Source organism: Terrabacter sp. NPDC080008 (assembly GCF_040702505.1).
In the GTDB taxonomy this organism is placed as follows: domain Bacteria; phylum Actinomycetota; class Actinomycetes; order Actinomycetales; family Dermatophilaceae; genus Terrabacter.
In genome coordinates this window covers 726110-841452 of the sequence record NZ_JBFBLC010000002.1, presented here as the reverse complement: position 1 = coordinate 841452, position 115343 = coordinate 726110, and the positions used below count along the sequence as shown (strand labels likewise).

Below are 115343 nucleotides of genomic sequence, written 5' to 3'. Positions count from 1 at the left end.
AAGGACCAGCGCCGGCGGCCGCGGGCCTCCTCGAGGATGGAGGAGGCCACGGCCGCCGAGCCCGGCAGGTTCCCGGCGAAGAGGGTGACGACCGGCTCGAAGTCGGCGTCGGTCGTGTCCAGCGGGTCCTCTCCGGCGCGCGTGGCCCCCGGGTCGTCCAGCCGTCCCGCATCCCACTGCTCCACGAGGCGCAGCAGGTCCGTGGCCGCCCAGGTGAGCCGGCGCAGGCCCGGCGCCAGTGGCGCGGCTTGCTCCTCGAGGGCCCGCACCGTCTGGTGTGCCTGCTCGCCGGCGCCCCATCCCAGCATCCTCAGCAGGTGGCGTATGCCGTCGAGCTGTCCCGCCGGCAGCTCGTGCTGGTGGCGGGCGAGGTCCACCACCGCGGCGGCGGCCTCGTCCATCGCGATCTCGACGTCGACGGCCCAGCGCCGCACCTGGCCGCGGCGCAGGCCGGCCGGCACGGCCCGCGGGTCGGCGAGCTGCCCGTCCATGAGCAGCGCGATCTCCGAGAGCTGCACGAGCTGCGTACGCAGCCGGCGCTGGGGTCCTGGGGAGTCGGGGTCGTCGAGCACGTCGAGCATCGCTGCGATGCCGGCACGGGCTCGCGCCCGGAGCGCCTCGACGGTCCGGCGCAGGCGCACGCGCGGGTTGCCCCGCAGGACGGTCAGCAGCAGCAGCGTCACCCAGGCGGCCGCGACGACGACGGCGCCGAGGAGGAACGGCAGGAGCTTGACCGGCGGGTGCAGGAAGAGCGCGAAGAAGAAGCCCTGCCAGGCGAGGAATCCGTAGGTGAACCACCGTGGCCCGAACCGGCGCACCCAGACCGCCGCGAAGGACACCACGACGAACGACACGAGTCCGACGACGTGCCGGGCGGAGGTGACGACGCCGAGGGTCACCCCGAGGGAGGCGGCGAGCGGCACGCCGGCCATCGTGCCGAGGGTGGCGGTGCGCGACGGCTCGCTGACGAGGGTGGAGGTGAGCATGGCCACGATCGCCCCGACCAGCACTGCCATGGTGGCCGGCAGCGCTGCCCACCCGGCGTACACCCCCTCGACGAGGACGGTCGTGGCGACGGCGAGCACCGCCCTCAAGGCCTGGCGGAGCCGCCCGAGCCCGGGGTCCGAGGCGACGAGCCGGTCGCGGGAGTCGCGCAGGACCGTTCCCACCCGACCGGCTCCGAGCCGGGGCAACACCCTGGACCAGCCGGCAGCAGGGGATGGTTGCACAACAGCGGATCATTGCAGACGGCGCAGTGAGCGCCGTCCCCGCGGGTCGCTCAGACGGCCTCGACGACGAGCATCCGCCCACGCACCTCACCGGCGGACAGGAGGGCACCCATCCGGCTCGACTGCTCCTCGGCGGTCCGCCACCGCGGGTCGTCGCCGTGGCGGCGCTCCAGCTCGGCCTGCACGCTGTCCATCACGTCCTCCCACCCGGCCGGGAAGCCGGCGAAGTCCTCGGTCCACCCGCTGCTCAGCACACGCAGCGAGGCCCGCTGCAGCATCTCGTCGAGGGACTCGACGGTGGGGAAGTCGTTGCCCTGGGGCGGTTCGAGCCGGAGCTGACCGTCGTGGGAGACGCAGTAGACGATGAGTCCGAAGCGCGACCCCGCCCGTAGCACCCGACGGATCTCCGAGAGGTATGCCGGCTGGTCGTCGACCGTGCACAGCACCCCGAGGCTCCACCCGACGTCGACGGCCCCGGACGCGAGGGGCAGCTGCGTGGCGGCCCGCAGTGCCGGGAGGCCGAAGAGCGACCGAGCGGCCCGGCACGCGCCCGGTTCCGGGTCGGTGAGCACCGGGCGGACATCGCTCTCGCTCGCGGCGAACGCGGCCGGTCCGCCGACCCCCGCACCGCAGTCGAGGAAGACCTGGTCGGGCTCGGGCGCCAGGTGGTCGAGCAGCCAGTGCAGCGCGCCGGGGCTGCCACTGCCGCGGCAGCCGGCCGGGATCCGGTCGGCCCGGTCGAGCCCGCCGACCACCTCGGCCGTCCAGGCGGCGACGGTGTCGAACTCCGCCTCCATCGAGTCGGCGGCGTCCGCGGCGTCCGCGGCGTGCGTGGACCCGCTGGATGCAGCGGTGGTCTGGGGCTCGTCCGACCTGCTCACGGTGTCACTCCCTGCGTCCGGCGGATGCGGCGCCCGATCTCGGCCTGGATCTCGGCCGCGGCGTGCACGCCCCGGGCCGACGCGAGCCCGGAGAGGTTCACCCCCGCCATACCCGGCAGCGCCAGCAGCCCGACCGCCTCGTCCACGGCGGCCGCGATGCCGGCCTCGACGGGGTCGTCCGCGGTCAGCACCGCCTCCAGTCGCTCGGGGGCGATCCTCAGGCCGGGCAGCGCGGCCAACACGTCCGCGGACCGCTGGTCGGTGAAGACGACGACCGAACCGACCAGCGGCATTCGCAGCCCGACCTCGTGTGCGGCGGCGACGAAGCCGGCGAGCTGGGCTCGCACGGGCACGTGGTTGAGCACGCCCACCCGGGCACCGACCTGCTGCTTGCGCACCAGTCGACGGGGTCGTAGCTCGACGGGGCGCGCGGTCGGGGTCTCGGCGACCGCCACGGGCAGGCCCAGCGATGCGGCGAGGGCGGCCAGCCGCGTGCCGTCGAGGTCGAAGGCCTGCGTGACGTCGGGGCGCACGTCGTACGCGCGACCGTCACCGGTGACGCACAGCACCGTGGCGAGCCCGTCGAGGGCCAGCGCCCGCAGCTCCTGCTCGAGGGCGATGCGGTTGCGGTCGCGACAGGCCAGCGTCACCCACGGCACGCCGCCGGCGTCGGCGACGAGGCGGGCGACGGTGCTCGGCGGGAAGTCGACCCGGTCCTGGTGGTCGCCGACGAGCAGCGCGTCGCAGGTGCCGGCCAGCAGCCGCGCCGTCGACTGCAACGTGGCGGCGTCGGCCGGTGGCACGCTGAGGTCGGTCAGCACCATCGGCGGCCGCCACGACGGCGGCGACGGCACCGGGGCCGGACTGAGGACCGCGAGCGGGCCGGCAGGTGGGACGTCGGGCCGGTCGAAGACGCAGGGAGCGGCCACCATCTCGCAGCTGCCGTCGTCCCGGACCCCGCCGCACGGGCCGTGGACCATCCGCTTCGGGCAGCCGGGCACCGGCCGGTCGGGCAGCTCCATGGGCCCACCCTCTCAGCCCACGGTGCGGCCCGCGACGTCGCCGCCCCGCGTCGTCCGTCCCGGGGAAGATCGACTCCCAAAGGACTGCTTGACGGTTGGCCCCGACTCACGACATACTCCCCAACGTGTCTTTGGAGGATGGGCGCATCAACGAGCTGCGGGCCACTGCTCACCCGCTGCGGCTGCAGATGCTCTCGCTGCTGACGGGAGCCGAGCTCAGCGCGGCCGAGGTGGCCCGGGAGCTCGGCATCACGCAGGCCAACGCGAGCTACCACCTGCGTCTGCTCCACGCTGCCGGCCTGCTCGAGGTGGCGGGGGAGGAGTCGGTGCGTGGCGGACGGGCCAAGAAGTACCGGCACCGCTGGGACGCCGAACGTCCTCATGGCGGCCCGCCCTCGACCGAGGAGGAGCGCCTCGCCTACGCGCGGGTGCTCGCCGATGCGATCCCGCGCCGCTACGCCGAGCGCGAACGTGGGGCAGGGCCCGCCAGGAGCCAGTTCACCGACGCGGAGCTGTGGGTCGAGCCCGAGGTGTGGGAGCGGGTCTTCGACCTCGTCGCCGAGGCGAGCCGGCTGCTGCACGCCAACGCCCGCCCACCGCGTACCGCAGGAACCGTCCGGGCGAACCTGACCGTCGCAGCCTTCCGGATGGCCGACCCGAAGGGGGGCTCCCGATGAAGGTCAAGGACTCGCTCGGTGCGCTCTCGGACCGCCGGTTCGCGTGGTACTTCACCGCGCGCACCGTCTCGACGGGCGGCTCCGTCATGGTCCCTGTCGCGCTCGCCTTCGCGGTGCTGCACATCGACCAGTCGGCCGGCGCGCTCGCCCAGGTCCTCGGCGTGCGCACCCTGACCATGGTCGTCTTCCTCCTCGTCGGGGGAGTCGTGGCCGACCGCTTCTCGCGCATCGTCGTGCTGCAGGTCTCGCACGTGCTGACCTGCCTGACCCAGGCCACGGCGGCGCTTCTCATCATCAGCGGACACGCCACCCTGACGCAGCTGACGGTCATCGAGGGGGTCAACGGCGCCGTCTCCGCGTTCACGATGCCGGCGATGATGGGGGTCGTCCCCCTCGTCGTCGACCGGGCGCGCCTCCAGCAGGCCAACGCGCTGCTGTCGTTCAGCCGCAGCGGACTCGCCGTCGTCGGCCCCGCCGTCGCCGGGCTCCTCGTCGTCGGCGTGGGCCCGGGATGGGCGCTCGCCGTCGACGCGCTGACGTATGCCGTCGCGATCGTCTGTCTCTCCCGCGTCGGGCTGCCCCGCCGCAGCCCCGACGCGAGCGCCCCGCGGCACTCGATGGTCCGCGAGCTGCGCGAGGGGTGGGGCGAGTTCACCCGACGCGAGTGGCTGTGGGTGATCGTCCTCGCCTTCGGCCTGACGAACGCGATCCACTCCGGCGTCATCGGCGTGCTCGGCCCGCTCGTCGCCAAGTCGAGCGCGTCGATCGGCGAGGCGGGGTGGGGTCTCGTGCTGAGCGCCGAGGCCGTCGGTACCGTCCTGATGACCCTCGTCATGCTGCGGCTGCGGCTGCGGCACCCGCTGCGCGCCGGCATGCTCGCCATCTGCGTCCTGGCCGTGCCCATGGTGCTGCTCGGTGCGGCACCGGCGCTCGTGCCGGTCGCCGTCGGCTTCTTCCTCGCCGGCGCAGCGGTCGAGGTCTTCGGCGTCGGCTGGTCCACGGCGCTGCAGGAGCACGTGCCCGTCACGGTCCTGTCGCGGGTCTCGAGCTACGACGCGCTGGGCTCCTTCGTCGCGATCCCGATCGGGACCTTCCTCTACGGATGGCTCGCCACCGCCGTCGACGTCGAGACCCTGATGCTGGCCAGCGCCGTCGTGTACGTGGTCATCTCGCTCTCCGCGCTGCTGTCCCGGTCGGTGCGCGACCTCGGCCGTGCGGTCGAGGAGCCGGCCTCGTCGACCACCGGCACGGGCACGGGCACGGACGCCGGGGCCACGCGACGGTCCTAGACTGGCGGCGCCCACCTCCCGCCCGCGCCATCCTGGAGACCAGTGTCGATCAAGGACATCCGACTCTTCGGTGACCCCGTCCTGCGCACCGCCGCAGCCGAGGTCACCGACTTCGACAAGCAGCTGCGGGTGCTCGTCAAGGACCTCGAGGACACCATGCTCGACGCTCCGGGCGCCGGCCTGGCGGCGCCGCAGATCGGGGTGGGGCTGAGGGTCTTCACCTACTGGGTCGACGGGGTGCTCGGCCACCTCGTCAACCCGGTGCTCGACCTGTCCGACGACGAGCAGGACGGCCCCGAGGGTTGCCTGTCGATCCCTGGGCTGGCGTTCGACACCAAGCGGGCCCTGTCGGTGGTCGCCAAGGGCCAGAACATGTGGGGCGAGCCGGTGGTGCTCGAGGGCACCACGCTGCTGGCGCGGTGCGTGCAGCACGAGACCGACCACCTCGACGGCATCCTCTTCGTCGACCGGCTCGATCCCGAGGCGCGACGTGAGGCGATGCGCGCGATCCGGGAGGCGGAGTGGTTCGCGGAGAACCCCCCGGAGGTGCGGATCAGCCCGCACTCGACCTTCGGCCGGGCGATGTGACGTGAGGGTCGTCTTCGCAGGCACGCCCGAGGCGGCCGTGCCGAGCCTCGAGGCCGTGGCCGCCTCGAGCCACGACCTCGTCGGCGTCGTGACCCGCCCCGACGCCCCCGCCGGGCGGGGCCGGCGCCTCGAGCCCTCGCCGGTGCGCCGGCGCGCCGAGGAGCTGGGCGTCCCCGTGCTGACCCCCGACCGCGTCAAGGACCCCGACTTCCTCGAGGCGCTGGAGCAGCTGGCTCCCGACGCGTGCCCGGTCGTCGCGTACGGCAACCTCATCCCACCTGTGGCGCTGACGATCCCGCGCCTCGGGTGGATCAACCTGCACTTCTCGCTGCTACCCGCGTGGCGCGGGGCGGCGCCGGTCCAGCACGCCGTCATGGCCGGCGACGAGCTGACCGGGGCGTCGACCTTCGTCATCGAGCGCGGGCTCGACACCGGTCCGGTCCTCGGCGTCATGACCGAGCGGATCCGTCCGACGGACACCGCCGGCGCCCTGCTCGAGCGACTCTCGACTGCGGGTGCGGGACTGCTCGTCGCGACGCTCGACGGCCTCGAGTCGGGCGATCTCGTCGCCGTGCCGCAACCGGCCGACGGGGTGTCCCTCGCTCCCAAGATCGAGGTCGAGGACGCCCGCATCGTGTGGAGCCGGCCGGCCACCGCGGTCGACCGACTCGTCCGCGGGTGCACCCCCGCGCCGGGTGCCTGGACGACCTTCCGCGGGGAGCGGCTCAAGGTCTCGCCGGTGACGGTCGTTCCGCCCGAGGAGCGGCCCGGCGACCAGCAGCTCGCAGCCGGTGGGCTGCTCGTGACGAAGAAGGCGGTCTTCGTCGGCACGGGCACCGGGCCGGTCCGGCTCGGCACGGTGCAGGCGCACGGGAAGAAACCGATGCCCGCGGCGGACTGGGCCCGCGGCACGCGCGTGCAGGAGGGAGAGGCGGTCGGTGATGAGTGACCCCAGGCCCGACGGTGGCGCCCCGCGCCACCGTCCTGGCGGTGACGGTCGACGCGGTGAGCGACAGCGCCCGCCGGCGCGCGAGCGGTCGGCCCGGCACCGTTCGGAGCAGCGGCCCTCGGAACGCGCCCGACGCACCGACGCCCCCCGGCTCGCCGCCTATACGACCATGCGCGAGGTCGCCCACGGCGCCTACGCCAACCTCGCGCTGCCGAAGCTACTGCGCGAGAAAGGGATCCGAGGGCGCGACGCAGGGTTCGCGACCGAGCTCGTCTACGGCGCCACCCGCCTGTCCGGGCTCTACGACGCGATCATCGCCTCCGCTGCGGGGCGACCGGTCGCCAAGATCGACGCGAACGTCCTCGACACGCTGCGCCTCGGCGCCCACCAGCTCCTCGGCATGCGCGTGCCGAGCCACGCCGCGGTTGACGAGACGGTCGCCCTGGCCCGGCAGGTCAACGGTGCCGGTGCGGCCGGCTTCGTCAACGCCGTGCTGCGCCGCATCAGCGAGCGGGAGCCCGACGAGTGGGTCGACCTCGTCAGCGAGGGCGTCTCCGACCCCGTCGAGCGGCTGGCGCTGCGCACGTCGCACCCCGTCTGGGTCGCCAAGGCGCTCCGGGCCGCGCTCATCGGGCACGGCACGGCGCAGCCGGACGACGTGGAGCAGTCGCTGACGGCGCTGCTCGAGAGCGACAACGCGCCGGCGAAGGTGTCGCTCGCCGCCCGCCCGGGCCTGGCCTCCCTCGACGAGCTCGTCGACGCCGGGGCGGAGGCGTCCGGGCTCAGTCCCGTCGGGGCGACGATGCCCGAGGGTGACCCCGGCGCCATCGCCGCCGTGCGCGACGGACGCGCTGCCGTCCAGGACGAGGGCTCGCAGCTTCTCGTCCTCGCGCTGGCCGCCGCCGACGTCGAGGGTGAGGCGGCCGACCATGAGCGCTGGCTCGACCTCTGCGCCGGCCCGGGCGGCAAGGCGGGGCTGCTGGCCGCCCTCGCCATCGGGCGGCGGATCCCGTTCGTGGCCAACGAGATCAGCGAGCACCGCGCCGACCTCGTGTGGCAGACGCTGGCCGCCGCACGCGCCGAGGCCCGTGACCTCGACGTCAGCCTCAAGGTCCGCCACGGCGACGGGCGCGACCTCGGCGAGGTCGAGCGCGGCGGCTTCAGCCGAGTCCTCATCGACGCTCCGTGCACGGGCCTCGGGGCCCTGCGCCGGCGTCCGGAGGCCCGCTGGCGACGCAGCCCCGGCGACGTGGCGGCACTCGCCGGCCTACAACGCGAGCTGCTCGCCTCCGGGATCGACGCGACCGCCCCCGGCGGCCTCGTCGGCTACGCGACCTGCAGCCCCCACCTCAACGAGACCCGTTTCGTGGTCACCGACGCCCTCAAGAAGCGCGACGACGTCGAGCTCCTCGACGCGCGCCCGCTCTTCGTCGACGCGGCCGGCCAGCAGCTGCCCGACCTAGGTGAGGGGCCGTTCGTGCAGCTGTGGCCGCACCTGCACGGCACCGACGCCATGTTCTTCGCCCTGCTGCGCAAGCGGTGACCCCAGCCGCTCGCCGACGCGCTGGGTACCACTCGGCGCCCGCCGCAGGCGGCCGGTCAGGTGGGCGGGGTCGGGTCGACACGGCATACGCCATCGAAGAGGGCAGCGCGGTGGACCGCCGGCACGGGGCGCCGACGATCCACCGCACTGCGGCGGGTTCGCACGGCGGCCCTAGGCTGTGCGCGTGCAGATCTCACCGAGCATCCTGTCCGCTGATTTCGCCAACCTCGAGGCCGAGCTGGGGCGCATCGCCAACGCGGACTGGGCCCACGTCGACGTCATGGACGCACACTTCGTGCCCAACCTGACGCTCGGCCTGCCCGTCGTCGAGGCGCTGCTCAAGGTCAGCCCGGTGCCGATCGACGCCCACCTGATGATCGAGGACCCCGACCGGTGGGCCCCCGGCTACGCCGAGGCCGGCTGCCAGTCCGTCACCTTCCACGTCGAGGCTGCGAAGGACCCGCGCACGCTGGCCCGGACCCTGCGGGCGGCCGGGGCGCGAGCCTCGATGGCGCTCAAGCCCGCCACCGACTTCGCCCCCTACGAGGAGCTGCTGCCCGACCTCGACATGGTCCTCGTCATGACCGTCGAGCCCGGCTTCGGCGGCCAGTCGTTCATGGCCGACCAGATGCCCAAGGTGCGACAGGTGCGCGAGGCCGTGCGCCGGCACGGAGGTGAGGTCTGGGTCCAGGTCGACGGGGGAGTCAGCGCCGACACGATCGAGCAGTGCGCCGAGGCGGGCGCCGACGTCTTCGTCGCAGGCTCGGCGGTCTACGGCGCCGAGGACGCTGCCGGGGCCGTCGAGCAGCTGCGCGCCCTGGCCGCCCGCCACCGTCACTGAGCCGACGCCCGGCCGGCCGACGGGCTGAGCCAGCGTGCGGTCGTCGTTCAGCGAACGGTTGCCGCGCGCCGGTGGGCGGCGCGGACGTCTTCGATCCAGACCTGGCGTGACGTCGGGCCACCGAAGCGAGCCTCGTCGTAGCTCGTGAAGGGTGGCTCCAGTGCATCGAGCCGGTCCACGGCCGCAGCGAGGCGGGACCGCGACCCTCGTCCCTGCTGCAGGGCCTCGATCTCGGCCTGGATGGCCTCGATGGCCTCGGTCTTGGCCTTGATGTTCTCGGGTGTCACGGACCACAGGCAGACGTACTGGCCGGACAGGTACCCGTGCGTCCACTCCTCCTCGGCGACGTCCTGCTCGACCTCCGCCCAGTGGCCGACGAACCATGCCTCGAGGTCCCCGAGCGACCCCGCCCGGCGCAGGGGTTCCAGGTAGTCGGGATGCACCATCGGAGTCCCGTCCGAGAGCAGGTAGGACGGAAGTGGGAGCTCGCGCTGAGCCATCCAGGTGAGCAGCTGGTCGCGCGGGTAGTCGCTCGTGTCCGGGACCGGGACGAAGTGCCGGCGGACGTACGCGTCGTCTTCGGCACTCATCGGGTGACTGCCGTTGAGCTCGAGGTACAGCTGCTGGACGCGCTTGAGGGTCATCACGCCAGGCTAGGGGTGCCCACCGACACTCTCTTCGCGGGCAGCCGAGGCGCTCCCGGTCGCGGTGAGGACGAGTGCCCGGTGGCGGTTGTCACGCGATCGTGGTGTGCGCGGCACACGCGGACGGGTGCATACTGACCGTACGTGCTCCGGGGTCGGTGTAATTCCGAGCCGGCGGTTACAGTCCGCGACCCGGCCGCATCCAGCGGCCGGTTGACCTGGTGAAACTCCAGGACCGACGGTGAAAGTCCGGATGGGAGGCAGCACGAGACAGGCCGTCGTGGCCTGGGCCGTCGGCATCGTCAGACCGGGCCCCGACCACGAGGGCGTGTGGAGTACCCCCGGAGTTCGTCCGTGAACCGACGAACCACCGAGGGACGAACACCACATGCAGGCTCTTGCTCTGGCCGACCAGACGAAGAACGTCTTCCAACAGGCCATCGACGCGACCATCCCCTTCGGGCCCTACCAGCTGCACTGGCTGGAGCTGATCGGCGTCCTCATCGGGCTCGCCTCGGCCTACCTCGGCATGCGCCGGTGGGTGGCGGCCTGGCCGGTCGGGATCCTCGCCAACATCATGCTGTTCTTCGTCTACCTCGGGGCCCTCTTCGGCGCCGACCAGCGCGTCCCCCTCTTCGGCCAGGCGGGCCGACAGGTCTTCTTCATCGTCACGAGCATCTACGGCTGGTGGCGCTGGTCGCAGTCGCGCCGGATCAACCACGCCGGTGACGAGCGGGGCGTGGCCATCACCCCGCGCTGGGCGACGAGCCGCGAGCGCATCGCCGTGGTCGCCTTCTGGCTGGTCGGGACCGTCCTCGTGCACCAGGCCTTCGTCTGGCTGTGGAACCTCTCGCCGAACCCCTTCTTCACGCCCGAGTGGTGGTTCTACTGGTGCGACGCCTGGATCTTCGTCGGCTCGATCGTCGCGACGTACGCCATGGCGCGCGGCTGGAACGAGTTCTGGCTGGCGTGGATCGGTGTCGACCTCGTCGGGGTCCCCTTCGCCTTCGCCACCGACTACGTGCCGACGGCGGTGCTCTACAGCTTCTACGGCCTGTTCGTCCTCTACGGCTTCACGCAGTGGGTCAAGGTCTCCCGGGTCGAGCGGCGCGACGCCGAGCCCGAGCTCGCGCGGACCTCGAGCTGACGGTCGAACCGCACCATGGGTGACACGTCGGCCGCGACCTGGATGCGCAGGGCGCTGCAGCTTGCTGCGTCGGGCCCCTGGCCCGACCCGAACCCTCGGGTCGGCTGTGTCCTCGTCGCCGAGGACGGCAGCCCGGTCGGTGAGGGCTTCCACCACGGTGCCGGCACGCCGCACGCCGAGGTCGAGGCGCTGCGTGCCGCCGGCGACGCCGCCCGTGGCGCCACCGCGTACGTGACGCTCGAGCCCTGCTCGCACACCGGTCGCACGGGCCCGTGCACCGACGCCCTCGTCGCGGCCGGCGTGGCGCGCGTCGTCTTCGCGCAGTCCGACCCCAACCCCGATGCGGCCGGCGGCGCCGAGCAGCTCTACGCCGCCGGCCTGCAGGTCACCGGGGGAGTGCTCGCCGACGAGGCGGGGCAGCTCAACGAGCGGTGGGGCCGCACCGTGGCCCTCGGTCGCCCCCTGGTCACGTGGAAGCTGGCGACGACCCTCGACGGCCGCAGCGCCGCCGCCGACGGCACGAGCCAGTGGGTGACGGGCGAGCAGGCCCGCGCCGACGTCCACGAGCTGCGGGCCACCCGCGACGCCGTCCTGGTCGGCACCGGGACCGCGCTCGCGGACGACCCACGCCTCACGGTGCGTATGCCGGACGGCACGTCCGCGCCCCACCAGCCCCTCCGCGTCGTGATGGGGCTGCGCGAGCTCCCCGCGGACGCACGCGTGCACGACGGCCCCGGCAGCGTCGTGCAGCTGACCACCCGAGATCCCCGGCAGGCGCTCGACACCCTGTGGGACAGGGGGATCCGCGACGTCTGGCTCGAGGGTGGCCCGACGCTCGCTGCCGCGTTCCTGCGCGCCGGGCTCGTCGACGACGTGTACGCGTACGTCGCCCCGGCGCTGCTCGGCGCGGGACGCGCTGCCGTGGCCGACCTCGGCATCGGGACCATCGCGGACGCCCACCGGCTGCGGCTGCTCGACGTCGCGGTCGTCGGGCAGGACGTGCGCATCCACGCCGCCCCAGCCGGCGACGACGCCCTGGCCACCGACCTCCACCTGACTGAACGACCCTAGGAGACCCACATGTTCACCGGAATCGTCGAAGAGCTCGGCACTGTCGCGGGCATCGAGCACGGCCCCGCATCGGCGGTGCTGCGCATCGAGGGCCCCCTCGTCGTCGCCGACGCGACGCACGGGGCCTCCATCGCCGTCAACGGCGTCTGCCTGACCGTGACCGACCACGACGCGACCGGCTTCACCGTCGACGTCATGGCCGAGACACTCGAGCGCAGCAGCCTCGGAGCCCTGTCGCCGGGCGACAGGGTCAACCTCGAGCGGGCCATGCGGGCCGACGGGCGCTTCGGTGGCCACGTCGTCCAGGGCCACGTCGACGGCACGGCCACCATCACGGGCCGGACACCCGGGGACCGCTGGGAGACGGTCGACTTCACGCTCCCTCCCGGCCTGGCGGCATACGTCGTCGAGAAGGGCTCCATCACCGTCGACGGGGTCTCGCTCACCGTCGCCCACGTCGGCGAGGACTCCTTCGGCGTCTCCCTCATCCCCACGACGCTCGCGCTGACCACTCTGGGGCACAAGGGAGTCGGTGACGTCGTCAACCTCGAGGTCGACGTCATCGCCAAGTACGTCGAGCGGCTGCTCACCCACCGGCAGGAGGCGCTGTCATGACCGGGCTCTCGACCGTCGAGGAGGCCTTCGAGGCCCTGCGGGCCGGCCGGCCGGTGCTCGTCCTCGACGACGAGGACCGCGAGAACGAGGGGGACCTCGTGCTCGCCGCCCAGACCGCCACCGAGGACTGGATGGCCTGGACCATCCGTCACTCGTCCGGCTACCTCTGCGCGCCGATGCCGGGCGACGTCGCCGACCGGCTCCACCTGCCGCTCATGGTCGCCGAGAACCGCGACCCGCTGCGGACCGCCTACACCGTGTCGGTCGACGCCGCCGCGGGCATCACCACCGGCATCAGCGCCGCCGACCGGCTGCGCACCGTGCAGGTGCTCGCCGACCCCGGCTCGACGGCGGCTGACCTCATCCGTCCGGGTCACGTCCTGCCGCTGCGGGCCCGCCCCGGCGGTGTGCTGACCCGACCGGGCCACACCGAGGCGGCGGTCGACCTGACCCGGCTCGCCGGGCTCTCGCCCGTCGGTGTCATCGGCGAGCTCGTCCACGACGACGGCACGATGATGCGCTTCGACGCCGTCGTGGCCCTCGGTCGCGAGTTCGGCCTGCCGGTCGTCACCATCGAGCAGATCGTCGACCACCGCCAGCGCCTCGACCGGGTGGAGCGGCTGGCGAGCACCCTCATCCCGACGGTCCACGGCACGTTCACGGCCCACGGCTACCGGGACACGCTCACCGGCGACGAGCACGTCGCCCTCGTCAGCCCGCGCGGGCTGCGAGGGCGCAGCCGCGGCGGTCCCGTCCTCACGCGCCTCCACTCCGAGTGCCTGACCGGCGACGCCTTCGGGTCCCTGCGCTGCGACTGCGGACCCCAGCTGCAGGCCTCGCTGGCCCGCGTCGGGCGCGACGGCGGCGTCGTCGTCTACCTCGGCGGCCACGAGGGCCGCGGCGTCGGGCTGGTCGACAAGCTGCGCGCGTACGCCGAGCAGGACGCGGGTGCCGACACCGTCGACGCCCAGACGGCCCTCGGGCTGCCGGTCGACGCGCGGGAGTATGCCGCCGGCGCGGCCGTCCTGCACGACCTCGGGGTGACGCAGGTGGTCCTCCTGACGAACAACCCGAAGAAGGTCTCGGCCCTGCGTGGCCTCGGGCTCGATGTCGTCGCGGTCGAGCGGCTGCACACGCCGATGGGCGAGCACAACGAGCAGTACCTCGCGACGAAGCGTGACCGCATGGGTCACGACCTCCCCGTGACGAACGAGCAGCACAGCGGCAAGGAGACGGCATGAAGGACGGCGCCCCCACCATCACGACCGACGGGAGCGGCCTGCGGGTCGCGGTCGTCGCGGCGAGCTGGCACCAGCAGGTCATGGACGGTCTGCTCGACGGGGCCCGCCGCGGCCTCGCCGACGCGGGCGTGAGCTCGGTCGAGGTCGTCCGCGTGCCGGGCACCTTCGAGCTGCCCGTGGCGTGCGCGTCCCTCGCGGAGCGCTTCGACGCCCTCGTCGCGCTCGGCGTCGTCATCCGCGGTGGCACCCCGCACTTCGAGTACGTCTGCCAGGCAGCGACGGTCGGCATCACCGAGGTGTCCCTGCGCACCCACACCCCGATCGGCTTCGGGGTGCTCACGTGCGACGACGAGGCGCAGGCGCTCGACCGCGCCGGCCTGCCTGGCTCCGCCGAGGACAAGGGGCACGAGGCCGCCTCGGCCGCCGTCGCCACCGTGGTGGCGCTGCGCGGCGTCGCCGCCCCGTGAACACCCGTCGGGGGCGCGCCCGCGTGGCCCGTAGGCTGGGGCACCGTGAAGAGCTTTGAGCAGCTGTATGCCGAGCTGGCCGAGAAGGCGCAGACGCGACCCGAGGGCTCGGGCACCGTCGCGCAGCTCGACGCCGGCGTCCACGCGATCGGCAAGAAGGTCGTCGAGGAGGCGGCCGAGGTGTGGATGGCCGCCGAGTACCAGTCGAACGACGAGGCCGCCGAGGAGATCAGCCAGCTGCTCTACCATCTGCAGGTCCTCATGCTCGCCAAGGGCATCTCGCTCGACGACGTCTACTCCCACCTCTGAGGACCTCCACCGCCATGCTGCGAATCGCCGTGCCCAACAAGGGATCCCTGTCCGACGCCACCGTCGAGCTGCTCCGCGAGGCGGGCTACCGCACCCGGCGTGACAGCAAGGAGCTCGTCGTCACCGACCCCGACAACGACGTCGAGTTCTTCTACCTGCGCCCTCGCGACATCGCCGTCTACGTCGGCTCCGGCACCGTCGACGCCGGTGTCACGGGCCGCGACCTGCTCCTCGACTCCGGCTCCGGCGCGGTCGAGGTCATGACGCTCGGCTTCGGCGCCTCGACGTTCCGGTATGCCGGCCGGCCCGGTCACGTGGCCACCGTCGAGGACATCGCCGGCAAGCGCGTCGCGACGTCGTATGCCGGCCTCGTCCGCGCCGACCTCACCTCCCGAGGGCTCTCGGCCGAGGTCGTGCGCCTCGACGGCGCCGTCGAGACGGCGATCACCCTCGGTGTCGCCGACTGCATCGCCGACGTCGTCGAGACCGGCACGACGCTGCGCCAGCAGGGCCTCGAGGTCTTCGGCGAGCCGATCCTGCACTCCGAGGCCGTCCTGATCCGCGGGGACCGCCCCGGGCGCGACCAGGCCGTGGAGGTGCTCAGGCGACGCATCGCCGGGGTCATCACGGCCCGGACCTACGTCATGCTCGACTACGACTGCCCCAAGGAGCTCGTGGACAAGGCGTGCGAGCTGACGCCCGGCCTCGAGTCGCCCACCGTCTCCCCGATGCAGGACGAGGCCTGGGTGGCGGTGCGCGCCATGGTCCCACGGCTCGGCCGCAACCGGCTCATGGACGAGCTCTACGACCTCGGTGCCCGGGCCATCCTCGTCACCGACATCGCGGCCTGCCGGCTGTGAGCCCCGACCCCGAGCGGCGGAGGTGACGTGGTGAGCCGGAGACCCGCACCCGGGTCGAGCACCCCGTCGGCCCCCGAGGCCCTGGCGCCCTTCCGGTCCCGCCGTGGCCGTGCCGTGGCGCTGGGCGCGATGTGGGCCTCGCTCGTGCTCTTCGGCGTCATCGGCGTCGTCATCTCGATGCAGGGCGAGGCGGGGTGGGGGCTGGGCGACGGGCTGATGTTCTTCGGCCTCGGCGTCGTCATCGCCTACATCGCGTGGCGCTACGCCTCGATCGTCGCCGTGCCCAGCCGGGCCGGCCTCGTCGTGCGCAACCTCGTGCTGACCCGCACCCTGCAGTGGCCCGAGATCGTGCGCGTCCAGTTCGGCGGCGGCGAGCCGTGGGTGAGCCTGGACCTCGAGGACGGCGACACGGTGGCCGTCATGGCGATCCAGAAGGCCGACGGGCCCGTCGCCGGCCGCGAGGCCTCGCGGCTGGCGGCACTCGTCCAGGCGTTCGGCGAGGCGGCCGAGCCGGGCGACCGCCGAGGGCTCGGATGACCGGAGAGCCGACGCCGGAGCGGATGCGCCACGCCCTGGGCCACTTCGCGACGGGCGTGACCATCGTGACGGGCTTCACCGAGGACGGGTCGCCGGTCGGGTTCGCCTGCCAGTCCTTCGCCTCCGTCTCGCTGCACCCCCCGCTCGTGCTCTTCTGCGCCGACCACCGGGGGCGCTCGTGGCCGAGCATGCGCGGGCAGGGCCGCTTCTCGGTCAACGTGCTGCGCCACGAGCAGCGCGAGCTGATCGCCCGGTTCGGCTCGCCGCGGGGCGCGCGGTTCGACGGCCTCGAGTGGACCGCCTCCGTCCACGGCGGCCCGAGCCTGCCGGGAGTACTGATGCGCGTCCACTGCTCGGTCGAGCAGGTCCACGTCGCCGGTGACCACGACGTCGTCGTCGGGCGCGTGCTCGAGCTGGAGGACGGAGAGTCGGGTCGCCCGATGCTCTTCTACCGCGGTCGCTTCACCGTCACGGAACGGCGTGCGTCCTCGGGCGACGACGGTGACGCGGGCACCGAGCCCATGGACGACTACTGGGGCTGAGCGTCCGCTCAGCCTCGGTCGCCTCAGCGGAAGTGGATGAAGTTCGACGGCCAGGAGTAGCTGCCGCGCGTCAGGATCCGGCGCCCGCTCATCGAGGTGTAGGTCTTGCCGAGCACGTAGCCGCCGTAGCCGCTCTCGGAGATGGCGACCGTGTTGCCGTCGGAGCTGACCCAGTCCACGTACGCGACGTGGTTGGAGTTCCACTGGGCGATGTCACCGACACGGGGGCGCTGGTCGACAGCGAAGCCCTTGGCCCGCGCGTAGTCGTCCCAGGTCGCCGCGTTGCCGAGGTTGCCCGGGTTGGGCACGCCGTCGCGGGAGAGTCGGTAGGCCGAGAAGTTCGTGCAGTTGTTGCCCCACGCGTCGACCGGGTAGCCCCAGGCGCGCTGGCCGTAGTAGCCGAACCGGGAGATGCAGTCCTGGGTGGCCCGCGAGTAGCAGGCCCAGCCGGCGGGGGCCGGCCCACCGGTGATGGCCCACGTGACGGTCGAGCCCCGGTAGACCGCGACGTTGGACGTGCCGAGCACGCGCACGACGGCCCCTGACCCGCTCGTCCTCGTCGACCAGCGCACGACGCCGCCGGCGCTACGGACCACGAAGCTGCCGTCGGTCTGCATCGCGGCGGTGTTGCCCGCCCCCGTGGTGAAGGTCGCCCAGCGGCGCACGCCCTGCGCCGTCGTGAGCACGAGGTTGCCGTCGGTGCGCATGACGAGGGACCACGCCGAGTTCGACGACACGATCGACTCGCCCGGGCGAAGGACCTGGCCCGCGAGCATCCGGTCGTAGCGCACGCCGCGGTGGTCCCACACCGTCGAGCTGCCCTGGCGCGCCTGGAGCAGGCCGCCGTCGGTGAGGGTCGCCTGCGCCCCGGTCCACCCGTTGGTGCCGCTCGACCACGCGACGGTGCCGTTGACACGCAGGACGGCGAGGTTGCCGTCGGGGCGCACGACGAGCCGGTTGCCGGCGCCGGTCGTGGCGCTCGCCCAGCGCCGGGCGCCGGAGGAGGTCGCGACCACGAGGTTGCCGTCCGCCTGCATCGTGGCGGTGTAGCCCCCGGCCGGCGCGCGCAGGGCGGTCCCCGGTGAGAGCGTCTGTCCGGGAAGCAGGCTCGCGCCGGCGACGTAGGTGAACCCGGAGGCTCGGGTGGCCGTGCCCGCCCGTGTGGTGACCTGGACGGACACTGCGCCGGTCGCCGCGCGTGGCGGCACGACGGCCGTCAGCTGGGTCGCGGAGACCCGGGTGAACGTCGTGGCGGCCACGCCGCCGATCCGGACGGCCGACACCGAGGTGAACGAGGTGCCGCGCAGGGTCACGACCGTGCCGCCCCGGAGCGGACCGGTCGCCGGCGTGACCGATGCGACGACCGGAGCGTCCTGGAAGGTGAAGCGTCCGGCGGGGACGACCGGCGAGGTGCCACCGGGCGTGGTGACGCGCACGTCGACGTCGCCCTCGGCGTGCGGCGGCAGGGTGACCCGCAGCTGGGTGGCCGAGAGCGGCGTGACGGTGCTCGCCGGCACGCCGCCGAAGGTCACCGACGACACGCGGTCGTAGCCCGTGCCGCTGAGGGTCACGACGCCGCCGCCCTTCGTGGGCGCGAGCGCCGGGGACACGGCGGTCAGCGTCGGCACCGGCTGGTAGGCGAACCGGCCCGCGGCGGTGACGGGAGAGACGCCGCCGGGGGTGCTCACGCGTACGTCGACGGTGCCCACTGCGTGCGCGGGAGCCGTCACCCGCAGGGTGGTGTCGGAGAGGCGCAGCAGCGCGCTCGCGGGTACGCCGCCGAACGTGACGGTCGTCGCGAGCGCCAGTCGGGTGCCCGTGAGGGTGACGACGGTGCCGCCGAGCGGGCCGGCCGGCGCCGACAGGGCGGTCACGGCCGGAACGCCGACGTAGGTGTATCGACCGACGGCGGTGTCCGGGCTCGTGCCGTTGGCGTTCGTGACGCGGACCGCGACGGTGCCCTCTGCCTGGGCCGGGGCGGTGGCGCGCAGTGTCGTGTCGGACACCCGGACGACACCGGTGGCGAGCGCCGAGCCGAAGCGCACGGAGGTGGCCTCGGCCAGGTCGGTGCCGGTCACGGTGACGACGGTGCCGCCGGTGAGCGGGCCGGCCGTGACGGAGATCCCGGACACGGCCGGCGGGCGGCCGAACGCGTACCGCGAGGCGGCGCTCGGGACCGAGGTGCCGCCGGGGGTGGACACGACGACGTCGACCGGGCCGGTGGGGTGGGCGGGTGCGGTCACGCGCAGGGTGGTCGGGGACACCCGGACGAGGTCGGTCACGCTGGTCGTGCCGAAGCGGACCGCCGTCGCGCGGGTGAGGCCCGTCCCGGTCAGGGTCACCACGGTTCCACCGGTCCGTGGGCCGGTCGAGGGCGAGAGCGACGTCACCGCGGGAACCGGGTCGTACGCGTACGCGGAGGCGGCGCCGGCGGCGGACGTCCCGTAGGGGGTCGTCACGGTGACGGAGACGGTGCCCGCAGCGTGGGCCGGCGCGACGGCGCGGATCGTCGTCGCGGACACGACGGTGAAGGTGGCCGGAGCGGTGCCGAATGAGACCCGGCTCGCGCCGCCCAGCCGGGCGCCGGTGATCGTCACGGGCGTGCCGCCCCGGACCGGTCCGGCGGTGGTCGACAGCGCCGTGACGGCGGGGGGCGCCGAGTAGCTGAAGCGTGCTGCGGCGCCGACGGGGGAGGTGCCTCCGGGGGTCACCACCCGCACGTCGACCGTGCCGGCGAGCCCGGCGGGGGTGACGGCACGCAGCGTGGTGGCGGAGACGCGGACCAGCCTCGTGGTCGTGGCCGTGCCGAACCGCACGGCGGTCGCCCGGCCCAGCGACGTCCCCGTCAGGGTGACGGTGGTGCCGCCGGTCGTCGACCCGGACGGGGGCGAGACCCGGGTCAGCATCGGGACCGCCTCGTAGGCGTACGTGTTCGCGGCGCCGACGACGGAGGTGCCGGAGGCGGTGCGGACCCGGACGCTCACCGTGCCGGCGGTGTGCCCGGGAGCCGTGACGCGCAGCTGCGACGCGGACAGGACGGTGAACCGGGCGGCCGGTGTGGCGCCGAACGTCACGGCGGTCGCGCCGGTCAGGCGCGTGCCGGTCACGGTGACGACCGTGCCTCCGGCGACGGGGCCGGCGGCCACCGACAGGGCCGTCACGGTGGGCGGGACGAGCACGGGCGGCACGGTGTAGGTGAAGCGGTCCGCGGCGGTGGCGGGGGAGGTGCCGCCGGGGGTCGTGATGCGCACGTCCACGGTGCCGGCGGCATGGGCCGGCGCGGTGACCCGCAGCTGGGTCGCCGACAGCCGGGTGATGCTCGTGGCGGCGGTGGTGCCGAAGCGCACGGCGCTGACCCGGTAGAGGGCCGTGCCGGTGATCGTCACGGCTGCGCCGCCGCGGGTGGTGGTGCTGCGGACGGACAGCGCCGACACCGTCGGCACGGGGTCGAAGGCGAAGCTCGCGCGCGACGAGACGGGGGAGGTCCCGGAGGGGGTGACGACGCGGACGTTCGTCACGCCCGGCGCGTGCGCGGGCGTGACGACGCGGACGCGCGTGCTCGAGATCCGGGTGACCCGCGTGACGACCGATGCGCCGAAGAGCACCTTCGTGGTGGCACCGACTCCCGTGCCGGTGAGGTCTACGGCGGTGCCGCCCCGGGTGGGCCCGGCGACGACCGAGAGGCTGACGGAGGTGGGGGCCGGCAGCGTCGCCGCTGTCGCCGTCGAGGAGGCCGTGACGCCGGGGAGGCCGACGAGCAGGGCCACCGAGACGAGCACCGCCAGGGCCCGCCCGGCGCCGGCGCTGGGCCTGGGCCTGCGGTGGTGAGCGGTCTTCACACGGGTGGGCCCAGGCAGCATTCGTCGATCTCCTTGCACGTCAGCACGTCCGCGGAGCATCTTGCACAGACAAATCGGACTTTGTACGCGGTTTGCACCAACTCGTCCGAGACAGAGCCTTCCCGGCGGCGACCCAAGGGGTGGGCGCCGCCGGCCCCTCCGGTGGCCTCAGTCCACGCGGCGCAGGTCCGGCCGGAGGCGGAGCACGACCAGCCCCTGCAGGACGCCGATGGCCGCGAGGATGCCCCACACGAGCGGCAGGCCACCGCTGACGTCGCGGACGAAGCCCATGGCGAGCGGGCCGACGGAGGCGACGCTGTAGGAGATGAGGAACGCCATGCCCGTGAGGCGCCCACTGGCCTCCGGGGTGCGGGCGTAGCGCACGAGCAGCACGAGGGCGAGCGAGAAGGCGGCCCCCTGGCCGAGGCCCGCCACCACGGCCCAGAGCCACGGGGCCGACAGGGGCGAGAGCCAGATGCCGAGGCAGCCGAGGATGCCGAGGATCGCGGCGGGCATCAGGAGCCGGCGCATGTCGGCAGCGCGGTCGCTGAGTACCGGCCCGAGGAGCCCCGAGACGAGCTGGGCGAAGCTGAAGACGGCGGCGAGGAAGCCCGCGGACTCACGGGACCAGCCGTGCTCGACGTAGGTGGGGGCCAGCCAGGTGATGGCCGAGTAGAAGCACCACGACTGCAGGGCGAGGTAGCCGGCGACGAGCCAGGCGGTCGGGTGGCGCCAGGGGAGGCGGCCGGGTCCTTCCTCGCCCGGGGTGTGGTGCGGGTTGGCCCGCACGGTGAAGGGGGCCCACGCGAGGGTGCCGACGAGCGCGACGAGCGACCACGACGCGAGCGAGGCCTGCCAGCTGCCGAGACGGTTGGCGAGCGGCACGGCGACCGCCGAGCTCAGGGCGGCCCCGCCCATCATGGCGAGCATGTAGAGGCCGGTGACGAGGCCGGTGCGCTCGGGCGGGAAGTAGGTCTTGACGAGGCGGGGGAGCAGCGTGCCCGCGACCGCGATGCCGACGCCGCACAGGAAGGTGCCGACGTAGAGGACGACGACGTTGCCGCCGGCCAGCCGGCTCGCCGTGCCGACGAGGATGGCCACGACGGCGCCGAGAACAGCCCCGGCCGCTCCGAGGTGGTGGGCGATGCGACTGGCGACCGGTGCGAACAGTCCCATGCACAGCACCGGCAGGGTGGTCAGGGCGCCGGCGGCCGCGTGGCTGAGGCCGAGGTCGGCCGAGATCACGTCGAGCAGCGGCGGGATGCTGGTGATCGCGATCCGCAGGTTGGCGGCGACGGCCACGAGGGCCAGCGCCATGACCCACACGGGCGGTAGCGGACGGATCACACGGTCGCGGTTCGGCACCCTCAGAGACTAGATGTGTCCAGGACGAGGTCCGCACGCTCCCTCGTGGTGTCCGCGGCGAACAGCGCGGCCTCCTGGTCGGCCCACTGCTGCCAGTGCGGGCGGTAGGCCTCGCCGTCCCGCGCGAGCCCTCGACGCCTCCGAAGCGCTGGGTCGGCGTCGACGAAGACGGTCACGGCGGCATACGCCCTCGCCGGGCCCACGCTCGAGCCGCACCCCTCGACGACGAGGAAGTCGCTGGGCGGGACCTCCCGGGTGCCCGCCCACTCGTCGCGCACCCAGCTCCAGATCGGGTATGCCGCGTGCGCGCCACGGGCGAGCGGCTCCAGCACCCGCGTGGCGAGCAGCTCCGGCGCCTGCGCGAGCCCGTCCCACCCGGGGTAGAGGTGGTCCAGGTGCACGACCGCGACGGTGCCGACGGCCTCGAGCGCGCTCGCGACGCCGCGGGCCAGGGTGGTCTTGCCGGCGCCGCTCGGGCCGTCGAGGGCGACGACGACGGGGCCGCGCGCGGGGCCGGCGGCGAGCGCCAGCGCGACGACGGCGTCCACGTGCTCGCGCGCCGGCGGGTGCGTGCCCTCGTCCCACATGGGCGTGACCCTACCGAGGCGGGAGCACGGCCCCGGCTGGCCTAGATTTGTGGCCATGCCGGTCGCCACGAGAGTCATCGCCTGTCTCGACGTCGACGCGGGGCGCGTCGTCAAGGGCGTCAACTTCGAGAACCTGCGCGACGCCGGCGACCCCGTCGAGCTCGCCAAGGTCTACGACGACCAGGGCGTCGACGAGCTGACCTTCCTCGACGTGACCGCGAGCAGCGGTGACCGCGAGACCACCTACGACGTCGTCCGCCGCACGGCCGAGCAGGTGTTCATCCCGCTCACCGTCGGCGGCGGGGTGCGCACCGTCGAGGACGTCGACCGGCTGTTGCGTGCCGGCGCCGACAAGGTCGGCGTCAACACCGCCGCCATCGCCCGGCCCGAGCTCATCTCCGAGATCGCCGCCCGGTTCGGCGCCCAGGTGCTCGTGCTGTCGGCCGACGTGCGCCGGCGCCTCGGTGACGACGGCCGGCCGACCGACGACTTCGTCATGACGACCCACGGGGGGCGCACGCCGGTGGACCTCGACGCGGTCGAGTGGTGCGCCAGGGCGGCCGAGCTCGGTGCCGGTGAGATCCTGCTCAACTCGATGGACGCCGACGGGACCAAGGAGGGCTTCGACCTCGAGCTGATCAGCCGGGTGCGGGCCGCCGTCGCCGTGCCCGTCATCGCGAGCGGCGGTGCCGGCCGCGTCGAGCACTTCGCGCCGGCCGTCGAGGCGGGAGCCGACGCGGTGCTCGCGGCCAGCGTCTTCCACTTCGGCGAGCTCACGGTGGGCCAGGTCAAGGACGCGCTGCGCGCGGCCGGGGTCACCGTCCGCTGAAGGCTCAGCCGAGCCCGAGCTCGGCCTCCTGCAGGGCCGCGATGTCGTCGGCGTCCCCGCCGAGCTCGACCCGCGCCACGTCCTTGCGGCCGTACGCGTAGAGCACGAGCTCTGCGGGTGTCCCGCGAAGGACCACGGTGCCGTGGTGGTCGGGCAGCTTGGCGGCATACCGGCCGTGGCCCTCGGCGATCAGGACGATCCCGGTGGCCGACTTGCGGAACATCAGCCGGGCCGAGCGCCGCAGCGCCGTCCACAGCGCGCCCTGCATCGCCGTCGAAAGGTCCCGCGGCTCCCAGCCCGGCTGGGCGCGGCGGACGTCCTCGTGGTGGACGAAGAACTCGATGGTGTTGGCCAGCTCGTCGACCTTGGGCTGCGACATGGGGTTCCACGCCGGGGCTCCGCGACGGAACGTGTCGACGAGAGCGGCGTAGTCGCCGTGGGTGATCGCCCGCTCCCGGCGCCGGACCCGATCCGAGAGGAACGGGATGGCGCCGCCGATGAGGAGGTCGGGCCGCCGCTCGCGGATCACGAGGTGCGCGGCGAGGTCACGGGTCTGCCAGCCCCCGCAGAGGGTGGGCTCGTCGGGCCCGAGCCGGTCGAGCTCGTCGCTGAGCCGGAGACGTTCGGACTGGGCGTGGCGCGTCATGGGCCCATCCTCTCAGCACGGGCCCGTGCGAACGTGGTGGCACGGGACGTGGCGCCTGCCTAGGGTCGGAGCGTGATCGAGCTCGTGCGCCCCACCGTGGACCTGTCCGCCTCGTGGTGGGAGCTGGTCGACGACTTCGCCGGGGAGACGATCCACGGGTCCGGGTTCCGGCAGGATCAGCGCGAGATCCTGCGTGATCCCGACGTCTTCGAGGAGTGGGTGGACTGGCTCGGGCGCCAGGAGCGCAGCGACCAGGTCCTGCCAGAGGGGCGGGTGCCGTCGTCGAACCGTTGGGTGCTGCGCGAGGGCCGTGTCGTCGCGACCATCGCGGTGCGCCACATCCTCACCCCGTCACTGCTCGTCGAGGGCGGGCACATCGGGTATGCCGTCTCGCCACGGTTCCGCCGGCAGGGGGTCGCCCGTGCGGCGCTCGGTCTCGGGCTGCGCCTCGCGGCCTCCCGGGGCATCGACCGGGCGCTCGTCACCTGCGACCGGGGCAACGTGGCGTCCGCGAGGACCATCGCCGCCTGCGGCGGCGTTCTCGAGGACGAGCGCGACGGCGTCCTGCGCCACTGGGTCCCGACCTCGGGGGGCCCGTCCCGGCGTGCCGGCGGTGTCGGTGCGCCATGAGAGGCTGAGGGGTCGACCGCAGAGCAGCACCAGGGCATGTCAGCAGGGGAGCAGCGCAGAGTGAACGTCCCGACCAGATCGACCCTTCGGGAGGGTCTCGCCGTCATCGGCCGGGGGATCAAGGGCCAGCCGCGCTGGTTCGCCCTGGCGGTGCTCGGCAGCGTCGTCTACGGCGTGATGACGAGCCTCACGGCGGCCGCGATCGGCTACGTCGTCAAGGAGGCGGTCTCGCCGGCCATCGCCGCGCACCACGTGACCGCCTCGCAGCTATGGTTCATCGGCGGGGTCATGGGCGCGGTCGTGCTCACGACGATCGTCGGGGTCATCGGGCGACGCATCGCCGGCGGCGTGGCGATGTACAACCTCGGTGCGATGTACCGCCGCAAGGTCACCCGCCAGTACCTCCGGCTGCCGCTCAGCTGGCACCACCGGCACCCGTCGGGCCAGCTGCTCTCCAACGCCAACGCCGACGTCGAGGCGACGTGGAACATCTTCGCGCCGCTGCCGATGGCGCTCGGCGTCATCGTGATGCTCGTCTTCGGCGTCGTCCAGATGGTCGTCGTCGACCCTTGGCTGGCCGTCGTCGGCCTCACCGTCTTCCCGATGCTCTTCCTGGCCAACGTCGCCTTCCAACGGGCCATGTCGCCGCGGGTCACCCGCGCCCAGCAGCTGAGGGCCGACGTCTCGGAGGTGGCCCACGAGAGCTTCGAGGCGGCGCTCATCGTCAAGTCGCTGGGCCGCGAGGACCAGGAGACCGAGCGCTTCCGCGCCGTGACGCACGAGCTGCGCGACGCCAACATCGAGGTCGGTCGCACCCGCGGTCGCTTCGACCCGGCCATCGAGGCCATCCCGACCGTCGGCACGCTCGCCGTCCTGCTGGTCGGCACGCTGCGTGTCAGCAGCGGACTGCTGACGGCGGCCCAGGTCGTGCAGATCGCCTACCTCTTCTCGATCCTCGCCTTCCCGGTGCGGGCGCTCGGCTGGGTGCTCGCGGAGCTGCCCCGGGCCGTGGTCGGCTGGAACCGCGTCTCGGCGGTCCTCGACGCCGAGGGCAGCATGACCTACGGCGACCGCTCCCTCCCCGCCGGCTCGCCCAGCCACCTGCAGGCCGAGCGCCTCAGCTACTCCTACGAGATCGAGACCGAGTCCGGCGAGGTCGCCCTCAACCCCGCCGTCGTCGACGTCGAGCTCGACGTCGCTCCCGGCTCGACCGTCGCGGTCGTCGGCCCCACCGGCAGCGGCAAGTCGACCCTGACCAACCTCGTCATGCGGCTCGTGGACCCCGACACCGGAGCAGTCCTCATCGACGGCGTCGACCTGCGCCAGGTGCGCCGCGGGGGTGTCAGCGAGGTGGCCGCCCTCGTCGCCCAGCAGACCTTCATGTTCGACGACAGCGTCCGCGGCAACATCACGCTCGGCGCCGACCACGACGACGCCTCCGTCTGGCAGGCCCTCCACGTCGCACAGGGCGCCAGCTTCGTCGAGAAGCTGCCGCAGGGACTCGACACGCATGTCGGCGAGCGCGGCGCCAGCCTCTCTGGCGGCCAACGCCAGCGGATCGCCCTGGCCCGGGCGGTGATCCGCCGGCCGCAGCTGCTGGTCCTCGACGACGCCACCTCGGCCGTCGACCCCAGCGTCGAGCAGGCCATCCTCGCCGCCCTGCGCGAGGCGAGCTCGGGCACGACGGTCCTCGTCGTCGCCTACCGGATGGCCACCATCCTGCTCGCCGACGAGGTCGTGTACGTCGAGGGCGGGCGCGTCGTCGACCACGGCTCTCACGCGCAGCTGCTGGGACGGTGCGCCGGCTACGAGCGGCTCGTCACGGCATACGCCCGCGAGGCAGCTGAGCGCGAGGCGATCGCTGCCGACGAGGAGCTCGCCGACGGCACACCGGGCACCGAAGCCGAGGAGGTCTCACGATGAGCACACGCACCCAGGCCGTCGTCGAGCACCACGGGCTGGCGACCGGCACCGAGCTGGGCACGTGGCAGACGCTGCGCCGCGGCGTGCAGCTCTCTCCCGAGCTGCGCAAGGGCATCTGGGTCACGATGCTGCTCGCCGTGCTCTCGACCGTCGGGCGCGTCCTCGTGCCCTTCGTCGTCCAGCGCATCACCGACGACGGCATCCTCGCCCCCGGCGGACCGGACATGCGCGTCGTGGCCACGTACATCGCGATCGCCCTCGTGGGCGTCGTCGTCACCGCGGTGTCCGCGTACTTCGTCAACATCCGGCTGTTCCGCTCGTCCGAGACCGGACTGGCGACCCTGCGGCTCAAGGCCTTCCGCCACATCCACGACCTCGCGATGCTGACCCAGAACTCCGAGCGGCGGGGGTCACTCGTCTCTCGGGTGACGAGCGACGTCGACACGATCTCGATGTTCGTGCAGTTCGGCGGGCTCATGCTGATCATCAACATCGCGCAGATCTCGCTCGCGACGGTGCTGATGCTCGTCTACAGCCCGATCCTGGCCCTCGTGGTGTGGCTCTGCTTCGTGCCGCTCTTCCTCATCATCCGCAAGTTCCAGGGCATCGTGGGTCGCGCCTACACCCGGGTCCGCGAGCGGGTCGGCGACATGCTCGGCGCCATCTCCGAGGCCGTCGTCGGGGCGCAGGCCATCCGCGCGTATGCCGTCGAGGACCGCACCGCGGTCCGCATCGACGCCGCCGTCGAGGCCCACCGCAAGGCGGCCATCGGGGCGCAGGCCCGCTCGGTCGTCGCCTTCAGCTCAGGGCAGCTCGTCTCGGGCCTGACGACCGCCGTCGTCCTCGTGGTGGGCACGGTGCTGGCGACGCGCGGCAGCCTGACCCTCGGCGAGCTGCTCGCCTTCCTCTTCCTCGTCAACCTCTTCACCCAGCCGGTCCAGCAGGCCACCGAGATCCTCAACGAGATGCAGAATGCCGTCGCCGGCTGGCGCCGCGTCATCGGCATCATCGACACCCCGGCCGATGTCGCCGACCCGGCTGACGAGGGCGTGACGCTGCCGCGCGGGCCGATCACCGTGCAGTTCGACGGCGTCGGGTTCGCCTACCCCGGTGGGGCGCCCGTGCTCCACGACATCGACCTCACCATCTCGCCCCGCAGCCGGGTGGCGATCGTCGGCGAGACGGGGTCGGGCAAGTCGACCCTCGCCAAGCTGCTGACGCGGCTGATGGACGCGAGCAGCGGCACCGTGCGGCTCGACGGCGTCGACCTGCGCACCATCCGGTTCTCCTCGCTGCGCTCGCGCGTCGTGCTCGTGCCCCAGGAGGGCTTCCTCTTCGACGGCACCCTGCTCGACAACATCCGCTTCGGCCGGCCCCAGGCGAGCGAGGACGACGTGCGGCTCACCCTCACCGAGCTCGGGCTCGACGGCTGGGTGGCGACGCTGCCGCTCGGGCTCGCCACCGACGTGGGCCAGCGCGGCGAGTCCCTCTCGGCGGGGGAGCGCCAGCTCGTCGCCCTGGCCCGCGCCTACCTCGCAGACCCCGACCTGCTCGTGCTCGACGAGGCCACCTCGGCCGTCGACCCCAGCACCGAGGTGAGGCTGCAGCGTGCCCTCGACTCGCTCACCCGGGGCCGCACCTCGATCGCGATCGCCCACCGGCTCTCCACCGCGCAGGCGGCCGACGAGGTGATCGTCGTCGACACCGGCCGCATCGTCGAGCGGGGTCCGCACAGCGAGCTGGTCAGGCAGGGCGGGGTCTACTCCCGACTGCACGAGTCGTGGGTCGCCCAGCAGCGGGCCGTCTGACCCGGCGCCTGCCGCCGGGTTCGGTGACGGTGCGTCTGCCCGGCAGAATGTCCGGGTGACCGACCGCAACGACCCCACGCCCGACCCGACGCTCGACCCGCAGATCGCCGAGCTGCTCAAGCGCGACCAGCACGGCCTGGTGGCGGCGGTCGTGCAGCAGCACGACACCGGGGACGTCCTCATGGTCGGGTGGATGGACGACGAGGCGCTGCGCCGCACCCTCACCGAGGGCCGCGTGACGTTCTGGTCGCGCAGCCGGCAGGAGTACTGGCGCAAGGGCGACACGAGCGGTCACGTGCAGTGGGTCAAGGGCGTGCGCCTCGACTGCGACGGCGACGCGCTGCTCGTCAGCGTCGACCAGGTCGGCGCCGCCTGCCACACCGGCGACCGCACCTGCTTCGACGCCCGCGTGCTCCCCGCCACCGTCGGCACCCCCGACCCCCTCGACTGAGCGCTCTGTCCCACTCGAGCGAGCGCTCCGTCCCACTCGAGCGAGCACTCCGTCCCGGCCGCCTCGTGACGGATGGGGCCAGGCGCTCGCTCGACTGTGGTTGGGCGCTCGCTCGACGCGGTGGCGGGGGAGCGCGGGCTGAGCCGGCGACGCGGCATACGGCCCGGTGGGCCAGAATGGCTCGGTGCCCGACTCGACCGTCTCGCTCGCCGCAGCCCCCGCGCCCCACGCCGACCTCGCCTGGGGGCGCACGTGGCCGAGCCTCGAGGTCTTCACCGAGCTGGCGCTGGAGCGCCGCCGCGTCATCCCGGTCGTACGCCGCGTGCTGGCCGACGCGGAGACGCCCGTCGGGGTCTATCGCAAGCTCGCCAAGGACGCGCCGGGGACCTTCCTGCTCGAGTCCGCCGAGCATGGCGGCGTCTGGTCGCGCTACTCGATCGTCGGTGCCCGCAGCGCCGCCACGCTCACGGAGAAGGACGGGCAGGCGCACTGGATCGGCGAGCCGCCGGTCGGCCTGCCCACCGAGGGCGACCCGACGAGGGCGGTCCGTGACACGGTCGCCGCGCTCGCGACGCCACGCACCCCGGGGCTGCCTCCGCTGACGGGCGGGCTCGTCGGCGCGATCACCTACGACGCCGTCCGCCGGTGGGAGAAGGTGCCCGACGGCGGCCGCGACGACCTCGACCTGCCCGAGGTGGCGATGATGCTCGCCACCGACCTCGCCGTCTTCGACCACAGCGACGGCTCGCTGCTGCTCGTGGCCAACGCCGTCAACCACGACGCCACCGACGACCGAATCGAGGACGCCTGGGCCGACGCCGTCAGCCGCCTCGACCGGATGACGGAGGAGTTGGCAGCACCGGCGCCGAGCACCGTCGCCACCATCGAGCCGATCGAGAGCCGGCCGACGAGCAGCCACACGCAGCCGCAGTTCGAGGAGATGGTGGAGGAGGCCAAGGAGGCGATCCGCGCCGGCGAGGCCTTCCAGATCGTCGTCTCGCAGCGCTTCACGGTGCCGTGCGAGGCCGACGCACTCGACGTCTACCGGGCGCTGCGGGTCAGCAACCCGAGCCCCTACATGTACCTGCTGCGCCTGCCCCACCCCGACGGCAGCGCCTACGACATCGTCGGTTCGAGCCCCGAGGCACTGATCAAGGTCACCGGCCGGCAGGCCATCACCCACCCCATCGCGGGCTCCCGTCCGAGGGGCAAGACCCCCGACCACGACGCGCACCTGGCCGAGGAGCTGCTGGCCGACGCCAAGGAGCGGGCCGAGCACCTCATGCTCGTCGACCTCGCCCGCAACGACCTCCAGCGGATCTGTCGCGCCGGCACGGTCGACACGGTCGACTTCATGTCGATCCGCCGCTACAGCCACATCATGCACATCGAGTCGACGGTGGTCGGCGACCTGCGCGCGGACCAGAGCGCCTACGACGCGCTCGTCGCGACCTTCCCGGCCGGCACCCTGAGCGGCGCGCCGAAGCCCCGGGCCATGGCGCTCATCGACGGCTACGAGGGGCTGCGCCGCGGGCTCTACGGCGGCGTCGTCGGCTACCTCGACTTCGCCGGCGACCTCGACATGGCCATCGCCATCCGCACCGCCCTCATCAAGGACGGCCTCGCCCACGTGCAGGCCGGTGCGGGCATCGTCGCCGACTCCGTCCCGCACCTCGAGTACGAGGAGACGGTGAACAAGGCGGCCGCCGCCCTGCGCGCCGTCGCCGCAGCCGCTGGCCTGCGCCCGCTGCGGGGTGGCCGGTCGTGACCGCTCCTGCCGCCGTGCACGCCCGCGGCCGGGCGCTCGACAAGAAGCGCGCCGCCCTCGCCGTCCTCCTCCCCGCAGCCGTGCTGCTCGCCCTCACCACCCGCCCGTGGGCCACCGGCGCCTCGGGAGACGTGCTCAGCCAGGCCGTCACCCAGGTGAGCGGGAGCGCGGCCGCGCCGGGAGTCGTGGGCCTGCTGGCCGTATGCGTCGTCGCCCTCCTCGGCCTCATGACCGGTGGGCGGGTCATCCGCGCCGTCTCCGCGATCGTGCTGGTGCTCGCCTCGCTCGGTGCGCTCGTCATGACGGTGCTGGTCGCCCTGCGTCCCGTGGCCACCGTCGCCGAGGCGGTCGCGCGCGAGCTGGGGCGCACGACGGCCCCGGCCGCGACGGGGTCCACGACGGCCTGGGCCTGGCTCGGCGTCGTGGCCGCCCTGCTCCTGGTGGTCGGCGCCACGCTGACGGCAGCCTCGAGCCGCTCGTGGGCCGGGCTCTCGAGCCGCTACGAGCGCGGCCAGAAGCCGGCCAGCGGCCCCCGGGGAGAGGTGCGCACGACGTGGGACGAGCTGTCCGACGGCCGGGACCCGACCCTCGACAACGACTCCGACGAGACCTGACAGAATGGTGCCCGTCGGCCTGCGCCGGCCTGGATCGACCGGACGAGAGAAGGACGCCATGGAAGAGCAGCACGAGGATCACGGCCACAGCACCGCCGCCTGGACGGGGGTCGGGGTCATCCTGGTCGGTTCTGCCGTCGCCGCGGTCGCCGTCGCCATCCCGAACCTGGTGCTGGGGATCATCGGCGCCGTCATCATCATCGCCGGCGTGGTGGCCGGGAAGGTCCTGTCCATGGCCGGCTACGGCTCGGAGGCTCACCACGCCCAGGCGGGATCGTCCATCGACGCCCCCGACGAGGTGGGCAGCCAGACCCTCGGCAAGAGCTGAGAGCTGTGCCCACGGTTCTCGACGGGATCATCAGCGGCGTCCGTGAGGATCTCGGGCGCCGTCGTGCGGCCGTGCCCGTGGGCGAGCTGCAGGCGCGGCTGGCCGACGTCGCCCCGGCACTCGATCCCATGCCCGGCATCCGGTCCGCCGAGGGCGTGGCCGTCATCGCCGAGGTGAAGCGCTCGAGCCCCAGCAAGGGCGCGCTGGCCGACATCCCCGAGCCGGGGCGGCTGGCCCGGTCGTATGCCGCCGGGGGAGCGAGCGCGATCAGCGTGCTCACCGAGGAGCGGCGCTTCTCGGGCAGCCTCGCCGACCTCGACGAGGTGCGCGCGGCGGTGCCGACTCCCTTGCTGCGCAAGGACTTCATGGTCGACCCGTACCAGGTCACCGAGGCCAGGGCGCACGGCGCCGACCTCATTCTGCTCATCGTGGCGGCCCTCGACGACGCGCTCCTTCGCGACCTGCACGACCAGGCACGCGAGCTCGGCATGACGCCGCTCGTCGAGGTGCACGACGCGGCCGAGCTCGAGCGCGCCCTGGCTCTCGGGCCCGCGCTCGTCGGCGTGAACGCCCGCAACCTCAAGACCCTCGAGGTCGACCCGCGCACCGTGACCGACCTGCTCCCACGCATCCCGGCCGAGGTCGTCGGAGTGGCCGAGTCCGGCGTCAGCGGTCCGGCGGACGTCGCTGCCTACGTGCGGGCCGGCGCCGGAGCCGTCCTCGTGGGCGAGGCCCTCGTCAGGGACGGCGCACCCGAAGAGGCGATCCGAGCCTTCGTCGACGCCGCGTCCGAGGTCCGGGCCACCACCCGCCCCGGCGCGGCAGGAGAGTGAGCATGACCACGACATCCAACGTGCCGGCATACGGCCGCTTCGGTGGCTTCGGCGGACGCTACGTCCCCGAGGCGCTGATCCCCGCCCTCGAGCAGCTCGAGGAGGTCTGGCGCAAGGCCGTCGTCGACCCGGAGTTCGTCGGGGAGCTCGAGCGCCTGCACCGCACCTACACCGGTCGGCCGAGCATCATCACCGAGGTGCCGCGGTTCGCCGAGCACTGCGGGGGAGCCCGCGTCATCCTCAAGCGTGAGGACCTCAACCACACGGGCTCGCACAAGATCAACAACGTCCTCGGCCAGGCACTGCTGACCAAGCGCATGGGCAAGACGCGCGTCATCGCCGAGACCGGCGCGGGCCAGCACGGCGTGGCCACCGCGACGGCGGCTGCGCTGCTCGGCCTCGAGTGCGTCGTCTACATGGGCCGCAAGGACACCGAGCGCCAGGCGCTCAACGTCGCCCGGATGCGCCTGCTCGGCGCCGAGGTCGTCCCCGTCGACAACGGGAGCAAGACGCTCAAGGACGCCGTCAACGAGGCGTTCCGCGACTGGGTGGCCAACGTCGCGACGACGCACTACGTCCTCGGCACCGTCACCGGTCCGCACCCGTTCCCCGAGATGGTCCGCGACTTCCACCGCGTCATCGGCGTCGAGGCCCGCCAGCAGGTGCTCGACCTCGTCGGCCGGCTGCCCGACGCCGTGCTCGCCTGTGTCGGCGGCGGCTCCAACGCCATCGGGATCTTCCACCGATTCATCGACGACGAGTCGGTCCGGCTCATCGGCTTCGAGGCCGGCGGCGAGGGCGTCGAGTCCGGCAAGCACGCCGCGCGCTTCGCCTCCGGCGTGCCCGGCGTCCTGCACGGTGCCTTCACCTACGTCCTGCAGGACGAGGACGGCCAGACCATCGAGTCGCACAGCGTGTCCGCGGGCCTGGATTACCCGAGCGTCGGGCCGGAGCACGCGCACCTGCTCGACTCCGGCCGGGCCGAGTACCGCCCGGTCACCGACGTCGAGGCCATGGAGGCCCTCTCGCTGCTCTCGCGCACCGAGGGCATCCTCCCGGCCATCGAGAGCGCGCACGCCCTCGCGGGCGCGATGCAGGTGGGGCGCGAGCTCGGCCCCGACGCCGTGCTCCTGGTCAACCTCTCGGGTCGCGGCGACAAGGATGTGCACACCGCGGCCGAGTGGTTCGGCCTCATCGACGACCAGGGCGCCACGGCGGGCCTGCCCGAGGACGACGGCGCCCACGAGGACGCCGACGTGGCCACCGACGGCGCCGAGGGCGCGGGGGTCCAGCAGTGAGCGTCGCCGAGATCATCGAGAAGTGCCGCGCCGACGGCCGGGCCGCCCTCATCGGCTACCTCCCCGTCGGGTTCCCCTCGGTCGAGGGCTCGATCGCGGCGATGAAGGTGCTCGTCGACGCGGGCGTCGACATCGTCGAGATCGGCGTCCCCTACAGCGACCCCGTCATGGACGGGCCGGTCATCCAGGACGCCGCCGTGCGGGCCCTCGAGGCCGGCGTGCGCCTGCGCGACGTCTTCACGGCCGCGCGCGAGGTCTCCGGCGCAGGAGCCGGCGCGCTCATCATGACCTACTGGAACCCCGTCCTGCGCTACGGCGTCGAGCGCTTCGCCGCCGACCTCGCCGAGGCCGGCGGAGCCGGCCTCATCACTCCCGACCTCATCCCCGACGAGGCCGGCGACTGGATCGCGGCGGCCGACGCCCACGACCTCGACAAGGTGTTCCTCGTGGCCCCCAGCTCCACGCCCGAGCGACTCGAGGCCGTCACCTCGAAATGCCGCGGCTTCGTCTACGCCACCGCGGTCATGGGCGTCACCGGAGCGCGGGCCAGCGTCGGCGACGCCGCCGACGCCCTCGTCTCCCGCACCCGCGAGCACACCGACCTGCCGGTCTGCGTCGGGCTCGGTGTCTCGACCGGTGACCAGGCCGCCGAGGTCGGGCGGTTCGCCGACGGCGTCATCGTCGGCTCCGCCCTCGTCCGGTGCCTCACCGAGGCCACGTCGGAGCAGGAGGGCCTCGGAACCCTCGGCGCCCTCGCCCGGGAGCTGGCCGACGGCGTGAGGCGGAGCCGGTCGTGAGCCTGCTCGCCGGCGCTCCAGCCGTCCTCGCGACGGCGCTGCCGGCCGAGATCCCGTCGCCGAGCGTCGGCGTGTGGCACCTCGGACCGCTGCCGATCCGTGGGTATGCGATGTGCATCCTGGCCGGCATCGTCGTCGCCGTGTGGTTGACCCAGAAGCGTCTCGAGGCCCGCGGCCACCGCAAGGGCGTCGCGATCGACATCTCCGCGTGGGCCGTGCCCTTCGGCATCCTGGGCGGCCGGCTCTACCACCTGATCACCACGCCGCAGCCGTACTTCGGCGAGGGCGGCAACCCCTGGAAGGCCTTCGCCATCTACGAGGGCGGCCTCGGCATCTGGGGGGCCGTGGCCCTCGGTGCGGTGGGCGCCTGGATCGGGTGCCGCAAGAACGGCGTCGCGTTCCGTGACTTCGTCGACGCCGCAGCCCCGGGGCTCGCGATCGCCCAGGCGATGGGCCGTTTCGGCAACTGGTTCAACAACGAGATCTACGGCGCCCCGACCGACCTGCCGTGGAAGCTGCGCATCTACGAGTGGGACAGCTCACTCGGCCGGGCCGTGACCGATGCGCAGGGCAACCCGATCGTCAAGGGCTACTACCACCCGACGTTCCTGTACGAGGCGCTCTGGTGCCTGCTGCTCGCGGCCTTCCTCATCTGGCTGGGGCGCCGTCGGCCCCTGAAGTCCGGTCAGGTCTTCGCCGCCTACGTCATGGGCTACCCCGTGGGCCGCATCGTCATCGAGAACATGCGCAGCGACTCGGCGAACCACATCCTCGGCCAGCGGGTGAACACCTGGGTCTCGATCCTCGTCTTCCTGCTCGGTCTTTACCTCTGGCGCCACTTCGGCCGGATGAGCCAGCCGGTCGTTCCCGAGCAGCCGGGCGCGCCCGAGACCGCCGACGGGGCCGACGGCGCCGAGACCCCCGATGGCGCCGACGAGCCGGTGGCCTCTGCCGAGCCAGGCGCCGAAGATCCTTCGGCGCCGGTGGCCGGCGGCGGGTCGAACGACGCCGTGGCAGGCGAGTCCCGGACCAAGCGTCCGGCCCAGCCCTGAGGCGCTTGACGCCACGCACCGTTCCCCGGAGTGAGCACGACGTCTCATCATTCGGAATCCGCCGTATCAACAGGTAGGACGACGGCTCCCTTCGCTATCGTCGTCCCCAACGCCTGTGGCCAGTGCCGTCCACATGCCTCAGTCATGTCGTGTGGCCCCGTCGCGGTCGCCCGCCTGGGACCCAGCAGAAGGACGGTGAAGATGCCGCCGCACACCCGCACCCCCGCCCTCTTCAGTGCACACCCGGAGAACTCCGGTCTGTACCGTCGCGAGTTCGAGCACGACGCCTGTGGCGTCGCGATGGTCGCGACGATGCGGGGCAGTGCCGGTCACGACATCGTCGACCACGCCCTCACCGCGCTGCGCAACCTCGACCACCGGGGAGCCACCGGCGCAGACCCCGCGGTGGGCGACGGCGCCGGCATCCTGACGCAGATCCCCGACGAGTTCTTCCGTGCCACCGTGCCGTTCACGCTGCCGAACAACGGGGCGTATGCCGCCGGGCTGGCCTTCCTGCCCCGCGACCCCGACGAGCGGGCCGCGGCCAAGGCCCGCATCGAGGAGCTGGCCGTCGCCGAGAACCTCAAGGTCCTCGGGTGGCGTGAGGTGCCGGTCGAGGCCGAGCTGGTCGGCGCGGCCGCCCGCCAGTGCATGCCGCACTTCGAGCAGCTCTTCGTCAGCAGCTCCATCGGCCGGCAGGTGGCCCTGGGCCTCGACCGGCTCGCCTTCTGCCTGCGCAAGCGCGCCGAGCACGAGCTGAACGTCTACTTCGCCTCCCTGAGCTCGCGCACCATCGTCTACAAGGGCATGCTCACCACCGGCCAGCTCGAGCCCTTCTTCCCGGACCTGTCCGACCCGCGGTTCGCCAGCGAGCTGGCCCTCGTGCACTCGCGCTTCTCGACGAACACGTTCCCGTCGTGGCCGCTGGCGCACCCCTACCGGTTCATCGCCCACAACGGCGAGATCAACACCGTCAAGGGCAACCGCAACTGGATGCACGCCCGCGAGAGCCTGCTGACCTCCGACATCATCCCGGGCGACCTCGAGCGCATCTTCCCGGTCTGCACGCCGGACGCCTCGGACTCGGCCAGCTTCGACGAGGTGCTCGAGCTGCTCCACCTCGGTGGCCGCTCGCTGCCGCACGCCGTGCTCATGATGATCCCGGAGGCGTGGGAGAACCACGCGACGATGGACCCGGCCCGCAAGGCGTTCTACGAGTTCCACTCGACCTTCATGGAGCCGTGGGACGGCCCGGCCAACGTCTGCTTCAGCGACGGCACCCTCGTCGGCGCCGTGCTCGACCGCAACGGGCTGCGTCCGGGCCGCTACACCGTCACGGACGACGGCCTCGTCGTGCTCGCATCGGAGTCCGGGGTGCTCGAGCTCGACCCGAGCACCATCGTCCAGCGCGGGCGGCTGCAGCCCGGCAAGATGTTCCTCGTCGACACCGAGCACGGCCGCATCGTCAGCGACGAGGAGATCAAGAGCCAGCTCGCCGCCGCCAAGCCGTACGCCGAGTGGCTCCACGCCGGCCTCATCCGCCTCGAGGACCTCCCGGAGCGCGAGCACATCGTGCACACCGCCGCGTCCGTGGCCCGCCGCCAGCAGACCTTCGGCTACACCACGGAGGAGCTGCGCATCCTGCTGACGCCGATGGCGAAGACCGGCGGCGAGGCGCTCGGCTCGATGGGCACCGACACGCCGATCGCCGTGCTGTCGTCGCGGCCGCGCCTGCTCTTCGACTACTTCACCCAGCTCTTCGCGCAGGTGACCAACCCGCCGCTCGACGCGATCCGCGAGGAGCTCGTCACCTCGCTCGGCACGTACATGGGCCCGGAGGGCAACGCCCTGTCCGCCTCGCCGAGCCACGCCCGCCAGCTCGTCCTCGACTTCCCGGTCATCGACAACGACGAGCTCGCCAAGATCGTGCACATCAATGCCGACGGCGACCTGCCGGGCTACGCGACGCACGTCGTGCGCGGCCTCTACGACGTCTCCGGCGGGGCGGCGGCCATGCGCGACCGCCTCGAGGAGATCTTCGCCGAGGTGTCCCAGGCGATCTCCCGTGGCGCGCGCTTCGTGGTGCTCTCCGACCGCGACTCGGGCCGGGACCTCGCGCCGATCCCGTCGCTGCTGCTCACGGCGGCGGTGCACCACCACCTCATCCGCGAGAAGACGCGTACGCAGGTCGGCCTGCTCGTCGAGGCCGGCGACGTCCGAGAGGTCCACCACGTGGCCCTGCTCATCGGCTACGGCGCGGCGGCGGTCAACCCCTACCTCGCCATGGAGACGGTCGAGGACCTCGTGCGCGCCGGTGAGATCGAGGGCGTCACGCCCGAGAAGGCCGTCGCCAACCTCATCAGGGCGCTCGGCAAGGGTGTCCTGAAGGTGATGTCGAAGATGGGCATCTCCACCGTCGCCTCCTACCGCGGCGCCCAGGTCTTCGAGGCCATCGGCCTCTCGCAGGCTCTCGTCGACCGCTACTTCACCGGCACCGTGAGCCAGCTCGGCGGTGTCGGGCTCGACGTCATCGCCCGCGAGACGGCCGAGCGGCATGCACACGCGTACCCCCTCGACGGCGTGCACCAGCCGCACCGCACCCTCGACGTGGGCGGCGAGTACCAGTGGCGCCGCGAGGGCGAGCCGCACCTGTTCGACCCCGAGACGGTCTTCCGCCTCCAGCACTCGACGCGCCAGCGCCGCTACGACATCTTCAAGCAGTACACCGACCGCGTCGACGACCAGAGCTCGCGCCTGATGACGCTGCGCGGCCTCATGGGCTTCCGGCCGACCGGTGTCACCGGGCGACTGCCCGTGCCGATCGAGGAGGTCGAGCCGGTCAGCGAGATCGTCAAGCGCTTCAACACCGGGGCGATGAGCTACGGCTCGATCTCGCAGGAGGCGCACGAGACGCTCGCCGTCGCGATGAACCGCCTCGGCGGCCGCTCCAACACCGGCGAGGGCGGCGAGGACGTCGAGCGCCTTCTCGACCCCGAGCGCCGTTCTGCCGTCAAGCAGGTCGCCTCCGGCCGCTTCGGCGTCACGAGCCTCTACCTGACGCACGCCGACGACATCCAGATCAAGATGGCTCAGGGCGCCAAGCCCGGCGAAGGCGGCCAGCTGCCCGGCCACAAGGTGTACCCGTGGGTGGCCAAAACCCGGCACTCGACGCCCGGCGTCGGACTCATCTCCCCGCCGCCGCACCACGACATCTACTCCATCGAGGACCTGGCGCAGCTGATCCACGACCTCAAGAACGCCAACCCTGGCGCCCGCATCCACGTCAAGCTCGTCTCCGAGATCGGCGTCGGCACGGTCGCGGCAGGGGTGTCCAAGGCGCACGCCGACGTCGTGCTCGTATCGGGCCATGACGGCGGCACCGGCGCCAGCCCGCTGACCTCGCTCAAGCACGCCGGCGCCCCGTGGGAGCTCGGCCTCGCGGAGGCCCAGCAGACCCTGGTGCTCAACGGCCTGCGCGACCGCATCGTCGTCCAGGTCGACGGCCAGCTCAAGACGGGGCGCGACGTCGTCATCGCAGCGCTGCTCGGCGCCGAGGAGTTCGGCTTCGCCACGGCGCCGCTCGTCGTCTCCGGCTGCGTCATGATGCGCGTCTGCCACCTCGACACCTGTCCGGTCGGCATCGCCACGCAGAACCCCGAGCTGCGTGCCCGCTTCTCCGGCAAGCCGGAGTTCGTCGAGACGTTCTTCGAGTACATCGCCCAGGAGGTGCGCGAGCACCTCGCCTACCTCGGCTTCCGCTCCATCGAGGAGGCGGTCGGCCAGGTCGGTAGCCTCGACCTCGACAAGGCCATCGCGCACTGGAAGGCCTCGGGCCTCGACCTCAGCCCGATCCTCGCCGTCGCCGACAACCCGACCGGCGGCACGCTGCACCAGTCGGCGACCCAGGACCACGCCCTCGACAAGGCGCTCGACAACGAGCTGCTGAGCCGGGCGCTTCCGGCCATCGAGACGGGCGAGCAGGTGCGCACCCAGATCGCCGTGCGCAACGTCAACCGCACGGTCGGCACGATGCTCGGCCACCACGTCACCAAGTCGCACCCGCACGGCTTGGCCGACAACACCATCGAGCTGACGATGACCGGCTCGGGCGGCCAGTCCTTCGGGGCGTTCCTGCCTGCCGGCGTGACGATGCAGCTCTTCGGCGACGCCAACGACTATGTCGGCAAGGGCCTCTCGGGCGGACGGGTCGTGGTGCGGCCCCACCGCGAGGCCGCCCTCGTGGCCGAGGAGAACGTCATCGCCGGCAACGTCATCGGCTACGGCGCCACGACCGGGCAGCTGTTCCTGCGCGGCGTCGTGGGCGAGCGCTTCTGCGTGCGCAACTCGGGCGCCGAGGCCGTCGTCGAGGGCGTCGGCGACCACGGCTGCGAGTACATGACCGGCGGCGTCGCCGTCGTGCTCGGCCAGACGGGACGCAACTTCGCGGCCGGCATGTCGGGCGGCGTCGCCTACGTGCTCGACCTCGACGAGCGACTCGTCAACCGAGAGATGGTGGACCTGCTGCCCCTGCGCGAGCAGGACGACGAGCCGCTGCGTGGGCTGCTCGACGCGCATGCGCGCTGGACCGAGTCCCCGGTGGCCCGTGCGCTGCTCGACGACTGGGAGGGGGCGCGCGAGCGCTTCACCCTCGTCCTGCCGCGCGACTACCAGCGGGTCCTCGACGTGCGCGAGCAGGCCGAGCAACAGGGCCTCGACCTCGACGGACCCGACGTGTGGAACCAGATCATGGAGGCTTCCCGTGGCTGACCCCCAGGGCTTTCTCACCACCCGCGAGCGCGAGCTCCCGGCCCGCCGACCCGTCCCGGTGCGCATCCGCGACTGGAAGGAGGTCTACGAGGAGCAGCAGCTCGGGCAGCTGCAGCGCCAGGCCGGCCGCTGCATGGACTGCGGCATCCCGTTCTGCCACTCGGGCTGCCCCCTCGGCAACCTCATCCCCGAGTGGAACAACTTCGCCTGGAAGGGCGACTGGGCCGACGCCATCGAGCGGCTGCACGCGACGAACAACTTCCCGGAGTTCACCGGGCGGCTGTGCCCGGCACCGTGCGAGACCGCCTGCGTGCTCGGCATCAACCAGCCGGCCGTGACCATCAAGCAGGTCGAGGTGACGACGATCGAGCGCGCCTTCGACGAGGGGCTCGTCACGCCGCTGCCGCCGGAGCGCCTCTCGGGCAAGACCGTCGCCGTCGTCGGCTCCGGGCCCGCCGGTCTCGCTGCCGCCCAGCAGCTCACCCGGGCCGGTCACACCGTGGCGGTCTTCGAGCGGGCCGACAAGCCGGGCGGCCTGCTGCGCTACGGCATCCCCGAGTTCAAGATGGAGAAGTCCGTCCTCGACCGGCGCCTCGAGCAGATGACCGCCGAGGGCACCCGCTTCCGCAACGGCGTCGACGTCGGCACCGACATCACCGGCAGGCAGCTGCGCGACCGCTACGACGCCGTCGTCCTCGCGCTCGGGTCGACGGTCCCGCGCGACCTCGACGTGCCCGGCCGGCAGCTCGGCGGCATCCACCAGGCGATGGACTACCTCCCGCAGGGCAACCGGGCCGCGCTCGGCGAGCAGGTCGAGGACCAGATCCTCGCCACCGGCAAGCACGTCGTCGTCATCGGCGGCGGCGACACCGGCGCCGACTGCATCGGCACCGCGCACCGCCAGGGCGCCGCGTCCGTCACGAGCCTCGAGATCATGCCGCAGCCGGGGGAGGAGCGGCCGGGCAACCAGCCGTGGCCGACCTACCCGATGCTCTACCGCGTCGCGAGCGCCCACGAGGAGGGCGGCGAGCGCGTCTACGCCGTCAGCACCACCGAGTTCGTCGGCGACGAGGACGGCAACGTCGCGGCCCTGCGGCTGACCGAGGTCGAGATGGTCGACGGGAAGCTGACCCCCAAGCCCGGCACCGAGCGCGAGATCCCCGCCGAGCTCGTCCTCTTCGCGATGGGCTTCGTCGGCCCGCAGCACGCCGGCGTCGTCGAGCAGCTCGGCGTGGCCCTCGACGCCCGCGGCAACGTCGAGCGCGACAAGACGTTCATGAGCTCGGTCCCGGGTGTCTTCGTCGCCGGCGACGCAGGCCGCGGCCAGTCGCTCATCGTGTGGGCGATCGCCGAAGGCCGTGCCGCGGCCGCGGGGGTGGACGCCTGGCTGACGGGCAGCAGCTCGCTGCCGCGCCCCATCGCGCCGACCGACCGGCCGCTCACCGTCTGAGTCCCGGACGGCCACCTGCCGTATGCCGTGTCGTCACCTCGGCGACACGGCATACGGCCACGCTTTGCCTACGGGGACAGGCGAATCCGGCGTCGACGACCCCTTCCCGTCCCAGCGGGCGAACCCCCGTGGTGACCCACGTCACAGCACCCATAAGGTGGAAGCATGCGTCGCGCCAAGATCGTCTGCACCATCGGACCCAAGACCTCCTCACCCTCCCAGCTGCGCGCCCTCGTCGACGCCGGGATGGACGTCGCCCGGCTCAACCTCTCCCACGGTGACCACTCCGTGCACGAGCAGGTCTACCGCGACGTCCGTGCCGCGGGGGACGCCTCCGGCCGCGCGGTCGGCATCCTCGTCGACCTGCAGGGCCCCAAGATCCGCACCGGCCGCTTCGCGTCCGGGCCCGTGACGCTGAGCCCCGGCCAGCGCTTCACCATCACCACGCGCGACGTCGAGGGCGACGACTCGATCGTCGGCACGACGTATGCCGGCCTGCCGGGTGACGTCAGCCCCGGCGACGTCCTGCTCATCGACGACGGCAAGGTGATGCTCCGGGCCGTCGAGGTCAGTGACACCGACGTGCTGACCGAGACCGTCGTCGGCGGCCAGGTCAGCAACAACAAGGGCATCAACCTGCCCGGCGTCGCCGTGAGCGTCCCGGCGCTGTCCGAGAAGGACCGCGAGGACCTGCGGTTCGCCATGCGCCTGGGTGTCGACATGATCGCCCTGTCCTTCGTGCGCTCGGCCGAGGACATCGTCGACGTGCACGAGATCATGGACGAGTTCGGCGAGCGCATCCCCGTCATCGCCAAGGTCGAGAAGCCCCAGGCCGTCGACAACCTCGAGGGCATCGTCCGCGCCTTCGACGGCATCATGGTCGCCCGCGGCGACCTCGGCGTCGAGATGCCGCTCGAGGACGTGCCGCTCGTGCAGAAGCGCGCCATCGAGCTGTCACGCCGGGAGGCCAAGCCGGTCATCGTCGCGACCCAGGTGCTCGAGTCGATGATCGAGAACCCGCGACCGACCCGCGCGGAGGCCTCCGACGCGGCCAACGCCGTGCTCGACGGCGCCGACGCGCTCATGCTCTCCGGCGAGACCTCGGTCGGCGCGTGGCCCATCGACGCGGTGCGCACCATGGCGCGCATCATCGAGTCCACCGAGGAGCACGGCTACGACAAGATCGCGCCGATGCCCACGAACCCCAAGACGGTCGGTGGCGCGGTCACCAAGGCGGCCGTCGAGATCGGCGACGTCGTCGGGGCCAAGTTCCTCATCACCTTCACCGAGACCGGCGGCTCCGCCACCCGGATGGCCCGCATCCGGCCCCGCCTGCCCATGCTCGCCTTCACCTCCGAGCAGCGGGTCCGCTCCCGCCTGGCCCTCGTCTGGGGCGTGGAGACCTACCTCGTCCCGCGCATGCACCACACCGACCAGTTCGCCATGCAGGTCGACCTCAAGCTGATCCCCGAGGGCCGGGTGGTCGAGGGCGAGCGCGTCGTCATCGTCGCCGGTTCGCCTCCCGGCATCCCGGGCTCGACCAACGCCCTGCGCGTCCACCGCGTCGGCGACGCCGTCAACCGCGCCGCCCCGGCCTACCGGCCGGAGGAGGTCACGGGCTGACCGCCCGCCTCTCGCGACCAACCAGAGGGAGTATGCTATGCCGTCGGGTCCCACCTGCCGCGCATGCTCCCTCCGGCGTTCGTGGCCCACGTGACCGGAGGCTGGTCCGCGCGCAGGTATGCTGGCGCGGCACTCCTGCCGGGGTGGTGGAATGGCAGACACGGGGCACTCAAAATGCTCTGGCCGAAAGGTCGTGCGGGTTCGAGTCCCGCCCTCGGCACCCGACACCGCCGTCGTCCCGAAGCGTTGCCACGAGTCCTGCGGCGCGTGAGACGGTGACGCGTCGGCGGCCCTGCTGACCGAACTGCTCGGTCTCCCAGTCGCTTCCCGGCCGAGCGGCCTACCGTGTCCTCGACGCCCCGAGTGGGCCCGCGAGGAGGTCCATGGTCGTGGACGAGGCAGCTGCCCCCGGCTGGGCGCGTGCGCTCGACGGTCTCCTCGAGGGCGGGGTCTACGCCTTTGCGGCGTGGACCGTCTGGTACGAGGTGGCGCTCGTGACGCAGTGGTCCCTGTGGTGGCCGGCGCGTGTCTGGCTCGTCGTGGCGGCCGCGCTGCTCGGGTGGCGAGCCGCCGCTCACGTGCGGCGCCCGGGACGACCGGAGCGGCGGGAGCGATGCCCACAGCCGGAGGATCAGGAGCGGCCGGAGCGCCGGGAGCCACCGAACGTCCGGGAGCGACCGGCTCGGGGCGGGGCAGCGGGCCCGGTGGCGGGGGAGCCGGAGGCGCGGCGGGGGAGGCAGGCACGGTCGTGCTGGTGGCAGGCCGGCGCGGTGCTGCTCGCGGCGGTCGCGCTCGTGGCCCTGTCGGCCCTGCGGGAGAGCATCGGGGTGCTGCCGGTGGTGGTGCTGGGCATGGCGGTCCTGCTGGTCGGCTGTGTGCAGCTGGGCGTCCGGGCCCGTCGCGCGCCGTTGCCCCGCGACGTGTCGCCGGCGTCGCACGTCGCCCATCTCGCGGCCGCCCTCGTCTGCCTGGCCATGGCGGTGCTCGCGGCAGGCCGACCCGGCTCCTCCGGCGACGACGTCTACTACGTCAACCGGGCGACCTGGGTGGCGCAGCGCGGCACTCCGACGCTGCGTGACAGCCTCTTCGGCACCGGTGCGCTGCCGACGATCTACGGCGGCGGGCTGCCGCTCGCCTCGATCGAGGGCTGGCAGGGAGCGGTGGCACGCGTGCTGGGCGTGCAGGCACCCGAGTTCGTCTTCGTGTGGACGGTCCCGGTGCTGGCCGCTGCGGCCGGCTGGGGCATGTGGCGGCTGGTGCGCACGTGGGCCACGCGCCGTACGGCGGTGGCCTTCCTCGTGGCCACGGCCTTCACCTTCTTCAGCGCGGACAGCGTGGTCGGTCACTACGGCATCGGTGCCATCTGGGAGGGCAAGGTGGCCGCGGTCGCGGTGGTCGTGCCACTGGCCTGGCACCACCTGACGGGCCTCGCGCTGCGGCCCCGCCCCGCCGACCTGCTCGTGCTCTTCGCGCTCGGCACCTGCTTCGTGGGGCTGACCAGCAGCGCCGCTCTCATGGCGCCGGTCATGGCGGCCGGTGCGCTCCTCGCCGCGGCGCTGCTGCGGTCCTGGCCCTGTGTTGCGGGCGCCCTGTGCTTCGCCCTCGCCCCGGTCGCCGCCGGGGTCGCCTCGGTCCTCGGCCCCGGACTCGGGGGTGCCGCTCCGACCGCGCTGCCTCCGGTCCAGGTGTTCGCGTACCTCTTCGGGGTCGACACGGTGATGGTGGCGCTCGGGGTGCTGGGGATCGTCCTCGGGCCGCGCGCGCTGCTCGCACCGGCGGCCGTGGTCGCCGGGTGCGCGTCGCTGTCCGGCCTGGCGGCAGTCCTGCCAGGCGTGGGCGACGCGGTCAACGCGCTCACCGGGGCCGGGCCCGTCGCCTGGCGGGTGGTCCTCGCCATCCCGGTGGCCGTGCTGGTCGGGATGCTGGTCACCATCCGTCCACCTCCGGTTACGAACCTCCTGCGACGGCGTCGGGCGTTGGACCTGGTCACGGCGGTCGCCGCCTGCGCGATCGTGACGGCCGTCATCGCGCGGGGCACGCCCCTCTGGTCGCCGCGCGGGGACGCGCTCGACTTCGGTGCCTGGAAGCTCGACCCGGGCGCCCTCGCCGACGTGCGCTCGGTCCTGCCACTGGCGACGTCGCCCGGGCCCTGGCTGCTGCCGCCGGGGCAGATGGAGGTGCTGGCGATGACGACCACGGAGCACCAGGCGGTCGTCCCGCGCGCCTACTACCTGACCGGCCTCCCGCCGACGCAGGCCGACGTGGCTGACCGCGCACTGCTGTTCGACCTGGTCGCGGGGCACGACGTCGCCCCCGAGGCGGTCTCCGCAGCCCTGCACCACCTGCAGGTCTCACTCGCCTGTGTCGGTACCGACGACCCGCGCGCTGTTCGCCTGCTCGCCCGTGTCGTGGGCAGCCCGCTGGAGGCGCACGGCTCGATGCTGTGCCACGTCGGCTGACCCGCTGTGGCCGGGATGCGACCGCGGCACCGTCGCGTCCCCGTCCCGAAACGTGTCGGAAACCGCGCCCGGCTAGGCTTTGCCCGTGAGCACCGACGAGAGCACCGACGCAGGAACCACGCCCAAGCCCACCCCCGCCAGCGCGGCCCCCGCCTCCTCCGTGGCGCCCCAGGCCGGCGACACCGGCTCCGGCGCCCCGTCCTCCGGTGGCACCCGCATCCTCGTCGCCGAGGACGAGACGCTGATCCGCCTCGACCTCGTCGAGATGCTCGGCGAGCAGGGCTACGACGTGGTCGGCCAGGCCAGCAACGGCGAGCAGGCCGTGGAGCTGGCCAAGGAGGTCAAGCCCGATCTCGTGATCATGGACGTCAAGATGCCGGTGCTCGACGGCCTCTCAGCGGCGGAGCAGCTGCACGAGGCCAAGCTGTGCCCCGTCATCATGCTCACCGCCTTCTCGCAGACCGAGCTGGTCGAGCGGGCCCGCGACGCCGGCGTCATGGCCTACATCGTCAAGCCCTTCACGGCCGACGACCTGCGCCCCGCGATCGACATCGCGACCTCCCGCTGGCAGGAGCTCAAGGCCCTCGAGGCCGAGATCGCCGACCTCGGCGAGCGCCTCGAGACGCGCAAGCTCGTCGACCGCGCCAAGGGCGTGCTGATGAACCAGCTCAAGCTGAGCGAGGCCGACGCGTTCCGCTGGATCCAGAAGACAGCGATGGACCGCCGGCTCGGGATGAAGGAGGTCGCCGAGGCCGTCATCAACGGCTTCCCGGCCTCCTGACGCCTGCCCGTACGGGCCTCCTGCCCGAGGCGCGACCCCGCGCAGGTCACGACACGGTCACCGATCGTCGTTATCTGCTGACCACGGCGCGCTCCACGCCTTAGTCTCCGTCTCAACCTCGACGACCGAGGGACGTGTGACACATCAGGAGGACATCCGTGCGTTCTACCCTCAAGCTCGCTGTGCCGGTTGTGGTCGCAGCACTTGCCCTCGGCGCCTGCGGCACCAAGGGTGGCGACACCTCGGCCGGAAGCTCCGGCGGGGCGAAGGCCTGCGACCAGAAGATCGGCATGTTCGGTGCCCTCACCGGTCCCAACGCCAACCTGGGCATCTACATCCAGAACGGCGTGAACCTCGCCCTCGACGACTACAACAAGAAGCACGCCGACTGCAAGGTCACCCTCGAGAACTACGACTCGCAGGGTGACCCGACCCAGGCGCCGGCCCTGGCGAAGAAGGCCATCGACGACAAGAAGGTCGTCGGCATCGTCGGCCCGGCCTTCTCCGGTGAGTCCAAGGCCGCCGACCCGGCGTTCAACGAGGCCGGCCTCGTCACGATCACGCCGTCGGCCACCAACCCCAAGCTGGCCGACAACGGCTGGAAGACCTTCTTCCGCGTCCTCGGCAACGACGCCACGCAGGGCCCGGCCGCCGCGAAGTACATCAAGGACACCCTGAAGGCCAACAAGCCGTTCGTCATCGACGACGCCTCCGAGTACGGCAAGGGCCTCGCGGACATCGTCCGCCAGGACCTCGGTTCGGCCGTCGTCGGCAACGACACCGTCCAGCAGAAGCAGACCGACTTCAGCGCGTCGGTCACCAAGGTCAAGTCCTCCGGCGCCGACGCGCTGTTCTACGGCGGCTACGCCCCCGAGGCGGCTCCGCTGGTCAAGCAGCTGCGCGACGCCGGCTGGAAGGGCACGTTCGTGGCTGCCGACGGCGTCAAGGACCAGTCCTTCATCGACAACGCCGGCCCCGCGGCGGACGGTGCGGTCGTGACCTGCCCGTGCGTGCCGGCCGACATCGCACCGGACTTCGCCAAGGCGTACAAGGCGAAGTACAACCAGGACCCCAACACCTACTCGGGTGAGGGCTACGACGCGGCCACGATCCTGCTCGACGGCATCGCCGCCGGCAAGGACCGCAGCAGCATGATCGACTTCGTGAAGTCCTACGACAAGAAGGGCGTCACGAAGCAGCTGAAGTTCGACTCCAAGGGCGAGTCCGCGGACATCAAGGTCTTCGCCTACAAGGTCGAGGGCGGGAAGTTCGTGTCCGTCGGAGAGATCAAGTAACAGCGTCCGCATCGTCAGGGGGCGGTCGGAGCACCAGGCTCCGGCCGCCCCCTCGACTGACCGGCGCTCGACCTGCGCTCTTGTCAACCGCACCCGGCCCAGGAGGTCTTGGATGCAGTACCTGTTCGACAACTTCTTCGCGTTGACCGTCACCGGGCTCACGCTCGGCGCCGTCTACGCCCTCGTAGCCCTCGGCTACACGCTGGTCTACGGCGTGCTGCGCCTGATCAACTTCGCGCACTCCGAGGTGTTCATGTACGGCACCTTCGCCGCGCTGTGGGTCGTCACGCTCGTCGGTGCGCACGCGGGCGGCAGCGTCGGGCAGGTGATCTTCTGGATCGCCCTGATGTTCGTCGCCGCCATGGCCATGTCCGGCTTCGTCGCCGTGCTGCTGGAGCGGGTCGCCTACCGTCCGCTGCGCAAGCGGAACGCGCCGCCGCTCATCGCGCTCATCTCGGCCATCGGCGCCTCGTTCGTGCTGTCCGAGCTGATGGGTCTGCGCCAGCGGATCGCCGGCTGGTTCGGCGTCGACGACACCCTGCGCCCGTACGTCGCGAACTCCCGCAACAACATCGGCATGGCAGAGATCATCCACCCGCAGCCGGTGTTCACCCTCGGTGACTACGCCGTCACCAACGTCGACATCTTCGTCATCGTCGGCGCCGTCGCGATCATGGTGGTCCTCGACCAGTTCGTCCGGCGCTCGCGCCTGGGGCGCGGCATCCGCGCCGTGGCCATGGACCCGGAGGCGGCCGCCCTGATGGGCGTCAACCGTGACCGCGTCATCCAGGTGACGTTCCTGACCGGCGGTGTCATGGCCGGTGCCGCGGCCGTCTTCTACATGCTGAAGATCGGCATCACCCGCTACGACGTCGGCTTCATCCTCGGCGTCAAGGCGTTCACCGCCGCGGTCCTCGGCGGCATCGGCAACCTGCGCGGAGCGCTGCTCGGCGGCTTCGTCCTCGGCCTCGCCGAGAACTACGGCTCCGCCCTCGTGGGCACGCAGTGGAAGGACGTCGTCGCGTTCGTCCTGCTCGTGCTCATCCTCCTCTTCCGACCCACCGGACTGCTCGGTGAGTCCCTCGGAAAGGCGCGCGCATGAGTACCGCCACGCCCGCGGCCGGCTCGGCCGCCACCACCCGTCGGCCCAGCTTCCGCAACCGGGTCAACTCCCTTCCCAAGGGCGTCAAGATCGCCCTCTGGGTGCTGTTCGCGATCTTCCTGTTCCTGCTGCCGATGCTCAACATCCCGTTCGTCACCACGGAGGGGTCCGACTTCGGTGGGGTGCTCTTCACCGTCTCGACGTACGTCCTGGTGGCGCTCGGCCTCAACATCGTCGTCGGGTATGCCGGCCTGCTCGACCTCGGCTACGTCGGCTTCTACGCCATCGGCGCCTACACCGTGGGAGTGCTCACCTCGCAGCACGCGAACCTGTCGTGGATCGTCGTGCTCCCCATCGCGATCGCAGCGGCCATGGTCTCGGGCATCATCCTCGGCGCCCCTACCCTGCGGGTTCGCGGCGACTACCTCGCCATCGTGACCCTCGGGTTCGGCGAGATCGTGCGCCTGTGCCTGGTGAACTCGCAGTGGCTCAACGGGGCCCAGGGCATCTCCGACATCCCGAAGCCGCCGAGCGCCCCGCTCTTCGAGGTCCCCAGCCTCGACTGGAGCGGCGGCGCCCCCGTGGTCGACCTCGGCACGACCTCGACGTTCCTGAAGTTCGGGATCACCGACTTCGTCCCGTACTACTGGCTCGGACTCATCGTCATCGGTCTCGTGCTGCTCTTCGACATCCTCGTCAAGAACAGCCGGGTGGGCCGGGCGTGGGAGGCGACGCGTGAGGACGAGGACGCCGCGGAGCTGATGGGCGTGCCCACCTTCCGGTTCAAGCTGCTCGCCTTCGCCCTCGGCGCCGCGATCGGCGGTCTCTCCGGGGCGCTCTTCGCCACGAAGGCCGGCTTCATCTCGCCCGACAACTTCATCCTCCTGCTGTCGATCCTCTTCCTGGCGGCGGTCGTCGTCGGTGGTGCCGGCAACCGCTGGGGCGTGATCGTGGGTGCGATCGTCGTGGGCTACTTCCCGGAGCGCTTCCGCGACTTCGCGGACTTCCGGGTGCTGGTCTTCGGACTGGCGCTCATGCTGCTCGCGATCTTCCGGCCCCAGGGTCTGTTGCCGCCGCGCCGCACCGTCCGGGCCAAGCGTGCAGACGCCAGAGAGGCCGTCCTCGAGGAAGGAGAAGCCAATGTCTGAGCCGGTTCAGGCCCAGCAGCCGCTGCAGGCCGAGGAGGCCACCGAGATCAACCCCGACGTCGACATCGCGCCTGCCGACATCGGCGTGCCGGTCGTACCGGAGGGGGAGCGCCTGCTCGAGGTCGACGCCGTGACGCTGCGCTTCGGCGGCGTCGTCGCCCTCAACGAGGTGAGCTTCCACATCAACAAGGGTGAGATCCTGGGTCTCATCGGCCCCAACGGCGCGGGCAAGACCACCTGCTTCAACGTCATGACCGGCGTCTACCAGCCCACCTCGGGCGCGGTGCGCTACCTCGGCGAACCGCTGGGCAAGCGCAAGAAGTTCGAGATCACCAAGCTCGGCATCGCCCGCACCTTCCAGAACATCCGGCTCTTCGCCAACATGACGGCGCTCGAGAACGTCCTGGTCGGTGCCGACGCGCACCACACGACGGGGGTGGGCTCGGCGATGTTCCGCCTGCCCAAGCACCGCCGGGAGGAGGCGCAGGGCTATGAGCGCGCCATGGAGCTGCTCACCTTCATGGGACTCGAGCGCAAGGCGGACGAGCTCGCCCGCAACCTGCCCTACGGTGACCAGCGGCGCCTCGAGATCGCCCGGGCCCTGGCCACGAGCCCGCAGCTGCTCTGCCTCGACGAGCCGGCCGCCGGCTTCAACCCGGCCGAGAAAGCCAAGCTGATGGAGCTCATCCGCACCATCCGCGACCAGGGCTACACGGTCCTGCTCATCGAGCACGACATGCGCCTGGTCATGGGAGTGACCGACCGCATCGTCGTGCTCGAGTTCGGCCGCAAGATCGCGGAGGGCTCGCCCGCCGAGATCCGTGACAACCCGGCGGTCGTCGCCGCCTACCTGGGAGTTGATGAGGAAGATGCTTCTTGAGGTCAACGGCCTGTGCGTCAACTACGGACGCATCGAGGCCATCCGCGACATCAGCTTCACGGTCGACGAGGGCGAGATCGTCACGCTGATCGGGGCCAACGGCGCGGGCAAGACGACGACGATGAAGACGGTGTCCGGGCTGCGCCCGGTCCGCGCCGGCTCGATCACCTTCAACGGCAAGGACATCACCCACACCCCGTCGCACGAGCGGCCGGTCCTCGGCATCTCGCAGTCTCCCGAGGGGCGCGGCTGCTTCGTCGGGATGACGGTGATGGAGAACCTCGAGATGGGCACGTACGCCCGTCCCGACCGCAAGACCAAGGCCGTCAAGGAGGATCTCGACCGGGTCTTCGAGCTCTTCCCGCGCCTGAAGGAGCGCAGCAACCAGGCCGCCGGCTCGATGTCCGGCGGTGAGCAGCAGATGCTGGCGATGGGCCGTGCGCTCATGGCCAAGCCGCGGCTGCTGCTGCTCGACGAGCCGTCGATGGGTCTGGCGCCGAAGCTGATCCAGCAGATCTTCGACATCGTCACCGAGATCAACAGCCAGGGCACCACCGTGCTGCTCGTCGAGCAGAACGCGGCGCAGGCGCTCAAGCGCTCCCACCGCGCGTACATCCTCGAGACGGGCGAGATCGTTCGCGAGGGTCCCGGCAAGGAGCTCGCCGACGACCCTGCCGTCAAGGCGGCATACCTCGGCGGCGACGTGTAGCGACCGTGCGGCGCCCTCGCGCGCGGGGCTTCGGAATCCGAAGGTGGGGCGTCCCGACGATGTCGGGACGCCCCACCTTCGTGTGGGGAGACCTGCTGCTTCCTCTTCCGCCGGAGGCTCTATGGTCGTATGGTTCCCCGGGTGACCTCGGGGCCGGAACTGGAGGGATGATGGGTCGAGCAGTGGTGTCGGTGCAGCGGGTCGACGAGAGCCTGCACTCGCAGTTCATCGAGCTGTGGATCGCGCACCGGGTCGAGGGTGGCACCACCCCCGAGGCGGCACAGCGTCTGGCGCTTGACGGGACCTTGCGAAATGCCTTGTCGCGCAACGACATCTGCGCGTTCATGGCGTTCGTCGAGGATCGCCCGGCCGGCTACGTCGTCCTCGCCGACTCCACTCGGAGCCTGCTCGTCGACTCGCCGTGCGTGTCGATCGACATGCTCTTCGTCCGCTCGGAGCTGCGCCGCCAGGGCGTCGGTCGTGCCCTGCTGACGGCGGCCGGCCGCTACGCCGACCGCCAGGGCTGCGACCACCTGGCCAGTGCGGTTCCCGCAGGTGACCGCGAGGCCAACCGCTTCTTCGCCCGTCTCGGCTTCGCCCCGGAGACGGTGCGACGCGTCGCCTCCGCGGCGACCCTGCAGCGCAAGCTCGCGGGCGAGCCCCGTTCCCAGCGCGTCTCGCTCGACCTGCTCCAGCGACGCCGCGACCTGCGCGCACGGGCACCCCGGCACGACCCGAAGATCGCCGGCTGACCGCTCGCCGGCGCCTGCCACCGGCGGCCGGGCGTCAGCGGGTCAGGCGCCGGGGGCGGCGTCGCGCAGCAGGCAGGTGATCCGCGAGGTGCAGAGGCGCTTGCCGTCCTCGTCGGTGACGACGACGTCGTAGCTGACCAGCGTGCGGCCGGCGCTGAGGAGCGTGGCGGTGCCGGTGACGACGCCGCTGCGTGCGGCCCGGTGGTGGGTCGCGTTGATGTCGAGGCCGACGGCCACGCGGCCCGGTCCCGCGTGCAGCTGCGCGCCGATCGATCCGAGGGTCTCGGCGAGCACGACGCTGGCGCCGCCGTGGAGCAGGCCGTAGGGCTGGGTGTTGCCGGCGACCGGCATCGTCGCGACGACACGGTCGGGGGAGACCTCGGTCAGCTCGATGTGCATGCGCTCGAGGAGGGTGCCGCCCGCCATCCCGCGCATGCTCTCGAGGGTCTGGTCGGTCGTCTGCGTCGAAGAGTCGGTCATGCCCGCGATGGTATGCCGCCGCGCCGTGACGCCGTAGGCCCCGCTCCCGCGCGCAGGGCACCGTCGACACCCCGGCCGGCCCGACGGCATACGTCCGCTCGGGTCGCGGGCGCGGTTCGAGGCCGTGGGGCGGTGTCCGTGGGCCCCACTAGGCTTCCGGTGTGAGCCGACTTCTCCTCCTCGACGGACACTCGCTGGCCTACCGCGCGTTCTTCGCCCTGCCTGCCGAGAACTTCTCGACCAGCACGGGCCAGCACACCAACGCGGTCTACGGCTTCACCTCGATGCTCATCAACATGCTGCGCGACGAGGAGCCGACGCACGTGGCCGTGGCCTTCGACAAGGCCCGTCAGTCCTTCCGCACCGAGGAGTACTCCGAGTACAAGGCCGGCCGGGCGCGCACCCCCGACGAGTTCGCCGGCCAGATCCCGCTCGTCAAGGAGGTGCTCGACGCCCTGCGCATCAAGCACCTGGAGCTCGACGGCTACGAGGCCGACGACATCATCGCGACGATCGCCACGCAGGCCGAGGCCGCGGGCGTGGAGACGCTCATCTGCTCCGGCGACCGCGACACCTTCCAGCTCGTGACCGACAAGGTGAAGATCCTCTACCCGGTCCGCGGCGTGTCCGAGGTCTGGCGGATGGGTCCCGCCGAGGTGCAGGAGAAGTACGGCGTCCCCCCGGGCCGCTACAGCGACCTCGCGGCCATGGTGGGGGAGTCGTCCGACAATCTGCCCGGCGTGCCGGGCGTCGGCCCCAAGACCGCTGCCAAGTGGATCACCCAGTACGGCGACCTCGACGGCATCGTCGCGAGCATCGACAAGATCACAGGCAAGGCCGGCCAGGCGCTGCGCGACCACCTCGACCAGGTGCTGCGCAACCGCCGGCTCAACCAGCTGGTCAGGGACAGCCCGGTCGGCTTCGACATCGAGGACCTGCGTCGCAGCCAGTGGAGCCGCGAGGAGGTCCACACGGTCTTCGACGGCCTCGAGTTCCGGGTCCTGCGCGACCGGCTCTTCGCCACGGTCGAGGCCGCCGCACCCGAGGCCGAGGAGGGCTTCGACGTCGACGGAGCGGTGCTGGCGCCGGAGCAGGTCCCCGCGTGGGTGGCCGAGCACCTGGCGTCCGACCAGCGCGCGGGCCTGTCGGTCATGGGCACCTGGGCGCGGGGCACGGGCGACGCGACGGCTCTGGCCGTTGCGGCCGGCGACGGCCCCGCCGCCTGGATCGACCTGCAGACCCTCACGCCGGACGGCGAGGCCGCGGTCGGCGGTTGGCTCGAGGACCCTGCCCGCCCGAAGGCCATGCACGACGCGAAGGGCCCGATCGAGGCTCTCGGTGCGCGCGGCTGGTGGCTGCAGGGGCTCACGAGCGAGACGCAGCTCGCGGCCTACCTCGTCAAGCCCGACCAGCGCACCTACCACCTCGAGGACCTCGTCCTGCGCAACCTGCGCCGCGAGCTGACCGGCGCAGCCCCGACCGATGGCCAGGGGATGCTGGACTTCGGCGGCGACGCCGACGAGCAGGCGGCGCAGAAGGAGATGGTGCGCGCGACCGCGGTCCGCGACCTCGCCGACGTGCTCGACGAGCAGGTGGCGGCCACGGGAGGTGCCTCGCTGCTCGCCGAGGTGGAGATCCCCCTGGTCGACGTGCTGGCCCGCATGGAGCGCACGGGCATCGCCGTGGACGTCGACGGGCTCGACGGACTGGAGGGCGACTTCGCGGCCAAGGTGGCCGAGGCCCAGCAGGACGCGTGGGACGCCATCGGCGGCGAGCAGATCAACCTCGGCTCGCCCAAGCAGCTGCAGGAGGTCCTCTTCGGCACCCTCGGGATGCCCAAGACGAAGAAGACGAAGACCGGCTACACCACGGACGCCGACGCGCTGAACGACCTCTTCGCCAAGACACAGCACCCCTTCCTCGAGGCGCTGCTGCGCCACCGCGACGCCGCCCGGCTGCGCGTCACCGTGGAGGGGCTGCAGAAGTCGGTGTCCGACGACGGCCGCATCCACACCACCTACCTGCAGACCATCGCAGCGACCGGGCGACTCAGCTCCACCGAGCCCAACCTCCAGAACGTCCCCATCCGCACCGAGGAGGGGCGCCGCATCCGCGAGCTGTTCGTCGTCGGCGCCGGCTACGAGGCGCTCATGTCGGCCGACTACTCCCAGATCGAGATGCGCGTCATGGCGCATCTCTCCGGCGACGAGGGCTTGATCGAGGCCTTCCGCACCGGCGAGGACCTGCACCGCTATGTCGGCTCCAAGGTCTTCGGCGTGCAGCCCGAGGAGGTCACCCCCGCGATGCGCTCGAAGGTCAAGGCGATGTCCTACGGCCTCGCCTACGGGCTGTCTGCGTTCGGCCTCTCGAAGCAGCTGACGATCAGCACCGAGGAGGCGCGGGGCCTCATGGAGGGCTACTTCGAGCGCTTCGGCGGGGTGAGCGACTACCTCAAGGAGGTGGTCGCCGAGGCCCGCGGCACCGGCTACACCGCCACGATGTTCGGCCGGCGGCGCTACCTGCCCGACCTCACCTCGGACAACCGACAGCGCCGCGAGATGGCCGAGCGCATGGCGCTCAACGCCCCGATCCAGGGCTCCGCCGCCGACATCATGAAGGTGGCGATGATCGGCGTCGACCGCGCCCTGACCGACGCCGGGGCGAGGTCGCGCATCCTGCTGCAGGTGCACGACGAGCTCGTGCTCGAGGTGGCCTCAGGGGAGCGCGACGACGTCGAGAAGCTCGTGCGCCACGAGATGGGTCATGCGGCCGAGCTCGACGTCCCTCTCGACATCAACGTCGGTGTGGGTCGCAGCTGGCACGACGCGGCGCACTGACCCGTAGGGCGCCCATCCGCGCGGGCTACCTACCCACCTGCGATGTCCGGTAGGTCACGATTCGACAACGGCTGAGTCCCTTGTCCCGATTGTGCAGACGGGCATGTCCCGCATCTGCATACTGACCGGTAACTTGCACCCGCCAACGGAGACGGGTGCTTTTACTGTGAGGTGGACATGGTCAGAAGCCTGGTCACAGGTCTGTGTCTAGCCGTCTTCGCGGCAGTCATCATCGGACTGAGCAACCTGCTCGGTCTCGACCTCGAGCACGTCGCCCTTCTCGGCGCGGCTCTGGGCGGGGTCCTCGGCCTCGTCCCGCACCGCCCGGCCTGGGGCAAGCCGGCCGGCTTCCTCGCCGGGTTCCTGCTCGCCTGGCTCGGCTTCGCGCTCCGCGCGGCCTGGCTGCCGGACTCCTCTGGTGGGCGAGCGGTGGCCGCATTCCTCGTCGTCGCCCTCGTCGCGGTGGTCACGGGGCTCAGTGGCGGGCGACTCCCGCTGTGGAGCGGTCTCGTGGGCGCGGCCTCCATCGTGGGCTCCTACGAGTCGGTCTACACCAACGCGCCGTCGCAGTTCCTCAGCGACTCCCCAGCCGCTGCGACGACGGTCCTGCTGGCGGTCGGTCTCGGCTTCCTGGCCACGACGCTCGCTGTGCCACAGGCGGATACACCCCGACGCGACCGCCGCACGGCGGGCAAGGGCAGCGCGTCTGACAGCGGGCCCAGCACCTCCACCACACTCGACGACCTCGTGACCGGAGCAGCCTCGTGAGCAAGCGCACCCTCGCCACCGTCGTCGCCGGCCTCGCGGCGATGCCCACCCTGCTGATGCTCGCCGCCTCGCCGGCGGCCGCGGCCACGACCGACACCTCCGTGCAGGTCTCCAACACCGAGACCGTCCAGGCCTACCTCGATGCGACCGGCAAGGTCGACGTCGCCCGTGTCTACGAGCAGGTGGCGATGAAGGGCCACGGCTCGGTCGAGCTGCGGAACCCGGTGGAGACCCGGGGACTGCGCAACCTCGACGGCTTCGGCGGCTTCGACGTCCGCGACGGCGCCATGGTCGGCCACTTCGCCGTCGACGGCGAGCAGCGCCTGCGCAGCGTCAGCGACTACACGAAGAAGCTGCCACTCGAGGTGTCGGTGACCTACACGCTCGACGGCAAGCCCGTGACGCCGGACGACGTGCTCGGTCGCAGTGGTCACCTCGAGGTGCGCTACACCGTCCGGAACGTCACGGGTCGCCCGCAGGTCGTCACCTTCGACGACGGCACGGGCCACAGCGCCTCCGCCACGCAGAGCGTCGTCATCCCGATGGTGGGGTCGCTGACCACCACGCTGCCCGACACCTTCACGAACGTCGGCTCGAAGGAGGCTGCCGTCGCGGGCGACGGGCACGGCGGGACCAAGCTGACCTACACGATGACGCTCTTCGGCCCGATCGGCACGCCCACGGCCACCTTCGGCTACTCGGCCGACATCGTCGACGGCACCCTGCCCAAGGCGAACGTGTCCGCGCTGCCGGTGAGCCCCCTCGAGAGCCCGTCCTTCAAGGGCGGCGCCGAGAGCTACAAGGGCGGCGCCGCGACGGGCGCCACCCTGACGGCGGGCGCCACGGAGATCGATGCCAACCTGCTCAAGCTGCGCGACGGTGCAGGAAGCCTGCTGGCCGGCCTGATCCAGCTGCGCGACGGTGCCAAGAAGCTCGACGCCGGTCTCGGCGCTCAGGCGCTGCCAGGGTCCCGCGAGCTCGCCAGCGGCGCAGGGCAGCTCGAGGACGGGACGGCCCAGCTGCGCTCGGGAGCGACGACGGCCAAGGACGGGTCGTCCAAGGTGGCCGGTGGTGCGAGCCGGCTCGCGAACGGTGCCGGCCAGCTCGACGCAGGTGCCGCGAAGCTGAGCGGCGGCGCGTCGCAGGTCGACGACGGCGCCGCACAGGTGGCCGGCGGGCTGCACCTGCTGGGCGACAACGCCCCGCAGCTGCTCGACGGGCTCAGCCAGGTCGCAGACGGCCTGGACCAGGTCGACGCCGGGCTCACGCAGCTCTACGACGGCGTGGGTGGCCTTCCGGAGCAGGCGAAGCCGCTCCACGCGGGCATCTCGAGGCTGCGCGCGGGTCTGGGCGCCAAGGGTCTGGACGGCACGCTCATCGACGGGGTCGACCAGGTGCGCGCCGGGCTCGCAGCGGCGACCGAGAAGGACGGCAGCCTCGACCAGCTCGCAGGCGGCCTGGACCAGGTCAAGGACGGTGTGTCGCAGGTCCGCGCCGGCATCGGAAAGGGCAGCGTCAGCCCGGACACCCTCGTCGGAGGGGTCACCGGCATCCGCTCCGGCCTCACTGGCGCTCTTGCCCCCACGGGTGGCGTCTCGAAGCTCGACGACGGGGTGGCCTTTGCCAGGAAGGCTGACTGCGGGCCCGGGTGCCAGACCATCCTCGGCCAGGTGCAGGACGGCCTTGGCCTCCTGCGGACTCAGACCCGAGCAGCCGCCGACGGCCTGACCAAGGTGCTGACCGGTCTCGGCGACGCCGACGCCGGCCTGGAGCAGGTCACCGGCGGACTGGGGCGGGTGTCCGGCGGTCTGGGTCTGCTCAAGACCAAGCTCGGTGCGGCTGCCCTCGGGTTGGCGAAGGTCGAGTGCGGCCTGAGCAACACCACGCTCAAGGGGGTCTGCAACCCGGAGGTGCCCGGCCTGCTCGAGGGCGTCGGCCTCGTGGACGGCGGCGTCAGCCAGCTCGTCGACGGCGTGCTCACCAAGGTCCAGGGTGGCATCGGCACGCCGACCGACCACGCGAAGGACAAGACCCTGCGCGGAGGCGTCAACGACCTGCAGTCCGGTGTCGACCTGCTCGGCCTCGGCGGCCTCGACCTGCTCGACGCCGTCGACCAGATCACCACCGGCGCGGACCAGGTCCACGGCGGCACGTCGCAGGTCGCGAAGGGTGCCAAGGACCTCAGCGCGGGTGCCTCGACGCTCGCCAAGGGCTCCGGTGACCTGGCCTCCGGCGCCGGACAGCTCGACACCGGGGTCGGGCAGCTGGCCGACGGCGCCGGCCGGCTCGACGACGGTGCGCGCCGGCTGAACGACGGTGCGGGCCAGCTCGCGAGCGGCCTCGCCGACGCGGCCGACGGCACGAGCCGGCTCTCGGCCGGGCTCACCGACGCGGCTGCCGGTGCGCCGCAGCTGCAGGACGGGGCGCAGAAGCTCTCGGACGACGGCACGAAGAAGCTCGTTGCGGCCGGCAAGGCGACCGCCGCCGACTACGGCGAGAAGTACGCGCTCATCGAGGTCGGCGCCCAGCGGGCCAAGACGGAGGGCATGGCGTACGGCGCGCCCGAGGGCGCTACGGGCGCGACGGCCTACTCCTTCGAGCTCGCCGGGGTCGACGGGCAGGGCTCGGCGAACGCCGGTCGCGCGGCAGCCGCCGCGGGCGTCTTCGGCCTCGCCGGGGGAGCGGCCCTCCTGCGGCGCCGCCTCCTCTGAGGTGACCGGTGCGGCGGCCACGGACCCAGGAGGTCCGTGGCCGTCGCCGTGCCCGGCCGATGTGTGCAGGGATCGGTGCCCGGGCACCGAAGCGTGCACACGGCAGCGCCCGCGCGGGTCAGTCCGATTTGCGGCAGACGAAGATCGCCGTGCCGGGGATGAGGCGGCCGCGCAGGGGCGACCACCCGCCCCACGGCTCGTCGTGCCCTTCCGGCCACTCGGGCTCGACGAGGTCCACGAGGACCAGCCCGGCCGCGGTGATGTCGCGGACCCGGTCGCCGAGCGTGCGGTGGTGCTCGACGTAGGTGGCCTGCCCTGCGCCGTCCTGCTCCACGTACGGCGTGCGGTCGAAGTAGGAGTGCCGCGCCTCGAGGCCGCCGGGCCCCGGGTCGTCCGGGAACGCCCAGCGCACCGGGTGGGTCGTCGAGAAGACGAACCGGCCGCCGGGACGCAGCACCCGGGCCGCCTCGCTCATCACGACGTCCGGGTCCGCGACGAAGGGCACCACGCCGTATGCCGTGAAGACCGTGTCGAAGGACGCGTCGGCGAAGGGCAGGGCGCGCCCGTCACACTGCACGAAGGGCACGCGGACCGCGGCGCCCAGCGACTCGTGGAGGGTCTCGTTGACGGCGACGCCGGTCGCGACCATGCCGGCGGAGAGGTCGGAGGCCACGACGGTCGCGCCCTGCGCAGCGAGCCAGCGCGAGCACTGGCCGGAGCCGGCCCCGATCTCGAGCACCACCTGCCCGCGCGGTTCACCGAGCAGGCGCGCGTCGGCCTCACGGAACCGTTCCGGTCCCCAGACGAAGTCGGTGTCGCCGAGGAACGCGCCGTGCTCGAGGTAGTAGGACGAGGCCTCGGAGTCCCACCAGGTCCGGTTGGCGGTGGCCGTCTCGGCGGCAGGGGCGGGGCGGCGGATGGCCTCACGAGGGGTGCTCACGGCATACGTCATCTCTTTTGACCGGGTGCGAACAGCGCGGATAGGATTGCCGGGCACATCCGTGTGCGCGAACACTGTTGCACCCGTCCACAAAGGCATCGGGGCGCCCGACCGTCAGGCCGACCGCCGCGAGGTCCCCAACCTAACTGTCCACAATCGGAGTTCCTACTACATGACTGCCAACACGGTCGAGAAGACCGCGCCTGAGATCGCCATCAACGACATCGGCTCTCAGGAAGACATCCTTGCGGCGATCGACGCCACCATCAAGGACTTCAACGACGGCGACATCGTCGAGGGTCGCATCGTCAAGGTCGACCGGGACGAGGTCCTGCTCGACATCGGCTACAAGACCGAGGGCGTCATCCCCTCGCGCGAGCTGTCCATCAAGCACGACGTCGACCCGGGCGAGATCGTCAAGGTCGGTGACGAGGTCGAGGCCCTCGTCCTCCAGAAGGAGGACAAGGAAGGCCGTCTGATCCTGTCCAAGAAGCGTGCGCAGTACGAGCGCGCCTGGGGCACGATCGAGAAGATCAAGGAGGAGGACGGCGTCGTCACCGGCACCGTCATCGAGGTCGTCAAGGGTGGCCTCATCCTCGACATCGGCCTGCGCGGCTTCCTCCCCGCCTCGCTCGTCGAGATGCGTCGTGTCCGTGACCTCCAGCCGTACGTCGGCAAGGAGATCGAGGCCAAGATCATCGAGCTCGACAAGAACCGCAACAACGTGGTCCTGTCGCGCCGTGCCTGGCTCGAGCAGACGCAGTCCGAGGTGCGCACGACGTTCCTCAAGGAGCTCCAGAAGGGCCAGGTCCGTTCGGGCGTCGTGTCCTCCATCGTCAACTTCGGTGCGTTCGTGGACCTCGGCGGCGTCGACGGTCTCGTCCACGTCTCCGAGCTGTCGTGGAAGCACATCGACCACCCGTCCGAGGTCGTCGAGGTCGGCAACGAGGTCACCGTCGAGGTGCTCGACGTCGACATGGACCGCGAGCGTGTCTCCCTGTCGCTGAAGGCGACGCAGGAGGACCCGTGGCAGCACTTCGCCCGCACCCACGCCATCGGCCAGGTCGTGCCGGGCAAGGTCACCAAGCTCGTCCCGTTCGGTGCGTTCGTGCGCGTCGAGGACGGCATCGAGGGCCTCGTGCACATCTCCGAGCTGGCCGAGCGCCACGTGGAGCTGCCCGAGCAGGTCGTCAACGTCGGTGACGAGATCTTCGTCAAGGTCATCGACATCGACCTCGAGCGCCGCCGCATCTCGCTGTCGCTCAAGCAGGCCAACGACCAGGCCGTCGCGGCGTCGGAGTTCGACCCGACCCTCTACGGCATGGCCGCCGAGTACGACGAGCAGGGCAACTACAAGTACCCCGAGGGCTTCGACCCGGAGACGAACGAGTGGCTCGAGGGCTTCGACGCCCAGCGCGAGAAGTGGGAGCGTCAGTACGCCGAGGCCCACGCCCGCTGGGAGGCCCACAAGGCGCAGGTCGAGGCCGCGACGAAGGCCGACGCCGAGGCTGCGGCCAACGCCGGCTCCGCCACGTCCTACTCGTCCGCGACCGGTGACGTCGCCGACTCGGGCGACTCGGACCGCGGCGACCGTGGCCAGCGCAACGCCCCGGCCCCGGTCGAGGGCACCCTGGCTTCCGACGAGGCGCTCGCCGCGCTTCGCGAGAAGCTGACCGGCAACTGAGCGTCGCCGCTCAGGGCTGAACGCCTGCACGAGCCCCGGACCCGTTGGGTCCGGGGCTCGTGTGCGTCCGCGGCGGGGCGCGTCACCGTCCGTTCAGGCGGTCGTCGAAAGGGCGTGGCTCCAAAGCCGCATTCGGTGCATCGGCGCCGCTAGGTTGGCCGAGTGCAGTCCTCGCTGACCGAACACCACAGCGCCACACCGGGATCCGGTGGTCCACCGCCGCAGGTCGGGCCCCCGCCGCGCCGGTCGAGTGGACGTGCCTGGGAGTGGTCCCTCGCGGCCCTGCTGCTGCTGCCCAACCTCGTCCTGCTCATCGTCTTCACGTACCGGCCGCTGCTCGACAACATCCGGCTGTCGTTCACCGACTGGAACATCAGCTCGCCCATCGCCAACCCGGTCGGGTTCGCCAACTACGTCGAGTGGTTCGGCCGCGACGACACCAAGGTGATCGTCCGCAACACGCTCGTCTTCACCGTCGCGACGGTGGGCATCTCGATGGCCCTGGGCCTCGGCCTCGCGCTGCTGCTCGACCAGAAGCTCAAGGGCCGCAACCTCGTGCGCTCCGTCGTCTTCGCGCCCTTCGTCATCTCCGGCGCCGCCATCGGCATCGCCTTCCAGTTCGTCTTCGACCCGCGCTTCGGCCTCGTCAACGACCTGCTGACCCGCATCGGCGTGCAGTCGCCCGACTTCTACCAACAGCCGGGCTGGGCGCTCTTCATGGTGACCTTCACCTACATCTGGAAGAACCTCGGCTACACGTTCGTCATCTACCTCGCCGCGCTTCAGGGCCGGCGCGCCGACCTCGACGAGGCCGCCGAGATCGACGGCGCCTCGGCCTGGACGAGGTTCCGCCGGGTGCTCATGCCGCAGCTGCGCCCGACGACCTTCTTCCTGTCCATCACGGTGCTGCTCAGCTCGGTGCAGGTCTTCGACATCATCAACGTGATGACCCGCGGCGGGCCCCAGGGCAACGGCACCACGACGCTCGTCTACCAGGTGTACCAGGAGACGTTCGTCAACCAGCGCGCCGGCTACGGCGCCACGGTCGCCACCATCATGTTCGTCATCCTGCTCGCCGTCACCGTGGTGCAGGTGCGCTTCATGGACAGGGGGAAGCAGGCATGAGCGCGTCCACCGCCGTCGGGGCCGACAGCCTCGGGCAGGCCGACGAGGAGCGGAACGGCACGAGCGGTGCCCCCCGGCGACGCCGTCGTGCGCAGGCGCACAACGTCGAGGCCTCGAGCCACCACCGCGGACCCGCCTGGACCGTTGCCGGCTACGTCGGGATGGCGCTCGTCGTCCTCCTCGTCGCCGTGCCGCTCTTCTGGATCCTGATCACCTCGTTCAAGGAGCGGGGCGACATCTACGTGCGCCCCGCCAAGTGGTGGCCCGAGCCGGCAACCGGCCAGAACTACAGCGAGCTGACCACCCGCATCCCGTTCTTCGACTACGTCCGCAACTCGCTGATCATCACCTCGGCGACCTCGGTCGCCAAGATCGTGCTCGGCGTCATCAGCGCGTACGCCCTCTCGCTGCTGCGCTTCCCCGGGCGTTCCGTGGTCTTCCTCGTGGTCATCGCGGCCCTCATGGTGCCCAACCAGATCACCGTCATCAGCAACTACGCCCTCGTCGCGCAGCTCGGCTGGCGCAACACCTACCAGGGCATCATCATCCCGCTGGCCGGGGTCGCCTTCGGCACCTTCCTCATGCGCAACCAGTTCCTCAACCTGCCGGGCGAGATCATCGAGGCCGCCCGCCTCGACGGCGCCGGTCCGATGAAGCTGCTGTGGCGCGTCGTCATGCCGATGTCGTGGCCGACGCTCGTGGCCTTCGCGCTCATCACGGTCGTCAACGAGTGGAACGAGTACCTCTGGCCGTTCCTGATGTCCGACGACGAGTCGACCGCCCCGCTGCCGGTCGGACTGACGTTCCTGCAGAACAACGACGGCGTGACCAACTGGGGTCCCGTCATGGCGGGCACGGTGCTCGCGATGCTGCCGATCCTCGTGCTCTTCCTCGTCCTGCAACGCCAGATGATCAAGGGCCTGACCGCGGGCGCCGTCAAGAGCTGACGGCCCGCACCCACCGAACCTCTCCACCCACCTTCGACTCCATACACCGAGCAGGGAAAGGCATCATCCATGAACGAGTTCTCACGCCGCGGGTTCCTCGGCCTCGCCGGCGCGGCCGGCATCGCGAGCCTCGCAGCCTGTGCCGGCACGGGCACGTCCGCGACGTCCGGTAACGGCGGCGGTGGCTCGAGCAACACCATCGAGTTCTGGAGCAACCACCCGGGCAACAGCAAGCCGACCGAGCAGGAGCTGATCAAGGCCTTCGAGGCGGCCAACCCCGGCCTGAAGGTCAAGCTCGTCGACGCCGGCAAGAACTACGAGGAGGTGGCCCAGAAGCTCAACGCCTCCCTCGCCGGAGGCCAGCTGCCCGACGTCGTCGTCGTCTCCGACGTCACGTGGTTCAACTTCGCTCTCAACAAGCAGCTCGCCCCCCTCGACGACCTGCTGTCGGCGGCGAAGGTCGACACCTCCGACTACGTCGACGCGCTCTACAACGACTACAACCTCAAGGACAAGCACTACGCGCTGCCCTACTCCAGGTCGACGCCGCTCTTCTACTACAACAAGGACCTCTGGAAGGCCGCCGGCCTCGAGGACCGCGGACCCAAGGACTGGGACGAGTTCCTCACCTGGGCGCCCAAGCTCAAGTCGGCGGCAGGGTCGGACAAGATCGTCATGGAGCTCCCGGATGGCTCGAACTACCTGGACTGGGTCTTCCAGAACATCGTCTGGGGCTACGGCGGCGCCTACTCCAAGGAGTGGACCCCGACCTTCTCCGACCCCAACACCGTCAAGGCGGGCACGTACCTGCAGAACCTCGCCAAGGACGGCTACCTCAAGCTGTCCAAGGACCCGGCGCCCGACTTCACGGCCGGCATCGTGGCCTGCTCGATGATGTCGACCGGTGACCTGGGCGGCGTGTCCAAGGACGCGAAGTTCCCGGTCGGCACCGCGTTCCTGCCCGGCGAGGGCAACTGCCCGACCGGTGGCGCCGGCCTCGGCATCCCCGCGAGCATCTCCGACGCGCGCAAGAAGAACGCCGTCAAGTTCATCGAGTTCCTCACGAACGCCAAGAGCACCGTCACCTTCACGCAGGCGACCGGCTACATGCCCGTGCGCAAGTCCGCCGTCGACCTGCCGGAGGAGAAGGCGTTCCTCGACAAGAACCCGAACGCGAAGACGGCCATCGAGCAGCTGCCCAAGACCCGCTCGCAGGACAACGCGCGCGTGCTGCTGCCCGGTGGCGGTGCGCGCATCGGCAAGGGCCTGGACCAGATTGTCTCGGGCCAGGACGTCGCGACCGTCTTCAAGGGCCTCGACAGCGAGAGCCAGCAGGTCTTCGACTCGCAGATCAAGAGCAAGCTCGGCGCCTGACGCACCCGGCGACCCTGCCGTGTGCCGTCCGCACCGTCCCCGGGACGTGCGCGGACCGTCCGGAGCGAGGTGGGAGGCAGCGAGCACGCTCGCTGCGTCCCACCTCCCCGGCTCCACGGCAGGCTCGCTCCACCCCACACCAGACCACGAACGGCACGACAGCGAAGGGCATCCATGGCCACCGTGTACTTCGACGAAGCGACTCGTCGGTTCTCCAGGGACGACGCGCCGGCGGTCGACGGCATCACCCTCGACATCGCCGACGGCGAGTTCCTCGTCCTCGTCGGTCCCTCGGGGTGCGGCAAGTCGACGACGCTGCGGATGCTCGCCGGTCTCGAGCCGGTCGACGGGGGCCGCATCCTCGTCGACGGCCACGACCAGAAGGGCGTGCGTCCCCGCGACCGCGACATCGCGATGGTGTTCCAGAGCTACGCGCTCTACCCCAACATGACGGCGGCCCAGAACATGGCCTTCGCCCTCGACAACGCCAAGGTCAGCAAGGCCGAGACGAAGCAGCGCGTCGCCGAGGCGGCGAAGATCCTCGAGCTCGAGCAGCTGCTCGACCGCAAGCCCGGGCAGATGTCGGGCGGCCAGCGCCAGCGTGTGGCCATGGGGCGTGCGATCGTGCGCAACCCGAAGGTGTTCTGCATGGACGAGCCGCTGTCCAACCTCGACGCCAAGCTGCGCGTCTCAACGCGGTCGCAGATCGCCGGCCTGCAGCGGCGTCTCGGGATCACCACCGTCTACGTCACCCACGACCAGGTCGAGGCGATGACGATGGGCCACCGGGTCGCGGTGCTGCGCGACGGGAGGCTCCAGCAGGTCGACACCCCGGAGCGTCTCTACGACCACCCGGTCAACACGTTCGTCGCGGCCTTCATCGGGTCCCCGGCGATCACGTTGGTCGAGTCCGACGTGCGTGAGGGTGTCGCGCACGTCCACGGCGTACGCGTCCCCCTCGAGCGCGGCGTCGCCGGGCGCGCGGGGGAGAAGGTCGTCGTCGGGCTGCGCCCGGAGTCGTGGCACGTCGTGCCCATGCCGGACCGGCGTTCCGACGGCTCCATCGGCTCCGACGGCTCCGACGGGTCGTCGCTGGCGCTCAACGTCGAGCTCGTGGAGTCCCTGGGCGCCGAGTCCTTCGTCTACGGCCGGCCGGTCGGCGCCGACGAGGGTGCCGACCGGGTCACCGTCCGCCTCGACAAGCGCACCCACCTGACGGTCGGCGACGTCGTCCACGTGCAGCCCAACCAGGGCGAGGTGCATGTCTTCGACGCCGCGTCGGGCGCCCGGATCGAGGCCTGAGTGTCGACGCGACCCGGACCCTGGGCCTCGGGCCGGTTCGACGTCGAGGGGCACCGCGGTGCCAAGGGCCTCGTCGTCGAGAACACCCTGGCCAGCTTCAGCGCGGCGTTCGAGGCGGGCGTCACCGGTGTCGAGCTCGACGTCCGGCTGACGGCCGACGGTGCGGTGGTCGTCTGGCACGACCCGGTGCTGCTGCCCGAGAAGTGCCTGCCCACCGGTCCCGATCTCGTCGGTGCCCGGCTGGCCGACCTGACGCTCGAGCAGCTGCGCACCGTCGACGTCGGAAGCCAGACGCTCGCGGGCTTCGCGGGCCAGCGGGCCGCGCCCGGCGCCCGGGTCTCCACCCTCGACGAGGTGCTCGCCCACGGTCGCGAGCACGCCCCCAACGTGTGGTGGACGATCGAGCTCAAGGTCAACCCGCTTGACGAGGGCGAGTCGGCAGGCCGGCGACAGCTGCTCGAGGGCGTCCTCGCCGACGTCCACGAGGCAGGGGTCGAGCGGCAGTGCTTCGTGCACTCCTTCGACTGGGCGGTCCTCGAGCTGTCGGCACAGCTGGCGCCCGACGTCGCCCGGTCGGCGCTCGTCGAGGCGTCCGTCACGTGGATGCCGGGCAGCCCCTTCACGGGCAGCGTGAGCGTGGGGGAGTCGCACGACGACGTGTGCGAGGGGGCGGCAGCGGTGGGCGCCCAGGTCATCTCGCCGGAGCACGTCCTCGTCGACGCGGACTTCGTCGTGCGTGCCCACGACGCCGGGCTCGCCGTGCTGCCGTGGACGGTCAACGATCCCGACCGGATGAGCGCGCTGGTCGACGCCGGCGTCGACGGACTCGTCTCCGACTACCCGGACCGGGCGCTGGCCCTGCTGTCGCCCGCCTCCGTCTGAGGCGCGGGCAGCGCTCCTGGCGCCGTCCCGTGCGCCATCGAGCCACCCCGCGGTCGTCGGGCGCCCCACCCGACCGGTGCCCAGACGCCCGTGGCACACTCGGGCCAGCGACAGGCCGGCCGGCGGGCCGACACGAGCGGGGTCGACACCACCGGTCGATCCGTCGAGGTCGGCCCTGCCGCCCGGGTGCAACAAACGGGTGGGGACCCCTGAACCCCACCCATTCGCTGGAACCGCGTTCCAGCGGAACTCATGATGCGTTCGAAGGGCTCTCATGTCAACAGGCCGCGCGTACGACAACACCTCGCGGGAGCAGGCCGCGCTCCAGCGCCGGGCCCGGATCATCGAGGCTGCCCGCGAGATGCTGCTGCGCGAGGGCTACCACGCGATGTCGGTCGGCGAGCTCGCCCGCACGGCTGGCGTCAGCGCCCAGACCGTCTACAACGCCGTCGGCGGCAAGTCCGCGGTCGTCAAGGCCGTCTACGACGTCATGCTCGTCGGCGACGACGAGCCCGTCCCCATGCAGGACCGCCCGGAGTTCCGGGCCATGTCCCAGGCGCGCGACCGGGAAGGGTTCGTGCGCGCGTACGCCGCCCTGTGCGCCATCATCTACGAGCGCGTCGGCCCGCTCCTCGGCGTCCTGCTCGCCGAGGGCGGTGGCGGTGACGCCGGCCTGCAGGAGTTCGTCGCGACCATCGACCGCGAACGGCGCGCCGGGAACGAGAACGCCCTCGCCGCCCTCGAGACGGCGCACGGGCTCCCGGACCACCTGGACCGCAAGCGGTTCATCGACATGGTCTGGACCATCACCGCGCCGGAGATCTACGACCGCTTCGTGCGCCGCTGCGGCTGGACACACCGGATGTATGCCGCTTGGCTGGCCGAGGCGCTCGTGGCGACCTTCGACCGCGCCAGCACCGCAACCCAGGAGGACTGACCATGCCCCGCCAGATCGCGACCAACACTGAGGTCGACCGCGACGCCATGCTCGACTTCGTGCGGCCCCGGCACTCGATGGTGCTCATCACGCAGCGCTCGGACGGTCGCCCGCAGGCCTCCCCGGTCACCGGAGGTGTCGACGAGCAGGGTCGCATCGTCATCTCCACCTACCCCGAGCGGGCCAAGACGACCAACGCCCGCCGCCGGCCCCAGGTGAGCGTCCTCGTGCTCTCCGACGACTTCGGGGGCGAGTGGGTGCAGCTCGACGGCGACTGCGAGGTGCTCGACCTGCCCGAGTCCGTCGAGCCGCTCGTCGACTACTTCCGTGCCATCTCGGGCGAGCACCCCGACTGGGACGAGTACCGCCAGGCGATGGTCGACCAGGGCAAGTCGCTGCTCCGCGTCACCCCGACCCGCTGGGGACCGGTCGCCCGCGGCGGCTTCCCGGCCCGGCTCGCCTGAGCCCGTGCTGCGCGTCGGCGTCACGGGAGGCATCGGCTCCGGCAAGTCCACCGTCTCGCGGCGGCTCGCCGAGCTCGGCGCTCACGTCGTCGACGCCGACCTGGTCGCGCGCGAGGTCGTCGAGCCCGGGGAGCCGACGCTGCAGCGGATCCGGGAGCGCTTCGGCGACGAGGTGATGCGCGCCGACGGGACCCTGGACCGGGCAGCGCTGGCGGCCGTCGTGTTCCCCGACCCGGAGGCGCTCGGCGCGCTCGACGCCATCACTGGTCCGGCCATCGCCCAGCGAGTGGCGCAGCAGCGAGCCGCGGCACCCGACGACGCCGTCTCGGTCTACGACATGCCGCTGCTCGTCGAGCGCGGCCTGTGGGTGCACGAGCACCTGGCCGTCGTCGTCGAGGCCGACGTGGAGACCCGGGTGCGCCGGCTCGTCGAGCAGCGCGGCCTTGGCGAGGACGACGCCCGGCACCGCATCGCGGCGCAGGCCACCGACGCGCAACGGCGGGCCGCGTGCGACGTCGTCCTCGACAACTCCGGGACCCCCGAGGACCTCGTCGGTCCCGTCGACGCGCTGTGGCACAGCCGGCTCCTGCCGTATGCCGTCAACCTCGCCAGCGGGAGCCGTGCCCGCCGCCCGGAGCGGGCGAGCGAGTGCGTCGTCGAGCCGCGCGCCGACTGGGAGGCCCGGGCCGAGCGCGTCGTCGCCCGGATGGCCGCCGCGCTCGCCACGACGGGTGTCGTCACCGAGGTGTCGCACATCGGGTCCACCTCGGTGCCGGGGCTCCTCGCCAAGGACGTCATCGACGTCCAGGTCGGGGTTCGGCAGCTCGCCGAGGCCGACCGCGAGGACGTCCGGGCGGCCTTCCTCGACGCCGGCTACGTCTTCTCCCACGGCAACCACAGCGACACGCCACACCCCCAGGGGGCGGACGCGGCGGGATGGACCAAGCGCTTCCTCGGCGGGTGCGACCCAGGCAACCAGGTGCACGTCCACGTCCGCGAGCACGGCTCTGCCGGTTGGCGGTTCGCGCTGCTCTTCCGCGACTGGCTGCGCCACGAGCCCGCTGAGCGGGAGTCGTATGCCGCCGAGAAGCGCCGGTTGCTGGCGCTGCACGAGACGACCTCCGACTACGTCGAGGCCAAGGAGCCGTGGTTCGAGGGCGCGTGGCACCGGGCGAACGCGTGGGCCGAACGCACCGGCTGGCAGCCGCGGTAGGACGCACGCGGCATACGTCCTCGGTGGAAGCGGCCACGCGGCATACGCGGGCGGTCTGCGGTGTTGTGCGTGACATGCGTGGTGAGTACAAGGTCCCCGGTGGCAAGCTCGTGGCGGTCGACCTCGAGGAGGTCGACGGCAGGCTGGCGGACGTCAGCGTCTCGGGAGACTTCTTCCTCGAGCCCGACGAGGCGCTCGGCGACATCAACGCCGCCCTGACCGGCATGCCGGTCGATGCCGGCGTCGACGAGCTCGCGGCCGCCGTGACCGGCGCGCTCGGCGACGGCGTGGCCCTCATCGGCTTCACGGCCGAGTCCATCGGCATCGCGATCCGGCGCGCGCTCGGCAAGGCGACCGGGTGGGACGACCACGACTTCGAGGTCATCCCGGCCCGGGTGCTCGACCCCGCGCTGCACGTCGCCCTCGACGAGGTTATCTCCCGGGAGGTGGCAGCGGGGGAGCGGCCGCCGACGCTGCGCTTCTGGGACTGGGACAGCCCGCTCGTCGTGATCGGGTCCTTCCAGTCGGTCCGCAACGAGATCGACCCGGAGGGCGCGGAGCGGCACGGCATCAACGTGGTCCGGCGCGTCTCCGGCGGCGGCGCGATGTTCATGGAGCCCGGCAACACCATCACCTACTCGCTCGTCGTCCCCACCTCGCTCGTCGAGGGCCTGAGCTTCGAGCGGTCCTACTCCTTCCTCGACGAGTGGGTCATCGAGGCGCTCGCCGAGATCGGCGTCAACGCCCACTTCGTGCCGTTCAACGACATCGCCAGCGAGAAGGGCAAGATCGGCGGTGCGGCGCAGAAGCGCTTCGCGGCGGGAGCTGTGCTGCACCACGTGACGATGGCCTACGACATCGACGCCGACAAGATGCTCGAGGTGCTGCGCATCGGCCGCGAGAAGATGAGCGACAAGGGCACGAAGTCGGCCAACAAGCGCGTGGACCCGATGCGCTCGCAGACCGGCATGACGCTCGACGCCATCCTCGAGTCGTTCGCCGCGTCCTTCGCCAAGCGCTACCGGGCGACCGTCGCGGACTACACGCCGGAGGAGCTCGAGGCGGCGCAGCGCCTGGTCGACGAGAAGTTCGCGACCGCCGAGTGGACGCACCGGGTCCCGTGAGGTCGGCCGACGGAGGCCGCGGAATGGGCACTGTCGGTGCCCGGACGTACGGTTGACCCATGCGTCCGACGACCGACCTCCAGCGCACGGTGGCACCCTTCGAGGTGATCTCCGAGTACACGCCGAGCGGCGACCAGCCGGCGGCCATCGCCGAGCTCGCGCGCCGGGTCAAGGCGGGCGACACCGACACCGTCCTGCTCGGCGCCACCGGGACGGGCAAGTCCGCCACCACCGCCTGGCTCATCGAGCAGGTCCAGCGGCCGACCCTGGTCATGGCGCCCAACAAGACGCTCGCCGCGCAGCTGGCCAACGAGTTCCGAGAGCTGCTGCCCAACAACGCCGTCGAGTACTTCGTCAGCTACTACGACTACTACCAGCCCGAGGCATACATCCCGCAGACCGACACCTACATCGAGAAGGACAGCTCGGTCAACGACGAGGTCGAGCGGCTGCGGCACTCTGCCACCAACTCGCTGCTGACTCGGCGCGACGTCATCGTCGTCGCGTCCGTCTCGTGCATCTACGGCCTCGGCACGCCCCAGGAGTACGTCGACCGGATGGCCCGGCTCAAGGTGGGCCAGGAGATCGAGCGCGACACGCTGCTGCGCCGCTTCGTCGAGATGCAGTACACCCGCAACGACCTGGCCTTCACCCGCGGCACGTTCCGCGTGCGCGGCGACACCGTCGAGATCATCCCGGTCTACGAGGAGCTCGCGATCCGCATCGAGTTCTTCGGTGACGAGATCGAGCGCATCTACACCCTGCACCCGATCACCGGCGAGGTCGTCCAGGAGGAGCAGGAGATGTACGTCTTCCCGGCCTCCCACTACGTCGCCGGCCCCGAGCGCATGGAGCGGGCCATCCGCGGCATCGAGCTCGAGCTCGAGGACCAGCTCGCCCTCTTCGAGAAGCAGGGCAAGCTGCTCGAGGCCCAGCGCCTGCGCATGCGCACCACCTACGACATCGAGATGATGCGACAGGTCGGCTTCTGCAACGGCATCGAGAACTACAGCCGCCACATCGACGGCCGCACGGCCGGCTCGGCGCCGAACTGCCTCCTCGACTACTTCCCCGAGGACTTCCTGCTCGTCCTCGACGAGTCCCACCAGACGGTGCCGCAGATCGGTGCGATGTACGAAGGCGACATGTCGCGCAAGCGCATGCTCGTCGAGCACGGCTTCCGCCTGCCGAGCGCGATGGACAACCGCCCGCTGAAGTGGGAGGAGTTCCTCGAGCGCATCGGTCAGACGATCTACCTCTCGGCCACGCCGGGGGAGTACGAGCTGGCCAAGTCCGGGCCGCCGGTCGAGCAGATCATCCGTCCCACGGGCCTCGTCGACCCCGAGGTGGTGCTCAAGCCCACGAAGGGCCAGATCGACGACCTCATGCACGAGATCCAGGAGCGGACCAAGCGCGACGAGCGCGTCCTGGTCACCACGCTCACGAAGAAGATGGCGGAGGACCTCACCGACTACCTCCTCGACAAGGGCATCCGGGTCCGCTACCTCCACAGCGACATCGACACGCTGCGCCGCGTCGAGCTGCTGCGCGAGCTGCGCACCGGCGTCTTCGACGTCCTCGTGGGCATCAACCTGCTGCGTGAGGGCCTCGACCTGCCTGAGGTCTCGCTCGTCTCGATCCTCGACGCCGACAAGGAGGGCTTCCTCCGGTCGGCACGCTCGCTCATCCAGACCATCGGCCGCGCCGCCCGAAACGTCTCGGGCCAGGTGCACATGTACGCCGACAAGATGACGCCGTCGATGGAGCAGGCCCTCGAGGAGACCAACCGGCGCCGCGAGAAGCAGATCGCCTACAACCTCGAGCGGGGCATCGACCCGATGCCGCTGCGCAAGAAGATCGCCGACATCACCGACCTGCTCGAGCGCGAGGACGCCGACACCCAGGAGCTGCTCGGGTCGGGCCGCATGCAGTCCCGGGGCAGGAGCGGCGCCGGCCGCGGCGCGATGGCGGCCGACGTCGGCGTCTCCGCCGGTGGTGCCTCCACCCGGCCGGCCGACATGGCGGCCGCCGACCTCGCGAGCCTCATCCAGGAGCTCACCGCTCAGATGCACCAGGCCGCGGCCGACCTGCACTTCGAGCTCGCGGCGCGCCTGCGCGACGAGATCGGGGAGCTCAAGAAGGAGCTGCGCCAGATGAGCGCGGCCACGCGCTGAGGGGCACGGTCATGGGGCGTCCGGAGGAGTCGGTGGCAACGCGGCTGCGATCGGCCGCCCTCGCCCTGCCGGGCGCCTGGGAGGACTCGCCGTGGGACGGCGACACCGTGGCCAAGGTCGGCGACAAGATCTTCGTGTTCCTCGGTCCCGGCTCCATCGGCGTCAAGTGCGCGCGCAGCCGTGCGGAGGCCGACGAGTGGCTGGTGCGCTATCCCGAGGACGCGACCGTCATGCCCTACATCGGCCGGCACGGCTGGAACACGCTGCGCACCACGGGAGCCATCGACGAGGACGAGCTGCTCGAGGCGCTGGAGACGTCCTACGAGATCGTCGTCGCCGGCCTGCCGCGGAGCCGGCGACCATCGCCCCGGCCGATTTGAGCGACTGCCCGTCGAGGTGAAAGAGTGGGGCGTTCACGGAGGGGAGTATCCCCGACACGACGGGCTCGTCATCACGGAGCGGACCCACCGCCGCTCCCGGTCCCGTCGGTCCGGCCACGTCGGGCGGGAGAGACCTCCGGTTGCTGATCTGGTGACCGGAAGGTTGTGCCCATGAACGTTCCCGCGTGGGGTTGGATCCTCACCCTCGGCCTGATGGCCGTGTTCCTGCTCGTCGACGTCCTCGTCATCTCCCGCCGGCCGCACGTGCCCTCGATGGCCGAGGCCGGTCGCTACCTCGCCTTCTACCTCGCGGCGGCCGTGCTCTTCGGGCTGTTCGTCTGGTTCGAGTGGGGCGGGCAGTACGCCGGTGAGTTCTACGCCGGGTGGCTGACCGAGTACTCCCTCTCGGTCGACAACCTCTTCGTCTTCCTGCTGATCATGGCCAGCTTCAAGGTGCCGCAGAAGCTCCAGCAGTCGGCCCTCATGGTCGGCATCATCATCGCGATCGTCCTGCGCGGCGTCTTCATCGCCCTGGGCGCCGTCGTCATCAACGCGTACTCCTGGGTCTTCTACCTCTTCGGCGCCTTCCTCGTCTACACGGCCGTCAAGCTCGTGACGGAGGGCGAGAGCGACGACGACGAGTTCCACGAGAACCGGTTCCTGCTCTGGGTCGAGAAGCGCTTCCCGGCCACGAAGCAGTGGAACGGCACGCGCCTGACCGTGCTCGAGGGCGGCAAGCGGCTCATCACGCCGATGCTCATCGTCATCCTCGCGCTCGGCACGACCGACCTGCTCTTCGCACTCGACTCGATCCCGGCGATCTACGGGCTGACCAAGGAGCCGTTCCTCGTCCTGACGGCGAACATCTTCGCGCTCATGGGCCTGCGGCAGCTCTACTTCCTCATCGGCGGCCTGCTCAAGAAGCTCGTCTACCTCAGCATCGGACTCGCCGTCCTGCTCGCCTTCATCGGCGTCAAGCTCGTCCTGCACGCCCTCCACGAGAACAACCTCCCGTTCCTCAACGGTGGCCGCCCGATCGAGGGGGTCCCGGACATCCCGATCTCGGTGTCCCTCGGCGCCATCGTGCTGATCCTCGGCGTCACGACCGTCGCGAGCCTGCTGAAGTCGCGGCGCGACGCACGCCTGGAATCCGCCTCGGTCGTCGGCTCGGGCGGCGGCGCGCACACCGGCAGCGACGACACGCCTTGAGCCTTCTCCGAAGTTCGCTCAAGGTCGGGTGGTTATCGTCGGAGTCCGGATGCCCCTCGCCGGGTATTCCGCTACGTGACGACCTCCGACCCAGCAGACGAGACCCCGATGGCGGCACCATGACGACCTCCTCATGACGACCCGGACGCTCGCGCCCATCACGGCGCGTCCTGCACCGCCGGTCGTCGACCGCATGCCCGCGTACCGGCGCTACCTCGTGCCTGCCGTCATCGCCTTCGCCCTGCTCGTGACCGAGGCTCTGCCCCAGGCCCTGACGCCGTTCATCCGGCAGGACGACTGGCCCTTCCTCGTGCCGGAGAACACCTCCGGTGTCACCTCCGTGGCCGAGCACGACCTCTACGAGGGCCGCTGGCTCAACCACCTGTGGTGGGCCGTGATCGGCCAGCACGGCACGCCCACGTCGGCCGCCATCACGTATGCCGTCGGCTACGCCCTCGTGGTCGCTGGGCTGTGGCGCGTGCTGCACCTCGCCGGCATCCGCCCCCGGCCGCTCGTCGACGTCCTGCTCGGCGTGGCCCTCTACGCCTCTGCCGTCTGGGTGCAGCTGCTCTACTGGCCGGGCGTCCTGACCCCGTCGGTGCTCGTGGCCGCGGGCGCCCTGTGGACCCTGCCGTGGGCCATGGCCTCGCGGCTGCGGCTCGGCCTGTGGCTGGGGCTGTGGGAGGCGTGCGCGGTGCTGACCTACCCGCCCGTCGGAGTGCTGTTCGTGCTGTGCGCCGTCGTGCTCCTGGGCAGGGCGTCGTGGTGGCGGGTGCTGGCGGTCCTCGGTGGATGGGTGGCGGCCTTCGCGCTCGGCGTCGGCATCGCCTACACGCTGAACTGGATCGGCAACGACTACTTCGGCATCAAGATCGCCCCGTGGCGCCACCCGAACCCCCTCACGTCGGTGAGCGCGCTCGTCACCAACACGGGCCGATGGGCATCGTCCGCCGGTGCCCTGTGGGCGGCGCAGTGGTGGGTCGCCGTGGTCGCGGTCGTCGCGATCGTGCTGGGCCTGCGCGACCGCGCTCTGCGTGGCCGGATGCTCCGACTGCTGGCCGCGCTATCCGTGGTGGCGGGCATCGACGCAGCGCAGGTCCTCGTGACGGGCGTCGTCACCGACTCCCGGGGTCAGCTGTGGACCTGGTACGTCGCCGTGCTCCCGGTCGCCCTGCTGCTGTCGGAGCCCGTCCGCACCCCGCGGCTGCACCGCTGGGGCGTGGCGGCCCTCGTCGTGCTCGCCGTCGGCGGAGTGCTCACCTGGCGCTCCGACGTGGGAGAGCACCAGGCGACGCGCGCGCAGTACGCCGCCATCGCCGAGGAGGCCACCCGGGTCGGTCCCGACGGGGAGCGACCGTTCGTGGTGGTCTACATGGAGCCCACCCTCCGCCATTCCCGTGAGGGCGGGATCATGGCGGGGACCATGCGGATGGCCATCCGCGCCGACCAGGACGGCCTGCTGCCCGACTGGTGCCGACCCTCCGAGTGCCGGCAGCTCATCGCCCGGTCGTCCGAGGGCCCGGTGATCGACCTCGGCCGCACCGGCTCGGGGCCACGCGTCGTCGGGGTGGTCGTGCCCTACCCGCCGGCGTGGATCTTCGACGCCGAGTCGACGGCGGCGGCCAGGCAGGCCCTCGCCCGCGCCGAGCAGCCGCGGTAGGACAGCCGGCGGAGCAGAGCCCGCCTAGTGCGTCACCAGAGAGCTGCGCAGCGCGGCGCGACGTCGCCGCAGGCTGGCGATGACGAGGCGCTGCCGCCGCAGGAGCAGGCGCCGCTCGGGGTTCGTCACGAGTCGCCCACCGAAGGGGACCAGCGTGGGCAGGTGGCGCAGACGGTCCTCGATCGCGCTCAGCGCGCCGATCAGCTCTCGGATGCTCATCGAGGACAGCTGCTGCGCCGTGTCCTCCGTGGACCCGGCCAGGTTGGGTGCATGCGACATGCGGTACTCCAATGCGAAAACGGTCACAGCCGGCGCTGTCGCCCCAGGGCGACTGTCCACGTCGGCCACCCGATCGGGGTGGCGTCCCGGGCGCGGCCTCGTGATCAGGAACCTACGGCGTGGGTTCGCGACCCGACAGGGACCTAGGTCCCGAACCGGGCGACCAATGTCCGAAGTTCACGAGTGACGTTGCAGGACAAGGGGCTACAGCGAGACCGGAAAGGGGGCCTGCAGTGGCGTCCCGGCCGGGGACGGCTCCCGGCCGAGGCCTGCGAGCACGGCGGTGCGATCGTCCAGCCCCTCGGGCAGTTGGGTCCCCGCCACGGCCTCGAGGGTCGTCCGGGTCCACGCCAGCCCCTCGCGTCCGCGGCCGTCCGGATCGCCGTCCGGCTCGCCGTGCTCGCTGCCGCCTGCATCGAGGTCCAGGTCGAGGTCGAGCTCGTGCACGGCCAGCTCGACGACCCAGGTGGCCAGGAAGTCGCCACTGCGCAGGCGCTTGCCCTGGAAGGTGACCGTTGCCTCCGGCATCGCGCGCACGGCTCCCCGGGCAGCGTAGGCGACCTCGCGCAGGTGGGCCACGGCGCTCGTGGGGCGGCCGTACGCGGCGGCCGTCCGACGGAGCCAGAGGATGTGGGGCACGGGGTCCCGGTCCCGGTCGTCGGGGTGGGCCGACCAGTAGGACGCGGCGTCGTGGTCCGGAGCGAGCGAGCTGGTCACCAGCGTCCCGAGGGCCATCTCCTGCAGGCCCGACCGGACGTGCACCACGACGTCGAGCCGGCTCCACCCGTGGCACCGCGCGGGCGCGAGCAGCTGCAGGTCGTCGCAGCCCTCAGCCGCCTCGACGAACTCGCCGACCTGCCGGCAGAGCGTCTCGACGGCAGGCTCGTGCGCGAAGGACCGCGACCACATGCTCGGGACCCTACGCCGCCCGGGGCGTGCTCAGAGCCGGTCGAGCGCGTGGAGGTATCGCCCGGTCATCGCGTCCTGGACCCAACGACTGACCGGGCCGCCGAGCCGGGCGAGGACGGAGGCGTGCCGTGAGACGGCGGCCACGGTGAACCGGATGCTGCCGTCGGGCTGCCGCTCGAGGACGAACCGCTCCTCGCCCGACTCCGGGTGTCCCGGGAGGGTGCCGTAGGCGAAACCCCTGCGGTCCGGCTCGTCGACGACCTCGACGACACGGCACGGGATCCTGATGCCCAGGCCGCCCATGCCCAGGCGCAGCTCCACCACCGTGCCCGCCCGTGCGGCGGTCCCGGACGCGCGGGCCTCGAGACCGGCCCGGTCGTGCACGCGCCAGGCGAACAGGTCCCGAGCGGCGCCGTCGAAGTCCCGCCGCGCCAGGTTCAGGCTCTTCGAGAAGTGCCGGTAGCCGGGAGGTGGCTCATCCGTCATCAGGTCGCGCGGATACGTCAAGGGTGCCGCCCGCCGGGCGGCGGCCCGTTCCTCGCCCAGCGGCCTGACCGTCATGCCCCCATCGTCCCTGAACGCTCGGGTCAGAGGAACCGGGCGCGGCGGGCGGCCATCGACCCGGTATGGGGTCGGGAACACCTCGTATGCCGTGTGCCGACGTCCGCAGGGCGCGCCGAGGGGGTCTGGCGCGCGGCCACCAGCCCGCAGGGCCACGGGGGAGGGAGGGGTGCCCCCGAGCCCGTGCTAGCGGACGCGGTGGGCGACGACCCAGCCGGCCAGGGCGGGGAGGGCCATGACGGCGAAGACGACGGCATACGCGGTCGGCACGGCGGAGCCGGTGCCCGCGAAGACGATGGCCGACACGGCGATGGCGGTCGCGGCCCCAGAGGAGTCGCCGATCTGCAGGGCGGAGCTGACGAAGCCCTGCTCGGTCTCGTCGGCGCGCGCCAGGGCCTGGGCGGTGACCCGCGGGTAGAGGGTGCCGATGCCCAGCCCGACGAGCGGGAAGAGCGCGACGACGACCCAGGTCGGGGCACCCACGGCGACGGCCGTCGACAGGCCCACCAGGCCCAGGGCGATCGCCGCCAGCGACACGGCGGACGTGCGGCCCACCTCGAAGCGGTGGTCCCAGCGGCCCTGCACCCAGGAGCCGACGAACCAGGTGACGCCGGTGATGGTCAGGGCGACACCGGCGAGGGCCGGACTGAGACCGTCGCGGTCGGTCAGGAGCCGGGGGAGGTAGACCTCGGCGCCGCTGAACGCCGCGAAGGCCAGGGCACGCAGGGCGATGTCGGCCGGCAGACCCCGAGCCGCCCGGAGGGTGCCGCGCGGCATCAGGGGCAACAGCGTCAAGGTCACGACGACCATCGCCAGCACCGCGAGGGCGATGCCGACCGGGTCCAGGCGGTCGGAGGCGGCGTTGAGCCCGAGCACGGCGGCTGCCAGCAGGACCGACGCAGCGATGGAGCGGCGGCGCCACGGCACGTCGACGAGCTGCTGTCGCAGGCCGGTGAGGATGCGGCCGAGCAGCACGGCGGCGACGACGAGGACCACGAGGGCCAGGCCGAAGACCCACCGCCATCCGATCGTCTGGGCGATGAGGCCGGCGACGAAGGGGCCGGCGATCGACGGCACGACCCACGCGGCCGAGAAGCCCGCGAGGATTGCGGTGTGCAGCCGCTGCGGGTAGACGCGGGTCACGAGCACGTAGAGCGCGGTGCTCGTCATGCCGGCGCCGAGCCCCTGGACGACTCGCGCGACGACCAGCAGCCCCATCGACGGTGCCAGGCCGGCCACGACGAGGCCGGTCGCGAACAGGCAGAGGCCGATGAGCAGGGGCGGGCGCGGGCCGCGCCGGTCGGCCAGGTTGCCCGACCACACGATGCTGACGATGCCCGAGGCGAGCGTGGCCGTGAACGCCATCGCGTAGAGCGACTCGCCGTCCAGCTCGCGCGCGATCGTGGGCATGACCGTCGTCAGCGCGAGCGCCTCGAAGGCGTGGAGCGACACGAGCGCCAGGACCCCGACGGTCGTGGCGCGCAGAGCCGGCGAGAGGATGCCGCCGCCGTCGTCGGGCACGGCGTCCCGGGCGTCAGGGCGCATCGTGCTCGAGGTCATGGCCCGAACGTAGGACCTCGACCGCGCTTGAGGTCAAGCGGGGGACCGGGCCGGGGCGGGGCCCTCGTTCGCGTGCCACCGGCGTGACGCCCATCAGCCGGGACCGAGTGCCGGGTCAGGGGCGTCCGGGCGCCCTTCCGGACGGGTCTGCGCGCCGAGCACGATGGCGCTGGCGAGGACCACGAGCGCCATCCCCGCGACCTGCCCGGGGGCCAGCACCTGGTGCAGCACCACGAGGCCTGCGAGCGCCGCGACGACCGGCTCCAGGCTGAGCAGGATGCCGAAGACCCGCTGCGCGAGGTGCCGCAGGGCCATCAGCTCCAGCGAGTAGGGCAGCACCGAGGAGAGCACGGCGATGCCGAGGCCGAGCAGGACGTCGCGCGAGGTCCACCGGTCGAGTGAGCCGAGCCCGAGGGGGGCCACGACGACGGTGGAGACGACGAGGGCGATCGCGAGGCCGTCGAGCCCGACGAAGGCCTTGCCCGTGCGTTGGCTCAGCACGATGTAGGCGGCCCACATCCCGCCCGCGAGCGCCGCAAAACCCACCCCCACGAGGTCGAGCGCGTCCCACGAGGTGTGCAGCACGCCGGAGACGAGCACGACGCCGAGGCCCGCCGCGACGACCGCGAGGATGTCTCGGGGGCGCCGGCTGGAGATCGCCGCCAGCCCCAGCGGGCCGAGGAACTCGATGGTGACCGCGACGCCGATGGGCAGGTGTCCCAGGGACTCGTAGAACGCGGTGTTCATCGCGGCCAGGGCGAGCCCGAAGAGCGTGACGGTGGCCCAGTCGGACCGCCGGTGCCCGCGCAGCGACGGCCGGGCCACGAGGCAGAGGATGACCATGGCGAAGAGGAGCCGGAGCAGCACCGATCCCGGCGCCCCGATGCGCGGGACGAGGGTCGCGGCCAGGGCGCCGCCGAACTGGACCGAGACGACGCCGCCGAGGACGAGCAGCGGTGCGGTGCGCTGGTCGACGCTCACGGCATCGGCAGGCGCCCGGCGGCGACGAGCGTGGCGACGCGCTCGGCGGGCAGGTCCTCCTCGACGAGGACGCCGCCGGTCTCCGACGCGTGCACCATCCGGCCCGGGCGCACCACGATGCCGACGTGGTGGATGGCCCGTCCGGGGCGGGCGAAGAAGTAGAGGTCTCCGGGCTCGACGGCATCGAGCGGCACCGGCGTGGCGAACTCGGCCTGGGCGTACGCGTCACGGGTCACGAGGACGCCGAGCAGCCGCCAGGTGTGCAGGACGAGGCCCGAGCAGTCGAAGCCGAGGGGCGTGATGCCGCACCAGAGGTAGGGAAGGCCGACGTGGCGGCGAGCCTCGGCTACGGCGGGGTGCGTCCCGTCCTGGGCGCTCGTCCCGAGCGTCGCGGACGGCGGCGTCACCGTCCGCCCCTCGGTCAGGGGCGCCAGGTGCGCGGCCGGCACCCACCCGGGGTAGCCACGCTCGTCCTTGGGGGAGAGCTGCCACGGCGCGACGACCTGGGCCCACGCGCCGGACGCGTCGGTGCCGAGCACGACGACCGGTTCACCGTCGAGCAGCTGGGTCTCGACCCGGCCGTGCAGGCCGAGGCGCCCGTCACCGGTCTCGTCGTCGTCCGGGTGGGCGTCGAGGGCGGCCAGCCACGCTGTGGCGTCGGGGATCTCGCGCACCATCGGCTCGTCGACCGGCCGCGGGCTGTCGGGACCGGACCAGACGGTGGTGACGGGCACGCGGACGAGGTGGGTGGCGGTGACGACAGCGGCGACGGGCGAGCTCACGCCCGACATCCTCGCACCCACGACGGGCGAGGCTGCGTCCGGTCCGGCACGAGGTGTCGCTTCTGCCACGAACGCTCGACGTCGCCCTCGATGCTCTGGTGGGGAGGCGGTCGGAGCCGTACCGTCGGAGGTATGGAAGAGCGGATCACCCTCGAGGGATTCGATCCCCCGACGAACCGTCGTCACGGCCCGGACGGCGACCTCGTTGACGTCAAGGGCTGGCTGCACGCACCGGTCGACTGGAGCGGCGGCCCCCAGCTGGAGCGGGCCTGGCGCCAACGCCACGGGCGCTCCCGTCTGGGCGTGGGGCTGTGCGTCGCCCACAACCCGCGGCGTCACATCCTGCTGACGAACGTGCCCGACGACCTCGACTTCCTCCGCGCCGAGCTCGAGTCGCTCATCTCCGAGCTCGACGCCGATCGCAGCACGGACCTCGAGGACGCCCAGTAGCGTCGCGGCGGCGGCTCGCAAGCCGGCCCGGCGGCATACGCCATCGCAGGAGCGCGCGCCCGCCGAGGGCGTACGCCGTCAGCGCGGAACGTCGCTCACCAGCCTCGTGCGTGCCACTCCGGCAGGTGCGGCCGCTCGGCGCCGAGCGTCGAGTCGTCGCCGTGGCCCGGGTAGAACCACGTGTCGTCGTCGTAGACGTCGAAGACGCGGGTCGTCACGTCCTCGATGAGCGAGTCGAAGCTCTGCCCGGGGTTCTTCGTGTTGCCCACCCCGCCGGGGAAGAGGCTGTCGCCGGTGAAGAGGTGCGTGTGGCCCTCGGGGTCGGGGTAGGCGAGCGCGATGGAGCCGGGGGTGTGCCCGCGCAGGTGGATGACGTCGAGGGTGACGTCCCCGACCGCCACGGTGTCTCCCTGGGAGACGCGGACGTCGACGGGGACGGGCAGCGCGTCCGCGTCGTCGGCGCCCGCCACGGTGCGCGCACCGGTCGCTGCCACGACCTCCGCGAGCGCCCCGACGTGGTCGTGGTGGGAGTGGGTCGTGACGACCGTGGCCAGTCCGTCGCCCCCCGAGGCGACCAGCTCCTGGAGTCGCTCTGGGTCCGCGGCCGCGTCGACGAGCAGCTGCTCGCCGGTCGCGCGGCAGGTCAGCAGGTACGCGTTGTTGCCGAACCCGCCCACCTCGAGCTTGCGGATGGTCAGCGCCGAGAGCTCCTTCACGGCCGCAGGGCCCCCGGCGGTGACGTGGCCGGTGTAGGTGCCGCCGCTGCGCTCACCGCTGTCAGGGGTGGTCGTCATCTCAGCCTCCGAAGGGCAGGGTCGGGACGGGGCCGTCGAACTCCACCCCGTCGGTGGTCCCGCGCGCGAGCCAGCCGAGCACGTCCGCGCCCGCACCGCTGACGAGGGTGCCCCCGTCGCCGACCTGGTGCTCGTCGCCCTCGGCCGTGCGGATGCGCAGCGACGGCGGCGCGTCGGCGTGCACCAGGCGGTTGACGGCGTCGCGCAGGAAGAGGGAGACGACCTCGGTCGGGGCGCTGGCGAAGGTGTAGCCGGCGTCGAGGTCGACGTGGTGGAAGACGACCTCGCGCAGCCGCATGAACGGCACGAGGCCGACCGCGATCGGGAAGCCGCCGGGGGTGCGCTCGACCCGCACGTCGGAGTGCTCGGGGCGCAGCTGCACCAGCCGCTCGGACAGGCGGGTGGCGGACTCGCGCAGGTCGGTGACGTGCTGCGCGACCGGGCGGTCGGCGTCGCGCTCGATGTCGGCGTCCCGTGAGGCCGTGTCGTCGTACATCGTGCCGGGCGCTCCCGTCAGGGCCACGTCGCAGACGCGGGCCAGGGCGTCGGCGTTGCGCGCGACGTGGGCGAGCACGTGCCCCCGGGTCCATCCCTCACACAGCGACGGGCCGGCGACGTCGGGGTCGCCAAGGGCGAGCGCGGTCGAGACGAGCCGGTCGGTCTCGGCCTCCACGAGTGCCGGTGTGACGTCAGCGTGTCGCATCCGTGTCCTCTCCGTCCGCCTCGGCGAGGGCCAGGGCGGCCCCGATCAGCGCCAGGTGCGAGAACGCCTGGGGGAAGTTGCCCACCATGCGCCCCGCCACCGGGTCGTACTCCTCCGACAGCAGCCCGACGTCGTTGGTGAGCCCCAGCAGGTGGTCCATCAGCGCCGTGGCCTTCTCGCTCATACCCGCCTTGGCGTAGGCCGTCACGAGCCAGAACGCGCACGCGACGAAGGGGTGCTCGTCACCGGCCAGGCCGTCGACGCCGGTGTCGGTGCGGTAGCGCAGGACCAGCCCCTCGCGCATGAGGTCCGCCTCCACGGCCGCGATCGTGCCGAGCATGCGCGGGTCGTCGCCGTCGACGAAGCCGATGGCCGACAGCGTCAGGAGCGAGGCGTCGACCTCCGTGGTGTCGTAGTGCTGCACGAACGTGCCCCGCTCGCTGTCGAAGCCCTTGGACAGGACCTCCTCGCGCACCTGGTCGCGCAGCTCGCGCCACCGCTCGACCGGCCCGTCGAGGCCGTGCTCCTCGACGGCGCGCACGGCACGGTCGAAGGCCGCCCACACCATCGCCCGTGAGTGGGTGAAGTGCCGCTGCGGGCCGCGGATCTCCCAGAGCCCGTTGTCGGGCGCCTCCCAGTGCTCGGCGAGGTGGTTGACGAGGGACCGCTGCAGGTGCCACGCGTCGGGGTTCTCCTCGAGCCCGCAGGACCGGGCCGTGTGGAGGGCGATCATGACCTCGCCGAGCACGTCCGTCTGGCGCTGCAGCACGGCCGCGTTGCCGACGCGCACGGGACGCGACCCGGCATACCCGGGCAGGTGGTCGAGGACGCGCTCCGGGAGGTCGCGTCCGCCGTCGACGCGGTACATGATCTGCATGTCCTCGGGGTCGCCGGCCACGGCGCGCAGCAGCCAGTCGCGCCACAGCGCGGTCTCCTCGACGTAGCCGCAGCCGAGCAGCGCCTCGAGCGTCAGGGCGGCGTCGCGCAGCCAGCAGAAGCGGTAGTCCCAGTTGCGCTCGCCGCCGAAGTCCTCGGGCAGCGAGGACGTGGGTGCCGCGACGATGCCGCCGGTGTCCTGGTGGGTCAGCCCGCGCAGGACGAGGAGCGAGCGCGCCACCGCCTCGGTGTAGGAGCCGCGGTACCGGCTGCGGGCGGCGTACTGCTCGCTGCGCGCGATGGTCTCGCGGATGCGGGCCCGCACCTTCAGGGCCGGCGGGATCTCGTCGTGGCTGCGGAACCAGGTCGTCGAGAACGTGTAGGTCTGGCCCGCCGCCACGTCGAACTCGTCGACGTGGTGCCCGTCCTGCGCGTGGGGCAGGCGGGCGCCGCGCAGGACGAGCATGTCCGGGCCGGCGATGGCGGTGATGATCTCGTCGGTGCGGTCCTCGCGGTCGTCGGTGTGCCGGGCGACCCACGGGCGGGTGCGGCCGTAGTTGAAGCGGACGGTCCACTCGTGGAGCATCCGCACCGTCCCCTCGACGCCCTCGATGCGGCGCAGCAGGTCCGAGCGGCCATCGCCGAGCGGCATGACGTCGGTGACGCGCACTCGGCCGGTCGGCGTCTCGTGGATCGTCTCGAGCGCGAAGGAGCTGCCGATGTAGCGCCGGGTCGTCACGGCGTCGGGGTCGGCCGGGGTGAGGAGCCAGCGGCCGTGCTGCGGGGTGCCGAGCAGGGCCGCGAAGCACGCGCGGGAGTCGAAGCGCGGCAGGCAGAGCCAGTCGACGGAGCCCTGCCGGCTGACCAGGGCGGCCGTCCCGAGGTCGCCGAGGACGGCATACTCCTCGATGGGCGTGTGCACGTGCTCAGTCATGGGCAGAGTATGCCGTCCCGGGACCTTCCCGGCGTAAGCCCCCGTATGCCGACGGCGGGGTGCACCGGCCCCCGTGCGGGCGTCTGCCGGCCCCTGCCGCGGACGGCGGATGCGGGCACTGTCGGTGGCCCGACCTAGCATGTTCCGCGTGACTGCTATGCCCACCGGCAACGCCCATTCCCTCGTCGTCCGCGGCGCGCGCGAGCACAACCTGCGCGACGTCTCCGTCGACCTCCCGCGCGACAGCCTCATCGTCTTCACGGGGCTCTCGGGGTCGGGCAAGTCCAGCCTCGCCTTCGACACGATCTTCGCCGAGGGGCAGCGCCGCTACGTCGAGTCGCTCTCCGCGTACGCCCGGCAGTTCCTCGGCCAGATGGACAAGCCCGACGTCGACTTCATCGAGGGCCTCTCGCCGGCGGTCTCCATCGACCAGAAGTCGACCAACCGCAACCCGCGGTCGACGGTCGGCACCATCACCGAGGTCTACGACTACCTCCGACTCCTCTTCGCCCGCGCTGGACGCCCGCACTGCCCGGTGTGCGGTGAGCCGGTCACGCGGCAGTCGCCACAGCAGATCGTCGACCAGCTGCTCACCCTCGAGGACCGCACCCGCTTCCAGGTGCTCGCACCCGTCGTGCAGGGGCGCAAGGGCGAGTTCGTCGACCTCTTCGCCGAGCTGCAGACCAAGGGCTTCTCCCGCGCCCGTGTCGACGGCGAGGTCGTGAGCCTCGCCGAGGCGCCCGCCCTCGAGAAGCAGCGCAAGCACACCATCGAGGTCGTCGTCGACCGCCTCGTCGCCAAGGGCGACGACTCCGGCTCCAAGCGGCGCCTCACCGACTCGGTCGAGACGGCCCTCGGCCTCGCCGGCGGCATCGTCATCATCGACTTCGTCGACCGCGACGCCAAGGCCAAGGACCGCGAGCGCCGCTTCTCCGAGAAGATGGCCTGCCCCAACAACCACCCGCTCGGCATGGACGAGGTCCAGCCGCGGTCCTTCTCCTTCAACTCGCCGTTCGGCGCGTGCCCCGAGTGCACCGGCATCGGCACCGAGCTCGAGGTCGACCCCGAGCTCGTCGTGCCCGACGACGACCTCTCGCTCGCCGAGGGGGCCATTGCGCCCTGGGCCCAGGGCTCCGGCTCGGCCGAGTACTTCCAGCGTGTCATGGGCGCCCTCGCGGACGACCTGAAGTTCTCGATGGACGTGCCCTGGCGGTCGCTTCCAGCCCGGGCCAAGGAAGCGCTGCTGCACGGCCAGAACTACAAGGTCCACGTCCGCTACAAGAACCGCTACGGGCGCGACCGCTCCTACACCACCGGCTTCGAGGGCGTCGTGCCCTTCATCAAGCGCCGGCACTCCGAGACCGAGTCCGAGTGGAGCCGCGACCGCTACGAGGGCTTCATGCGCGAGGTCCCGTGCCCCGTGTGCAAGGGTGCGCGCCTCAAGCCGGAGTCCCTCGCCGTGCTGCTCGGCGGCAAGAACATCTCCGAGGTCTGTGGCCTGGCCATCCGCGAGGCGGCCGGCTTCCTCGACACCGTCGACTTCACGGCACGTGAGAAGCAGATCGCCGAGCGCGTCATCAAGGAGATCGACGCCCGACTCGGCTTCCTGCTCGACGTCGGCCTCGACTACCTCTCGCTCGACCGGCCCGCCGGCACGCTCTCGGGCGGCGAGGCCCAGCGCATCCGTCTCGCGACCCAGATCGGCTCGGGCCTCGTCGGCGTCCTCTACGTCCTCGACGAGCCGTCGATCGGCCTGCACCAGCGCGACAACCACCGCCTCATCGAGACGCTGACGCGCCTGCGTGACCTCGGCAACACCCTCATCGTCGTCGAGCACGACGAGGACACCATCGCGACCGCCGACTGGGTCGTCGACATCGGCCCGGGCGCGGGGGAGCACGGCGGGCACGTCGTGCACTCGGGCCCGGTCAAGGGGTTGCTCGAGCACCCCGAGTCGCTGACCGGCATGTACCTCTCGGGTCGTCGCGAGATCCCGACGCCCGACGTGCGCCGCGGCCACGACGGCCGCGAGATCACCGTGACGGGCGCTCGCGAGAACAACCTCCAGAACGTCACGGTGAGCTTCCCGCTCGGCAACCTCGTGGCCGTCACCGGCGTCTCCGGGTCGGGAAAGTCGACCCTCGTCAACGACATCCTCTACAACGTCCTCGCCAACAAGCTCAACGGCGCGCGTCACGTCCCGGGACGGCACAAGACCGTCACGGGCCTGGACCAGCTCGACAAGGTCGTCCACGTCGACCAGAGCCCGATCGGCCGCACCCCGCGATCGAACCCTGCGACCTACACCGGCGTCTTCGACAACATGCGCAAGCTCTTCGCCGAGACCACCGAGGCCAAGGTCCGCGGCTACCAGCCGGGCCGGTTCTCGTTCAACGTCAAGGGCGGCCGCTGCGACGCCTGCTCCGGCGACGGCACGATCAAGATCGAGATGAACTTCCTGCCCGACGTCTACGTCCCGTGCGAGGTGTGCCACGGCGCCCGCTACAACCGCGAGACGCTCGAGGTCCACTTCAAGGGCAAGACCATCGCCGACGTGCTCGACATGCCGATCGAGGAGGCCGCCACCTTCTTCGAGGCGGTCCCGGCAATCGCACGCCACCTCAAGACGCTCAACGACGTCGGCCTCGGCTACGTCCGTCTCGGCCAGCCGGCGCCGACCCTCTCCGGCGGCGAGGCGCAGCGCGTCAAGCTCGCGAGCGAGCTGCAGAAGCGGTCCACCGGCCGCACCATCTACGTCCTCGACGAGCCGACCACCGGCCTGCACTTCGAGGACATCCGCAAGCTCCTCGACGTGCTCCAGGGCCTCGTCGACAAGGGCAACACCGTCATCGTCATCGAGCACAACCTCGACGTCATCAAGAACGCCGACTGGATCATCGACATGGGCCCCGAGGGCGGCTCCGGCGGTGGCACCGTCATCGCCAAGGGCACCCCCGAGCAGGTTGCCGAGGTCGAGGCGAGCCACACGGGCCGCTTCCTCAAGCCCATCCTCGAACGCACTGCGCGCACCACCACTCGCGCCACGGCCAAGGGCCGCGGCACCAAGGGAGCGGGCAGCTCCCAGCGCGCTGACGGCGCCGGCACAGGCTCGTCACGCACAGTGAAGCCGGCCGCCAAGCGCACCCGCGGCTCGGCGACCACGGCGGCCGCGAAGAAGTCGCCGTCCAGCACCACCGTGAGCACGACCCGCACCCGGAAGGCCAAGGCATGACAGAGCGTCGCGGTCCCACCGCACCTGCGTCCGGCGAGCTCGACCGGGTGGCCGGGCTCACCGACCGCCGCAGCCTGCTCAAGATCGCCGGGGTCACCGGCCTCGTCGTCGGCGCCGGGACCCTGGCCGCCTGCAGCAGCCCGCCCGTCCCCTCCGGCACCACGGGCGGCGGGTCCGGCGCCTCCGGTGGCGGGCAGGGCGGCATACCCACCTCCGAGATCCCGGTCGGCGGGGGCAAGGTCTTCGCCGACTCGCAGACGGTCGTCACCCAGCCCAAGGCCGGCACGTTCAAGGCGTTCGACGCCATCTGCCCGCACCAGGGCTGCACCGTCGGCTCCGTCGAGGGTGGCCAGATCATCTGCCCCTGCCACCAGAGCCACTTCGACGACAGCACCGGCCAGGTGGTGTCGGGGCCCGCGCCCACCGGCCTCACGCCCAAGACGGTCACGGTCTCGGGCAGCACGCTCACGGTGAGCTGAGCACCGCCTGAGGGCGTCTGCCGTGCGCCGGGGCTCCCCGCCCTCGGGTCCGGCGCTCGGGCGCCGTTCAGCGCCGTCGGTGGGCCGACATAGGGTGGATCCGTGGCGGATCCGACGACCTACCGACCCAAGCCGGGGGAGATCCCGACCGACCCGGGCGTCTACCGGTTCCGCGACGCGCACGGCCGTGTCATCTACGTCGGCAAGGCCAAGTCGCTGCGGCCCCGGCTGTCCTCCTACTTCCAGGACATCACCGCGCTGCACCCCCGCACCGCGACGATGGTCACCACCGCGGCCTCCGTCGAGTGGACCGTCGTGCGCACCGAGGTCGAGGCGCTCCAGCTCGAGTACTCCTGGATCAAGGAGTTCGACCCGCGGTTCAACGTCAAGTACCGCGACGACAAGTCCTACCCCTTCCTCGCCGTGACGATGGGCGAGGAGTTCCCGCGGGCCCAGGTCATGCGCGGGGCCAAGCGCAAGGGCACCCGCTACTTCGGCCCCTACGGGCACGCCTGGGCGATCCGCGAGACCCTCGACCTGCTGCTGCGCGTCTTCCCCTTGCGCACCTGCTCCTCCGGGGTGTTCAAGCGAGCTGCGGCGAGCGGGCGACCGTGCCTGCTCGGCTACATCGACAAGTGCTCCGCACCGTGCGTGGGCCGGGTGACCCCGGACGAGCACCGCGCCATCGCCGAGGACTTCTGCGACTTCATGGCCGGCAACACGACCCGGTTCGCCAAGCGGCTCGAGACGCGCATGCGCGAGGCCGCGGCCGAGCTCGACTTCGAGCAGGCCGCCCGGCTGCGCGACGACCTCGGGGCCATCACCAAGGCTCTGGAGAAGCAGGCGGTCGTCCTGGGTGATGCCACCGACGCCGACGTCTTCGCCCTCGCCGACGACGACCTGGAGGCAGCCGTCCAGGTGTTCCACGTGCGCGGCGGTCGCATCCGCGGCCAGCGCGGCTGGGTCGTCGAGAAGGAGAGCGAGGACATCCCCACGCTGGTCGAGCACCTCCTGCAGCAGGTCTACGGGGACGCGGACCGCGATGCGGTCCCGCGGGAGGTGCTCGTGCCCGAGCTGCCCGCCGACCTCGAGGCCGTCACCGAGTGGCTCTCGTCGGTCCGGGGCTCGATCGTCAACGTCCGCGTCCCGCAGCGCGGCGACAAGCGCACGCTGATGGAGACGGTGCGCCGCAACGCCGAGCAGTCGCTCGCCCGGCACAAGGTGGCTCGTGCCGGCGACCTCACGCTGCGCAGCAAGGCGCTGCAGGAGCTGCAGGACTACCTCGGGCTCGACGAGGCGCCGCTGCGCATCGAGTGCTACGACGTCAGCCACGTCCAGGGCACCAACGTCGTGGCGTCGATGGTGGTGTTCGAGGACGGCCTCGCCCGCAAGAGCGAGTACCGCCGCTTCATCGTGCGCGGTGCGACCACCGGCGTCGAGGGCGGCGAGCCGGTGACCGTCGACGACACGGCCGCGATGCGCGAGGTGCTGACCCGCCGGTTCCGCCGCTACCTCGAGGACGCAGAGGGCACGGGCGACCTCGACCTGTCCACCGGCGTCGTCGGTGGCGAGGAGGAGGCCACCGGGGTGACGGGCAACGGGTCGGTCAACGGTGCCGCTGCGACGCCCGGGGAGGACGAGGACGAGCGCTCGGCCTCTGGTCCCATCGACCCCGAGACCGGCCGCCCGCGGCGCTTCGCCTACCCGCCGAGCCTCGTCGTCGTCGACGGCGGACTCCCGCAGGTCAACGCCGCCCAGGCGGTGCTCGACGAGCTCGGCATCGAGGAGGTGGCGCTCGTGGGCCTCGCCAAGCGCCTCGAGGAGGTCTGGCTGCCCCGCGAGGAGCACCCGGTGATCATGCCGCGCACGAGCGAGGGCCTCTACCTGCTCCAGCGGCTGCGCGACGAGGCCCACCGCTTCGCCATCACCTTCCACCGCCAGCGCCGGTCCAAGGCGATGACGGCCTCCCAGCTCGACGGCATACCCGGGCTCGGCGCCAGCCGCCAGAAGGCGCTGCTGCGGCACTTCGGATCGGTCAAACGCCTTCGGGCCGCGGACGAAACGGACATCATGGCCGTACCCGGCTTCGGCCGGGCGCTCGCCTCTGCCGTGGTCAGCCACCTGGCGCAGGGAGCGCCCCAGGAGCCGGCCGTGAACCTCACGACGGGAGAAGTCCTCGAATGACCGCCGACCCCAGGCCCCTGCCGCAGACGTCCCTCGCGGACGCGCCGATCATCATCGTCACCGGGATGAGCGGAGCCGGGCGGAGCACGACCGCCAACGTCCTCGAGGACCTCGGCTGGCTCGTCGTCGACAACCTGCCGCCGCAGCTGCTGACCCACCTCGCGGAGCTGCGCGACGAGGCGCGGGCCCAGCACCCCGAGGCGCACCTCCAGCAGGTGGCCGTGGTCGTCGACGTCCGCTCCCGCGGCTGGTTCGCCCAGCTGGACGGCGCCATCCGGGCGGCCCGGGCCCGCGGGGAGCGGCCGAGCCTCGTCTTCCTCGACGCCACCGACGAGGCCCTCGTCCGCCGCTTCGAGAGCGTGCGCCGCCCGCACCCGCTCCAGGGCGACGGCCGGCTGCTCGACGGCATCCAGCGCGAGCGCCGGATGCTCCTCGACCTGCGCTCGTCCGCCGACGTCGTCATCGACAGCTCCGGCCTCAACGTGCACCAGCTGAGCGCCAAGCTGTCGTCCCTCTTCGCGGGCGACCGCAAGGCGCAGCTGCGGATCGCGGTGATGTCGTTCGGGTTCAAGTACGGCCTGCCGCTCGATGCCGACGTCGTCTTCGACATGCGCTTCCTGCCCAACCCGTACTGGGTGCCCGAGCTGCGACCCCTCACCGGACGCGACACCCCCGTCAGCGAGTTCGTCATGAAGCAGGAGGGCGCCGACCAGTTCCTCGAGCGCGCCGGCGGCCTGCTCGACACGATGATCGACGGCTACGTCCGGGAGGGACGCCGCTACGTCACCGTCGCGGTCGGGTGCACCGGTGGCAAGCACCGGTCCGTCGCCGTCGCCGAGGCCCTGAGCGCCCGTCTCGGCGGGCGCGACCGCGTCGACACGTTCGTCGTGCACCGTGACCTCGGCCGCGAGTGACCCGACGCCCGTGACCACCCGACTGCCCCTCGTCCCCCCGCACGCCCGGCGCGTCGTCGCCCTCGGTGGCGGTCACGGCCTCGCGGCCAGCCTCACCGCGCTCCGGCTGCTCACCGAGGACCTCACCGCCGTGGTGACCGTCGCCGACGACGGCGGGTCGAGCGGACGCCTGCGCGAGGAGTTCGACGTCCTGCCGCCCGGCGACCTCCGGATGGCGCTGTCGGCCCTCTGCGACGACAGCGACTGGGGGCACACGTGGCGCGACGTGCTCCAGCACCGGTTCGCGGGCGACGGCGACCTCAAGGGCCATGCTCTCGGCAACCTCATGATCGTCTCGATCTGGGACCTGCTCGGCGACACGGTGCGCGGGCTCGACCTGGTGGGCCGGCTGCTCGGTGCGCGTGGCCGGGTGCTGCCGATGGCGGGGGAGCCCCTCGAGATCGTCGCCGAGATCCACGGCCACGACCCCGAGCGCCCCGACGCCACGGTGGAGGTCCGCGGCCAGCACCGCGTCGCGTCCTCGGCCGGGGTGGTCTCGTCGATCGGGATCGTGCCGACCTGCCCGGAGCCCTGCCACGAGGCCCTCGCGGCCGTGCGGGAGGCGGAGTGGGTCATGCTCGGCCCCGGGTCCTGGTTCACCTCCGTGATGCCGCACCTGCTGGTGCCGGACCTCGCCGACGCGCTGGTCGCGACCCCGGCCAGACGGCTGCTCAACCTCAACCTCGAGGTGCACAAGGGCGAGACCCGCGACTTCCGGGCCGAGGACCACCTCGCGTCGCTGGCCGCCAACGCCCCTGACCTGCGGCTCGACGTCGTGCTCGCCGACCCGAGCGTGGTGCCCGACGGCGCCTCGCTGCGGGCGGCGGCCGCCGAGCTGGGAGCCGAGCTCGTCGTCGCGCCGGTGGCCGCGCGCGGTGAGCCCGGCGTGCACGACCCGCTGCGCCTCGCCGCCGCCCTGCGCGACGTCATCGCCTGACGTGACCGGCGTGACGTGAGACGACGCGAGCGACGACGTATGCCGTCCCGCGGGCTCGGCGACACGGCATACCCGGCCGTCGGGTGACGGACACGACGGACACGACCGAAAGGCCACGGCACCTCGGACGGGAGGGTGCTTGATCGGGGTGGCAGGATGTCGGCCATGGCGATGACAGCAAAGGTCAAGGACGAGCTCTCACGTCTGGACGTGACCAAACCGTGCTGTCGCAAGGCCGAGGTCTCGACCATGCTGCGCTTCGCCGGGGGACTGCACATCATCGGTGGCCAGATCGTCGTCGAGGCCGAGCTCGACACCGCCAACGCGGCGCGACGGCTGCGCCGCAACATCGCCGAGGTCTACGGCCACAAGAGCGACGTGCTCGTCCTCGCGGCCGGTGGCCTGCGTCGCGGCTCCCGCTACGTCGTACGGGTCGTCGAGGACGGCGCGACGCTGGCCCGGCAGACGGGCCTGATCGACACCCGCGGCCGCCCGGTGCGCGGGCTGCCGCCGAAGGTGGTCAGCGCCGCGACCTGCGACTCCGAGGCCGCCTGGCGCGGGGCATTCCTCGCCCACGGCTCGCTCACCGAGCCGGGCCGCTCCTCCGCCCTCGAGGTCACGTGCCCGGGCCCGGAGGCCGCCCTGGCGCTCGTCGGCGCGGCCCGCCGGCTCGGCATCCAGGCCAAGGCCCGTGAGGTCCGTGGCATCGACCGGGTCGTCATCCGCGACGGTGACGCGATCGGGGCCATGCTGACGCGGCTCGGCGCCCACGACGCCGTGCTGGCGTGGGAGGAGCGCCGGATGCGCCGCGAGGTGCGGGCCACCGCGAACCGGTTGGCCAACTTCGACGACGCCAACCTGCGCCGGTCGGCCCGCGCCGCGGTGGCCGCCGGGGCCCGGGTGGAGCGGGCCATGGACCTGCTCGGCGACGACATCCCGGAGCACCTGCGCGAGGCCGGCGTCCTGCGCGTGCAGCACAAGCAGGCCAGCCTCGAGGAGCTCGGGCAGCTCGCCGTGCCGCCGATGACCAAGGACGCCGTGGCGGGTCGCATCCGCCGGCTCCTCGCCATGGCCGACAAGCGCGCCGAGGAGCTCGGCGTGCCGGGCACCGATGCCAACCTGACCCCCGACATGCTCGAGGGCTGAGGCGCTCGAGCCCCAGCACGCCGGTCCCGGCGGCCGCTCGCGGTGCTGAGCGGTCGCTCACCGGTCGCTGAGACTGCCGCGTGGTCCCCGGAGGTCACGCACTAGGCTGGCGTGTGATCGAGGTCGCAACGGGGCGGCCGTTGGTCTGCAGTCCGTCCGACTCAGTCTCACCGAAGAGGTGCACAGCAGTGACCGTTCGCGTTGGTATCAACGGCTTTGGCCGCATCGGCCGCAACTTCTTCCGCGCCATCGTGGCGTCCGGAGCCGACATCGAGGTCGTGGCCACCAACGACCTCATGGACAACAAGACCCTCGCCCACCTGCTCAAGTACGACTCGATCCTCGGGCGCTTCCCGGGCGAGGTCAGCTACGACGACACCTCGATCATCGTCGACGGCAAGTCGATCCGTGTCTTCGAGGAGCGCGACCCCGCGGCCATCGACTGGGCCGGCGTCGGCGCCGACGTCATCGTCGAGTCCACCGGCTTCTTCACCGACGCCACCAAGGCCAAGGCGCACATCGACGGCGGCGCCAAGAAGGTCATCATCTCGGCCCCGGCCAAGAACGAGGACATCACCATCGTCATGGGCGTCAACGACGACCTCTACGACGCCGACAAGCACACGGTCATCTCCAACGCGTCGTGCACGACGAACTGCCTCGCGCCGATGGCCAAGGTGCTCCACGAGGAGTTCGAGATCGTCAAGGGCCTCATGACGACGATCCACGCCTACACCCAGGACCAGAACCTCCAGGACGCCCCGCACAAGGACCTGCGCCGGGCCCGCGCCGCCGCGCTCAACATCGTCCCGACCACGACGGGCGCGGCCAAGGCCGTCTCCCTCGTGCTGCCCGACCTCAAGGGCAAGCTCGACGGCTACGCCCTGCGCGTGCCGGTGCCCACCGGCTCGGCCACCGACCTCACGTTCGAGGCCGGCCGCGAGACCACGGTCGAGGAGGTCAACGCCGCGGTCAAGGCCGCAGCCGAGGGCCCGCTCAAGGGCTACCTCGTCTACACCGAGGACCAGATCGTCTCCAAGGACATCGAGACCGACCCGGCCTCCTGCATCTTCGACGCCGGCCTGACCAAGGTCATCGGCAACCAGGTCAAGGTCGTCGGCTGGTACGACAACGAGTGGGGCTACTCCAACCGCCTCGTCGACCTCGTCAAGCTCGTCGGCCAGTCGCTCTGAGCCACCCGGCCACCGCTCGTCGGGCTCCTGCCGTCAGGCCGGGAGCGCGACGAGCGGTGGCCGCCGCCATGTCACCCGTGCCCCCGGTGCCCGCCGGCACCGCCAACTGACGAAGAGGCAACTCGCGTGAAGACCATCAGCGACCTCGGGGACCTGCGCGGCAAGCGCGTCCTCGTCCGGTCCGACCTCAACGTGCCGCTCGACGGCTCGACGATCACCGACGACGGCCGCATTCGCGCCTCGGCCCCCACGATCAAGACCCTGGCCGACGCCGGCGCCCGCGTCCTCGTCTGCGCCCACCTCGGCCGCCCCAAGGGCGCGCCCGAGGCCAAGTACTCGCTGGCCCCCGTCGCCGAGCGCCTCGGCGAGGTTCTCGGCACCGAGGTCCTCTTCGCCGAGGACACCGTGGGCGACGACGCCAAGGCCAAGGCGGCTGCGCTCGAGGACGGCCAGGTGCTGCTCCTCGAGAACCTCCGCTTCAACTCGGGCGAGACCGCCAAGAGCGACGACGAGCGCGCCGAGTTCGCCGGCGAGCTCGCCTCTCTCGCAGACGTCTTCGTGTCCGACGGCTTCGGGGTCGTGCACCGCAAGCAGGCGTCCGTCTACGACGTCGCCCGGCTGCTGCCGCATGCCACGGGTGGCCTCGTCTCGACCGAGGTCGACGTGCTGCGCCGCCTCACCAAGGACCCCGAGCGGCCGTATGCCGTCGTCCTCGGCGGTGCCAAGGTGTCCGACAAGCTCGGCGTCATCGGCAACCTGCTCGGCACCGCCGACCGCCTCCTCATCGGGGGCGGCATGGTCTTCACCTTCCTCGCCGCCCAGGGCCACGAGGTCGGCAAGAGCCTGCTCGAGGCCGACCAGATCGACACGGTCAAGGGCTACCTCGAGCGCGCCGAGGAGGAGGGCGTCGAGATCGTCCTGCCCGTCGACGTGGTGGCGGCCGACGCGTTCAGCGCCGACGCCGACCACGAGGTCGTCCCCGCTGACGCCATCCCGCCCGACCGCATGGGCCTCGACATCGGCCCGGAGTCCAGCCGGCTCTTCGCGCAGAAGCTCGCCGACTGCCGCACCGTCTTCTGGAACGGCCCGATGGGCGCGTTCGAGATGGCGCCGTACGCCGCCGGCACCAAGGCCGTCGCCGAGGCGCTCGTCGACGTGACGAAGGGCGGCGCGCTCACCGTCGTGGGCGGGGGCGACTCCGCGGCAGCCGTGCGTCAGCTCGGCTTCGCCGACGACAACTTCGGCCACATCTCGACCGGTGGCGGCGCGAGCCTCGAGTACCTCGAGGGCAAGGAGCTGCCGGGCCTGACCGTGCTCGAGGAGGGCGATGCCTGATGGCCAAGGACACCAAGCCGGTGGGGCGCGTCCCCCTGATGGCCGGCAACTGGAAGATGAACCTCGACCACCTGCAGGGCACGCACCTGGTGCAGAAGCTCGACTGGACCCTGCGGGACGCCAAGCACGACTACACCGCGGTCGAGGTCGCGGTGCTGCCCCCGTTCACCGACCTGCGCTCCGTGCAGACGCTCGTCGAGGGTGACAAGCTCGACCTGCGCTACGGCGCCCAGGACCTGTCGCCCCATGCCTCCGGCGCCTACACCGGTGACATCTCCGGAGCCTTCCTGGCCAAGCTCGGGTGCACCTACGTCGTCGTGGGCCACAGCGAGCGGCGCGAGGGGCACGGCGAGACCGACGCGGTCGTCAATGCCAAGGTCAAGGCGGCCTACGCGCACGGCCTCAAGCCGATCCTGTGCTGCGGCGAGGCGCTCGACGTGCGCAAGGAGGGCCGCCAGGTCGAGCACGTCCTCGAGCAGCTGCGCGCCGACCTCGACGGGGTCACCAAGGAGCAGGCGGCCTCGATCGTCATCGCCTACGAGCCCATCTGGGCCATCGGCACCGGCGAGGTCGCGACGCCCGACGACGCCCAGGAGGTGTGCGCCGCCATCCGCACGCTGCTCGCCGAGCTCTACAGCGGCGACGTCGCGGACGGCATTCGCCTGCTCTACGGCGGCAGCGTCAAGGCGGGCAACGTCGCCGCGATCATGTCGCAGGAGGACGTCGACGGCGCGCTCGTCGGCGGGGCATCGATCGACCCGACCGAGTTCGCGTCGATCTGCCGCTACCGCGACCACCTGACGACGTCCTGAGCGCCCGCGCCGATTCCCGGCGTTCGGCCGATGGGCACTCGGGCAGGTATCCTTGCCCGAGCCCCGGAACATGCCGGGGGAGGGGGCGACCGACCCCCGGTCCGCCGAGATCCCGACGATTTGGAGTGACCACGTGGATGCGGTTCGCATCGTGCTGCAGGTCCTGCTGGTGCTGTCCAGCCTGGTCCTGACGCTGTTCATCCTGCTGCACAAGGGCAAGGGCGGCGGCCTGTCCGACATGTTCGGCGGCGGCATGTCGACCTCCCTGGGCGGCTCGTCGGTGGCCGAGCGCAACCTCGACCGCTTCACGGTGGCCGTGGCCGTGGTCTGGGCGGCATCCATCATCGGTCTGGGCCTGTTGGCCCGCTTCGCGAGCTGAGAGGACGAGTAGATGGCCGGCGGTAACGCCATTCGTGGAAGTCGGGTCGGCGCCGGCCCGATGGGAGAGGCCGAGCGGGGCGACTCCGCTCCTCGCGTCCTCATCTCCTACTGGTGCTCCAACGGGCACGAGACGCGCCCGAGCTTCGCCGAGGAGCCCGGCATGGTCCTGCCCGAGACGTGGGACTGCCCGCGCTGCGGGCTGCCGGCCGGCCAGGACAAGGCCAACCCTCCGGCCGCGCCGAAGGTCGAGCCCTACAAGACGCACCTGGCCTACGTGAAGGAGCGGCGCAGCGACGCCGACGGCGAGGCGATCCTCGACGAGGCGCTGAGCAGCCTGCGCCAGCGGGGCCTCATCCAGTGAGCTAAGGGGTCACCCGCCGTGGTGACCCGATGACGAAGGGCCCGGGACGTCGTCCCGGGCCCTTCGTCCTGCCGTATGCCGTTGCGGCCGCTGGGCGTTCGCCGCCCGGTCAGCCCAATCTGGAGGCGGCCGCAGCATCGACGAGCCACAGTGTGGCGTCGGTGCCGCGAGGCCCCGCAGCGGGCACGTCCCACCGGTCGGTCCCGGGCGTGAGGGCGGCCGACACGGCTTCGGCCTTGTCCTCGCCGGAGACCAGGAACCACACCTCCCGGCTGCGCTCGAAGCACTCGAAGGTGAGGCTGACCCGATCCGGTGGCGGCTTGGGGGAGTCGTGCACGGCCACGGCGATGGCGTCGGTGGTGCGCTGCGCGGGGTGGTGCGGGAAGAGCGAGGCGACGTGACCGTCCGGCCCGACGCCGAACAGGACGAGGTCCCACTCGTGCTGCCCGTGCTCGCGGATGCTCTGTGCGTACGCGTCGGCGCTGGCCTCGGCGCTGTCGGAGGCGTCCGGACCCGCCACCCGGTGCACCTTCGCCGGGTCCAGGCCCAGGTCGCGCAGCCCCGCCTTGTCGTTCTGGGTGTCGTTGCGGTCGGGGTCGCCCGCGGGCAGGTAGCGCTCGTCGCCCCACCACACCCGCACGCGTGACCAGTCGACGGCCGAGCGGCCCGGCGTCCTCGCGGCCGAGGCGAGGATGGCCGACCCCATGGAACCGCCCGTGAGGGCGATCTGGGCCTCCGGCTTGCGCGTCTGCGCGTCGAGGAGCGCCGTCACCAGCCGGGCCCCGGCGGCGTCGGCGAGGGCCTGCTTGTCCGGGTGGACGACGACACGGGGCTCGGCGGTCACGACGCCGTCCCGCCCGACGCCTCGTCGGCCGGCGCCGGCCCGGCCGAGGCCGCCTTCGACGTCGACGTGGCCCTGCGCCGCGGCGCCGTGCCGGCCGTCGTCTTCTTCGCCGCAGCCTTGCGCGTGCCGGCCGTACTGCGGCCGGCCGTCTTCTTGGCGGCGCCGGAGGCCGAGCGCTTGCTCGGCGTGCGGGACGTACCGGTGGAGCTCGACGACCCGGACTTGGAGGCCGCTGACTCGCGGGCGCTGGCCTCGGCGGCCTTCTTGCGGTCCTTGGCGGCCTGCTTCTCGCGGGGAGTGCGCTTGCCGGCGAGCTTGCGAGCCGTCGCCTCCCGCACCTCGGACGTCTCGGCGTGCTCCGGTGCCGGGGGAGCGGAGATCATCGCGCTGGCGTCCTGGGCGGACTCGTCGCGACCCAGACGGCTGGCGAGCCTGCGCGCGGCGGCGATGTCGGGCGCCTTGCCGGCCTTGGCCGCGTCTGCAGCCGAGGAACGCACCGGACGCAGCTCGGTCAGGCCCTGGCAGAGCGCCTCGGCGTAGGCCTCGTCCGGGTCCAGGCGGCGCAGCTCGTCGGCGAGGCACTCGGGCAGCTCGCGGCGAGGCAGGTTGATGCGCCGGTCGGGCTGACCGGTCTGCGAGAGGGTGGCGATGACGTCGCCCGGGCGCACGAGGTCGATCGGCCCGCTCTCCCGCTCGAGGCGGACCGACGCGATGCCGGACCCGCGAGGGGTCGACACGCGGCGCACCTGCACCTTGAGGCGGCGGGCCAGCCAGGCCGCCAGCAGGTCGGAGGACGGCGAGTCGGGGGCACCGCTGACCACGGCCCCGGTGATCGGCTCGTAGGGCGGCTGGTCGAGCGCCGCGGCGAGCAGGCCGCGCCAGTGCGTGAGTCGCGTCCACGACAGGTCGGTGTCACCTGGCGCGTAGCTCGCCGCGCGCTTCTTCAGCGTCAGCCTGGGGTTGTGGGTCTCCGCGGCGTCGGTGATCCGGCGCTGGGCCATGGCGCCGATGGGGTCCTGGGCGACGTCCTCGGGGGCCTTGCCCGGCCACCAGGCCACGATGGGGGAGTCGGCCAGCAGCAGCGGCATGACGACGCTCGGGCCGTGGTTGGCGAGGGCGCCGTAGAGCCGCAGGACCACGATCTCGGAGGCGCCGGCGTCGCCGCCGAGCCGGATCTGGGCGTCGAGGCGGTTGCGCCCGCGGCGCTCACCGGGAATGACGACGATGATGCGGCACGGGTGCTGACGGCTCGCCTGGTTGGCGGCGTCGATGGCCTCCTGCGCGTCGGTGTCCTCGACGACGATGACCAGGGTGAGCACCCGGCCCAGTGCCATCGCGCCGACCTCGTTGCGCAGCCGAACGAGCGTCTTGCTGATGCCCGTCGTCGTGGTGTCGGTCAGGTCCCTGATCACGGCATCCTCCAGACGCGTCCGTCACGCGCGAGCATCTCGTGGGCCGACGGCGGCCCCCACGTTCCGGCGGGGTACTGCTCGGGCTTGCCGTTCCTGGCCCAGTGCTCCATCAGCGGGTCGAGGATGCGCCAGGACAGCTCGACCTCCTCGTGGCGGGGGAAGAGCGGCGGCTCGCCCAGCAGTACGTCGAGGATGAGGCGTTCGTACGCCTCGGGCGAGGCCTCGGTGAACGACGAGCCGTAGCCGAAGTCCATCGTGACGTCACGCACCTCCATCTGCGCGCCCGGCACCTTGGAGCCGAAGCGCAGCGTGACGCCCTCGTCGGGCTGCACGCGGATGACGATGGCGTTCTGGCCGAGCTCCTCGGTCGCGGTGTGCTCGAACGGCAGGTGGGGTGCCTTCTTGAAGACGACCGCGATCTCGGTCACGCGCTTGCCCAGCCGCTTGCCGGTGCGCAGGTAGAAGGGGACACCCGCCCAGCGGCGGGTGTCGACCTCGAGGGTGACCGCTGCGAACGTCTCGGTCACCGACTCCGGGTCGACGCCGTCCTCCTGCAGGTACCCCACCACCTCCTCCGCGCCCTGCCAGCCGGCGGCGTACTGCCCGCGGGCGGCGTGCTTGTCGAGGTTGGAGGGCAGGCGCACGGCGGAGAGCACCTTCTCCTTCTCGGCGCGTAGGTCCTTGGCGTCGAAGGAGACCGGCTCCTCCATCGCCGTCAGGGCGAGGAGCTGGAGCAGGTGGTTCTGGATGACGTCGCGGGCTGCGCCGATGCCGTCGTAGTAGCCGGCGCGGCCGGCGATGCCGATGTCCTCGGCCATCGTGATCTGCACGTGGTCGACGTAGTTGGCGTTCCACACCGGCTCGAAGAGCTGGTTGGCGAAGCGCAGCGCCAGCAGGTTCTGGACCGTCTCCTTGCCGAGGTAGTGGTCGATGCGGAACACCGAGTCGGGCGGGAAGACGCCCTCGACGATCTCGTTGAGCTGCTGGGCGCTCTTGAGGTCGTGGCCGAAGGGCTTCTCGATGATGACGCGGCGCCAGCTGTCGCCCTCGGACTTGGTGAGGCCGCACCGCTCGAGCTGCTCGCAGACGGTGGCGAAGAAGCTCGGCGGGACCGAGAGGTAGAAGGCGTGGTTGCCTCCGGTGCCGCGGTCCCGGTCGAGCTCGTCGACCGTCTTGGCGAGCAGGTCGAAGGCGGCCGGGTCGTCGAACGTGCCCGGCACGAAGCGGAACCCCTCGCTGAGGTTGCGCCAGACGTCCTCGCTGAAGGGGGTGCGCGCGTGCTGCTTGACGGCGTCGTGGACGACCTGGCCGAAGTCCTGGGTGGCCCAGTCGCGGCGCGCGAAGCCGACGAGCGAGAAGCCCGGCGGCAGCAGGCCGCGGTTGGCGAGGTCGTAGACCGCCGGCATCAGCTTCTTGCGCGCGAGGTCGCCGGTGACACCGAAGAGCACGAGCCCGCAGGGCCCGGCGATGCGGGGCAGGCGGCGGTCCTCGGCGGTGCGCAGCGGGTTGTGCCCGTGGGAGACGCGGGCCGGACTCATGCACGTCCTCCTGCCAGCAGGACCTCGCGCAGCTGCGCGAGCCCTGCGTCGTGGTCGGTCAGGTGCAGCTGCAGGACGGGACGACCGTGATCTGCGAGGACCGCAGCGTCGCCGCCCGCCTGGGAGGCGATGAAGTCGCCGAAGGTGAAGTCCCGGCCCGGGATGGACAGGTCCTCCTTGGGGGCGGCGGTGATCTGCAGGTAGACACCGACCGCGGGACCGCCCTTGTGGAACTGGCCGGTCGAGTGGAGGAAGCGCGGGCCCCAGCCGAAGGTCGTGGGGCGCTCGGTGCGCTTGGCGAGCGGCACGCGGCAGTCGGCGAGCTCGGCGTCGGCGAGCCGGTCGAGATAGGCCATGACGGCGACGTAGCCGTGCTCGGGGTCGAGCTGCGCGAAGAGCGCGTCGAGCGCGGCCGGGACGGTGCGTGCGTCGCCGAGCCAGTCACCAGAGCCGCCGAGGGCCCGGATCTCGACGGCACCGTCGGTGGCGGCTGCCTCCGCGGCAGCGCCGGTGCCCTGGTCGAGCAGCTCGCGGGCCGCCTTCTTGGCGCTCTCAACGTCGGGCTGGTCGAAGGGGTTGATGCCGAGCAGTCGTCCGGCGACCGCGGTCGCCACCTCCCACAGGAGCAGCTGGGCACCCAGTGTGCCGCCCACGCGTACCTCGGAGGCCGCGTCGGACGACGGGGACTCCTCGTCGGCGGCGACGAGACGGGCGACCGTCACGTCGGTGGCGGGCCAGGTCACCTCGGGGTCGTCGACGCCGCCGACGACGACCGGGAGCAGGCCGGTGCCGTTCTTGCCGGTCGACTCGGCGATGAGCTGCTCGGCCCAGTCGGCGAATCCGACGATGCCGGAGCCCTCGTCGACGAGGACGAGCTTGTCGCGCAGCGGGTCGGTGCCGCCGATGGCTGCCCCGAGGCGCAGACCCGGGTTGGCCTCGTCGTCGGCGGCCAGCAGATCGGCGACCGACTCGGCGTCGTCGAGCAGGGCCTCGATGTCGACACCGGCGAGACCGCTCGGCACGAGGCCGAAGGCGGTCAGGGCGGAGTAGCGACCTCCGACGTCGGGGTCGGCGTTGACGACGCGGTAGCCCTTGTCGCGCGACTCCTTGTCGAGGGGGCTGCCCGGGTCGGTGACGACGACGATGCGCGAGGCCGGGTCGATGCCGGCGTCGGTGAAGGCCTGCTCGTAGGCGCGGCGCTGGGAGTCGGTCTCGACGGTGGAGCCGGACTTGCTCGAGACGACGACGACCGTGTGGGCGAGGTCGTCACCGAGGGCACGGCGGACGTAGTCGGGGTCGGACGAGTCGAGGACGACCAGCGGCTTGCCTGCCGTGGCGCAGATGACCTCTGGCGCGAGCGAGGAGCCGCCCATGCCGCAGAGCACGACGTGGGTCAAGCCCTGCTCGACGAACGACCCATGCAGCGCGGCGATCTCGCCGACCAGGGGGCGCGACGAGCGGGGCAGGCCCACCCACGACAGGCGGATCCGCGACTCGGACTCGGCCTCGGGACCCCACAGGGTGGCGTCCTGCTCGAAGAGCCGGCTGGCGACGGAGTCGTCGACGAGGGTCGGCACGTGCCGCCCGATCGCGTCCGCCGCAGCCCCTGATGCGCTGACGGACAGCGAGCTCATGCGCTCACCTTCTCCATCTCCGCGGTCACGCCGTCGAGCAGCTCGCCCCAGGCCTTCTCGAATTTGTCGACACCCTCGCTCTCGAGCAGGTCGACGACCTCGGTGTAGGAGATGCCCAGGCGCTCGAGGTCGTCGAGCAGGTTGCTGGCCTGCTCGTAGCCGCCGGTCACGGTGTCGCCGTGGATGTCGGCGTGGTCGGCGGTCGCCTCGAGCGTCTTGCCCGGCATCGTGTTGACGACGTCGGCGGCGACGAGCTCGTCGACGTACATCGTGTCGGGGTAGGCCGGGTCCTTGACGCCGGTCGAGGCCCACAGGGGGCGCTGGACGTTGGCGCCCGCCTCGGCGAGCGAGCCCCACCGGGAGGTCGCGAAGACCTCCTCGAAGGCCTGGTAGGCCAGGCGCGCGTTGGCCAGGCCCGCCTTGCCCTTGAGTCCGCGGGCCTCGTCGGTGCCGATGGCATCGAGGCGCTTGTCGATCTCGGTGTCGACGCGCGATACGAAGAACGAGGCGACCGAGTGGATCTGCGAGAGGTCCTTGCCGTTGGCACGCGCCCGCTCGAGCCCCTCGAGGTAGGCGTTCATGACGGCCCGGTAGCGCTCGAGGGAGAAGATCAGCGTCACGTTGACGCTGATTCCCTCGGCGATGGCAGCGGTGATGGCCGGCAGGCCGGCCTTCGTGGCCGGGATCTTGATGAGAACGTTGGGCCGGTCGATGTCGGCGTAGAGCTGCTTGGCCTGCTCGACCGTCTTGTCGGTGTCGTGGGCGAGGCGCGGGTCGACCTCGATGGACACGCGGCCGTCGACACCCTTCGTCGACTCGTAGAGCGGCAGGAACAGGTCGCAGGCGTGGCGCACGTCCGACGTGGTCAGCTCGTGCACGACCTCGTCGACGCCCTTGCCGGCCTTGGTCAGCTCGGCCAGGTCCTCGTTGTAGCGCTCACCCTTGGACAGGGCGGCCTGGAAGATGGACGGGTTGGAGGTGACGCCGACGACGTTGCGCTCCTCGATGAGCTCGGAGATCTTGCCGGTCTCGATCAGCTCACGGGAGAGGTCGTCGAGCCAGATGGAGACGCCGGCTTCGCTGAGGGCCTGGGTGTTCGGGTTGGTCATGCTCACTTCCCCTTGCTCGGTGCGGATGCGGCTGCTGCCTCGGCTGCGTTGCCGCTGCCGGTCTGCGCGTCGGCGCCCATGACGTCGGTGGAGGCGCTCTGGGCTGCGCGGGCCGGGTTGGTCTCGGTGACCCCCGGTGCCGTCGTGGCGGCACCGCGCGCGGCTTTGATGGAGTCCTTCGCCGCCTTGACGACGGCCTCGGGCGTGAAGCCGAACTCGCGGAACAGCGTGGCCTGGTCGGCGGAGGCGCCGAAGTGCTCGATGCTGACGCAGCGGCCGGCGTCACCGACCACGTCGTGCCAGCCCATCGAGACCCCCGCCTCGACGCTGACGCGGGCGCGGACTGCCGGAGGCAGAACCTTGTCCTGGTAGGAACGGCTCTGCTTCTCGAACCATTCCCGGCAGGGCATCGACACGACGCGCGTCGCGATCTTCGACTTCTCGAGGCGCTCGGCGGCCGCGACCGCCAGCTGCACCTCGGAGCCCGTGGCCACCAGGATGACGTCGGGGTCGCCGGCACGGGACTCCTCGACGAGGACGTAGGCGCCCTTGGCGACGCCGCTGACCTTGCCGAACTTCGTCCGGTCCCACGTGGGGACGGGCTGGCGCGTCAGGCACAGCGCGGCGGGGCCGTCGCTGCGCGTGAGGATCTGGGCCCACGCGGCCGCCGTCTCGTTGGCGTCGGCGGGGCGCACGACGTCGAGGCCGGGGATCGCGCGCAGGGCCGCGAGGTGCTCGATCGGCTGGTGCGTCGGGCCGTCCTCGCCGAGACCGATGGAGTCGTGCGTCCACACGTAGGTGACGGGAGCCTGCTGGATGGAGGCGAGGCGCACGGCGGGTCGCATGTAGTCGGAGAACACGAGGAACGTGCCGCCGTAGGGGCGGGTCAGGCCCTCGAGCGCGATCCCGTTGAGGATCATGCCCATGCCGTTCTCGCGGATGCCGAAGTGCAGGGTGCGCCCGTAGGGACCGCCCTTCCACTCGCGGGTCTGCTTGCCCTTGGGGATGAAGGAGGGCTGGCCGTCCATCGTCGTGTTGTTGGACTCGGCGAGGTCGGCCGAGCCGCCCCACAGCTCGGGCATGACGTCGGCGAGGGCGGTGAGCACCTTGCCGGAGGCCGCGCGGGTGGCGACGCCCTTCTCGTCGGCGGGGAACGTCGGCAGCGCCTTCTGCAGCCCGGCCGGCGCCTTGCCGGCGAGGATGCGGTCGAGCAGCTCGGCGCGGTCCGGGTTGGCCTTGCGCCAGGCCTTGAAGGACTTGTCCCACTCGCGGTGGGCGGCCTTGCCGCGCTTGACGACGTCGCGGGCGTGCTTGAGCACCGCCGGCTCGACGACGAACGACTTCTTCGGGTCGAAGCCGAGCAGCTCCTTGGTGGCGCCGATCTCCTCGTCGCCGAGGGCCGAGCCGTGGGACTTGCCGGTGTTCTGCTTGGTGGGGGCGGGCCACGCGATGATCGTGTGCAGCCGGACGAGCGTCGGCTTGTCGGTGACCTTCTCGCCCGAGCGGATCGCGGCGAGCAGCGCGTCGACGTCCTCGACGTAGGTCGCGCCGTCGGCGTCCTTGCGCCAGTCGACGTCGACGACGTGCCAGCCGTAGGCCTCGAAGCGCGCGGCGACGTCCTCGCTGAAGGCGATGTCCGTGTCGTCCTCGATGGAGATCTGGTTGGCGTCGTAGACGACCGTGAGGTTGCCGAGCTCCTGGTGGCCGGCGAGGGCGCAGGCCTCGTGCGAGACGCCCTCCTGCATGTCGCCGTCGGACGCGATCACGTAGACGTGGTGGTCGAAGGGGCTCGTGCCCGGCTTGGCGTCGGGGTCGAAGAGCCCGCGCTGGCGGCGCTGGGCCATGGCCATGCCGACGGCAGAGGCGAGGCCGGAACCGAGCGGGCCGGTGGTGATCTCGACGCCGGGGGTGTGGTGGACCTCGGGGTGGCCCGGGGTCTGGGAGCCCCAGGTGCGCAGCGCCTTGAGGTCGTCGAGGCCGAGGCCGTAGCCGCTCAGGTAGAGCTGGATGTACTGCGTGAGGCTCGAGTGCCCGCACGAGAGCACGAAGCGGTCACGGCCGAGCCAGGTGGGGTCGGACGGGTCGTGCGTCATGACGTTCTGGTAGAGCAGGTAGGCGAGCGGGGCCAGTGACATGGCCGTGCCGGGGTGCCCGTTGCCGACCTTCTGCACGGCGTCGGCGGCGAGCAGGCGCACGGTGTCGACCGCCCGCACGTCGAGGTCGGACCAGCCGGCCTTCTTCGCGACGGGCAGGGGCAGGCCGGGGTCGCGCTGTGCCAGCAGTCCCTTCGTCTTCGCCGAGGTGCGGGATCGGGTGGGCTTCGTCGCCGTGGGGGCGGTGCTGGACGCAGCAGTGGGCACGAACGGGTCTCCTTCGGCAGAGTTGGTCGCGTACGGCCACGAGCCTAGTCCCCGCGTTGTGAGGCAGGACACCTCGCCCGAGGGGCGGTAGGGAGCGAGGCCATGTGCGGTGTCAGCCGTCCTCCTCGACGGTCTAGACTTGCAGCGCAATGCTCTCGTACCCCCGGGTCGGAGCGACGTACCAGCGGTGAGGATCTTCGTGACAACGGTGGACCCACGCGCCGATCTCTCGGCGCTGCACGGTCCGGACGGCAGCGGGCTGAGGTTCCTCCTCGGACAGTACGTCTCGCTGATGAAGCCGCGGATCATCGAGCTGCTCCTCATCACGACGATCCCCGTGATGTTCCTTGCGGAGCAAGGGGTTCCGAACCTCTGGCTCGTGGTGGCGACGGTGCTCGGCGGCACGCTCTCGGCGGGAGCGGCCAACACCCTCAACTGCTACATCGACCGCGACATCGACGCGGTGATGCACCGCACGAGCCGCCGACCGCTCGTCACCGGCACCATCACCCCGCGGGGTGCGCTCGTCTTCGGCGTCGCCCTGGCGGTCGCGTCGACGCTGTGGCTCGGCCTGCTCGTCAACTGGCTGAGCGCCGGGCTGGCGCTGGCCGCGCTGCTCTTCTACGTCCTCGGCTACACGCTGGTGCTCAAGCGCCGCACCTCCCAGAACATCGTGTGGGGTGGCGCCGCCGGCTGCATGCCGGTCCTCATCGGCTGGTCCGCGGTCACGAACTCGCTGAGCTGGTCGGCGTTCATCCTGTTCCTCGTCATCTTCTTCTGGACGCCGCCGCACTACTGGCCGCTGTCGATGCGCTACAAGGACGACTACGCCAACGCGCACGTGCCGATGCTGCCGGTCGTCGAGCGGTTCGTCGTCGTGGCGAAGCAGGTCGTCGCCTACTCGTGGGCCATGGTGCTGACGTCGCTGGCGCTCATCCCGGTGCAGCACGTCGGCTGGGTCTACACCGTCGCGGCGCTGGTCTCGGGCGCGCTGTTCCTGGGGGAGGCGCACCGGCTGCTGGGGCGGGCTCGCGCCGGCGCCGCCGAGGACGTCCTGAAGCCCATGCGCCTCTTCCACTTCTCCATCACCTACCTCACGATCCTCTTCGTGGGCGTGGCTCTGGACCCCGTCTGGCACCTGCCGCTGCCGTTCTTCTCCTGACCTCGCGCGCGTCACACAGCCTCCCGAGGGCGTATGCCGTCCGCCCGGCTCAGGTGGTCGGCGTGCCGTTCTCGAGGTAGAGCGTGTCGCCGGTGTGGCGGTGCAGGGTCTGCAGCAGGCGCTCGTTGTAGGGCGCGACGCGTCCGGGCCAGTCGCCGGGCGTGGTCCAGTGCACGGCACGGATCTCCCGCTGCTGCAGGTGCGCCCGGTCGAGCTCCTCGGGCTCGACGGTGCCGAGGTCGAAGACGAAGACGGTCGCGTCGGCCCATCCCAGCAGCGCTGGGAGCCAGTTGACGGCGAGCAGCCGGCCGGGGGTCACCGAGAGGTCGAGCTCCTCGCGGACCTCACGCACGACACAGGCGGCGGGGGACTCGTGACGGTCGACGACCCCGCCGGGAAGGTCCCACTCGCGCTTGTAGACCAGCTCGCAGAGCAGGATCCCGCCGGTGGGCGAGCGCAGCACGCCCTGGCCGATGGCGCGCTTGGTCGGGAGGGTCGAGTCGAGCATGGCCGTGAAGCCCTCGCGGGAGTCGGGGTGGGCGTCGCCGCGCTGCCGCCCGAGGACGAGCGTGTCCTGCGGGACCCCCGCGAGCGTCGCGTTGCCTCGCAGCAGCCCTTCCCGGCGCAGGCCGGCCCGCATCGCGGTGCGCACGGAGGCCCGGTTGTCCGGGTTGACGTGGGCCTCGACGCGCTCGAGCGCCAGCGCGTCGAAGGACCACTCGACGAGCAGGCGGACCGCTCGCCAGCCGAGCCCGCGACCGCGGAACGGCGCGTAGACCGCCCACGAGAGGACTCCCACGCGGCCGTCCTGGAGGCGCACGTCGACCGTCCCGGCGACCTGGCCACGCCACTCGACGACGAAGGTCGCCTTGACCCGGTCGGTCCACTCCCGGCCGGTGCGCTCGATCCAGGACCGGTGCTCCTCCTCGGGGGGCTCGATGGCGGGGAAGTCGAACCAGCGGGCGATCTCGGCGTCGTGCAGCCCGCGCGTGGCATCGCTGTCCTCGAGGCGCCACGGGCGCAGCACGAGCTCGCCGTCGCGCAGGGTCGGCTGGTCGGTCACGAGGCCAGCGTAGGCGGCCGTGCAACGCGGGCCGTCAGACCGGGTGCCGCCTCGTGGACAGGACTCCGAAGGTCAGCGCCACGACGAGCAGGCTCGCGCCGAGCATGTGCACGAGGACCAGGAGCTCCGGGAGCTGGGTGAAGTACTGGACGTAGCCGATGACACCCTGGGCCAGCGTGACGACGAGGACCGTCGTCCAGGCGCGTCGGGCCTCCTCGGTGTGCGCGGCGATGCGCACGGCCACGAGCGTGGCGACGACGAGCCCGCAGAAGAGCATCACCGCGTCGGCGTGCAGCCAGGACACCATTCGAGGGTCGAACCCGGTGCGCGCCGGCCGTTCGGCGTCGCCGGAGTGCGGTCCCGAGCCCGTGACGACGGTGCCGAGCACGAGGACGGTGGCGCCGAGGGCGCTGGTGACGAACGCGAGCCTGCGGGCGAGGGGATGGACGACGAGCTCACCCGGGGCGGACACGTCGTCCCGGGCCCCGCGCACGACGATCGCCGAGAGCGCCACGAGCACCATGGAGAGCAGGAAGTGCCCCATGACGGTCCAAGGGTTGAGCCCGGTGAGCACCGAGATGCCGCCGAGCACGGCCTGGGCCGGGATGCCGGCCAGCACGCCGATGGCCGCCCACTGCAGCCGCCGACGGTCCGGCCATCGCGTCAGCACGGCCCAGACAGTGGCGAAGGCCAGGATGACGACCACGTAGGTGAGCAGGCGGTTCCCGAACTCGACGAGCTCGTGGTAGCCGCTGGCCGCGTGGCGCACGGGCGTGAACGAGCCCGGCTGGCACTCGGGCCAGGTGCTGCAGCCGAGACCGCTGCCCGTCAGGCGGACGATGCCGCCGGTGACGACGATGCCCACCTCGGCGACGAGGTTGGCCAGGAGCAGGGGGCGCACCCAGCGGGGTGGGGCTGCAGGGAGCCGGCCCGCAATCCGGGCGAGGCGACTGGGGCTCGTCCGGGGGGCGGCCTCGGTCACGGTTCGCGTGGAGGACACGACGCAAGGGTATGCCGCGCGGCGCCGTGGTCCCCAATCGCTGGACACCGCCACGCGCTGCCGTCGCAGGCCCGTCCGGCCGTCCGCTGCGCCGACCCTCAGGAGCCTGGGAAGCCCCGTGCGGCCCGGGCCCCACGGCACGCGGGCTCAGGCGAGGCCGTGCCAGACGACCGCCGAGCCCGCGTGGCCGGCGAGGACCACGGTCACGAGGGAGGCCAGGGCCGCGACGACCACGACGACGCCGACCAGCACGTCGAGGGAGTGACGGCGCGACGCCTCCTCGCCCGGTGGCCGGAGCAGCCACAGGCCCACGAGGGCCACGACCATGAAGAGGAAGCAGGCGAGCTTGGCGCGGTCGCCCCACTCGACGTGCTCACCGAGCAGCTGCGAGTCGGTGGTGGCTGCACGCGCCGCGAGCACCCGGCGTTGGAGGGCCTCGCCGCTCTCCGCGGCCACGAACGCGGTGACCCCGGAGATCACCGCCCCGGCGGCGGCCGGCCAGCGCAGGGTGCGTCGCCAGGTGGGGCGCACGACGTAGGCGATCGAGCACAGCACGGCGAGCGGGACGAAGACGACCACGGCATGGATCACCAGCGCGTGCATCGGGAGTCCGAAGATGTAGTCGAACACGTGCCCTCCAGGTTGGGTCAGGTCGCCCTCAGCGCAGCACGCCGGGCGAACCGCCGTCGTGCCCCGGCTCCTCGTCGAGCGCGGTCTCGTGGTGCCGTGGCTGCAGTCTGTCCGACTCCGGCTGCTTCAGTCGTCGAAGCGGAACAGACGCGCCGCGAGGGCGGTGGCGAGCACGCCCCACACGAGGACGACGCCGAGGGCGGCCAGGTTCAGCTGCCCGTGCTGGAGGGCGGACCGCAGGCCGTCTGCCAGGCCGGCGGAGGGCAGGACGCTCGCCAGGTGCGACAGCCCGGCGGGGAGCTCGGAGCGGGGCACGATGACGCCACCGAGACCGAGCAGCACCACCCAGAGCAGGTTGGCGACCGCGAGCACCGCCTCCGCCCGCAGCGTGCCGGCGAGCAGGAGGGCCAGGGCCACGAAGGCCCACGTGCCCGCGACGACGAAGAGGACGGCATACGGGATGCCGGAGGCCTGCGGTCGCCAGCCGAGGAGGAGTCCCAGCACGCCGATGACGGCGATCTGGACCGCCTCGACGACGAATGTCGCGACGGCCTTGGCGGCCACCAGGCCACCCCGGCCGAGCGGGGTCACGCCGAGGTAACGCAGCACCGCGTAGCGGCGGTCGAACCCGGTGGCGATGGCCTGGGAGGTGAAGGCCGCGGAGATGACGCACAGGGCGATGACCCCCGGCGTCGCCACGTCGATGCGCGGACCGGGCCCGAGGGACGGCGACGTCGTGGCGTTCAGCCCGACGAGCGCCATCGCCGGCAGCACGAGGGAGACGAGCAGCTGCTCGCCGTTGCGCAGCAGGCTGCCGACCTCGAAGCCCGCCTGGGCCAGGACGCGTCGCAGGGGTGACGCGGCGCCGGACAGGGTAGGCGTCGCGGTGGTCGGGGGGGTGCTCACGCGGCTCCCTTGCGGGTCAGGCTGAAGTAGACGTCCTCGAGGGAACGGCCGCCCGTCACCGACTCCGGCGCTCCCTCGGCGACGGTGCGTCCGGCGTTCATGATGACGAGGTGGTCGGCGAGCCGCTCGGCCTCCTCGAAGGAGTGGGTCGTGACGACGACGGTCGCGCCGGCGTCCCGCTGCTCGGTCACGAGGTCCCACACCTCGAGACGGCCGTGCGGGTCGAGGCCGGCGGCGGGCTCGTCGAGGAAGAGCACCTCGGGCCGGCCCAGCAGCGAGGCGGCGAGGGCAAGCCGCTGTTTCTGGCCGCCGGAGAGCCGGCGCACGGTGGTCGAGGCGAAGTCGGTCACCCCGAGTCGCCGCGCCACGGTGTCGACCTCGACCGGTTCGGCGTAGAAGCGCGCGAGGTGGTGCAGCAGGCGCAGCGGCTTCGTGCCGTTGGGCAGGCCGCCGGCTTGGAGCATGACCCCGACGCGAGCCCGGTGGTCGGGACCGGCCTGCCACGGATCGGTGCCCAGGACGCGCACGCTCCCACCGTCCGGACGACCCAGCCCGACCGCGCACTCGATCGCGGTCGTCTTGCCGGCGCCGTTGGGTCCGAGCACGGCCGTGATGCGACCCGCGGGGGCCGACCACGTGAGCCCGTCGAGCGCCGCGACCGAGCCGAAGGAGCGGCGAAGGTCGGACAGTGTCACCGCTGCGGTCATGGCTCATGAGTCTAGGCTCGGGCCCAGCGTCCCACTCATCCGGCATGCATCCGGCCCGACCGACGGAGCCCCTCCCGTGAAGACCTCCCCGTCCACCTCGTTCGTCCCTGCCTCGGCGACCCTGCCGGCCGGGGGGCCCTCGTGAGCGGCGCCACCCCCGGCAGCCGGCCCCGAGGGCGCAACCGCGTCAGCCGCGGGATCCGGCTCGTCTCGGCGACAGGCGCCCGGGTCATCCCCCTGGAGCGGCTCAACCCGCGGGTGCGCGCGCGAGCGACCCTGCCCAGCCTCTTCACCCTCGGCAACATGCTGTGCGGGTTCTCGTCGGTGCTGCTCTCCTTCCAGGGGCACTTCCGCACCGCGGCGGTGCTCATCGGCATCTCGATCGTGCTCGACATCTGCGACGGCGCGGTGGCCCGCGCGGTGGGGGCCATCACGCCCTTCGGCCTGCAGTTCGACTCGCTCGCCGACCTCATCTCCTTCGGGATCGCACCCGCGGTCCTCGTCTACACCTGGGCGCTCCCTGCCTATCCGGTGTGGGCCTGGGCCGGGGCGATGTTCTGGCTGGCGTGTGCCGCCTACCGCCTGGCCCGCTTCAACGTGACCATCGACCCGCTCGCGGACAAGCGCTACTTCGTGGGCCTGGCCAGCCCGGGTGCGGCGGGCGTCGTCATCTCGACGGTCCTGGCCATCGGCGACCCGCTCTACGACTGGGCGCCGCTCGTGCCGGTCGCCGCGGGCGTCGTGCCGGCGGCCCTGATGGCGACCTCGTTCCGGTTCCGGTCCTTCCGCGACCTGCTGTCGCCGCGGCACCTGCGGATCACGGTCCCGCTCGCGGTGGTCATCGTGCTCGGGCTCGTCCTCTTCCCCGGGGCCACCGGCATGGCGCTCGCCTACGGCTACGTCCTTACCTGCCCGCTCGGCTGGGCGACGGCCCCACTGCGTCGCCGTTGGTTCGGCGACGATGCGGTGGCGCCGCCCCGCACCCGGATGCCGTCGGTGATCATGCCGCCGGAGGACGACGAGTCGGACGAGTCGGAGGGGTCCGACGAGTCCGAGGACTTCGAGGACGGCTGTGTCGACGGCACCGAGGACTCGGACGACCTGCACGGCACGCCTCGGGGCCGCTGACGATCTGGGACGGTTCGGTGGGGTTAGGGGCTCCTAACTGGAGTGGAGGGCCCAATTACGTCACAATGGTGTGGTGTTTTTCGGTGAGCACCCGGCGCGGGGCGCGAAGGACGGCGAGGACGGTCAGCACGTCTCGCCGCTCGAGTCCCGCACGCGCTCGCGCGTGCTCCACATGGTGTCCGCCGACGGACCCATCACCGCCGCCGAGCTCGGTCGCCACCTCGACCTGACGCCGGCCGCCGTCCGCCGCCACCTCGACCCGCTCGTCGAGCAGGGTGCGGTCGTCCCGCACGAGCCCACGGGAGGGCGCCGTGGCCGCGGGCGCCCGGCTCGCGCGTACGTCGTCTCCGACGCCGGCCACAGCGCCCTCGAGGCCGACTACGACTCGCTCGCCGTCGAGGTGCTCCGCTACCTCGAGGCCACCGCCGGCCCGGCCGCGGTCGGCGACTTCGCGCGCACCCGCGTGCGCGCGCTCGAGGAGCGGTATGCCGCCCGCCTGGCCGCCGCGGGCGACGAGCCCGGCGCTCGTGCCGAGGTGCTCGTCGAGGCGCTCAGCGAGGACGGCTTCGCCGCCACGGCACGGCCCGTGGGTGCCGGCGGCCTGACCGGGGTGCAGCTGTGCCAGGGCCACTGCCCGGTGCAGCAGGCCGCCGCCGAGTTCCCGGCGTTCTGCGAGGCCGAGACCGACGCCTTCTCCCGCCTCCTCGGGGTGCACGTCCAGCGCTTGGCGACCCTCGCCGGTGGGCACCACGTCTGCACGACCTTCGTCCCCACCGGCGGAATCGGGCTGCGCAGCCGGAAGACCGAGCAGCCTTCCGGTGTTGTCGCCTCCGGCGCCCCCACCTCGACCGACCCCCGCACCACCCAGACCACCGTCACCACGTCACGAACCGACACGCTCACGCACGTTCAGGAAGGTTCCTCATGACCACCCACATCGAAGAGCTGAACCCCGGCCTCAAGGGCATCGGCACCTACGAGTACGGCTGGGCCGACGCCGACGTGGCCGGTGCCACCGCGCGTCGCGGGCTCAACGAGGAGGTCGTGCGCGACATCTCCGCCCGCAAGAACGAGCCGGAGTGGATGACCAGGCTGCGCCTGAAGGGCCTCTCGCTCTTCGGCAAGAAGCCCATGCCGGCCTGGGGCTCCGACCTGACCGGCATCGACTTCCAGAACATCAAGTACTTCGTGAAGTCCACCGAGAAGCAGGCGACCTCGTGGGAGGAGCTCCCCGAGGAGATCCGCAACACCTACGACCGCCTCGGCATCCCGGAGGCCGAGAAGCAGCGCCTGGTCGCCGGTGTCGCCGCGCAGTACGAGTCCGAGGTCGTCTACCACCAGATCCGTGAGGACCTCGAGGCCCAGGGCGTCATCTTCCTCGACACCGACACGGCGCTGAAGGAGCACGAGGACCTCTTCCGCGAGCACTTCGCGACCGTCATCCCGGCCGGCGACAACAAGTTCGCCGCGCTCAACACGGCCGTGTGGTCGGGCGGCTCGTTCATCTACGTGCCCAAGGGCGTCCACGTCGACATCCCGCTGCAGGCGTACTTCCGCATCAACACCGAGAACATGGGCCAGTTCGAGCGGACCCTGATCATCGCCGACGAG

101 protein-coding genes, 1 tRNA gene and 1 riboswitch (2 of these 103 running past the window's edge) are annotated in these 115343 nt (G+C 72.0%); of the genes, 72 read left to right on the top strand and 30 right to left on the bottom strand.

Annotated features, from left to right (window positions below; all coding sequences use genetic code 11):
* The 3 genes from AB0316_RS09925 to AB0316_RS09915 form a co-directional block, all read right to left on the bottom strand.
* Positions 1 to 1169: the 5' portion of an FUSC family protein gene (locus AB0316_RS09925; RefSeq protein WP_366272686.1), read on the bottom strand. Its footprint begins 979 nt before the window's first position; only the first 1169 of its 2148 coding nucleotides appear in the window; it begins with the start codon at positions 1167 to 1169; its stop codon lies beyond the left edge, outside the window.
* 110 nt (positions 1170 to 1279) lie between these two features.
* On the bottom strand, positions 1280 to 2110 hold the full coding sequence (locus AB0316_RS09920; RefSeq protein WP_366272684.1) for a class I SAM-dependent methyltransferase: 831 nt from the start codon (positions 2108 to 2110) through the stop codon (positions 1280 to 1282).
* On the bottom strand, positions 2107 to 3132 hold the full coding sequence (locus AB0316_RS09915; RefSeq protein ID WP_366272682.1) for a methylenetetrahydrofolate reductase C-terminal domain-containing protein: 1026 nt from the start codon (positions 3130 to 3132) through the stop codon (positions 2107 to 2109). The genes AB0316_RS09920 and AB0316_RS09915 overlap by 4 nt, the downstream gene beginning before the upstream one ends.
* Positions 3133 to 3257: 125 nt before the next feature.
* On the opposite strand from AB0316_RS09915, the gene AB0316_RS09910 reads away from it, so the two are divergent.
* The 6 genes from AB0316_RS09910 (at position 3258) to rpe (ending at position 9019) form a co-directional block, all read left to right on the top strand.
* Positions 3258 to 3809, top strand: a complete 552-nt coding sequence (locus AB0316_RS09910) for a helix-turn-helix domain-containing protein (protein WP_366272681.1) — start codon at positions 3258 to 3260, stop codon at positions 3807 to 3809.
* Positions 3806 to 5098: an MFS transporter gene (locus AB0316_RS09905; protein ID WP_366272679.1), complete on the top strand. Its 1293-nt coding sequence runs from the start codon at positions 3806 to 3808 to the stop codon at positions 5096 to 5098. The genes AB0316_RS09910 and AB0316_RS09905 overlap by 4 nt, the downstream gene beginning before the upstream one ends.
* A 42-nt stretch (positions 5099 to 5140) precedes the next feature.
* On the top strand, positions 5141 to 5686 hold the full coding sequence (def, locus tag AB0316_RS09900) for a peptide deformylase (RefSeq protein WP_366272677.1): 546 nt from the start codon (positions 5141 to 5143) through the stop codon (positions 5684 to 5686).
* Between the two features lies 1 nt (position 5687).
* Entirely contained in the window at positions 5688 to 6635 is a 948-nt protein-coding gene (gene fmt, locus AB0316_RS09895; RefSeq protein WP_366272675.1) for a methionyl-tRNA formyltransferase, read from the top strand.
* Positions 6628 to 8178 carry a transcription antitermination factor NusB gene (locus AB0316_RS09890; RefSeq protein WP_366272673.1) on the top strand — a complete coding sequence of 517 codons (1551 nt, stop codon included), beginning with the start codon at positions 6628 to 6630 and terminating at the stop codon, positions 8176 to 8178. Before fmt ends, AB0316_RS09890 begins: the two co-directional genes overlap by 8 nt.
* A gap of 184 nt (positions 8179 to 8362) precedes the next feature.
* Entirely contained in the window at positions 8363 to 9019 is a 657-nt protein-coding gene (gene rpe, locus AB0316_RS09885) for a ribulose-phosphate 3-epimerase (protein ID WP_366272671.1), read from the top strand.
* Between the two features lie 47 nt (positions 9020 to 9066).
* Here rpe and AB0316_RS09880 read toward each other — a convergent pair whose 3' ends face one another.
* Positions 9067 to 9663 carry a DUF6058 family natural product biosynthesis protein gene (locus AB0316_RS09880; protein ID WP_366272669.1) on the bottom strand — a complete coding sequence of 199 codons (597 nt, stop codon included), beginning with the start codon at positions 9661 to 9663 and terminating at the stop codon, positions 9067 to 9069.
* A 140-nt stretch (positions 9664 to 9803) separates the two neighbouring features.
* Positions 9804 to 9934: riboswitch (FMN riboswitch) on the top strand.
* Positions 9935 to 10051: 117 nt separating this feature from the next.
* Here AB0316_RS09880 and pnuC point away from each other — a divergent pair.
* Genes pnuC through AB0316_RS09835 form a run of 9 tightly spaced genes read left to right on the top strand, consistent with a single transcriptional unit; the run spans position 10052 to position 16452 of the window.
* Positions 10052 to 10810 carry a nicotinamide riboside transporter PnuC gene (pnuC, locus tag AB0316_RS09875; protein ID WP_366272667.1) on the top strand — a complete coding sequence of 253 codons (759 nt, stop codon included), beginning with the start codon at positions 10052 to 10054 and terminating at the stop codon, positions 10808 to 10810.
* Positions 10811 to 10825: 15 nt separating this feature from the next.
* Positions 10826 to 11881, top strand: coding sequence for a bifunctional diaminohydroxyphosphoribosylaminopyrimidine deaminase/5-amino-6-(5-phosphoribosylamino)uracil reductase RibD (gene ribD / locus AB0316_RS09870; protein ID WP_366272665.1), 1056 nt, complete (start codon positions 10826 to 10828; stop codon positions 11879 to 11881).
* Between the two features lie 9 nt (positions 11882 to 11890).
* The gene (locus tag AB0316_RS09865; RefSeq protein ID WP_366272663.1) at positions 11891 to 12496 is read left to right on the top strand and encodes a riboflavin synthase; all 606 of its coding nucleotides are present in this window, start codon (positions 11891 to 11893) and stop codon (positions 12494 to 12496) included.
* Positions 12493 to 13737, top strand: a complete 1245-nt coding sequence (ribB, locus tag AB0316_RS09860; RefSeq protein ID WP_366272661.1) for a 3,4-dihydroxy-2-butanone-4-phosphate synthase — start codon at positions 12493 to 12495, stop codon at positions 13735 to 13737. The genes AB0316_RS09865 and ribB overlap by 4 nt, the downstream gene beginning before the upstream one ends.
* Positions 13734 to 14204 carry a 6,7-dimethyl-8-ribityllumazine synthase gene (gene ribH / locus AB0316_RS09855; protein WP_366272659.1) on the top strand — a complete coding sequence of 157 codons (471 nt, stop codon included), beginning with the start codon at positions 13734 to 13736 and terminating at the stop codon, positions 14202 to 14204. The genes ribB and ribH overlap by 4 nt, the downstream gene beginning before the upstream one ends.
* A gap of 45 nt (positions 14205 to 14249) precedes the next feature.
* Positions 14250 to 14513, top strand: a complete 264-nt coding sequence (locus tag AB0316_RS09850; RefSeq protein WP_366272657.1) for a phosphoribosyl-ATP diphosphatase — start codon at positions 14250 to 14252, stop codon at positions 14511 to 14513.
* 14 nt (positions 14514 to 14527) lie between these two features.
* A complete protein-coding gene (gene hisG, locus AB0316_RS09845; protein WP_366272655.1) occupies positions 14528 to 15373 on the top strand; it encodes an ATP phosphoribosyltransferase in 846 nt (281 codons plus the stop codon).
* 30 nt (positions 15374 to 15403) lie between these two features.
* Positions 15404 to 15910 carry a PH domain-containing protein gene (locus AB0316_RS09840; protein WP_366272653.1) on the top strand — a complete coding sequence of 169 codons (507 nt, stop codon included), beginning with the start codon at positions 15404 to 15406 and terminating at the stop codon, positions 15908 to 15910.
* Positions 15907 to 16452 (top strand): flavin reductase family protein, encoded by a 546-nt coding sequence (locus AB0316_RS09835; protein WP_366272651.1) that lies wholly within the window; start codon positions 15907 to 15909, stop codon positions 16450 to 16452. Before AB0316_RS09840 ends, AB0316_RS09835 begins: the two co-directional genes overlap by 4 nt.
* A gap of 23 nt (positions 16453 to 16475) precedes the next feature.
* Here AB0316_RS09835 and AB0316_RS09830 read toward each other — a convergent pair whose 3' ends face one another.
* The 3 genes from AB0316_RS09830 to AB0316_RS09820 form a co-directional block, all read right to left on the bottom strand.
* Complete coding sequence (locus tag AB0316_RS09830) at positions 16476 to 20312, bottom strand: IPT/TIG domain-containing protein (RefSeq protein WP_366272649.1); 3837 nt, start codon at positions 20310 to 20312, stop codon at positions 16476 to 16478.
* A gap of 147 nt (positions 20313 to 20459) precedes the next feature.
* The gene (locus tag AB0316_RS09825; RefSeq protein WP_366272647.1) at positions 20460 to 21656 is read right to left on the bottom strand and encodes an MFS transporter; all 1197 of its coding nucleotides are present in this window, start codon (positions 21654 to 21656) and stop codon (positions 20460 to 20462) included.
* Between the two features lie 2 nt (positions 21657 to 21658).
* Entirely contained in the window at positions 21659 to 22243 is a 585-nt protein-coding gene (locus AB0316_RS09820) for a hypothetical protein (protein WP_366272645.1), read from the bottom strand.
* A gap of 55 nt (positions 22244 to 22298) precedes the next feature.
* Between AB0316_RS09820 and hisF the strand changes: the two genes are divergently transcribed.
* Positions 22299 to 23072, top strand: coding sequence for an imidazole glycerol phosphate synthase subunit HisF (gene hisF, locus AB0316_RS09815; protein WP_366272643.1), 774 nt, complete (start codon positions 22299 to 22301; stop codon positions 23070 to 23072).
* A gap of 4 nt (positions 23073 to 23076) precedes the next feature.
* On the opposite strand, the gene AB0316_RS09810 is transcribed toward hisF, so the two are convergent.
* Positions 23077 to 23718: a TIGR03085 family metal-binding protein gene (locus AB0316_RS09810; RefSeq protein ID WP_366272641.1), complete on the bottom strand. Its 642-nt coding sequence runs from the start codon at positions 23716 to 23718 to the stop codon at positions 23077 to 23079.
* A 72-nt stretch (positions 23719 to 23790) separates the two neighbouring features.
* Between AB0316_RS09810 and AB0316_RS09805 the strand changes: the two genes are divergently transcribed.
* The 23 genes from AB0316_RS09805 (at position 23791) to AB0316_RS09695 (ending at position 52186) form a co-directional block, all read left to right on the top strand.
* Positions 23791 to 24348 (top strand): GNAT family N-acetyltransferase, encoded by a 558-nt coding sequence (locus AB0316_RS09805; RefSeq protein ID WP_366272640.1) that lies wholly within the window; start codon positions 23791 to 23793, stop codon positions 24346 to 24348.
* A gap of 60 nt (positions 24349 to 24408) precedes the next feature.
* Positions 24409 to 26271, top strand: a complete 1863-nt coding sequence (locus AB0316_RS09800; RefSeq protein ID WP_366272639.1) for an ABC transporter ATP-binding protein — start codon at positions 24409 to 24411, stop codon at positions 26269 to 26271.
* Positions 26268 to 28079 (top strand): ABC transporter ATP-binding protein, encoded by a 1812-nt coding sequence (locus AB0316_RS09795; protein WP_366272637.1) that lies wholly within the window; start codon positions 26268 to 26270, stop codon positions 28077 to 28079. Before AB0316_RS09800 ends, AB0316_RS09795 begins: the two co-directional genes overlap by 4 nt.
* A gap of 55 nt (positions 28080 to 28134) precedes the next feature.
* Positions 28135 to 28530, top strand: coding sequence for a phosphoribosyl-AMP cyclohydrolase (gene hisI / locus AB0316_RS09790; protein WP_366272635.1), 396 nt, complete (start codon positions 28135 to 28137; stop codon positions 28528 to 28530).
* 184 nt (positions 28531 to 28714) lie between these two features.
* Positions 28715 to 30298, top strand: coding sequence for an anthranilate synthase component I (locus AB0316_RS09785; RefSeq protein WP_366272633.1), 1584 nt, complete (start codon positions 28715 to 28717; stop codon positions 30296 to 30298).
* Positions 30295 to 30912, top strand: a complete 618-nt coding sequence (locus tag AB0316_RS09780; protein WP_366272631.1) for a Trp biosynthesis-associated membrane protein — start codon at positions 30295 to 30297, stop codon at positions 30910 to 30912. Before AB0316_RS09785 ends, AB0316_RS09780 begins: the two co-directional genes overlap by 4 nt.
* Before the next feature lie 58 nt (positions 30913 to 30970).
* Positions 30971 to 31240 (top strand): HGxxPAAW family protein, encoded by a 270-nt coding sequence (locus AB0316_RS09775; RefSeq protein ID WP_366272629.1) that lies wholly within the window; start codon positions 30971 to 30973, stop codon positions 31238 to 31240.
* Between the two features lie 5 nt (positions 31241 to 31245).
* Positions 31246 to 32073 carry an indole-3-glycerol phosphate synthase TrpC gene (gene trpC, locus AB0316_RS09770; RefSeq protein ID WP_366272627.1) on the top strand — a complete coding sequence of 276 codons (828 nt, stop codon included), beginning with the start codon at positions 31246 to 31248 and terminating at the stop codon, positions 32071 to 32073.
* A gap of 2 nt (positions 32074 to 32075) precedes the next feature.
* Positions 32076 to 33371, top strand: a complete 1296-nt coding sequence (gene trpB, locus AB0316_RS09765; protein ID WP_366272625.1) for a tryptophan synthase subunit beta — start codon at positions 32076 to 32078, stop codon at positions 33369 to 33371.
* Positions 33368 to 34168 (top strand): tryptophan synthase subunit alpha, encoded by an 801-nt coding sequence (trpA, locus tag AB0316_RS09760; RefSeq protein WP_366272624.1) that lies wholly within the window; start codon positions 33368 to 33370, stop codon positions 34166 to 34168. The genes trpB and trpA overlap by 4 nt, the downstream gene beginning before the upstream one ends.
* Positions 34165 to 35220, top strand: coding sequence for a prolipoprotein diacylglyceryl transferase (lgt, locus tag AB0316_RS09755; RefSeq protein WP_366272622.1), 1056 nt, complete (start codon positions 34165 to 34167; stop codon positions 35218 to 35220). Before trpA ends, lgt begins: the two co-directional genes overlap by 4 nt.
* Before the next feature lie 201 nt (positions 35221 to 35421).
* Positions 35422 to 39987 (top strand): glutamate synthase large subunit, encoded by a 4566-nt coding sequence (gltB, locus tag AB0316_RS09750; RefSeq protein WP_366272620.1) that lies wholly within the window; start codon positions 35422 to 35424, stop codon positions 39985 to 39987.
* On the top strand, positions 39980 to 41437 hold the full coding sequence (locus tag AB0316_RS09745; RefSeq protein ID WP_366272618.1) for a glutamate synthase subunit beta: 1458 nt from the start codon (positions 39980 to 39982) through the stop codon (positions 41435 to 41437). Before gltB ends, AB0316_RS09745 begins: the two co-directional genes overlap by 8 nt.
* Before the next feature lie 165 nt (positions 41438 to 41602).
* A complete protein-coding gene (gene pyk, locus AB0316_RS09740) occupies positions 41603 to 43060 on the top strand; it encodes a pyruvate kinase (RefSeq protein ID WP_366272616.1) in 1458 nt (485 codons plus the stop codon).
* A 137-nt stretch (positions 43061 to 43197) separates the two neighbouring features.
* Positions 43198 to 43280: transfer RNA gene (locus AB0316_RS09735), tRNA-Leu, on the top strand.
* 163 nt (positions 43281 to 43443) lie between these two features.
* The gene (locus AB0316_RS09730; protein ID WP_366272614.1) at positions 43444 to 45519 is read left to right on the top strand and encodes a DUF6077 domain-containing protein; all 2076 of its coding nucleotides are present in this window, start codon (positions 43444 to 43446) and stop codon (positions 45517 to 45519) included.
* Positions 45520 to 45679: 160 nt separating this feature from the next.
* Positions 45680 to 46300: a response regulator gene (locus tag AB0316_RS09725; protein ID WP_366272845.1), complete on the top strand. Its 621-nt coding sequence runs from the start codon at positions 45680 to 45682 to the stop codon at positions 46298 to 46300.
* A 158-nt stretch (positions 46301 to 46458) separates the two neighbouring features.
* Complete coding sequence (locus tag AB0316_RS09720) at positions 46459 to 47595, top strand: branched-chain amino acid ABC transporter substrate-binding protein (RefSeq protein WP_366272612.1); 1137 nt, start codon at positions 46459 to 46461, stop codon at positions 47593 to 47595.
* A gap of 112 nt (positions 47596 to 47707) precedes the next feature.
* The gene (locus tag AB0316_RS09715; RefSeq protein ID WP_366272610.1) at positions 47708 to 48697 is read left to right on the top strand and encodes a branched-chain amino acid ABC transporter permease; all 990 of its coding nucleotides are present in this window, start codon (positions 47708 to 47710) and stop codon (positions 48695 to 48697) included.
* Entirely contained in the window at positions 48694 to 49845 is a 1152-nt protein-coding gene (locus AB0316_RS09710; RefSeq protein WP_366272608.1) for a branched-chain amino acid ABC transporter permease, read from the top strand. The genes AB0316_RS09715 and AB0316_RS09710 overlap by 4 nt, the downstream gene beginning before the upstream one ends.
* On the top strand, positions 49838 to 50725 hold the full coding sequence (locus AB0316_RS09705; protein WP_366272606.1) for an ABC transporter ATP-binding protein: 888 nt from the start codon (positions 49838 to 49840) through the stop codon (positions 50723 to 50725). Before AB0316_RS09710 ends, AB0316_RS09705 begins: the two co-directional genes overlap by 8 nt.
* Positions 50715 to 51434: an ABC transporter ATP-binding protein gene (locus tag AB0316_RS09700; RefSeq protein ID WP_366272843.1), complete on the top strand. Its 720-nt coding sequence runs from the start codon at positions 50715 to 50717 to the stop codon at positions 51432 to 51434. Before AB0316_RS09705 ends, AB0316_RS09700 begins: the two co-directional genes overlap by 11 nt.
* 170 nt (positions 51435 to 51604) lie before the next feature.
* On the top strand, positions 51605 to 52186 hold the full coding sequence (locus AB0316_RS09695; protein WP_366272605.1) for a GNAT family N-acetyltransferase: 582 nt from the start codon (positions 51605 to 51607) through the stop codon (positions 52184 to 52186).
* Positions 52187 to 52228: 42 nt separating this feature from the next.
* Here the strand turns inward: AB0316_RS09695 and AB0316_RS09690 are convergent, their stop codons facing one another.
* Positions 52229 to 52666: a hotdog fold thioesterase gene (locus AB0316_RS09690; RefSeq protein WP_366272603.1), complete on the bottom strand. Its 438-nt coding sequence runs from the start codon at positions 52664 to 52666 to the stop codon at positions 52229 to 52231.
* 161 nt (positions 52667 to 52827) lie between these two features.
* On the opposite strand from AB0316_RS09690, the gene polA reads away from it, so the two are divergent.
* The 3 genes from polA (at position 52828) to AB0316_RS09675 (ending at position 58982) form a co-directional block, all read left to right on the top strand.
* Positions 52828 to 55503 (top strand): DNA polymerase I, encoded by a 2676-nt coding sequence (polA, locus tag AB0316_RS09685; protein WP_366272601.1) that lies wholly within the window; start codon positions 52828 to 52830, stop codon positions 55501 to 55503.
* Between the two features lie 177 nt (positions 55504 to 55680).
* Positions 55681 to 56271, top strand: a complete 591-nt coding sequence (locus tag AB0316_RS09680) for a hypothetical protein (RefSeq protein ID WP_366272599.1) — start codon at positions 55681 to 55683, stop codon at positions 56269 to 56271.
* Complete coding sequence (locus AB0316_RS09675; RefSeq protein ID WP_366272597.1) at positions 56268 to 58982, top strand: hypothetical protein; 2715 nt, start codon at positions 56268 to 56270, stop codon at positions 58980 to 58982. Before AB0316_RS09680 ends, AB0316_RS09675 begins: the two co-directional genes overlap by 4 nt.
* Before the next feature lie 118 nt (positions 58983 to 59100).
* Here AB0316_RS09675 and AB0316_RS09670 read toward each other — a convergent pair whose 3' ends face one another.
* Positions 59101 to 59922, bottom strand: a complete 822-nt coding sequence (locus AB0316_RS09670; protein ID WP_366272595.1) for a class I SAM-dependent methyltransferase — start codon at positions 59920 to 59922, stop codon at positions 59101 to 59103.
* 172 nt (positions 59923 to 60094) lie between these two features.
* Here AB0316_RS09670 and rpsA point away from each other — a divergent pair, with 172 nt between their 5' ends.
* From rpsA to AB0316_RS09600, 14 genes are all read left to right on the top strand, one after another.
* Entirely contained in the window at positions 60095 to 61606 is a 1512-nt protein-coding gene (rpsA, locus tag AB0316_RS09665) for a 30S ribosomal protein S1 (RefSeq protein WP_366272593.1), read from the top strand.
* Between the two features lie 162 nt (positions 61607 to 61768).
* Positions 61769 to 62731 (top strand): sugar ABC transporter permease, encoded by a 963-nt coding sequence (locus AB0316_RS09660; protein WP_366272591.1) that lies wholly within the window; start codon positions 61769 to 61771, stop codon positions 62729 to 62731.
* Positions 62728 to 63678 carry a carbohydrate ABC transporter permease gene (locus AB0316_RS09655; protein ID WP_366272589.1) on the top strand — a complete coding sequence of 317 codons (951 nt, stop codon included), beginning with the start codon at positions 62728 to 62730 and terminating at the stop codon, positions 63676 to 63678. Before AB0316_RS09660 ends, AB0316_RS09655 begins: the two co-directional genes overlap by 4 nt.
* Before the next feature lie 69 nt (positions 63679 to 63747).
* On the top strand, positions 63748 to 65052 hold the full coding sequence (locus tag AB0316_RS09650) for an ABC transporter substrate-binding protein (RefSeq protein WP_366272587.1): 1305 nt from the start codon (positions 63748 to 63750) through the stop codon (positions 65050 to 65052).
* Between the two features lie 174 nt (positions 65053 to 65226).
* Positions 65227 to 66354 (top strand): ATP-binding cassette domain-containing protein, encoded by a 1128-nt coding sequence (locus tag AB0316_RS09645; protein ID WP_366272585.1) that lies wholly within the window; start codon positions 65227 to 65229, stop codon positions 66352 to 66354.
* A complete protein-coding gene (locus tag AB0316_RS09640) occupies positions 66355 to 67236 on the top strand; it encodes a glycerophosphodiester phosphodiesterase family protein (RefSeq protein WP_366272583.1) in 882 nt (293 codons plus the stop codon).
* A 274-nt stretch (positions 67237 to 67510) separates the two neighbouring features.
* Entirely contained in the window at positions 67511 to 68173 is a 663-nt protein-coding gene (locus AB0316_RS09635) for a helix-turn-helix domain-containing protein (protein WP_366272581.1), read from the top strand.
* A 2-nt stretch (positions 68174 to 68175) separates the two neighbouring features.
* Positions 68176 to 68637: a PPOX class F420-dependent oxidoreductase gene (locus tag AB0316_RS09630; RefSeq protein ID WP_366272579.1), complete on the top strand. Its 462-nt coding sequence runs from the start codon at positions 68176 to 68178 to the stop codon at positions 68635 to 68637.
* Positions 68638 to 68641: 4 nt separating this feature from the next.
* The gene (gene coaE, locus AB0316_RS09625) at positions 68642 to 69850 is read left to right on the top strand and encodes a dephospho-CoA kinase (protein WP_366272577.1); all 1209 of its coding nucleotides are present in this window, start codon (positions 68642 to 68644) and stop codon (positions 69848 to 69850) included.
* A gap of 74 nt (positions 69851 to 69924) precedes the next feature.
* Positions 69925 to 70974, top strand: a complete 1050-nt coding sequence (locus tag AB0316_RS09620; RefSeq protein WP_366272575.1) for a biotin/lipoate A/B protein ligase family protein — start codon at positions 69925 to 69927, stop codon at positions 70972 to 70974.
* A gap of 59 nt (positions 70975 to 71033) precedes the next feature.
* The gene (gene uvrB / locus AB0316_RS09615) at positions 71034 to 73148 is read left to right on the top strand and encodes an excinuclease ABC subunit UvrB (protein ID WP_366272573.1); all 2115 of its coding nucleotides are present in this window, start codon (positions 71034 to 71036) and stop codon (positions 73146 to 73148) included.
* 11 nt (positions 73149 to 73159) lie between these two features.
* Positions 73160 to 73528: an MmcQ/YjbR family DNA-binding protein gene (locus AB0316_RS09610; RefSeq protein WP_366272571.1), complete on the top strand. Its 369-nt coding sequence runs from the start codon at positions 73160 to 73162 to the stop codon at positions 73526 to 73528.
* A gap of 171 nt (positions 73529 to 73699) precedes the next feature.
* On the top strand, positions 73700 to 74737 hold the full coding sequence (locus tag AB0316_RS09605) for a TerC family protein (protein WP_366272569.1): 1038 nt from the start codon (positions 73700 to 73702) through the stop codon (positions 74735 to 74737).
* Positions 74738 to 74870: 133 nt separating this feature from the next.
* Entirely contained in the window at positions 74871 to 76397 is a 1527-nt protein-coding gene (locus AB0316_RS09600) for a hypothetical protein (RefSeq protein WP_366272567.1), read from the top strand.
* 24 nt (positions 76398 to 76421) lie between these two features.
* On the opposite strand, the gene AB0316_RS09595 is transcribed toward AB0316_RS09600, so the two are convergent.
* From AB0316_RS09595 to AB0316_RS09570, 6 genes are all read right to left on the bottom strand, one after another.
* Entirely contained in the window at positions 76422 to 76676 is a 255-nt protein-coding gene (locus tag AB0316_RS09595) for a hypothetical protein (protein ID WP_366272565.1), read from the bottom strand.
* Positions 76677 to 76880: 204 nt separating this feature from the next.
* Positions 76881 to 77585, bottom strand: a complete 705-nt coding sequence (locus AB0316_RS09590; protein WP_366272563.1) for a maleylpyruvate isomerase N-terminal domain-containing protein — start codon at positions 77583 to 77585, stop codon at positions 76881 to 76883.
* 30 nt (positions 77586 to 77615) lie between these two features.
* Entirely contained in the window at positions 77616 to 78146 is a 531-nt protein-coding gene (locus AB0316_RS09585; RefSeq protein ID WP_366272562.1) for a DUF1990 domain-containing protein, read from the bottom strand.
* A gap of 186 nt (positions 78147 to 78332) precedes the next feature.
* Positions 78333 to 79706, bottom strand: a complete 1374-nt coding sequence (locus AB0316_RS09580) for an MFS transporter (protein WP_366272561.1) — start codon at positions 79704 to 79706, stop codon at positions 78333 to 78335.
* Between the two features lie 93 nt (positions 79707 to 79799).
* On the bottom strand, positions 79800 to 80687 hold the full coding sequence (locus tag AB0316_RS09575) for an EamA family transporter (RefSeq protein WP_366272560.1): 888 nt from the start codon (positions 80685 to 80687) through the stop codon (positions 79800 to 79802).
* Complete coding sequence (locus AB0316_RS09570) at positions 80684 to 81469, bottom strand: C40 family peptidase (protein WP_366272558.1); 786 nt, start codon at positions 81467 to 81469, stop codon at positions 80684 to 80686. The genes AB0316_RS09575 and AB0316_RS09570 overlap by 4 nt, the downstream gene beginning before the upstream one ends.
* A 132-nt stretch (positions 81470 to 81601) precedes the next feature.
* Here AB0316_RS09570 and AB0316_RS09565 point away from each other — a divergent pair, with 132 nt between their 5' ends.
* Positions 81602 to 81919 (top strand): hypothetical protein, encoded by a 318-nt coding sequence (locus AB0316_RS09565; protein WP_366272557.1) that lies wholly within the window; start codon positions 81602 to 81604, stop codon positions 81917 to 81919.
* A gap of 95 nt (positions 81920 to 82014) precedes the next feature.
* On the opposite strand, the gene AB0316_RS09560 is transcribed toward AB0316_RS09565, so the two are convergent.
* From AB0316_RS09560 to AB0316_RS09550, 3 genes are read right to left on the bottom strand one after another with little or no spacing between them, the layout of a single operon-like run.
* On the bottom strand, positions 82015 to 82713 hold the full coding sequence (locus AB0316_RS09560; protein WP_366272555.1) for an MBL fold metallo-hydrolase: 699 nt from the start codon (positions 82711 to 82713) through the stop codon (positions 82015 to 82017).
* Position 82714: 1 nt separating this feature from the next.
* Entirely contained in the window at positions 82715 to 83416 is a 702-nt protein-coding gene (locus tag AB0316_RS09555; RefSeq protein WP_366272553.1) for a maleylpyruvate isomerase family mycothiol-dependent enzyme, read from the bottom strand.
* Entirely contained in the window at positions 83403 to 85226 is a 1824-nt protein-coding gene (locus tag AB0316_RS09550; RefSeq protein WP_366272551.1) for a glycoside hydrolase family 15 protein, read from the bottom strand. The genes AB0316_RS09555 and AB0316_RS09550 overlap by 14 nt, the downstream gene beginning before the upstream one ends.
* Positions 85227 to 85365: 139 nt before the next feature.
* On the opposite strand from AB0316_RS09550, the gene uvrA reads away from it, so the two are divergent.
* The 11 genes from uvrA (at position 85366) to AB0316_RS09495 (ending at position 98239) form a co-directional block, all read left to right on the top strand.
* Complete coding sequence (gene uvrA, locus AB0316_RS09545) at positions 85366 to 88458, top strand: excinuclease ABC subunit UvrA (RefSeq protein ID WP_366272549.1); 3093 nt, start codon at positions 85366 to 85368, stop codon at positions 88456 to 88458.
* Positions 88455 to 88937, top strand: a complete 483-nt coding sequence (locus tag AB0316_RS09540; RefSeq protein WP_366272547.1) for a Rieske (2Fe-2S) protein — start codon at positions 88455 to 88457, stop codon at positions 88935 to 88937. The genes uvrA and AB0316_RS09540 overlap by 4 nt, the downstream gene beginning before the upstream one ends.
* Positions 88938 to 89039: 102 nt before the next feature.
* The gene (gene uvrC, locus AB0316_RS09535) at positions 89040 to 91121 is read left to right on the top strand and encodes an excinuclease ABC subunit UvrC (RefSeq protein ID WP_366272545.1); all 2082 of its coding nucleotides are present in this window, start codon (positions 89040 to 89042) and stop codon (positions 91119 to 91121) included.
* The gene (gene rapZ, locus AB0316_RS09530; protein ID WP_366272543.1) at positions 91118 to 92035 is read left to right on the top strand and encodes an RNase adapter RapZ; all 918 of its coding nucleotides are present in this window, start codon (positions 91118 to 91120) and stop codon (positions 92033 to 92035) included. Before uvrC ends, rapZ begins: the two co-directional genes overlap by 4 nt.
* Before the next feature lie 10 nt (positions 92036 to 92045).
* Positions 92046 to 93011, top strand: a complete 966-nt coding sequence (yvcK, locus tag AB0316_RS09525; protein WP_366272541.1) for a uridine diphosphate-N-acetylglucosamine-binding protein YvcK — start codon at positions 92046 to 92048, stop codon at positions 93009 to 93011.
* Between the two features lie 165 nt (positions 93012 to 93176).
* Positions 93177 to 94157, top strand: a complete 981-nt coding sequence (whiA, locus tag AB0316_RS09520; RefSeq protein ID WP_366272539.1) for a DNA-binding protein WhiA — start codon at positions 93177 to 93179, stop codon at positions 94155 to 94157.
* Between the two features lie 188 nt (positions 94158 to 94345).
* Positions 94346 to 95350, top strand: coding sequence for a type I glyceraldehyde-3-phosphate dehydrogenase (gene gap / locus AB0316_RS09515; RefSeq protein ID WP_366272537.1), 1005 nt, complete (start codon positions 94346 to 94348; stop codon positions 95348 to 95350).
* 126 nt (positions 95351 to 95476) lie between these two features.
* A complete protein-coding gene (locus AB0316_RS09510) occupies positions 95477 to 96685 on the top strand; it encodes a phosphoglycerate kinase (protein WP_366272535.1) in 1209 nt (402 codons plus the stop codon).
* Positions 96685 to 97497, top strand: a complete 813-nt coding sequence (gene tpiA / locus AB0316_RS09505; protein WP_366272533.1) for a triose-phosphate isomerase — start codon at positions 96685 to 96687, stop codon at positions 97495 to 97497. The genes AB0316_RS09510 and tpiA overlap by 1 nt, the downstream gene beginning before the upstream one ends.
* A gap of 133 nt (positions 97498 to 97630) precedes the next feature.
* Positions 97631 to 97876, top strand: a complete 246-nt coding sequence (gene secG, locus AB0316_RS09500; protein ID WP_366272531.1) for a preprotein translocase subunit SecG — start codon at positions 97631 to 97633, stop codon at positions 97874 to 97876.
* A gap of 12 nt (positions 97877 to 97888) precedes the next feature.
* Positions 97889 to 98239, top strand: coding sequence for an RNA polymerase-binding protein RbpA (locus AB0316_RS09495; protein ID WP_366272529.1), 351 nt, complete (start codon positions 97889 to 97891; stop codon positions 98237 to 98239).
* Between the two features lie 109 nt (positions 98240 to 98348).
* Here AB0316_RS09495 and pgl read toward each other — a convergent pair whose 3' ends face one another.
* Genes pgl through tkt form a run of 6 tightly spaced genes read right to left on the bottom strand, consistent with a single transcriptional unit; the run spans position 98349 to position 107136 of the window.
* Entirely contained in the window at positions 98349 to 99083 is a 735-nt protein-coding gene (pgl, locus tag AB0316_RS09490) for a 6-phosphogluconolactonase (RefSeq protein WP_366272527.1), read from the bottom strand.
* On the bottom strand, positions 99080 to 100495 hold the full coding sequence (gene opcA / locus AB0316_RS09485; RefSeq protein ID WP_366272525.1) for a glucose-6-phosphate dehydrogenase assembly protein OpcA: 1416 nt from the start codon (positions 100493 to 100495) through the stop codon (positions 99080 to 99082). Before opcA ends, pgl begins: the two co-directional genes overlap by 4 nt.
* Entirely contained in the window at positions 100492 to 102033 is a 1542-nt protein-coding gene (gene zwf, locus AB0316_RS09480; RefSeq protein WP_366272524.1) for a glucose-6-phosphate dehydrogenase, read from the bottom strand. Before zwf ends, opcA begins: the two co-directional genes overlap by 4 nt.
* Positions 102030 to 103667, bottom strand: a complete 1638-nt coding sequence (locus tag AB0316_RS09475) for a glucose-6-phosphate isomerase (protein ID WP_366272522.1) — start codon at positions 103665 to 103667, stop codon at positions 102030 to 102032. Before AB0316_RS09475 ends, zwf begins: the two co-directional genes overlap by 4 nt.
* On the bottom strand, positions 103664 to 104776 hold the full coding sequence (gene tal, locus AB0316_RS09470) for a transaldolase (RefSeq protein WP_366272520.1): 1113 nt from the start codon (positions 104774 to 104776) through the stop codon (positions 103664 to 103666). Before tal ends, AB0316_RS09475 begins: the two co-directional genes overlap by 4 nt.
* 2 nt (positions 104777 to 104778) lie before the next feature.
* A complete protein-coding gene (gene tkt, locus AB0316_RS09465) occupies positions 104779 to 107136 on the bottom strand; it encodes a transketolase (RefSeq protein ID WP_366272518.1) in 2358 nt (785 codons plus the stop codon).
* 235 nt (positions 107137 to 107371) lie between these two features.
* On the opposite strand from tkt, the gene AB0316_RS09460 reads away from it, so the two are divergent.
* Positions 107372 to 108298, top strand: coding sequence for a heme o synthase (locus AB0316_RS09460; protein ID WP_366272841.1), 927 nt, complete (start codon positions 107372 to 107374; stop codon positions 108296 to 108298).
* Between the two features lie 49 nt (positions 108299 to 108347).
* On the opposite strand, the gene AB0316_RS09455 is transcribed toward AB0316_RS09460, so the two are convergent.
* The 5 genes from AB0316_RS09455 to AB0316_RS09435 all read right to left on the bottom strand — a co-directional run bounded on the left by AB0316_RS09455 (position 108348) and on the right by AB0316_RS09435 (position 112604).
* On the bottom strand, positions 108348 to 109361 hold the full coding sequence (locus AB0316_RS09455) for an NUDIX hydrolase (RefSeq protein ID WP_366272517.1): 1014 nt from the start codon (positions 109359 to 109361) through the stop codon (positions 108348 to 108350).
* A gap of 34 nt (positions 109362 to 109395) precedes the next feature.
* A complete protein-coding gene (locus tag AB0316_RS09450; RefSeq protein WP_366272515.1) occupies positions 109396 to 110361 on the bottom strand; it encodes a COX15/CtaA family protein in 966 nt (321 codons plus the stop codon).
* A gap of 147 nt (positions 110362 to 110508) precedes the next feature.
* Complete coding sequence (locus tag AB0316_RS09445; protein WP_366272514.1) at positions 110509 to 110991, bottom strand: DUF2231 domain-containing protein; 483 nt, start codon at positions 110989 to 110991, stop codon at positions 110509 to 110511.
* 126 nt (positions 110992 to 111117) lie between these two features.
* Positions 111118 to 111897, bottom strand: a complete 780-nt coding sequence (locus AB0316_RS09440; protein ID WP_366272512.1) for an ABC transporter permease — start codon at positions 111895 to 111897, stop codon at positions 111118 to 111120.
* On the bottom strand, positions 111894 to 112604 hold the full coding sequence (locus tag AB0316_RS09435) for an ABC transporter ATP-binding protein (protein ID WP_366272510.1): 711 nt from the start codon (positions 112602 to 112604) through the stop codon (positions 111894 to 111896). The genes AB0316_RS09440 and AB0316_RS09435 overlap by 4 nt, the downstream gene beginning before the upstream one ends.
* A gap of 141 nt (positions 112605 to 112745) precedes the next feature.
* On the opposite strand from AB0316_RS09435, the gene AB0316_RS09430 reads away from it, so the two are divergent.
* The 3 genes from AB0316_RS09430 to sufB all read left to right on the top strand — a co-directional run.
* Positions 112746 to 113732: a phosphatidylcholine/phosphatidylserine synthase gene (locus tag AB0316_RS09430; RefSeq protein ID WP_366272509.1), complete on the top strand. Its 987-nt coding sequence runs from the start codon at positions 112746 to 112748 to the stop codon at positions 113730 to 113732.
* A 73-nt stretch (positions 113733 to 113805) separates the two neighbouring features.
* A complete protein-coding gene (locus AB0316_RS09425; protein WP_366272507.1) occupies positions 113806 to 114660 on the top strand; it encodes a helix-turn-helix domain-containing protein in 855 nt (284 codons plus the stop codon).
* Positions 114657 to 115343 carry the 5' end (the start) of a Fe-S cluster assembly protein SufB gene (sufB, locus tag AB0316_RS09420; protein ID WP_366272505.1) on the top strand. The gene runs 735 nt beyond the window's last position, so the window shows 687 of its 1422 coding nt (coding positions 1–687); it begins with the start codon at positions 114657 to 114659; its stop codon lies beyond the right edge, outside the window. Before AB0316_RS09425 ends, sufB begins: the two co-directional genes overlap by 4 nt.

Coding starts and splice junctions, on each gene's coding strand:
- AB0316_RS09915 (WP_366272682.1), bottom strand. CDS start 3,132: ATGGAGCTGCCCGACCGGCCGGTGCCCGGCTGCCCGAAGCGGATGGTC.
- AB0316_RS09905 (WP_366272679.1), top strand. CDS start 3,806: ATGAAGGTCAAGGACTCGCTCGGTGCGCTCTCGGACCGCCGGTTCGCG.
- AB0316_RS09890 (WP_366272673.1), top strand. CDS start 6,628: ATGAGTGACCCCAGGCCCGACGGTGGCGCCCCGCGCCACCGTCCTGGC.
- AB0316_RS09880 (WP_366272669.1), bottom strand. CDS start 9,663: ATGACCCTCAAGCGCGTCCAGCAGCTGTACCTCGAGCTCAACGGCAGT.
- pnuC (WP_366272667.1), top strand. CDS start 10,052: ATGCAGGCTCTTGCTCTGGCCGACCAGACGAAGAACGTCTTCCAACAG.
- ribD (WP_366272665.1), top strand. CDS start 10,826: ATGGGTGACACGTCGGCCGCGACCTGGATGCGCAGGGCGCTGCAGCTT.
- AB0316_RS09865 (WP_366272663.1), top strand. CDS start 11,891: ATGTTCACCGGAATCGTCGAAGAGCTCGGCACTGTCGCGGGCATCGAG.
- ribB (WP_366272661.1), top strand. CDS start 12,493: ATGACCGGGCTCTCGACCGTCGAGGAGGCCTTCGAGGCCCTGCGGGCC.
- ribH (WP_366272659.1), top strand. CDS start 13,734: ATGAAGGACGGCGCCCCCACCATCACGACCGACGGGAGCGGCCTGCGG.
- hisG (WP_366272655.1), top strand. CDS start 14,528: ATGCTGCGAATCGCCGTGCCCAACAAGGGATCCCTGTCCGACGCCACC.
- AB0316_RS09835 (WP_366272651.1), top strand. CDS start 15,907: ATGACCGGAGAGCCGACGCCGGAGCGGATGCGCCACGCCCTGGGCCAC.
- AB0316_RS09830 (WP_366272649.1), bottom strand. CDS start 20,312: ATGCTGCCTGGGCCCACCCGTGTGAAGACCGCTCACCACCGCAGGCCC.
- AB0316_RS09820 (WP_366272645.1), bottom strand. CDS start 22,243: ATGTGGGACGAGGGCACGCACCCGCCGGCGCGCGAGCACGTGGACGCC.
- hisF (WP_366272643.1), top strand. CDS start 22,299: ATGCCGGTCGCCACGAGAGTCATCGCCTGTCTCGACGTCGACGCGGGG.
- AB0316_RS09810 (WP_366272641.1), bottom strand. CDS start 23,718: ATGACGCGCCACGCCCAGTCCGAACGTCTCCGGCTCAGCGACGAGCTC.
- AB0316_RS09795 (WP_366272637.1), top strand. CDS start 26,268: ATGAGCACACGCACCCAGGCCGTCGTCGAGCACCACGGGCTGGCGACC.
- AB0316_RS09775 (WP_366272629.1), top strand. CDS start 30,971: ATGGAAGAGCAGCACGAGGATCACGGCCACAGCACCGCCGCCTGGACG.
- trpB (WP_366272625.1), top strand. CDS start 32,076: ATGACCACGACATCCAACGTGCCGGCATACGGCCGCTTCGGTGGCTTC.
- gltB (WP_366272620.1), top strand. CDS start 35,422: ATGCCGCCGCACACCCGCACCCCCGCCCTCTTCAGTGCACACCCGGAG.
- pyk (WP_366272616.1), top strand. CDS start 41,603: ATGCGTCGCGCCAAGATCGTCTGCACCATCGGACCCAAGACCTCCTCA.
- AB0316_RS09730 (WP_366272614.1), top strand. CDS start 43,444: ATGGTCGTGGACGAGGCAGCTGCCCCCGGCTGGGCGCGTGCGCTCGAC.
- AB0316_RS09715 (WP_366272610.1), top strand. CDS start 47,708: ATGCAGTACCTGTTCGACAACTTCTTCGCGTTGACCGTCACCGGGCTC.
- AB0316_RS09710 (WP_366272608.1), top strand. CDS start 48,694: ATGAGTACCGCCACGCCCGCGGCCGGCTCGGCCGCCACCACCCGTCGG.
- AB0316_RS09705 (WP_366272606.1), top strand. CDS start 49,838: ATGTCTGAGCCGGTTCAGGCCCAGCAGCCGCTGCAGGCCGAGGAGGCC.
- AB0316_RS09700 (WP_366272843.1), top strand. CDS start 50,715: ATGCTTCTTGAGGTCAACGGCCTGTGCGTCAACTACGGACGCATCGAG.
- AB0316_RS09695 (WP_366272605.1), top strand. CDS start 51,605: ATGGGTCGAGCAGTGGTGTCGGTGCAGCGGGTCGACGAGAGCCTGCAC.
- AB0316_RS09690 (WP_366272603.1), bottom strand. CDS start 52,666: ATGACCGACTCTTCGACGCAGACGACCGACCAGACCCTCGAGAGCATG.
- AB0316_RS09680 (WP_366272599.1), top strand. CDS start 55,681: ATGGTCAGAAGCCTGGTCACAGGTCTGTGTCTAGCCGTCTTCGCGGCA.
- rpsA (WP_366272593.1), top strand. CDS start 60,095: ATGACTGCCAACACGGTCGAGAAGACCGCGCCTGAGATCGCCATCAAC.
- AB0316_RS09655 (WP_366272589.1), top strand. CDS start 62,728: ATGAGCGCGTCCACCGCCGTCGGGGCCGACAGCCTCGGGCAGGCCGAC.
- AB0316_RS09650 (WP_366272587.1), top strand. CDS start 63,748: ATGAACGAGTTCTCACGCCGCGGGTTCCTCGGCCTCGCCGGCGCGGCC.
- AB0316_RS09645 (WP_366272585.1), top strand. CDS start 65,227: ATGGCCACCGTGTACTTCGACGAAGCGACTCGTCGGTTCTCCAGGGAC.
- AB0316_RS09635 (WP_366272581.1), top strand. CDS start 67,511: ATGTCAACAGGCCGCGCGTACGACAACACCTCGCGGGAGCAGGCCGCG.
- AB0316_RS09630 (WP_366272579.1), top strand. CDS start 68,176: ATGCCCCGCCAGATCGCGACCAACACTGAGGTCGACCGCGACGCCATG.
- AB0316_RS09620 (WP_366272575.1), top strand. CDS start 69,925: ATGCGTGGTGAGTACAAGGTCCCCGGTGGCAAGCTCGTGGCGGTCGAC.
- uvrB (WP_366272573.1), top strand. CDS start 71,034: ATGCGTCCGACGACCGACCTCCAGCGCACGGTGGCACCCTTCGAGGTG.
- AB0316_RS09610 (WP_366272571.1), top strand. CDS start 73,160: ATGGGGCGTCCGGAGGAGTCGGTGGCAACGCGGCTGCGATCGGCCGCC.
- AB0316_RS09605 (WP_366272569.1), top strand. CDS start 73,700: ATGAACGTTCCCGCGTGGGGTTGGATCCTCACCCTCGGCCTGATGGCC.
- AB0316_RS09600 (WP_366272567.1), top strand. CDS start 74,871: ATGACGACCCGGACGCTCGCGCCCATCACGGCGCGTCCTGCACCGCCG.
- AB0316_RS09595 (WP_366272565.1), bottom strand. CDS start 76,676: ATGTCGCATGCACCCAACCTGGCCGGGTCCACGGAGGACACGGCGCAG.
- AB0316_RS09590 (WP_366272563.1), bottom strand. CDS start 77,585: ATGTGGTCGCGGTCCTTCGCGCACGAGCCTGCCGTCGAGACGCTCTGC.
- AB0316_RS09585 (WP_366272562.1), bottom strand. CDS start 78,146: ATGACGGTCAGGCCGCTGGGCGAGGAACGGGCCGCCGCCCGGCGGGCG.
- AB0316_RS09580 (WP_366272561.1), bottom strand. CDS start 79,706: ATGACCTCGAGCACGATGCGCCCTGACGCCCGGGACGCCGTGCCCGAC.
- AB0316_RS09565 (WP_366272557.1), top strand. CDS start 81,602: ATGGAAGAGCGGATCACCCTCGAGGGATTCGATCCCCCGACGAACCGT.
- AB0316_RS09560 (WP_366272555.1), bottom strand. CDS start 82,713: ATGACGACCACCCCTGACAGCGGTGAGCGCAGCGGCGGCACCTACACC.
- AB0316_RS09555 (WP_366272553.1), bottom strand. CDS start 83,416: ATGCGACACGCTGACGTCACACCGGCACTCGTGGAGGCCGAGACCGAC.
- AB0316_RS09550 (WP_366272551.1), bottom strand. CDS start 85,226: ATGACTGAGCACGTGCACACGCCCATCGAGGAGTATGCCGTCCTCGGC.
- uvrA (WP_366272549.1), top strand. CDS start 85,366: ATGTTCCGCGTGACTGCTATGCCCACCGGCAACGCCCATTCCCTCGTC.
- AB0316_RS09540 (WP_366272547.1), top strand. CDS start 88,455: ATGACAGAGCGTCGCGGTCCCACCGCACCTGCGTCCGGCGAGCTCGAC.
- rapZ (WP_366272543.1), top strand. CDS start 91,118: ATGACCGCCGACCCCAGGCCCCTGCCGCAGACGTCCCTCGCGGACGCG.
- whiA (WP_366272539.1), top strand. CDS start 93,177: ATGGCGATGACAGCAAAGGTCAAGGACGAGCTCTCACGTCTGGACGTG.
- tpiA (WP_366272533.1), top strand. CDS start 96,685: ATGGCCAAGGACACCAAGCCGGTGGGGCGCGTCCCCCTGATGGCCGGC.
- AB0316_RS09495 (WP_366272529.1), top strand. CDS start 97,889: ATGGCCGGCGGTAACGCCATTCGTGGAAGTCGGGTCGGCGCCGGCCCG.
- zwf (WP_366272524.1), bottom strand. CDS start 102,033: ATGAGTCCGGCCCGCGTCTCCCACGGGCACAACCCGCTGCGCACCGCC.
- AB0316_RS09475 (WP_366272522.1), bottom strand. CDS start 103,667: ATGAGCTCGCTGTCCGTCAGCGCATCAGGGGCTGCGGCGGACGCGATC.
- tal (WP_366272520.1), bottom strand. CDS start 104,776: ATGACCAACCCGAACACCCAGGCCCTCAGCGAAGCCGGCGTCTCCATC.
- AB0316_RS09435 (WP_366272510.1), bottom strand. CDS start 112,604: ATGACCGCAGCGGTGACACTGTCCGACCTTCGCCGCTCCTTCGGCTCG.